110 protein-coding genes and 3 tRNA genes (2 of these 113 cut by a window edge) are annotated in these 111,694 nt (G+C 68.7%); 64 read left to right on the forward strand and 49 right to left on the reverse strand.

Annotated features, from left to right (window positions below):
- Nucleotides 1-71 carry the final stretch of an HAD family hydrolase gene (locus ACIBI5_RS15300; protein WP_397247106.1) on the forward strand. Its footprint begins 727 nt before the window's first position, so 71 of the gene's 798 nt are visible here — the last part of the coding sequence; its start codon lies beyond the left edge, outside the window; it ends in the stop codon at nt 69-71.
- Here the strand turns inward: ACIBI5_RS15300 and ACIBI5_RS15305 are convergent.
- Both ACIBI5_RS15305 and ACIBI5_RS15310 read right to left on the reverse strand, forming a co-directional pair.
- On the reverse strand, nt 62-574 hold the full coding sequence (locus ACIBI5_RS15305) for a bacterial proteasome activator family protein (protein ID WP_397247108.1): 513 nt from the start codon (nt 572-574) through the stop codon (nt 62-64). The two genes, ACIBI5_RS15300 and ACIBI5_RS15305, sit on opposite strands and share 10 nt — an antisense overlap.
- A gap of 5 nt (nt 575-579) precedes the next feature.
- Nucleotides 580-1,536: an NAD(P)H-quinone oxidoreductase gene (locus tag ACIBI5_RS15310; protein WP_397247109.1), complete on the reverse strand. Its 957-nt coding sequence runs from the start codon at nt 1,534-1,536 to the stop codon at nt 580-582.
- A 150-nt stretch (nt 1,537-1,686) separates the two neighbouring features.
- Here ACIBI5_RS15310 and ACIBI5_RS15315 point away from each other — a divergent pair, with 150 nt between their 5' ends.
- Nucleotides 1,687-3,675, forward strand: a complete 1,989-nt coding sequence (locus ACIBI5_RS15315; RefSeq protein ID WP_397247111.1) for an AAA family ATPase — start codon at nt 1,687-1,689, stop codon at nt 3,673-3,675.
- A 1-nt stretch (nt 3,676) separates the two neighbouring features.
- On the opposite strand, the gene ACIBI5_RS15320 is transcribed toward ACIBI5_RS15315, so the two are convergent.
- Nucleotides 3,677-3,763: transfer RNA gene (locus ACIBI5_RS15320), tRNA-Ser, on the reverse strand.
- A gap of 58 nt (nt 3,764-3,821) precedes the next feature.
- Here ACIBI5_RS15320 and ACIBI5_RS15325 point away from each other — a divergent pair.
- Complete coding sequence (locus ACIBI5_RS15325; RefSeq protein ID WP_397247113.1) at nt 3,822-4,139, forward strand: STAS domain-containing protein; 318 nt, start codon at nt 3,822-3,824, stop codon at nt 4,137-4,139.
- On the forward strand, nt 4,136-5,035 hold the full coding sequence (locus ACIBI5_RS15330; protein ID WP_397247115.1) for a BtrH N-terminal domain-containing protein: 900 nt from the start codon (nt 4,136-4,138) through the stop codon (nt 5,033-5,035). Before ACIBI5_RS15325 ends, ACIBI5_RS15330 begins: the two co-directional genes overlap by 4 nt.
- Here ACIBI5_RS15330 and ACIBI5_RS15335 read toward each other — a convergent pair.
- The 6 genes from ACIBI5_RS15335 to ACIBI5_RS15360 form a co-directional block, all read right to left on the reverse strand.
- The gene (locus tag ACIBI5_RS15335) at nt 5,030-5,818 is read right to left on the reverse strand and encodes an NUDIX hydrolase (RefSeq protein ID WP_397247117.1); all 789 of its coding nucleotides are present in this window, start codon (nt 5,816-5,818) and stop codon (nt 5,030-5,032) included. The two genes, ACIBI5_RS15330 and ACIBI5_RS15335, sit on opposite strands and share 6 nt — an antisense overlap.
- Before the next feature lie 72 nt (nt 5,819-5,890).
- Nucleotides 5,891-6,628: a M15 family metallopeptidase gene (locus ACIBI5_RS15340; protein WP_397247119.1), complete on the reverse strand. Its 738-nt coding sequence runs from the start codon at nt 6,626-6,628 to the stop codon at nt 5,891-5,893.
- Nucleotides 6,629-6,651: 23 nt separating this feature from the next.
- Nucleotides 6,652-7,110 (reverse strand): universal stress protein, encoded by a 459-nt coding sequence (locus tag ACIBI5_RS15345; RefSeq protein ID WP_397247120.1) that lies wholly within the window; start codon nt 7,108-7,110, stop codon nt 6,652-6,654.
- 13 nt (nt 7,111-7,123) lie between these two features.
- Complete coding sequence (locus tag ACIBI5_RS15350; protein ID WP_397247122.1) at nt 7,124-7,366, reverse strand: hypothetical protein; 243 nt, start codon at nt 7,364-7,366, stop codon at nt 7,124-7,126.
- Nucleotides 7,363-7,749, reverse strand: coding sequence for a hypothetical protein (locus ACIBI5_RS15355; RefSeq protein WP_397247124.1), 387 nt, complete (start codon nt 7,747-7,749; stop codon nt 7,363-7,365). Before ACIBI5_RS15355 ends, ACIBI5_RS15350 begins: the two co-directional genes overlap by 4 nt.
- Nucleotides 7,746-9,530 (reverse strand): MDR family MFS transporter, encoded by a 1,785-nt coding sequence (locus tag ACIBI5_RS15360; protein WP_397247125.1) that lies wholly within the window; start codon nt 9,528-9,530, stop codon nt 7,746-7,748. Before ACIBI5_RS15360 ends, ACIBI5_RS15355 begins: the two co-directional genes overlap by 4 nt.
- 85 nt (nt 9,531-9,615) lie before the next feature.
- On the opposite strand from ACIBI5_RS15360, the gene ACIBI5_RS15365 reads away from it, so the two are divergent.
- The 6 genes from ACIBI5_RS15365 (at nt 9,616) to ACIBI5_RS15390 (ending at nt 14,108) form a co-directional block, all read left to right on the forward strand.
- Entirely contained in the window at nt 9,616-10,185 is a 570-nt protein-coding gene (locus tag ACIBI5_RS15365; protein ID WP_397247126.1) for a TetR family transcriptional regulator, read from the forward strand.
- A 53-nt stretch (nt 10,186-10,238) separates the two neighbouring features.
- Complete coding sequence (locus ACIBI5_RS15370; RefSeq protein ID WP_397247128.1) at nt 10,239-10,574, forward strand: hypothetical protein; 336 nt, start codon at nt 10,239-10,241, stop codon at nt 10,572-10,574.
- Nucleotides 10,565-11,494 (forward strand): hypothetical protein, encoded by a 930-nt coding sequence (locus ACIBI5_RS15375; protein ID WP_397247129.1) that lies wholly within the window; start codon nt 10,565-10,567, stop codon nt 11,492-11,494. The genes ACIBI5_RS15370 and ACIBI5_RS15375 overlap by 10 nt, the downstream gene beginning before the upstream one ends.
- 91 nt (nt 11,495-11,585) lie before the next feature.
- Complete coding sequence (gene kstD / locus ACIBI5_RS15380) at nt 11,586-13,319, forward strand: 3-oxosteroid 1-dehydrogenase (protein ID WP_397247131.1); 1,734 nt, start codon at nt 11,586-11,588, stop codon at nt 13,317-13,319.
- A gap of 154 nt (nt 13,320-13,473) precedes the next feature.
- Nucleotides 13,474-13,920, forward strand: a complete 447-nt coding sequence (locus ACIBI5_RS15385) for a lamin tail domain-containing protein (protein WP_397247133.1) — start codon at nt 13,474-13,476, stop codon at nt 13,918-13,920.
- An 11-nt stretch (nt 13,921-13,931) separates the two neighbouring features.
- Nucleotides 13,932-14,108 carry a hypothetical protein gene (locus ACIBI5_RS15390; RefSeq protein WP_379615567.1) on the forward strand — a complete coding sequence of 59 codons (177 nt, stop codon included), beginning with the start codon at nt 13,932-13,934 and terminating at the stop codon, nt 14,106-14,108.
- Between the two features lie 176 nt (nt 14,109-14,284).
- Here ACIBI5_RS15390 and ACIBI5_RS15395 read toward each other — a convergent pair whose 3' ends face one another.
- Complete coding sequence (locus ACIBI5_RS15395; RefSeq protein ID WP_397247134.1) at nt 14,285-14,680, reverse strand: hypothetical protein; 396 nt, start codon at nt 14,678-14,680, stop codon at nt 14,285-14,287.
- A gap of 434 nt (nt 14,681-15,114) precedes the next feature.
- Here ACIBI5_RS15395 and ACIBI5_RS15400 point away from each other — a divergent pair, with 434 nt between their 5' ends.
- Nucleotides 15,115-16,161, forward strand: coding sequence for a hypothetical protein (locus tag ACIBI5_RS15400; RefSeq protein ID WP_397247136.1), 1,047 nt, complete (start codon nt 15,115-15,117; stop codon nt 16,159-16,161).
- A gap of 1 nt (nt 16,162) precedes the next feature.
- Here the strand turns inward: ACIBI5_RS15400 and ACIBI5_RS15405 are convergent, their stop codons facing one another.
- Nucleotides 16,163-16,363, reverse strand: coding sequence for a hypothetical protein (locus ACIBI5_RS15405; protein ID WP_397247138.1), 201 nt, complete (start codon nt 16,361-16,363; stop codon nt 16,163-16,165).
- 307 nt (nt 16,364-16,670) lie between these two features.
- On the opposite strand from ACIBI5_RS15405, the gene ACIBI5_RS15410 reads away from it, so the two are divergent.
- Nucleotides 16,671-17,099 carry a hypothetical protein gene (locus tag ACIBI5_RS15410; protein WP_397247139.1) on the forward strand — a complete coding sequence of 143 codons (429 nt, stop codon included), beginning with the start codon at nt 16,671-16,673 and terminating at the stop codon, nt 17,097-17,099.
- A 787-nt stretch (nt 17,100-17,886) separates the two neighbouring features.
- Here the strand turns inward: ACIBI5_RS15410 and ACIBI5_RS15415 are convergent.
- Both ACIBI5_RS15415 and ACIBI5_RS15420 read right to left on the reverse strand, forming a co-directional pair.
- Nucleotides 17,887-17,976, reverse strand: a tRNA-Ser gene (locus tag ACIBI5_RS15415).
- 132 nt (nt 17,977-18,108) lie between these two features.
- On the reverse strand, nt 18,109-18,669 hold the full coding sequence (locus ACIBI5_RS15420) for a YceI family protein (protein WP_397110381.1): 561 nt from the start codon (nt 18,667-18,669) through the stop codon (nt 18,109-18,111).
- Nucleotides 18,670-18,775: 106 nt separating this feature from the next.
- Between ACIBI5_RS15420 and ACIBI5_RS15425 the strand changes: the two genes are divergently transcribed.
- A complete protein-coding gene (locus ACIBI5_RS15425) occupies nt 18,776-19,273 on the forward strand; it encodes a MarR family winged helix-turn-helix transcriptional regulator (RefSeq protein WP_379615512.1) in 498 nt (165 codons plus the stop codon).
- Here ACIBI5_RS15425 and ACIBI5_RS15430 read toward each other — a convergent pair.
- Complete coding sequence (locus ACIBI5_RS15430) at nt 19,227-19,736, reverse strand: SigE family RNA polymerase sigma factor (protein ID WP_397247141.1); 510 nt, start codon at nt 19,734-19,736, stop codon at nt 19,227-19,229. The genes ACIBI5_RS15425 and ACIBI5_RS15430 overlap by 47 nt on opposite strands.
- A 194-nt stretch (nt 19,737-19,930) precedes the next feature.
- On the opposite strand from ACIBI5_RS15430, the gene ACIBI5_RS15435 reads away from it, so the two are divergent.
- Nucleotides 19,931-20,884: a hypothetical protein gene (locus ACIBI5_RS15435; RefSeq protein ID WP_397247143.1), complete on the forward strand. Its 954-nt coding sequence runs from the start codon at nt 19,931-19,933 to the stop codon at nt 20,882-20,884.
- 6 nt (nt 20,885-20,890) lie between these two features.
- Entirely contained in the window at nt 20,891-21,673 is a 783-nt protein-coding gene (locus ACIBI5_RS15440; protein WP_397247145.1) for a MauE/DoxX family redox-associated membrane protein, read from the forward strand.
- Between the two features lie 103 nt (nt 21,674-21,776).
- On the opposite strand, the gene ACIBI5_RS15445 is transcribed toward ACIBI5_RS15440, so the two are convergent.
- Nucleotides 21,777-22,958 (reverse strand): AAA family ATPase, encoded by a 1,182-nt coding sequence (locus ACIBI5_RS15445; RefSeq protein ID WP_397247147.1) that lies wholly within the window; start codon nt 22,956-22,958, stop codon nt 21,777-21,779.
- Nucleotides 22,959-23,230: 272 nt separating this feature from the next.
- On the opposite strand from ACIBI5_RS15445, the gene ACIBI5_RS15450 reads away from it, so the two are divergent.
- From ACIBI5_RS15450 to ACIBI5_RS15460, 3 genes are read left to right on the forward strand one after another with little or no spacing between them, the layout of a single operon-like run.
- Complete coding sequence (locus ACIBI5_RS15450) at nt 23,231-23,686, forward strand: MaoC family dehydratase (protein ID WP_397247149.1); 456 nt, start codon at nt 23,231-23,233, stop codon at nt 23,684-23,686.
- Between the two features lie 39 nt (nt 23,687-23,725).
- Nucleotides 23,726-24,202: a SigE family RNA polymerase sigma factor gene (locus ACIBI5_RS15455; RefSeq protein WP_184958952.1), complete on the forward strand. Its 477-nt coding sequence runs from the start codon at nt 23,726-23,728 to the stop codon at nt 24,200-24,202.
- Nucleotides 24,199-25,428, forward strand: a complete 1,230-nt coding sequence (locus tag ACIBI5_RS15460) for a hypothetical protein (RefSeq protein ID WP_397247150.1) — start codon at nt 24,199-24,201, stop codon at nt 25,426-25,428. Before ACIBI5_RS15455 ends, ACIBI5_RS15460 begins: the two co-directional genes overlap by 4 nt.
- On the opposite strand, the gene ACIBI5_RS15465 is transcribed toward ACIBI5_RS15460, so the two are convergent.
- Both ACIBI5_RS15465 and ACIBI5_RS15470 read right to left on the reverse strand, forming a co-directional pair.
- Nucleotides 25,429-26,064, reverse strand: a complete 636-nt coding sequence (locus ACIBI5_RS15465) for a response regulator (protein WP_397247152.1) — start codon at nt 26,062-26,064, stop codon at nt 25,429-25,431.
- Nucleotides 26,061-27,188 carry a sensor histidine kinase gene (locus ACIBI5_RS15470; protein ID WP_397247153.1) on the reverse strand — a complete coding sequence of 376 codons (1,128 nt, stop codon included), beginning with the start codon at nt 27,186-27,188 and terminating at the stop codon, nt 26,061-26,063. Before ACIBI5_RS15470 ends, ACIBI5_RS15465 begins: the two co-directional genes overlap by 4 nt.
- A 144-nt stretch (nt 27,189-27,332) precedes the next feature.
- Between ACIBI5_RS15470 and ACIBI5_RS15475 the strand changes: the two genes are divergently transcribed.
- Nucleotides 27,333-27,408, forward strand: a tRNA-Arg gene (locus tag ACIBI5_RS15475).
- 21 nt (nt 27,409-27,429) lie between these two features.
- Here ACIBI5_RS15475 and ACIBI5_RS15480 read toward each other — a convergent pair.
- Genes ACIBI5_RS15480 through ACIBI5_RS15490 form a run of 3 tightly spaced genes read right to left on the reverse strand, consistent with a single transcriptional unit; the run spans nt 27,430 to nt 29,456 of the window.
- The gene (locus ACIBI5_RS15480; RefSeq protein ID WP_397247155.1) at nt 27,430-27,804 is read right to left on the reverse strand and encodes a DUF2637 domain-containing protein; all 375 of its coding nucleotides are present in this window, start codon (nt 27,802-27,804) and stop codon (nt 27,430-27,432) included.
- A gap of 16 nt (nt 27,805-27,820) precedes the next feature.
- On the reverse strand, nt 27,821-29,134 hold the full coding sequence (locus ACIBI5_RS15485; protein ID WP_397247157.1) for an FtsK/SpoIIIE domain-containing protein: 1,314 nt from the start codon (nt 29,132-29,134) through the stop codon (nt 27,821-27,823).
- A complete protein-coding gene (locus ACIBI5_RS15490) occupies nt 29,127-29,456 on the reverse strand; it encodes a hypothetical protein (protein WP_397247159.1) in 330 nt (109 codons plus the stop codon). Before ACIBI5_RS15490 ends, ACIBI5_RS15485 begins: the two co-directional genes overlap by 8 nt.
- A gap of 96 nt (nt 29,457-29,552) precedes the next feature.
- Here ACIBI5_RS15490 and ACIBI5_RS15495 point away from each other — a divergent pair, with 96 nt between their 5' ends.
- The 3 genes from ACIBI5_RS15495 (at nt 29,553) to ACIBI5_RS15505 (ending at nt 31,596) form a co-directional block, all read left to right on the forward strand.
- The gene (locus ACIBI5_RS15495) at nt 29,553-29,885 is read left to right on the forward strand and encodes a GntR family transcriptional regulator (protein WP_397247161.1); all 333 of its coding nucleotides are present in this window, start codon (nt 29,553-29,555) and stop codon (nt 29,883-29,885) included.
- Nucleotides 29,886-30,381: 496 nt separating this feature from the next.
- Nucleotides 30,382-31,116: a helix-turn-helix domain-containing protein gene (locus ACIBI5_RS15500; RefSeq protein ID WP_397247163.1), complete on the forward strand. Its 735-nt coding sequence runs from the start codon at nt 30,382-30,384 to the stop codon at nt 31,114-31,116.
- 3 nt (nt 31,117-31,119) lie between these two features.
- Nucleotides 31,120-31,596, forward strand: a complete 477-nt coding sequence (locus ACIBI5_RS15505) for an NUDIX hydrolase (RefSeq protein ID WP_397247165.1) — start codon at nt 31,120-31,122, stop codon at nt 31,594-31,596.
- Here the strand turns inward: ACIBI5_RS15505 and ACIBI5_RS15510 are convergent.
- The 5 genes from ACIBI5_RS15510 to ACIBI5_RS15530 all read right to left on the reverse strand — a co-directional run bounded on the left by ACIBI5_RS15510 (nt 31,584) and on the right by ACIBI5_RS15530 (nt 34,660).
- The gene (locus ACIBI5_RS15510) at nt 31,584-32,246 is read right to left on the reverse strand and encodes a DUF6000 family protein (protein ID WP_397247167.1); all 663 of its coding nucleotides are present in this window, start codon (nt 32,244-32,246) and stop codon (nt 31,584-31,586) included. The two genes, ACIBI5_RS15505 and ACIBI5_RS15510, sit on opposite strands and share 13 nt — an antisense overlap.
- 7 nt (nt 32,247-32,253) lie before the next feature.
- A complete protein-coding gene (locus ACIBI5_RS15515; protein ID WP_397247169.1) occupies nt 32,254-32,814 on the reverse strand; it encodes an HD domain-containing protein in 561 nt (186 codons plus the stop codon).
- A gap of 69 nt (nt 32,815-32,883) precedes the next feature.
- Nucleotides 32,884-33,345 carry a GntR family transcriptional regulator gene (locus ACIBI5_RS15520; RefSeq protein WP_397247171.1) on the reverse strand — a complete coding sequence of 154 codons (462 nt, stop codon included), beginning with the start codon at nt 33,343-33,345 and terminating at the stop codon, nt 32,884-32,886.
- A gap of 5 nt (nt 33,346-33,350) precedes the next feature.
- The gene (locus ACIBI5_RS15525; protein ID WP_397247173.1) at nt 33,351-33,728 is read right to left on the reverse strand and encodes a hypothetical protein; all 378 of its coding nucleotides are present in this window, start codon (nt 33,726-33,728) and stop codon (nt 33,351-33,353) included.
- Nucleotides 33,729-34,297: 569 nt separating this feature from the next.
- Complete coding sequence (locus tag ACIBI5_RS15530) at nt 34,298-34,660, reverse strand: hypothetical protein (RefSeq protein WP_397247175.1); 363 nt, start codon at nt 34,658-34,660, stop codon at nt 34,298-34,300.
- A gap of 141 nt (nt 34,661-34,801) precedes the next feature.
- On the opposite strand from ACIBI5_RS15530, the gene ACIBI5_RS15535 reads away from it, so the two are divergent.
- The 3 genes from ACIBI5_RS15535 to ACIBI5_RS15545 all read left to right on the forward strand — a co-directional run bounded on the left by ACIBI5_RS15535 (nt 34,802) and on the right by ACIBI5_RS15545 (nt 40,540).
- A complete protein-coding gene (locus tag ACIBI5_RS15535) occupies nt 34,802-35,536 on the forward strand; it encodes an XRE family transcriptional regulator (RefSeq protein ID WP_397247177.1) in 735 nt (244 codons plus the stop codon).
- A gap of 406 nt (nt 35,537-35,942) precedes the next feature.
- Nucleotides 35,943-39,176 carry an NACHT domain-containing protein gene (locus ACIBI5_RS15540; protein ID WP_397247179.1) on the forward strand — a complete coding sequence of 1,078 codons (3,234 nt, stop codon included), beginning with the start codon at nt 35,943-35,945 and terminating at the stop codon, nt 39,174-39,176.
- 560 nt (nt 39,177-39,736) lie between these two features.
- Nucleotides 39,737-40,540 carry a hypothetical protein gene (locus tag ACIBI5_RS15545; protein ID WP_397247181.1) on the forward strand — a complete coding sequence of 268 codons (804 nt, stop codon included), beginning with the start codon at nt 39,737-39,739 and terminating at the stop codon, nt 40,538-40,540.
- 595 nt (nt 40,541-41,135) lie between these two features.
- On the opposite strand, the gene ACIBI5_RS15550 is transcribed toward ACIBI5_RS15545, so the two are convergent.
- Nucleotides 41,136-42,257, reverse strand: a complete 1,122-nt coding sequence (locus ACIBI5_RS15550; protein ID WP_397247183.1) for a DUF4062 domain-containing protein — start codon at nt 42,255-42,257, stop codon at nt 41,136-41,138.
- A 91-nt stretch (nt 42,258-42,348) separates the two neighbouring features.
- Between ACIBI5_RS15550 and ACIBI5_RS15555 the strand changes: the two genes are divergently transcribed.
- Nucleotides 42,349-42,801, forward strand: coding sequence for a hypothetical protein (locus ACIBI5_RS15555; RefSeq protein ID WP_397247185.1), 453 nt, complete (start codon nt 42,349-42,351; stop codon nt 42,799-42,801).
- On the opposite strand, the gene ACIBI5_RS15560 is transcribed toward ACIBI5_RS15555, so the two are convergent.
- The gene (locus ACIBI5_RS15560; protein WP_397247187.1) at nt 42,769-42,984 is read right to left on the reverse strand and encodes a hypothetical protein; all 216 of its coding nucleotides are present in this window, start codon (nt 42,982-42,984) and stop codon (nt 42,769-42,771) included. The two genes, ACIBI5_RS15555 and ACIBI5_RS15560, sit on opposite strands and share 33 nt — an antisense overlap.
- 468 nt (nt 42,985-43,452) lie before the next feature.
- Here ACIBI5_RS15560 and ACIBI5_RS15565 point away from each other — a divergent pair, with 468 nt between their 5' ends.
- Together ACIBI5_RS15565 and ACIBI5_RS15570 are read left to right on the forward strand one after the other, a co-directional pair.
- The gene (locus ACIBI5_RS15565) at nt 43,453-43,806 is read left to right on the forward strand and encodes a hypothetical protein (protein ID WP_397247189.1); all 354 of its coding nucleotides are present in this window, start codon (nt 43,453-43,455) and stop codon (nt 43,804-43,806) included.
- A 315-nt stretch (nt 43,807-44,121) separates the two neighbouring features.
- On the forward strand, nt 44,122-44,589 hold the full coding sequence (locus tag ACIBI5_RS15570; protein WP_397247191.1) for a tetratricopeptide repeat protein: 468 nt from the start codon (nt 44,122-44,124) through the stop codon (nt 44,587-44,589).
- A 146-nt stretch (nt 44,590-44,735) separates the two neighbouring features.
- Here ACIBI5_RS15570 and ACIBI5_RS15575 read toward each other — a convergent pair whose 3' ends face one another.
- Nucleotides 44,736-45,131 (reverse strand): hypothetical protein, encoded by a 396-nt coding sequence (locus tag ACIBI5_RS15575; protein WP_397247193.1) that lies wholly within the window; start codon nt 45,129-45,131, stop codon nt 44,736-44,738.
- A gap of 84 nt (nt 45,132-45,215) precedes the next feature.
- Nucleotides 45,216-46,505 (reverse strand): TIGR04013 family B12-binding domain/radical SAM domain-containing protein, encoded by a 1,290-nt coding sequence (locus ACIBI5_RS15580; RefSeq protein ID WP_397247195.1) that lies wholly within the window; start codon nt 46,503-46,505, stop codon nt 45,216-45,218.
- A 55-nt stretch (nt 46,506-46,560) separates the two neighbouring features.
- On the opposite strand from ACIBI5_RS15580, the gene ACIBI5_RS15585 reads away from it, so the two are divergent.
- From ACIBI5_RS15585 to ACIBI5_RS15620, 8 genes are all read left to right on the forward strand, one after another.
- The gene (locus tag ACIBI5_RS15585; RefSeq protein ID WP_397247197.1) at nt 46,561-47,322 is read left to right on the forward strand and encodes a MerR family transcriptional regulator; all 762 of its coding nucleotides are present in this window, start codon (nt 46,561-46,563) and stop codon (nt 47,320-47,322) included.
- A 442-nt stretch (nt 47,323-47,764) separates the two neighbouring features.
- Nucleotides 47,765-48,145 carry a hypothetical protein gene (locus ACIBI5_RS15590; protein ID WP_397247199.1) on the forward strand — a complete coding sequence of 127 codons (381 nt, stop codon included), beginning with the start codon at nt 47,765-47,767 and terminating at the stop codon, nt 48,143-48,145.
- Nucleotides 48,146-48,404: 259 nt separating this feature from the next.
- Nucleotides 48,405-48,941 (forward strand): hypothetical protein, encoded by a 537-nt coding sequence (locus tag ACIBI5_RS15595; protein ID WP_397247201.1) that lies wholly within the window; start codon nt 48,405-48,407, stop codon nt 48,939-48,941.
- Nucleotides 48,942-48,956: 15 nt separating this feature from the next.
- Complete coding sequence (locus tag ACIBI5_RS15600; RefSeq protein ID WP_397247203.1) at nt 48,957-52,667, forward strand: AAA family ATPase; 3,711 nt, start codon at nt 48,957-48,959, stop codon at nt 52,665-52,667.
- 367 nt (nt 52,668-53,034) lie between these two features.
- Nucleotides 53,035-53,778, forward strand: coding sequence for a carbonic anhydrase family protein (locus ACIBI5_RS15605; protein ID WP_397247205.1), 744 nt, complete (start codon nt 53,035-53,037; stop codon nt 53,776-53,778).
- Between the two features lie 364 nt (nt 53,779-54,142).
- Nucleotides 54,143-55,591: an amidase gene (locus ACIBI5_RS15610; protein WP_397247207.1), complete on the forward strand. Its 1,449-nt coding sequence runs from the start codon at nt 54,143-54,145 to the stop codon at nt 55,589-55,591.
- A 184-nt stretch (nt 55,592-55,775) separates the two neighbouring features.
- Entirely contained in the window at nt 55,776-56,513 is a 738-nt protein-coding gene (locus ACIBI5_RS15615; protein ID WP_397247209.1) for a hypothetical protein, read from the forward strand.
- Between the two features lie 268 nt (nt 56,514-56,781).
- On the forward strand, nt 56,782-58,728 hold the full coding sequence (locus ACIBI5_RS15620; RefSeq protein ID WP_397247211.1) for an SUMF1/EgtB/PvdO family nonheme iron enzyme: 1,947 nt from the start codon (nt 56,782-56,784) through the stop codon (nt 58,726-58,728).
- Between the two features lie 51 nt (nt 58,729-58,779).
- On the opposite strand, the gene ACIBI5_RS15625 is transcribed toward ACIBI5_RS15620, so the two are convergent.
- The gene (locus ACIBI5_RS15625; RefSeq protein ID WP_397247213.1) at nt 58,780-59,895 is read right to left on the reverse strand and encodes a serine hydrolase domain-containing protein; all 1,116 of its coding nucleotides are present in this window, start codon (nt 59,893-59,895) and stop codon (nt 58,780-58,782) included.
- A gap of 201 nt (nt 59,896-60,096) precedes the next feature.
- Here ACIBI5_RS15625 and ACIBI5_RS15630 point away from each other — a divergent pair, with 201 nt between their 5' ends.
- The 6 genes from ACIBI5_RS15630 to ACIBI5_RS15655 all read left to right on the forward strand — a co-directional run bounded on the left by ACIBI5_RS15630 (nt 60,097) and on the right by ACIBI5_RS15655 (nt 68,783).
- Nucleotides 60,097-60,669 carry an RNA polymerase sigma factor gene (locus ACIBI5_RS15630; RefSeq protein ID WP_397247215.1) on the forward strand — a complete coding sequence of 191 codons (573 nt, stop codon included), beginning with the start codon at nt 60,097-60,099 and terminating at the stop codon, nt 60,667-60,669.
- Nucleotides 60,662-61,738: a CU044_5270 family protein gene (locus ACIBI5_RS15635; RefSeq protein ID WP_397247217.1), complete on the forward strand. Its 1,077-nt coding sequence runs from the start codon at nt 60,662-60,664 to the stop codon at nt 61,736-61,738. The genes ACIBI5_RS15630 and ACIBI5_RS15635 overlap by 8 nt, the downstream gene beginning before the upstream one ends.
- Complete coding sequence (locus ACIBI5_RS15640; RefSeq protein WP_397247219.1) at nt 61,722-62,552, forward strand: CDP-alcohol phosphatidyltransferase family protein; 831 nt, start codon at nt 61,722-61,724, stop codon at nt 62,550-62,552. The genes ACIBI5_RS15635 and ACIBI5_RS15640 overlap by 17 nt, the downstream gene beginning before the upstream one ends.
- 156 nt (nt 62,553-62,708) lie before the next feature.
- Nucleotides 62,709-64,646, forward strand: coding sequence for a GTP-binding protein (locus ACIBI5_RS15645; protein WP_397247221.1), 1,938 nt, complete (start codon nt 62,709-62,711; stop codon nt 64,644-64,646).
- A gap of 47 nt (nt 64,647-64,693) precedes the next feature.
- Nucleotides 64,694-66,781 (forward strand): NAD-dependent DNA ligase LigA, encoded by a 2,088-nt coding sequence (gene ligA / locus ACIBI5_RS15650; protein ID WP_397247223.1) that lies wholly within the window; start codon nt 64,694-64,696, stop codon nt 66,779-66,781.
- A gap of 184 nt (nt 66,782-66,965) precedes the next feature.
- Entirely contained in the window at nt 66,966-68,783 is a 1,818-nt protein-coding gene (locus ACIBI5_RS15655; protein ID WP_397247225.1) for an MFS transporter, read from the forward strand.
- Here the strand turns inward: ACIBI5_RS15655 and ACIBI5_RS15660 are convergent.
- Both ACIBI5_RS15660 and ACIBI5_RS15665 read right to left on the reverse strand, forming a co-directional pair.
- A complete protein-coding gene (locus ACIBI5_RS15660) occupies nt 68,744-70,729 on the reverse strand; it encodes an ATP-binding protein (protein WP_397247227.1) in 1,986 nt (661 codons plus the stop codon). The genes ACIBI5_RS15655 and ACIBI5_RS15660 overlap by 40 nt on opposite strands.
- Before the next feature lie 220 nt (nt 70,730-70,949).
- Nucleotides 70,950-71,126: a hypothetical protein gene (locus ACIBI5_RS15665; RefSeq protein WP_184958929.1), complete on the reverse strand. Its 177-nt coding sequence runs from the start codon at nt 71,124-71,126 to the stop codon at nt 70,950-70,952.
- Between the two features lie 289 nt (nt 71,127-71,415).
- Between ACIBI5_RS15665 and fxsT the strand changes: the two genes are divergently transcribed.
- Complete coding sequence (fxsT, locus tag ACIBI5_RS15670) at nt 71,416-73,920, forward strand: FxSxx-COOH system tetratricopeptide repeat protein (protein WP_397247229.1); 2,505 nt, start codon at nt 71,416-71,418, stop codon at nt 73,918-73,920.
- Here fxsT and ACIBI5_RS15675 read toward each other — a convergent pair.
- The 3 genes from ACIBI5_RS15675 to ACIBI5_RS15685 all read right to left on the reverse strand — a co-directional run bounded on the left by ACIBI5_RS15675 (nt 73,917) and on the right by ACIBI5_RS15685 (nt 75,969).
- Nucleotides 73,917-75,143: an FxsB family cyclophane-forming radical SAM/SPASM peptide maturase gene (locus ACIBI5_RS15675; RefSeq protein WP_397247231.1), complete on the reverse strand. Its 1,227-nt coding sequence runs from the start codon at nt 75,141-75,143 to the stop codon at nt 73,917-73,919. The genes fxsT and ACIBI5_RS15675 overlap by 4 nt on opposite strands.
- 136 nt (nt 75,144-75,279) lie before the next feature.
- Nucleotides 75,280-75,468 carry a hypothetical protein gene (locus ACIBI5_RS15680; protein ID WP_397247233.1) on the reverse strand — a complete coding sequence of 63 codons (189 nt, stop codon included), beginning with the start codon at nt 75,466-75,468 and terminating at the stop codon, nt 75,280-75,282.
- 42 nt (nt 75,469-75,510) lie between these two features.
- Complete coding sequence (locus tag ACIBI5_RS15685; RefSeq protein ID WP_397247235.1) at nt 75,511-75,969, reverse strand: MarR family winged helix-turn-helix transcriptional regulator; 459 nt, start codon at nt 75,967-75,969, stop codon at nt 75,511-75,513.
- A gap of 77 nt (nt 75,970-76,046) precedes the next feature.
- On the opposite strand from ACIBI5_RS15685, the gene ACIBI5_RS15690 reads away from it, so the two are divergent.
- The 6 genes from ACIBI5_RS15690 to ACIBI5_RS15715 all read left to right on the forward strand — a co-directional run bounded on the left by ACIBI5_RS15690 (nt 76,047) and on the right by ACIBI5_RS15715 (nt 81,230).
- Nucleotides 76,047-76,556: a VOC family protein gene (locus tag ACIBI5_RS15690; protein ID WP_379611170.1), complete on the forward strand. Its 510-nt coding sequence runs from the start codon at nt 76,047-76,049 to the stop codon at nt 76,554-76,556.
- Between the two features lie 101 nt (nt 76,557-76,657).
- On the forward strand, nt 76,658-76,906 hold the full coding sequence (locus tag ACIBI5_RS15695) for a hypothetical protein (protein WP_397247237.1): 249 nt from the start codon (nt 76,658-76,660) through the stop codon (nt 76,904-76,906).
- A gap of 87 nt (nt 76,907-76,993) precedes the next feature.
- Nucleotides 76,994-77,650, forward strand: coding sequence for a DUF998 domain-containing protein (locus tag ACIBI5_RS15700; protein ID WP_397247239.1), 657 nt, complete (start codon nt 76,994-76,996; stop codon nt 77,648-77,650).
- Between the two features lie 63 nt (nt 77,651-77,713).
- The gene (locus ACIBI5_RS15705) at nt 77,714-79,843 is read left to right on the forward strand and encodes a nitrate- and nitrite sensing domain-containing protein (RefSeq protein WP_397247241.1); all 2,130 of its coding nucleotides are present in this window, start codon (nt 77,714-77,716) and stop codon (nt 79,841-79,843) included.
- On the forward strand, nt 79,840-80,217 hold the full coding sequence (locus tag ACIBI5_RS15710) for a DUF742 domain-containing protein (protein ID WP_397247243.1): 378 nt from the start codon (nt 79,840-79,842) through the stop codon (nt 80,215-80,217). The genes ACIBI5_RS15705 and ACIBI5_RS15710 overlap by 4 nt, the downstream gene beginning before the upstream one ends.
- Nucleotides 80,218-80,261: 44 nt before the next feature.
- Entirely contained in the window at nt 80,262-81,230 is a 969-nt protein-coding gene (locus ACIBI5_RS15715; RefSeq protein WP_397247245.1) for a DUF4331 family protein, read from the forward strand.
- On the opposite strand, the gene ACIBI5_RS15720 is transcribed toward ACIBI5_RS15715, so the two are convergent.
- Genes ACIBI5_RS15720 through ACIBI5_RS15735 form a run of 4 tightly spaced genes read right to left on the reverse strand, consistent with a single transcriptional unit; the run spans nt 81,227 to nt 84,642 of the window.
- Nucleotides 81,227-81,799, reverse strand: a complete 573-nt coding sequence (locus ACIBI5_RS15720) for a GTP-binding protein (RefSeq protein ID WP_397247247.1) — start codon at nt 81,797-81,799, stop codon at nt 81,227-81,229. The genes ACIBI5_RS15715 and ACIBI5_RS15720 overlap by 4 nt on opposite strands.
- Entirely contained in the window at nt 81,780-82,136 is a 357-nt protein-coding gene (locus ACIBI5_RS15725) for a DUF742 domain-containing protein (RefSeq protein WP_397247249.1), read from the reverse strand. The genes ACIBI5_RS15720 and ACIBI5_RS15725 overlap by 20 nt, the downstream gene beginning before the upstream one ends.
- Nucleotides 82,133-82,540 (reverse strand): roadblock/LC7 domain-containing protein, encoded by a 408-nt coding sequence (locus tag ACIBI5_RS15730; protein ID WP_397247251.1) that lies wholly within the window; start codon nt 82,538-82,540, stop codon nt 82,133-82,135. The genes ACIBI5_RS15725 and ACIBI5_RS15730 overlap by 4 nt, the downstream gene beginning before the upstream one ends.
- A complete protein-coding gene (locus tag ACIBI5_RS15735) occupies nt 82,537-84,642 on the reverse strand; it encodes a nitrate- and nitrite sensing domain-containing protein (protein ID WP_397247253.1) in 2,106 nt (701 codons plus the stop codon). Before ACIBI5_RS15735 ends, ACIBI5_RS15730 begins: the two co-directional genes overlap by 4 nt.
- A gap of 153 nt (nt 84,643-84,795) precedes the next feature.
- On the opposite strand from ACIBI5_RS15735, the gene ACIBI5_RS15740 reads away from it, so the two are divergent.
- Complete coding sequence (locus ACIBI5_RS15740) at nt 84,796-85,563, forward strand: SDR family NAD(P)-dependent oxidoreductase (protein ID WP_397247255.1); 768 nt, start codon at nt 84,796-84,798, stop codon at nt 85,561-85,563.
- On the opposite strand, the gene ACIBI5_RS15745 is transcribed toward ACIBI5_RS15740, so the two are convergent.
- Complete coding sequence (locus ACIBI5_RS15745) at nt 85,544-86,374, reverse strand: PrsW family intramembrane metalloprotease (protein ID WP_397247257.1); 831 nt, start codon at nt 86,372-86,374, stop codon at nt 85,544-85,546. The genes ACIBI5_RS15740 and ACIBI5_RS15745 overlap by 20 nt on opposite strands.
- Nucleotides 86,371-88,338: an NAD(P)-binding protein gene (locus ACIBI5_RS15750; RefSeq protein WP_397247259.1), complete on the reverse strand. Its 1,968-nt coding sequence runs from the start codon at nt 88,336-88,338 to the stop codon at nt 86,371-86,373. The genes ACIBI5_RS15745 and ACIBI5_RS15750 overlap by 4 nt, the downstream gene beginning before the upstream one ends.
- A gap of 133 nt (nt 88,339-88,471) precedes the next feature.
- Between ACIBI5_RS15750 and ACIBI5_RS15755 the strand changes: the two genes are divergently transcribed.
- The 3 genes from ACIBI5_RS15755 to ACIBI5_RS15765 all read left to right on the forward strand — a co-directional run bounded on the left by ACIBI5_RS15755 (nt 88,472) and on the right by ACIBI5_RS15765 (nt 90,896).
- The gene (locus ACIBI5_RS15755) at nt 88,472-88,672 is read left to right on the forward strand and encodes a hypothetical protein (protein WP_379611183.1); all 201 of its coding nucleotides are present in this window, start codon (nt 88,472-88,474) and stop codon (nt 88,670-88,672) included.
- Nucleotides 88,673-88,681: 9 nt separating this feature from the next.
- A complete protein-coding gene (locus ACIBI5_RS15760; protein ID WP_397247261.1) occupies nt 88,682-90,157 on the forward strand; it encodes an SPFH domain-containing protein in 1,476 nt (491 codons plus the stop codon).
- A 121-nt stretch (nt 90,158-90,278) separates the two neighbouring features.
- Nucleotides 90,279-90,896, forward strand: coding sequence for a hypothetical protein (locus ACIBI5_RS15765; protein WP_397247263.1), 618 nt, complete (start codon nt 90,279-90,281; stop codon nt 90,894-90,896).
- Here the strand turns inward: ACIBI5_RS15765 and ACIBI5_RS15770 are convergent.
- Entirely contained in the window at nt 90,886-91,824 is a 939-nt protein-coding gene (locus tag ACIBI5_RS15770; protein ID WP_397247265.1) for a zinc-binding alcohol dehydrogenase family protein, read from the reverse strand. The two genes, ACIBI5_RS15765 and ACIBI5_RS15770, sit on opposite strands and share 11 nt — an antisense overlap.
- 96 nt (nt 91,825-91,920) lie before the next feature.
- Between ACIBI5_RS15770 and ACIBI5_RS15775 the strand changes: the two genes are divergently transcribed.
- Entirely contained in the window at nt 91,921-92,787 is an 867-nt protein-coding gene (locus ACIBI5_RS15775; RefSeq protein ID WP_397247267.1) for a LysR family transcriptional regulator, read from the forward strand.
- Nucleotides 92,788-92,799: 12 nt separating this feature from the next.
- On the opposite strand, the gene ACIBI5_RS15780 is transcribed toward ACIBI5_RS15775, so the two are convergent.
- Both ACIBI5_RS15780 and ACIBI5_RS15785 read right to left on the reverse strand, forming a co-directional pair.
- Nucleotides 92,800-93,228, reverse strand: a complete 429-nt coding sequence (locus ACIBI5_RS15780; protein WP_397247269.1) for a MarR family winged helix-turn-helix transcriptional regulator — start codon at nt 93,226-93,228, stop codon at nt 92,800-92,802.
- A gap of 68 nt (nt 93,229-93,296) precedes the next feature.
- On the reverse strand, nt 93,297-94,037 hold the full coding sequence (locus tag ACIBI5_RS15785) for an SDR family oxidoreductase (protein WP_397247271.1): 741 nt from the start codon (nt 94,035-94,037) through the stop codon (nt 93,297-93,299).
- 102 nt (nt 94,038-94,139) lie between these two features.
- Between ACIBI5_RS15785 and ACIBI5_RS15790 the strand changes: the two genes are divergently transcribed.
- The 5 genes from ACIBI5_RS15790 to ACIBI5_RS15810 are packed head-to-tail and all read left to right on the forward strand — an operon-like array spanning nt 94,140 to nt 98,709.
- Nucleotides 94,140-94,985, forward strand: a complete 846-nt coding sequence (locus ACIBI5_RS15790; RefSeq protein WP_397247272.1) for a helix-turn-helix transcriptional regulator — start codon at nt 94,140-94,142, stop codon at nt 94,983-94,985.
- 50 nt (nt 94,986-95,035) lie between these two features.
- Entirely contained in the window at nt 95,036-95,833 is a 798-nt protein-coding gene (locus ACIBI5_RS15795; RefSeq protein ID WP_397247274.1) for a DUF1206 domain-containing protein, read from the forward strand.
- A complete protein-coding gene (locus ACIBI5_RS15800; protein WP_397247276.1) occupies nt 95,830-97,386 on the forward strand; it encodes a phospholipase D family protein in 1,557 nt (518 codons plus the stop codon). The genes ACIBI5_RS15795 and ACIBI5_RS15800 overlap by 4 nt, the downstream gene beginning before the upstream one ends.
- The gene (locus tag ACIBI5_RS15805; protein ID WP_397247278.1) at nt 97,386-98,093 is read left to right on the forward strand and encodes a phosphatase PAP2 family protein; all 708 of its coding nucleotides are present in this window, start codon (nt 97,386-97,388) and stop codon (nt 98,091-98,093) included. The genes ACIBI5_RS15800 and ACIBI5_RS15805 overlap by 1 nt, the downstream gene beginning before the upstream one ends.
- A complete protein-coding gene (locus ACIBI5_RS15810; protein ID WP_397247280.1) occupies nt 98,086-98,709 on the forward strand; it encodes a phosphatase PAP2 family protein in 624 nt (207 codons plus the stop codon). Before ACIBI5_RS15805 ends, ACIBI5_RS15810 begins: the two co-directional genes overlap by 8 nt.
- A gap of 1 nt (nt 98,710) precedes the next feature.
- Here the strand turns inward: ACIBI5_RS15810 and ACIBI5_RS15815 are convergent, their stop codons facing one another.
- Nucleotides 98,711-100,750: a glycosyltransferase gene (locus ACIBI5_RS15815; protein WP_397247282.1), complete on the reverse strand. Its 2,040-nt coding sequence runs from the start codon at nt 100,748-100,750 to the stop codon at nt 98,711-98,713.
- 73 nt (nt 100,751-100,823) lie between these two features.
- Nucleotides 100,824-101,954: a non-hydrolyzing UDP-N-acetylglucosamine 2-epimerase gene (gene wecB / locus ACIBI5_RS15820; RefSeq protein WP_397247284.1), complete on the reverse strand. Its 1,131-nt coding sequence runs from the start codon at nt 101,952-101,954 to the stop codon at nt 100,824-100,826.
- 57 nt (nt 101,955-102,011) lie between these two features.
- Here wecB and ACIBI5_RS15825 point away from each other — a divergent pair, with 57 nt between their 5' ends.
- The 5 genes from ACIBI5_RS15825 to ACIBI5_RS15845 all read left to right on the forward strand — a co-directional run bounded on the left by ACIBI5_RS15825 (nt 102,012) and on the right by ACIBI5_RS15845 (nt 108,677).
- A complete protein-coding gene (locus ACIBI5_RS15825; RefSeq protein ID WP_397247286.1) occupies nt 102,012-103,676 on the forward strand; it encodes a glycosyltransferase family 4 protein in 1,665 nt (554 codons plus the stop codon).
- Between the two features lie 115 nt (nt 103,677-103,791).
- Nucleotides 103,792-105,054, forward strand: coding sequence for a nucleotide sugar dehydrogenase (locus ACIBI5_RS15830; protein WP_379611199.1), 1,263 nt, complete (start codon nt 103,792-103,794; stop codon nt 105,052-105,054).
- Nucleotides 105,055-105,072: 18 nt separating this feature from the next.
- On the forward strand, nt 105,073-106,161 hold the full coding sequence (locus tag ACIBI5_RS15835) for a glycosyltransferase (RefSeq protein WP_379611201.1): 1,089 nt from the start codon (nt 105,073-105,075) through the stop codon (nt 106,159-106,161).
- 49 nt (nt 106,162-106,210) lie between these two features.
- Nucleotides 106,211-108,010: a DUF4434 domain-containing protein gene (locus ACIBI5_RS15840; RefSeq protein WP_397247288.1), complete on the forward strand. Its 1,800-nt coding sequence runs from the start codon at nt 106,211-106,213 to the stop codon at nt 108,008-108,010.
- A 10-nt stretch (nt 108,011-108,020) separates the two neighbouring features.
- Nucleotides 108,021-108,677, forward strand: a complete 657-nt coding sequence (locus ACIBI5_RS15845) for an NUDIX hydrolase (RefSeq protein ID WP_397247290.1) — start codon at nt 108,021-108,023, stop codon at nt 108,675-108,677.
- A gap of 214 nt (nt 108,678-108,891) precedes the next feature.
- Here the strand turns inward: ACIBI5_RS15845 and ACIBI5_RS15850 are convergent, their stop codons facing one another.
- The 3 genes in view from ACIBI5_RS15850 to ACIBI5_RS15860 are tightly spaced (each overlapping or abutting the next) and all read right to left on the reverse strand, a layout consistent with a single transcriptional unit that may run on beyond the window.
- Nucleotides 108,892-110,049, reverse strand: a complete 1,158-nt coding sequence (locus ACIBI5_RS15850; protein WP_397247292.1) for a hypothetical protein — start codon at nt 110,047-110,049, stop codon at nt 108,892-108,894.
- The gene (locus tag ACIBI5_RS15855; RefSeq protein WP_397247294.1) at nt 110,042-111,076 is read right to left on the reverse strand and encodes a hypothetical protein; all 1,035 of its coding nucleotides are present in this window, start codon (nt 111,074-111,076) and stop codon (nt 110,042-110,044) included. Before ACIBI5_RS15855 ends, ACIBI5_RS15850 begins: the two co-directional genes overlap by 8 nt.
- Nucleotides 111,037-111,694, reverse strand: partial view of a glutamate-cysteine ligase family protein gene (locus ACIBI5_RS15860; protein WP_397247296.1) — the 3' portion only. It continues 560 nt past the right edge of the window; the window shows 658 of its 1,218 coding nt (coding positions 561-1,218); the start codon falls outside the window, past its right edge — the gene reads right to left on this strand; it ends in the stop codon at nt 111,037-111,039. Before ACIBI5_RS15860 ends, ACIBI5_RS15855 begins: the two co-directional genes overlap by 40 nt.

Raw genomic sequence — 111,694 nt, forward strand, 5'->3', positions numbered from 1 at the left:
TGGTCGGTCAGACGACCGAGGCCAACGACGAGGACGGCGTCGCCCGCGTGCTCGAAGAGCTCTACAGGTAGGGGCCGGAGCCGCCGGGCTGCTGCTGGCCCTCCTGCGGCACTCCGGGCAGCGCCCTGCGCATCTGCTCCAACTGGGCCCTGGCCGCCATCTGCTGGGCGAACAGCGTCGTCTGGATGCCGTGGAAGAGCCCCTCCAGCCAGCCGACCAGCTGGGCGTGGGCGATCCGCAGCTCGGCCTCGCTGGGCGGGGCGCCGTTGTCCTCGGTGAACGGCAGCGACAACCGCTCCAGCTCGTTGACCAGCTCGGGGGCGAGGCCGTCCTCAAGCTCCTTTATGGAGGACTCGTGGATCTCCTTCAACCGCTTGCGGCTGGCCTCGTCGAGAGGAGCCGCGCGGACCTCTTCGAGAAGCTGGCGGATCATGCTGCCGATGCGCATCACCTTCGCGGGCTGCTCGACCAGGCCCGCCACCGAGCGCTCTTCCTCGCCGCCGTCGCCCTGCTGCCCCTGGAAGTCAGGCCCGACCACCACGATGTGGGGGGTGTTGTTCTCCTCAGCATTCATACGTCTCACCGTACTAGCAGGATCTTGCCGACGTGTTCCCCGGAATCGAGCATTTCGTGCGCCCGCGCGGCCTCGGCGAGTGGCACCTCCGCGTAGATCACCGGTCGCACCGCACCCGCGCTGACCAGCGGCCACACGTTGTCGACGACCCCGCGCACGATGACGCCCTTCTCGTCGGCGGGCCGCGAGCGCAGCGTGGTTCCGTGTACGGCCGCGCGCTTGTTGAGCAGCATCCGCAGATCGAGCTCGGCCGAGGTGCCGCCCTGCAGACCGATGATCACGAGCCGCCCACCCGTCCGCAAAGCTTTGATATTTCGGGATAGATACTTTGCGCCCATGATGTCCAGAATCACGTCGGCCTCCGCCTTCTCGGCGAAGTCGTCCTCCCGGTAGTTGATCACTTCGTCGGCGCCCAGCTCCCTGAGCCGCTCCAGCTTCTCCGCGGTCCCCGCGGTCGCGATCACCCGCGAGCCGAACGCCTTCGCCAGCTGGATCGCCATCGTCCCCACGCCGCTGGCCCCGCCGTGCACCAGCAGGGTGTCCGAACGCCGCAGCCGCGCGGTCATGAACACGTTCGACCACACCGTGCAGACCACTTCGGGCAGCGCCGCCGCTTCGGTCAGGGAGACGTTCTCCGGCACCGGCATCACCTGCTGCCACGGCACTGTCACCTGTTCGGCATATCCGCCGCCGCCCAGCAGCGCGCAGACTCGGTCGCCGACCTGGAAGTGCTCCACGTCCGCGCCGACCTCGGCCACGACCCCCGAGCACTCCAGGCCCGGATACTCCGAGTCGCCGGGAGGCGGGTTGTAGAAGCCGAGCCGCTGGAGGACGTCCGCCCTGTTCAGCGCCGAGGCGGCCACGTCGATGAGCACTTCTCCCCGCCCGGGGCGGAGATCCGGCACCTCGCGCCACTCCAGAACCTCAGGCGCGCCGATCTTGGAGATCACAATCGCTCGCATGCTGACCAAGATAGGCGTGTGGCGCTCGGCCGAGCCCCGGAGCGCGGGTGCCGGGCAAAGAAGTTGAGGGTTGCCGCCGTCCGGCGCGACGCTTGACGTTAACCTGCAATGTATTTGCTGCCCCTTTAGACCCACCCGAGGGGGAACACGGTGGCAAGGCACGATCGCGAAGAATCTCTCGAAGAGCAGCTGGCCTGGCTCGACGCCATCAAGGAGACGGAAGAGGCGCCGGTGGCTGTGAGCGCCACCGCCGAGGCCGCGGCTTCGCCGTACCCGAAGGACCCATGGCTGTCGGTGCCGTCCGCGCAGGAGACGCCGACCCCGCCGCTGTTCCGTGCCGCCGTCGACTCCGTGTACGGCTCCGCCGCCGCGGAGGAGCTGCCCGCCACCGAGAGCGAGGCCGCCGAGTGGCTGGGTGAGGAGTCCGCGCCGGGCAAGGAGCCGGCCGGGCCGGGCGACGACGAGGCCGAGAGCTTCCTGGCGCCGCTGAAGCCGCTGCCGAGGCCGGACGACACCGACAGCTACACGCTTCTCTCCCCTGCTCCCGCCCCGGCGGAGGAGGAGACGCCGCCCAAGGCGGAGTACACCGAGGCCGACACCCAGCCGGACAACCCGTGGCCGAAGCCGTCGGAGTGGTCCAGGCCCGCCTTCGACCTGCCCAAGCCCGCGTTCGACGAGCCGAAGGGCGGCTTCGGAAAGGACTTCGACAGTCCCTTCACGCAGGACCTTCCCCTCGACCTCGAACGTTCCCGCGCCGCCGTGGACCTGCCCGAGCCGGACGCGCCGGAGATCCTTGAGGACGCCGAGGAAGAAGAGCGGCTGCAGAAGCGCTTCGAGGCGTTCAAGCCGGACTGGTCGCCGCGTAACGACCCGTTCGGCCAGCCCGCCGATCGGCCCGCCGCCGACCGCCCCGCCCCGGAGCCGCGGCAGCCCTTCAACGAGCGGTCCTTCACCGAGCGGCCACAGCCCGCGGACCGGGGCTTCGAGCGCCCCGAGCCCGCTCGTTCCGAGTCCGCGGAGCGCCCCGCCAGGACCGAGCCCGCCGCCCGCACCGAGTCGGCCGCCCGCGCAGAGCCTGCCGTTCATCCCGAGCCCGCCGTCCGTCCCGAGCCTGCTGAGCGGCCCGCCGCCGAGCGGCCCGCGGCGCGGCGCCGTGCCGCGCCCGTGCCGGTGTTCACCTCGCCGCCGCGCCCGCCGGTCACCGGACGTCCCACCGCCGACAGCCTCGACCCCGAGTCGCTGCTGCGCGGGCGCCGCAACGCGCCGTCCAAGGGCTGGCGCAGGCTGGTGTACAAGGCCTCCGGCGGCTGGATCAAGCCCGGCGAGCCGGCCGAGGTGCGCCGCCGCCGCGAGCTGCTCAACCGGGCCCGCACGCCGGTGGCCACCGGTCACCACCGCGTCGCCGTACTGAGCCTGAAGGGCGGGGTCGGCAAGACCACGACCACGGTCGGGCTGGGCGCGACGCTGGCGCAGGTGCGCGGTGACCGGGTGATCGCCGTGGACGCCAACCCCGACCGCGGCACGCTGTCGGACAAGCTGGAGCTGGAGACCTCTGCGACCGTGCGGGACCTGCTGAACGAGCGCGACCAGGTCAAGCGATACGTCGACATCAGGGCCTTCACCTCGCAGGCGCCCTCCCGGCTGGAGGTGCTCGCCTCCGACCGCGACCCGTCGGTCTCCGAGGCGTTCAGCGGCGCCGACTACCAGGCCGCCGCGCAGGTGCTGGAGAACTTCTACTCGATCTGCATCACCGACTGCGGCACCGGCCTGCTCCACTCGGCCATGGGCGGCGTCCTGGGCCTGGCCGACCAGATCGTGCTGGTCAGCTCTCCCTCCGTGGACGGTGCCAGGGCCGCGTCGGCGACGCTCGACTGGCTGGAGGCGCACCACTACGGCGACCTGGTCAGGGACGCCACCGTGGTGCTCTGCAGCGTACGGCCGCGCTCGAAGTCGGCCGTGGACATCAAGAAGCTGGAGGCCCACTTCGCGGCGCGGTGCCGGGCGGTGGTCCGCGTGCCGTACGACCCGCATCTGGAGGAGGGCGCGGAGATCGACCTGGACCGGCTGCAGGAGGCGACCAGGGAGTCCTATCTCCAGCTCGCCGCCAGCGTGGGGGACGGCTTCGCCGGACACGAGTGAGCGGAGGGTGTGGGATTCGAACCCACGAGACCATCGCTGGCCTGGCCGCTTTCAAGGCGGCTGCACTCGTCCACTATGCGAACCCTCCAGTGCGCACACCACCTTAGCGGCTGTTCCGCTCCTGACGCTCGCGGTAAGTTCGGTGGGTGGATCTCAGGGTCGAGGTCGAACGCGCCGGTAGGGACGCCCTCGTGCGTCTTGAGGGGGATCTCGACAAGCTGTCGGCTCCCCGGCTGAAGCAGCGGCTCGTGGAGCTGTCCGAGGACGGCTGCCACACGCTCGTGCTCGACGCGGCGCTGCTCGACTTCTGCGACTCCAGCGGGCTGTGGGTGCTGGTCGAGCACCACCGGCGCCTGACCGCGCTCGGCGGGACCATGCGGCTGAGCGGCGTGCACGGCATCCTGCAGCGCGTTCTCGACGTCACCGGCCTCAGGGCCGTCTTCTACCCGGTGAGGGCACCATGACCCACCACGAGTCGGCGCTGCTGCGCCGCGTGCTCGGCGAGGAACTGTCCGAGGCCATGTGGTTCGGCCTGGGCGGCGGGATCGGCTTCATGTACTTCGTCTTCGAGTACGCCGGTGAGCCGCCGCACCTGTCGGTCATCGCCCAGGCGCACCCGGAGCCGATGCTCGCGCGGGCCCTGGATCGGGCGGGGGTGCCGCACGAGATCCGTCACACCGGCTCGGCCAAGGTGGCGGAGCGGAACCTGCGGGCCGCGCTCGGCGCCGGGCACCGGGTGGTCTGCCGGGTGGACCGGCACAGGCTGCCCTGGCGGCCAGACTTTCCTTTCCCCGAACCCATCGACGTGGACGTGCTCGACCTCGACGGAGATCGGGTACGGCTCGGCGACGGCGACCTGTCCCTGGAGGCGTTCCTCGGCGCCTGGTCGGCGGCCAAGAAGGAACGCCACCAGCTCGTCGAGATCACCGGGACCGCGGGTGGGCGGCCGGACGTCGCCGGGGCGATCAAGGAGACCGCGGCCAGGCTGACCGGGCCGGTGCTGGGCAACAACTTCGACGTCAACTTCGGGCTGTCGGGCATGCGCAAGCTGGCCGAGCAACTTGGCGACACCTCGACCAAGCAGGGGTGGACGCGCCGGTTCACCGATGCCGGGGTCGCGCTGGAGCGGCTGGCGGTGTGCCTGGACGTGGAGTACACGGCTCCGGCGGCGTCGCGGCCGCTGTTCGCGGAGTTCCTGGCCGAGGCGGGGGAGGACGACGCTTCCCGGATTTATCGCGCTTCGGGGGAAATTTGGGCGGATGTGGTGAGTGCGGCGCGGGCCGGGGAGTCCTACCCGCGCATCGGTGAGCTGGTGGCCTCCGCCGTACGGGAGGAGGAGCGGGGAGTCGCCCGGCTATGAGGTCAGCTGTGAGAGCAGCCACCGGGGTCCCGACGTCTCGGCGCCCAGGGCGGCCACCCTTTCCTTGAGTCCCCGGTCGGCGGTGACCACGCGGTAGCGTTCCCACGGCCTGGCCTGCCGTACCAGCTCGACGATGGTGTCGTCGCCGCTGCCGGCGGCCGCGACGACCTCGACCTGGCCGGTGGGCGGCGCCTGCCTGGCGGCGCCCTCCACGACCGCCACGATCCTCGGGTACCACTGCGCGAGCAGCGGGTGCGTGAGGCCGCTGCGGGCGGCCACGTCGCGCACCAGGCGGGTGGCGGCGCCGAGGCGGTCGTTCCACCAGCCGTGCTCGGCGCGGGCGCCGACGATGTTGGCCACGTCCAGCACGACGGTCTCGGGGACGAGCACGCCCTGGACCTCGTCCCACGTCTCGGCGAAGCCCGGGTGCAGCTTCCTGGCGGCGATCTCCGGCAGGGGCAGCCAGAGGAGTTCCGAGCTCTCGGAGTTCGCGGGCGCCGCGTCCAGCAGGGTGCCCGCGTCGGCGATCACCGTCTCGAACGTCCATCCGCCGTGGTCGTCGAGGTAGACGCCGCGCACCCGCAGGCCGTCGGCGCCGAGCGCCGCCTCCTCGTGGGCCTCGCGCAGGGCGCTGACGATCGCGTCCTCGTGGCTGTCGCGGGCGCCGCCGGGCAGGCCCCACGTCCCGCCGTGATGGCTCCACCACGCGCGTTTCTGCATGAGGACGTGCGGGGTGCCCTGTTCGTCATGGTGTACGGCCAGCAGCCCCGATGCCCCGTGCACCCCCCAATGCCGGTGTCCACGCGCGCATTGGGCCCATCCGTCACCGTCTTTCGCCGCCATGCGAATAGTCTGTCAGCCCCCGCCCTTGCTGAAATGCTGGTAGTCCTTCGTGCCCGACCAGTAGCCGCCCCACTCCCATCCGACGGCGGCGAAAGCCTTCACCACCTTGTCGCGGGGATTTATGACGCCTTTACCTTCCATGGGACGCTCGGTGAATTTCTTCGCATTTTGGTGGGCTGTGCCGCCGTCCGCAGTGACGTACGGGTTTTCGCGGGGATTGATGTCGATTGCCTGGCCATAGGCGTGCTTCGACCAGTTGCTGGACCCGGTGGCAGGACGGCAGTTGAAGGCCGAGGTGTTGTCGGCGTCGATCGAGTCGTAGTCGTCGCCCTTGTAGGCGTCGACCAGCTCCATCTTCTTGATCGGCCAGCGCTGGGCGTACAACTTCCGGAAGACCGTGACGATGTCGTCGGTGACCGTCTCCCGCACGATCAGCTCGCCGGTGTGCGCCTTGTCGTCGAAGCCCCAGTAGGTCATCGTGATCAGCCGCAGGTCGCCGAGCGGCACCGGGCAGCCGGGGCGCCACGAGTACGGGACCCGGTCGCGGGAGACCTTGGAGATCTTGGCGGTGAACTCCGGCGGCCCGGCGGGTGTGCTCGGGACCTGTGTGGGCTCTGTGGGCTCCGCGGGTTCCGTGGGCGGTGCGGTCGTGGGCGGGGCCGGGGCCTGCGCGGCCGAGGCGACCGGTTTCTGCTGCCCGGCGCACGCTGCCGCCGCAAGCACCATGACCAGGGCCGTTACACGCTTCATCCAGCCACGATACGTGCTTTCCGCTAGGGCACGATGAGGACGGTGCGCCGGGAGCGCCGGGCGAGTCCCACCGACACGGAGCCGGTGAAGCCGCGCCAGACCGAGCGGGAGCGGCCGACCACGATCGCGTCGGCCATGCTCGCGTCGGCCAGCGACTCCAGCGCGCGGGTGGCGTCGCCGCGCATGGCGATGAACTGCCAGGGCACGCCGACGCCGCGCATCTCGTCCCGCAGATCCTCGGCAAGGTCGCCGGCCGGATCGGGGACGATCGGCGCACCGGCGAAGAACCAGAGCGTGGCGCTGTTCATTGACTCCACGAACGCCACCAGCAGTCCGGCGTTGTCCCGGCGGGCGAGCCCGGCCGCGTACGCGAGCGCGTTGCGGCTCGGGCCCGAGCCGTCGTAGCCGACCACGATCAGGCCGGCGCCGTCCTTGCCGATCTCGAACCCTGGGTCGGCCAGCGGCTCCCCTTGGGGATACACGGCACGTCCCTGGTCAGCGCTTCTCGGCCACGTGGCGGCCGCGGCGGGCCAGTTCGCGCAGGGCGTCGGCCGCGTAGGCCACCAGCGCGGCGAACGACAGGCCGGCCAGGATCCCGCCGAGCCACAGGTCGTTGACGGTCGCGTCGGTGTAGGCGCCGCCGCGCGGCTGGTAACCGACCACGAACGGGGCGGCGACCAGCCAGAGGCCGCCGAGGAACAACAACACCAGGGCGCTCACGCCCAGCTTCGCCTTCATCGCTTCTCCTCAACCAGCGAGCCGTTGTGCCGGGTTCTCATGTCCTCGCGCAGCGCTTCGACCAGCGGGGCCAGCATCGTGGCCAGGTCCGCGGAGGACGCGCCGGCCGGGGCGGCGGGGGCGGGCTCGGGTTCGGCGGGGCGCTGCCGTACCGTCACGAGACCGCGCGCGACGAGCTCCTCGTAGATCGCGGCGATGAACGCGCCCACGCCGGCGAGCGCGACCACGGCCACGCCGAGGCCGGTGAAGAACTCCGCGTTGGTGGCGGCTGTCCAGTCGGCGCCCTCGGGCTGGGTGCCCAGGGCGAACGGGGCGATCATCAGCCACAGCCCGGCGAGCAGCGCCAGGGCGGCCGTGACCGCGCCCACGAACGTGCGGATCATAGGGTGACTCTCTCTTTCTCGGGTGGCGCCGCCTGTGCGATGAGCGCCCGCGAGGTCGGGCGGAGCACGTCGTGGGCCACGGATCTGGCGCGCTCGCGTTCCGAGCGCCCGTCCGGCGGCGCCATCCTGGCGACGGCGCTCAGCAGGGCGGAGGGGTGGCCGTTGGTGTTCTCGACGCGCTGGGCGATGAGTTCGAGCAGCAGGCCGGCCAGGACCATGTCGTCCTTGGTGAGCGTCTGGGGCGCGGCGGCGGGCTGGTTGGTGCGCAGCGGAAGTTCCTTGAGGAACAGCGTGGCCACGAAGCCGAGCACCGCGATCGGAACGCCGACCAGGAACACGGTCTCCAGCCCGCGCGTGAACGACTCCAGCACGATGCCCTTGACGGGCTCGGCCAGGTGCTGGATGGCCTCGGGGCTGCCCAGCTTCGGCGTGCCTCCGGCGGGCAGGCTGATCCCGGCCGCCTGGAGCATGTGCGCCATCTCGTCCTTGAGGCGGTTGGTGAGGATCGCGCCGAACGCGGCCACGCCCACCGCGCCGCCGAGCGAGCGGAAGAACGAGACGCCCGAGGTCGTCGAGGCCATGTCGCGCGGCTCGGAGGCGTTCTGCGCGGCGAGGATGAGCATCTGCATGGACAGGCCCAGGCCGATGCCCAGCACCGCCACGTCGAAGCCGATCAGCCACTCGCCGGAGTCGACGTGCAGCCGCGACAGCAGGAAGAGCCCGATCGCCACGATCAGCAGGCCGGAGACCGGGAAGATCTTCCACTTGCCGGTCTTGGTGACGATCTTCCCGGAGATCACGCCGGACAGGAACAGCGCGATCACCATGGGCAGCGTCATCAGCCCGGAGTTGGTCGGGCTGAGCCCCTTCACGATCTGCAGGTACTGCGGCAGGTAGATCATCGCCCCGAACATCGCCATGCCGACCAGCAGTGAGGCGAGGCTGGTGAGGACGAACGTGGGGTTGCGGAAGAGCCGCGGCGGCAGGATCGGGTCACGGGACTTCTGCTCGGCCAGTACGGCCAGCGCCAGCATCAGCAGGCTGATCGCGGCCAGCGCGTAGGTCCAGAAGGAGTTCCACGCGAACTCCTGGCCGCCCAGCGTCAGCAGCAGCATGAGCGCGCTCGCGCTCGCGGTGATCGTGAAGGCGCCCCAGATGTCCACCGTGGTGTCGCGCCGGACGTGCTCGATCTTCAGGAACTTCTGGATCACGAAGAACGCGACGGCGGCGAACGGCACCACGACGTAGAAGCACCAGCGCCAGCCGAGCCAGTCGGTGTCGACGATGAAGCCGCCGAGCAGCGGCCCCGCCACCGTGGACAGCCCGAAGACCGCGCCCATGTAGCCGGAGTAGCGCCCGCGCTCGCGCGGGGAGACGATGTCGCCGAGGATCACCTGCGACAGCGCCGACAGGCCACCCACACCGAGCCCCTGTACGGCTCGCGCCGCGATGAGCTGGCCCATGTCCTGGGAGAGCCCGGCGGCCAGCGACGCGGCGACGAACAACGCCAGCGACGTCTGGAAGAGCAGCTTCCTGCCGAACAGGTCCGACAGCTTGCCCCAGAGCGGGGTCGAGACCGTCATCGTGAGCATGGTGGCCGAGGCCACCCACGAGTACTGGTCCTGGCCGCCGAGTTCGCCGACGATCGTCGGAAGGGCGGTGCCCACGACGGAGGTCGAGATCATCGAGGTGAGCATCGCGAGCATGAGCCCGGCCATCACCTCGAGGATCTCGCGATGCGAATACTGCCGCCGTTCGGCCTGGGCCACCAAGCGCCCCACCCCCTTTAACATGTGAATACCAAGCGAGTATACGCCCGTTTACTAGCCGCGCGGCAAGTGGCCTCCGCGCGGGTAGAGTTCGGGCATGAACGCCGAGGCGGCCACGGAGACCAAGCCGCGTGATCGCGAGGCCACCCGGCAGCGCCTGCTGCGCGCCGCGCGCTCACTGTTCGCCGAGCACGGCTACGAGCAGGTGACCGTCCGCATGATCGCGGCGGCGGCCGACGCCAACATCGCGCTGGTGGGGCGTTACTTCGGTTCCAAGGCCGGACTGTTCGGCGAGGTGCTGGCCGGCGAGCCCACAGTCGCCCGGGTCATCGAAGGCGACCGGGAGGGTCTGGCCAGACGGCTGGGGGAGTACGCGGCGGAACGCATGTACTCCGACCCGGAGAGCCCGATCCTGCGCTCCCTGGAACGCTCGGCCGGTGACCCCGAGATCCAGGAACTCGTCCGCGAACGGCTCCGCAACGCGATCATCGCCCCGTTGACCACCGGGCTCGAAGGGCCGGACGCGCAGGCGCGGGCGCGGCTGGCGATCGCGGTCTTCCTGGGAATCGGGACCATGCGGCGCCTGCTCGGCCCCGAGGTGCCCACCCCGGCCGACGTCGACCGGATCACCGCCGTCTTCGAACTGTGTCTACGCCCGCACACGTGATCGTTACGTACGTGAGGCGGTAGCCGTAACATCCGGCCCGCAGCATGTCCGGCATGCGAGACACATCGATCGCGCACGACCAGCTCACGAAGCAGGCCGCGCCCGCCTTCACGGACCTGGCCGACGACCTGGCCAGATCGGTGCGGAAAGCCGAGGACATCCTGGGACGGCTGGGCGCCTGGCCCGTGGGTGAGGAGGCGGACGAGGCGTTCGTCGCCTGGTACGGCCCCAAGCGGCGGGAGATGCCGGAGATGATCGAGGACTTCGCCGAGGCCTACCGCGACCTCGCCGAGGGACTGCTGATGATGCGCCGCAACGTCGCCACCGTCGACTGGGGCATCGCCGACGACCTGCGCATCGCCGACGTCCCGGTGTACCGATGGCCGTGAACGCGCTGCTGCTGGCCCTCATGGCCGGCGGCACGGGCTCAATGGTCGCGCTGCGCGTCTACGCGGGAGTGACCGCGCCGGAGATCCCGCCCGGCGAACTGCGCAAGGCCGCCAAGGCCTTCCGCGAGCTGGCCGACGACCTGGACCGCGGCGACGGGGCCATCGCCACCAGGGCGAACGCCGCCGCCTCCACGGTCTGGCTCAACAACTCCGGCGACGGCGTGGACGCCTTCTCGAAGCTCTACCTGACCAACCTCAGGTTCTTTCCCTACGCCTTCGCCAACGACTGCCGGGTGATCGCGGTGGGCTGCGAGGCGTACGCGCGCATGGTGGAGGACGTGCGCGAGCGGTTCGTGGAGCTGGAGAAGGCCATCATGCAGTTGCTGTGGCTGGTCGCCTTCCAGCCCCTCACCACCGCCCTGTACGGCGTGGCCCAGGCGATGGCCGCCGCCCAGCTCGCCCGCCTGGTCAAGCTGGCCCAGGTCCTGAAGTCCGTCTTCCTCCACAACGTGGCCAGGATTCTGCAGCTGACCTTCCCGAAGTACGTCCTGACCACCCTGAACTACGCCGCGGTGGACGGCGCGGCCTACGCCGCGGGCTCGATGGCCGCCGACGCCTCCGTGGACGTGGCCCACGGCAGGGACGTGGACCCGTCGGCCACCGAGTTCGGCAAGATCGTGACGGCCAACACCGGCTACATCCTGGGCTACGACGCCGCCAAGCTGGCCCTTCCCGGCCCGGCGACGCGCGGCGGCGAGCTGGCCGCCCGGTTGTTCGGCTCCGGGTTCGGCTACACGCCCGTGAAGAGCGCGCTGGACGGCGACGGCACCATCCTGCCGACGGGCGACGAATGGATCGGCAAGCTGGAGGGCCACGGCATGCGGGCCCTCATCTTCCCGCCCGGCTGGCGGTACCGCTGACGGTTGACAGGTGATCGAACCAAACGCATGCTTGGGTGGCTGTGGCCCTTGGCGCGAGGCCGTACTTCACTCCGTTGCGAAGGGTTCCGCCATGCCTGCACACCCCCACCCCACCCGCCGGACCGTCTTACGCGGCACCGCGGCCGGAGCCGGGCTGCTGATCCTGGGGGCCGGCGCCGCCCACGCCGACGCCGCCGCCACACAGGAGTTCGACGTCGTCGTGGTCGGAGCGGGGGCCGCGGGGATGACGGCCGCGCTCACCGCGGCCAAACGAGGGCTGAGCACGCTCGTCGTGGAGAAGGCCGCGACGTTCGGCGGCTCGGCGGCCAGGTCGGGAGCGGGGATCTGGGTTCCCAACAACGAGACGATCCTGGCGGCGGGCGTACCGGACACTCCGGCCAAGGCCGCGGCGTACCTGGGAGCCGTGGTCGGGCCCAGCGGGGTGCCGGCGGACAAGCAGGCGGCGTTCCTCGCCAACGGGCCGGCGATGATCTCGTTCGTCACGCGCAACAGCCCGCTGCGGTTCCGCTGGATGGAGGGCTACTCCGACTACTACCCCGAACTCCCCGGCGGCCTGCCCAACGGGCGCTCCATCGAGCCGGACCTGTTCGACGGCAACCTCCTCGGCGCCGAACTGGCCAACCTGAACCCCGCCTACATCCCCGTCCCCGCCGGCGAGGTCATCTTCAGCGCCGACTACAAGTGGCTCAACCTCGCCCTCGTCAACGCCCGCGGCGCCGCCGTGGCCCTGGAGGGCGCGGCCCGGTGGCTGGCCGCCAAAGCGCGCGGCATCGAGCCCCTGACCATGGGACAGTCGCTGGCCGGCGCGCTACGCGCCGGACTGGCCCAGGCCGGGGTCCCCGTCTGGCTCAACACGCCCCTGACCGACCTGCGCGTGGAGAACGGCCGCGTGGCCGGCGTCCTCGTCACCCGCGACGGGACCCAGACACTGGTACGCGCCCGCCGCGCGGTCATCCTGGCCTCCGGCGGCTTCGAGCACAACGACGCCATGCGCGACCAGTACCAGGAACAGCCCATCGGCACCGACTGGACCGTCGGCGCCGCCGCCAACACCGGCGACGGTCACCGGGCGGGCCTCCAGGTGGGCGCCGCCGTGGAGTTCATGGACGACGCCTGGTGGGGGCCGTCCATCCCGCTGCCCGGCGAGCCGTACTTCTGCCTGGCCGAACGCACCCTGCCCGGCAGCCTGATCGTCAACCAGGCCGGGCGGCGGTTCGTCAACGAGGCGGCGCCGTACAGCGACGTCGTGCACGTCATGTACGAGCGGGACGCGATCCCGGCGTGGCTGGTGATCGACCAGAACTACCGCAACCGCTACCTGTTCAAGGACATCGCCCCGACGCTGGACTTCCCCGGCTCCTGGTACAGCGCGGGCGCGGTTGTGAAGTCATGGTCATGGAACGGCCTGGCCGCCAAGATGGGCGTCCCCGCCTCCGCCCTGAGTTCGACGCTGACCCGCTTCAACGGCTTCGCCTGGACCGGCCGCGACCTGGACTTCCGCCGCGGAGACAGCGTCTACGACCACTACTTCACCGACCCCGCCGTCATCCCCAACTCCTGCCTGGCCCCCCTGCTGCTCCCGCCCTTCTACGCCCTCAAAATCGTCCCCGGCGACCTGGGCACCAAGGGCGGCCTGAAGACGGACGTCCACGCCCGCGTCCTGACCACCGCCGGCACCGTCATCCCCGGCCTGTACGCCGCCGGCAACGCCTCCTCCCCGGTCATGGGCCGCAGCTACGCCGGCGCCGGCTCAACCCTGGGCCCGGCGATGACCTTCGGCTACATAGCCGCCCGCCACCTGTAGGCCGGGCCTTCTCGGTGCGCGGGCTCCGTCCGTCGGGGAGCCCGCTTCCGTACCCGACCCCTGCTGACCGGATGCGGCCAGGCCGACAACCACCGGCATGGACCACCCGTCCCATGGAGCGTTCCCGTTCCCTTCGGACGCAGAGGATCCGACGATGCGCCTCCTCCTTCGGACAGCCGCCGCCACCCTGGCCGCCGCCGCCCTCATCGGCATGCCCGCCCAGGCCGCGGCACCCGCCGTACAGATCATCAAGGTGTACTACGACAGTCCGGGCAAGGACACCCGCTCCAGCACCAGCCTGAACGCCGAGTACGTCGTCCTCAAGAACACCACCCGCAAGCCGATCCAGATGGAGAAGTGGATCCTGCGCGACAAGACCGGCTACAAGTACCGCTTCCTGGCGTTAGTCCTCAAGCCCGGCAAGACGGTGACGGTCCGCACCGGCACCGGCGACGACGGCACCTCCACCGTGTACTGGAACCGCGGCCAGTACGTATGGAACAACGACGGCGACACCGCGAGCATCCACCGGTCATCCGACCTCAAGAAGATCGACACCTGCTCCTGGGGACGCGGCCGCGCCTGGACACATTGCCCCTAGCCTTGCGGTCCATGAGATGGTTACGCCGCCGCATCCGCCAGATCCTCGCCAAGCGACGATTCCGCCGCCGGAGGGCGCGCCGGCAGGACCTCAACACCCCGTCCTCCCCGACCGGCGGCCAGAACGACACGGGAGACGTGATCCGCGGCGCGGACTTCTACAACGACGGCACCACCGGCGGCTTCTGACACCCTCAGGGCGACTCGGTCCGCCCTGTCCCGGCTTCGCGCCGAGAGACCCGCGGGCATCGGAAATCCTGGGACTCCATCGACCGATTCAGCCCGTCTGGCAAAACGGACCTGGCGCTATCGATGCGGATGAAGTGTGGATTCTGCGCGCGCTACCGCAGAACACGTCTTGGTGCCTACTCCGGACGAATCGTCTGGAGCCAGACGCGAGGCCCGCCACCGTTCTCGATCGCCCAGAACATCCAGCCGTTGCGGTTGTCGTTCACCTCCGGCTGGTAATGCCCGACGACGGCCCGAGCCGCCCCGGTGGGGGACTTGTAGGACTTCCCTGCCAGAGGCCCGTCAACGATCTCGACCCGGGCCGGAGCAATGAACTGAGCACGGGTTCGATGTCCTGCGTAGTCGGCATAGATGGGGATGCCGTCTCCCGTCGTCTGGGGGGAGACGGCCTCCCCACCCGCCGAGGGGTCGAGGATCAAGCGCCGCACGATCTCCCCCTCGGTGGTGCCTGCCATACGGGCGGCGAACGCCACCTTGTCCTTGGTGTCCTGCGATACCTCGATAAGTGCCATCAGGGATCTCCTCTCTGTGCAGAGCATACACAGCAAAGCAAGCACTGTGCGCAGCATTTCAAGCAAGGCTGAGAACGGGGACAGCGGGCAGTCCACCTCAGCCGGCGGGGCCGCAACGGTGTCGGGGACGCGCTCCGGGGCGGCCGACTCGATCTCTCGCCCCGAGAGGGCCTGGTGCCCTTCGCGATCCAGGGCGCCTCTCTAAAAGGGATAAATGGCGCTATGGCCCGAATATTCAGCGCAATTCCCGCGCTCCAAGATTTCATCTTTGACAGCCTTGACCTGCCCATCTCAACAATTGATTGTTGATGTGCGCATCTCGGAAATGCATAGGCGCATACAGGGAGGTCGAGGCAGGGTTTGACGGATGCGCAAACGCGAACTGTGAGTGGTGGCAACCCAGCCAACAAATTCCGACAAGAAGGATATTACGGATGGCTAACCACAATTTCGGTACAGCAAGAAAGCGCTTCTTCGTCATCCTCGGCGTGCTGAGCCTCGCCACGAGCACAGTGAACGCCACCGCCGCGACCGCGAGCAGAGCCGACCCGGACCAGGCGGCCGTCAAGCAAGCCGGTCAGACCGCGGCGCAACTCTCCGCCTACTGGACCCCGGCCCGCATCAGGGGCGCGAAGGAGACCCGGCCCGCGAACCGGGGCGCGGGCAACAGGAGCACCTCGGTACCGAAAACCAGCCTCCCGCCCCTCACCTCCGCCGGCACGCGCCCCGCCAGAGCCGCCGGCCCGGCCCCCCGCGACGTCCGCGCCGCCATCGTCAAGGCGCAGCGCTGGAACAGCCACGGCGTGATGCCGGCCACCACGATCGGCAAGCTCTTCTACACCAACGACCAGGGCGCGGACCGATACTGCTCCGCCTCCGTGATCAACGCCAACAACCGCAACACCATCTGGACCGCCGGACACTGCGTCCACCGCGAAGGCGGCGGCGGCGCCCAGGGCTGGTTCACGAACTTCCTGTTCCGCCCCGACTTCGACGCCGGCAGTTCCCTGGGCACATGGGGCTGGCGCACCGCGGCCTCACCCCGAGGCTGGACCGAGAACGGCGACTGGGCCTACGACATCGGCGCCATAGCCCTGGCCCCGAACTCCCAGGGCAACGTCCAGGACATCACGGGCTCCCAGGGATACCACTTCAACAGCGGCCGGCACGACTACCAGGTCTACGCCTTCGGCTACCCCGAGGACGCCGCCCCGGAAGACCGCCCCGAAATGGACGGCCAGCGCCTCTGGTACTGCACCGGCGCCACCTGGAAGCCGGGCTCGGACAGCCGCATGGGCTTCCACTGCGACATGTTCCACGGGGCCAGCGGCGGACCCGTGCTCTACGATCTCCAGTTCCCCCGCGGCTGGGGCTACATCATCAGCGCCAACAGCTGGCACTTCTTCGACAACGACGAGTGGCGCGACCCGTACCTGGGCGACGCCGCGGTCAACGTCTACAACACGGTCAAGGACCGCTAACTCACCCTCCGGTGGCGTCGCGCTGGCGCTCGTCCGTCCAGTAGTCGAGAACCTGCCCGGGATCCCCGTCGTTCTCCAGTACGGCCGGCGAGACAGGAGACCTGGAGTCAGCCTGAGCCAACACCACCCGATGCACCGCAAACCCAACCGCGACAGCCACCACGAACACCGCCACAACCCTGACAGACACCTTCATCGACATAAGCGTCACTCCCCGCCTCAATCCTCCGACGCTGAGTGACCCCTGGCAACCGCCTCTGCCGAACCGGCCTTCCCACACAACGAGCTCAGCCAGCCAACTGCCTGCCTGGCTGAGCTCTCCTTGACACATCCGTGGGCCTCTACACTGCGGAGGCCCGAGGATCTGAACCCCGGATGGGCAGTAAACCCCACCTGCACCGGCAGCAGATGTAGTGCGGTCGGCGTTGGACAGGTCCTCCGACACCGGCCTCGTGGCCCGGATGCGCGCCTGACAGTGGGTTGCAAGCGGCTCTCCTAGGCTGCCGATCATGCGAAAGACCTCCGGATTAAAGACGCTCGCCGCCGCCGCCGTCGCTCTCGCCGTACTGGCTCCCGCCCCGGCGACAGCCGCCGCGTGGGGCTGCTCCGGCGGCGGGGCAACGCTCAAGACCAAGCACGGTCATGTCAAATACCTGTGGAAAGTGTGCGGTGACGGCTACGCCGCCGCCTCGGGGACTGTGCACGACACCAAGTGGGATCTGTGGACGGCGGTCGTCGAGGTCAGCTTCTCCAAGGCGGGCAAGAGGGTCGGCGGCACCGGCGGCCGGGTGGAGGCGGGCCGGAAGAAGGGCAGCAGAGATTTCGCCTTCTCCGTCGCCGCCAAGCAGGGCGCCGACACGGTAGTCATCAAGGCTCGTCGCTGCTTTCTGGGCGGCAACCTGTGCAACAACACCACCACCTTCACGGGCAAGCTCTGATCTTGTCGCTTCGGCCCTGATCTTCGCGTAGATCCTGAAAGGCCGCATAGCGGACGCTTGATCCCGCGGTGGCGGGCGCAGGCGAGCCTGCTGCCGGCGCATCCACGCGACCCGGACAGGTGGCTGTCACGGCCGACGGTGTCGGCGCTCTTGATGTTCTGGGAGTCGATCCCACGCGCTGACGGCGCGCCTTGACTCACAGCTCGACCAGCAGGGCTTCGGTGACACCGGCCTGTTCCCACTGCTGGAAGCACCAGCACACGGTCTGCCTGTCAGCTATTGGGATCTGACCGCACGGAGCGCCGCCCTCGATCCATAGGCGAGGATTCGGCAGTCCGTGTGCTTGGGTAGGAGAACGCTGGGCGTGGAAGACCTTGAGTGATGGCCCCTGGACATCGAAGCCTTCATGCCGCCCTTCTCCCGCCACTCCCAGGCTCGGCCCCACCGGTCCCGAAGCCTGCCTTTTCGTCACAGCCCTGATCGATCGCTCACCCACGGCCCCGACCGCCTCTTCTGGCGACAAGGCCACAAGGTTCATCAATCGGGAGCCAGCTTTCGATGTGCCCTCACACGTAGGACTGATGGGCGCAAGCGAGGTGAAAGAAGCGCGCGGAGCACCTTTGACCAGGGTGGGATCCAGCTGCTCAACCACTTGGCCGGGCAACGGGTGGGCCGGGAGGGCGTCCGACCGGAGGGAGGTCCTTCAGGGGTCGAGCTTCAGCTCGACTGGAGAAACAGCCTTGCCCCCCATGCGCGAAGCGCGCATGAGGGGCAAGACCATGCCGTGCGGAGGCTCGGGGATTTGAACCCCGGATGGGCGGTAAACCCAAACCGCATTAGCAGTGCGGCGCCATAGACCTGACTAGGCGAAGCCTCCCGGTAGCCACGTGGCTTCCGACAGCGTACCGGCCTTCTGGCGAGGCAGCAAAGCGGTTACGCAACGCATGTTGTCCACCGCCTGTGGATAACCCTGTCCACACCTGTGGACAGGGTCGCAAGGCGTATGGATTCAGGCCGGGTTGGCCTCGCCCTCGATCTCGATCTTGACCTTCTTGCCCACCAGCACGCCGCCCGTCTCCAGCGCCTGGTTCCAGGTCAGGCCGAAGGTCTCGCGGTCGAACTCGGCGCTGATGCTGAAGGCCCACACCTGCTGGCCCCACGGGTTGGTGCCGGCGCCGTTGTACTCGACCTTGAGCTCGATCTCCTTGGTCACGTCGCGGATCGTCAGGTCGCCGACGACGGTGAACTCCTCGCCGGAGTGCCCGGTCACGCGCGTGGTCCGGAAGGTGAGCTCGGGGAACTTCTCGGCGGAGAGGAAGTCCTCGCTGCGCAGGTGGCCGTCGCGGTCGGGCTGGCCGGTGGTGATGCTGGCGGTCTTGATGGTGATCTCGGCCGTGGAATCGAGCGGGTTCTCCGCGATCGTGACCGAGCCGTCGAAGTCGGCGAACTGGCCGCGTACCTTGCTGACCATCATGTGCTTGGCCGTGAAGCCGACGTTGGTGTGGGCGGCGTCGAGCTTGTAGGTGCCGGCGGTGGGGATGTCCAGGCCGTCCCAGGTACGAGTGCTCATCGGGGTCTCCTTGAATCAGGCTTGAAGGTCAGGGCAGTGCAGATGCTTGCGGCAACAAATGTCTACACGAGGAATATTCCTCGCGTCAACTATCATCAGATACAGTATGAGCGTGAGCCCCTTTGACGACCCCCGCCTTACGGCCATGGGCCTGATCGCCGAGGTCCATGCCGGCCTGTCCGCACGGATGAACCCGGTCTTCCAGGCGGCTGGGCTGTCCTGGATCGACTTCGAGACGCTGATCAGGCTGTCGCGGTCACCCGAGCAGCGCCTGCGTATGACCGACCTGGCGGCACAGACCGGTTTGTCCACGAGTGGGGTGACCCGCGTGGTGGATCGGCTGGAGCGTGAGAGCCTGGTCGCGCGGATGGCGTGCCCGACCGATCGGCGGGCGTCCTACGCGGTGCTGACCGACGCGGGGCGTGAGCGGCTGAGCGACGTGCTGCCGCGGCACCTCGCCGACATCGATGACTGCTACACCACTCTTCTCGACGACGACGAGCGCGCGACCTTTCTCTCCGCCCTGCGCAAAATGCGCGATGTCGTACGGCCCGGCGCTACGGCTGGGGCGGCGGCTGAGCGGGAATGCACAACTCCAGCCTGAGCTTGGCCATCGCCCGTGAGACGGTGCTCTTGACCGTCCCCACGCTGATCCCGAGCACTCTGGCGATGTCCGGCTCGCTCATGTCCTCGTAGTACCGCAGCACGATCGCCTCGCGCATCCGCGCGGGCAGCTGGTCAAGCGCCTGTTCGAGTCGCACGTGGACCTCGCCGCAGACCTCGGTCTCGGAGAAGGTCTCCGGCAGTTCGTCGGAGGGGTACTCCTCCAGCTTCCGCCGCCGCCACTGGGAGATGTTGATGTTGACCATGGCCCGCCGTACGTAGCCGTCGAGCGAGCCGCGGTCCTGGATGCGGTCCCACGCCAGGTACGTCTTGGCCAGCGCGCTCTGCAGCAGATCCTCGGCGTCGCAGGCGTGCCCGGTGAGCTGGTGGGCGGTGCGCAGGAGGGCGGGACCGCGAGACGTCACGTACTCGCGGAACTCCTCTTCCCGGCTGGCAGTCTGCATCGTGGCCAGAATCGCAGGGTGAGGGCCTGTTCGGGCTGAACCGGAATTCAGGATTCGGTCTACCAAACATAAAGGTCGGGACATGCCGGTGGCAGTTTGTTCGACACCGGGTGTCTCCACCTTCCCCCGGGGTTGCGTATTTTGCTCTCATCTGGGGTGTCCGGTGCCTGCCGTACCGGATCTCGTGTGAGGCTATGCGCGTGGGGTTTCCGAGTGTTGAGCGGCGCAGAGCGCTCGCCGCGGCCGCGTTGGGCCGGGAGGCGGGCGTGCCGGGCCCGGATCCCGGGGACGGCGCGCCGTTAACCGCCGTGGCCGGCGAGATCCTCGACGTGAGCCCGCATCTGATCATCATCGAGACCGTGGACGGCGAGGAAGAGCGGCTGGTCATCGCGCCGTGGGCGACGGCGTGGCGGGGCGGCGACGTCGCGCCGGCCGATCTGCCCGTGGGCGGCCGGGTCATGCTGCGCGCGCTGCGCGACGGCCGGGTCGTCGAACGCATCTGGGGGGATGTGACCCGGATGACCGGCACCATCGTCTCCATCGACGGCCGCAAGGACCTGTCCGTCGAGCTCGACTGCGGCTCCCATCGCGGCCACCGCACCATCGTCATCCCGTATCGCACCACCGGGCGGTTGCGGGTACGGCATCCGCAGTTCGAGCCCGGCTATCTCTTCGACGCCATCGGCATCAGGGACCAGGGCGAGAGCCACGCCCTGCTGCCCGCCACCTCGCAGCCCGCCTACCCGGCCAGATCCGTGCCGTCGCCGCCACCTGCCTACGCCGGGCAGCAGCCGCGCATCTCGGGCACCGCGACCTGGGCCGACGCCTTCGACGAGGACGAGCGGGGCGCGGCCTATCCCATGCTGGAGCGTTCCGACGCCGGGTGCCCGGATTCGGCGGTGTCCTGCGTCGGCCTGCCGTACCTGGCGATCGGATCGTTGTTGCAGGTCAAGAACCTGTGTACGACACGCAGCGCGAACGTGCCGATCGTGGCGTGCGGCTGCTTGGCCGGTCGCTTCTGTGACCGGTGTGTGGAGTGCGGCACCTCTCCGCGGGGGCGGATCACCGAGCTGTCGCCCTCGTCCTTCGTGGAACTGGGGGGCGAACTGACCAAGGGCTGCTTCAATGCCCAGATCGGATTGGGGTGACCGCACATGCTCGAATCGCAGCTGCCGGTGCTGATCGTCCTCCTCGTTTTGGGTACGGTCGCCAAACTCGCCACGGTGTTCACCGGAGGCGAACCCGGCGCCCTCAGCCGCCTCGGTCCCGCCGTCCTGGTCCCCGACAAGCTGCAGGCCCCCGCACTGGTGTGCTGCGCGGTCGGTGAGCTGGTGCTGGTGACCGGCCTGGTGCTGACCACGCACCCGTTGTTCCGCTGGGGAACGGTGCTCTTCTTCGCGCTGTCCACCTACGTGCTCATGGAACTGCGCAGGCGCCGCCCCGACGCGGGATGCGGCTGTTTCGGCGAGGTCAGCTCGGCGCCGGTGGGCCGCCGCTCGATCGGGCGCACGCTCGTGCTGACCGGGATGGCACTGGTGTCGGTATGGGCGCCGGTGCCCGGCTGGGTGGCCTTCGCGAACCCTTCGTGGTTCCTCCTCGTGGGGGTGGCGGTGCTGGCCGTGCTCTCGCCCGAGATCGAGGAGGCGGTCGACCGGATCCGGTATCGGGCGCCGTGCGAGCAGCGTCCCGCGCCGCAGGAGAGCCACACGCTCGCGCGGCTGCGCGCCAGCGGCGCCTGGCGTGCCCACCGCGACGGGCTCGTCGCGGCGGAGCCGTACGACAGCTGGCGTGAGCTTTGCTGGCGTTTCTTCGCCTTCCAGAACCAGGCGGGCGACGACGTGGTCTTCGCCGTCTACCTCAGCGGACGCCGGCCTGCCGTGCGCATGGCAGTGGTCAGCACGGACTCCATGCCGGAATATACGCCGGTCTCGGCCTGACGCTAGACCGTCCTATAGAGCGGTAGGACGGCATGACGATGTGGCTCTATTGGGTTGTCTAGCTTCCCCACTAGACAACCCAATAGAGGACTAGGAGTGCCGATTAGATCGGTTGTGCACGTAGGAACCTCCCGAAATGCGGCACTGTGAACGCGATCTGACCGCGTTCGGCGCTGTAGATGAGACCCTTCTTGATCAAACTGTCGCGGGCCGGTGACAGGCTGGACGGCTTGCGGCCCAGGGCGTCGGCCACGTCGGAGGTGGCCACCGGCTCGTCGCCGATCTGGGCCATCGCATGCATGTAGTCGCGCTCGGCCGGCGTCGCCCGCTCGTAGCGGCTGCCGAAGAAGCCCACCGCGAGCTCCTCCTCCGCCTCCGGCGCCGCGACCTTGACGTCGTCGGCGGTGATCGGGCTGCGCGGCGCGAGGTCCCACGCCACCTTGCCGTAGGCCTGCACGAAGTAGGGGTAGCCGTCGGCCGCCTCGTAGAGCGCGTCGAGCGCGTCCTGGGTGAACTCCACCTCTTCCTCCCGGGCGGGGAGGATCAGCGCCAGATCGGCGGCATCACGGTCGAGCTTGTCGATGCGGGCATAGCGGAAGAGCCGCTCGGAGTAGCTCTTGCTGGCCGACAGGACGCTCGGCAGGTGCGGCAGCCCGGCGCCGACCACGATCAGCGGCCCGCCGGTCTGCGACAGCTCGTGGCAGGCGGCGCACAGGGCGGAGATGTCGGCGGCCTGCACGTCCTGCATCTCGTCGATGAACAACGCGACGCCGACGCCGAGGTCGGTGGCGACGCCGGCCGCGTCGACGAACAGCTCGGTGAGGTCGATCTCCAGGTCGCCGGAGTCGGCCCGCCCGCGGCTGGCCGGCACCTCGATGCCGGGCGACCAGTGGGAGGTGCCCTTGGCGGCGGCCGGGTCGCGCATCGCGAACGCCTTGAGCACGCCGAGGAACTCCTCGATGCGCTCGGGCGCGCGGTGGCGTGGCGCCAGCTCGCGGATCGCCATGTGCAGGGCGGCGGAGACGGGGCGGCGGATCGACTGGTCGGGCCTGGCCTCGATCTTGCCGGTGCCCCACAGCCGCTGCATCGCCATGGACTTGAAGGTGTTGAGCAGGACGGTCTTGCCCACGCCGCGCAGCCCGGTGACGACCATGCTGCGCTCGGGGCGGCCGCGGGCCACTCGCTCCAGCACCACCTCGAACTGCTGCAGCTCTCGATCACGGCCGGCCAGCTCCGGGGGACGCTGTCCGGCACCGGGGGCGTAGGGATTGCGCACGGGGTCCACGCTCTCGGACTTTATTGCCGGGTATAGCGGTCGTCGTAGATTTGGGAAGAAACAGCTACGGCGTGTCTGGACGAGCATGGCACCCCCTCTCACCTGGCCGAACCCGTGTTCGATTCGATACCCAGAACTGTAGCGCGCACTCGAACACCTGCGCGATGCTTTCGAGTAAAGATCTTCGCAATACCACCCCCGACGCAAGGAAGTACTCACCCGCGAGCCAGCAAGTGGTTGAACTTGGCAGCCGCGCCGACCGCCCAATAGCGTTCCGACCCATGCGGACCTTCGCGAACCTTCAGGAGCTCAAGGCGAGCGCCGGCGAGATCTTCGGCCCGACCGAGTGGCGTACCGTCACCCAGGAGCAGGTCAACCTCTTCGCCGACGCCACCGACGACCACCAGTGGATCCACGTCGACGTCGACCGGGCCAAGCAGAGCCCGTTCGGCGGCACGATCGCCCACGGCTACCTCAGCCTGTCGATGCTGCCGTCGTTCCTGGAGGAACTGGTCGAGGTCCAGAGCATCGCGATGGCGGTCAACTTCGGCCTGAACAAGGTCCGCTTCCCCAAGCCCATCCCGGTCGGCTCGCGTGTTCGCGCCACGGCCGAGCTGGCCGCGGTCAAGGGCAGCCCCGCCGGCCAGCTCACCACGCTGAAGGTCACGATCGAGGTCGAGGGCGAGCGCCGCCCGGCCTGCACCGCCGAAGTGCTCTTCCTGTACGTCCCCGAATAGCCGTGCAACAGAAGCGCCCGGCCGCCGCTCCTTGGATACGTGGACCACACAGCTGATTTCGACGAGTTCGTCCGAGCGAGGGGGGACGCCCTCCTCCGGTACGGCTATGTGCTGTCCGGAAACTCGGAGGACGCGGCGGATCTTGTCCAGGAGGCACTGGCGCGCCTGGGTGACGCCTGGCATCGCGTGCAGAACAAACAGAACCCCGAGGGGTACGTTCGCACGACGATGACCAGGCTGCACATCAGCGCCTGGCGTCGGCGGCACAGGGAGGACCTTGTCGCCGACGTACCGGAAGAGGGCAGGTCTGACAGGTACGGCGACGCCGACCTGTGGGCCGAGCTCCAGGAGCTGCCGCGCAAGCAACGAGCCGTGCTCGTGTTGCGCTATTACGAGGACCTCGCCGACGCCGAGATCGCCGAGATCATGGGCGTCTCGCGGGGGACCGTACGCAGTCAGGCGGCCCGCGCCCTGGACAAGCTCCGCATCAAGCGAGTGCTTCAGGAGGCGCGATGAGAAGCGAAGAAGACCTGGTGCGGACGCTGCGAGCGGCCGCCGACCAGGCCAAGCCCCTGCCGGGCGGACTGACGGAAGCCGTGGTGGCACGCCGCCGCGGGCACAAAAAGGCGCAGTGGGCGCGGATGGCGCTGGCCGCCGCGGCGGTCGTCGTCCTTGCCGGAGGTACGGCTTTCGCCCTGTCCAGCGGGGGCGGACAGGCCGGACCGGCGACCCAGGTCACCGTGACCAGCACGACGGAGCCGGTCGCACACGTCACCGAGGCCTGGCCGGAGGCGATCGCGAAGGTCCCGCGTGTAGCGTCCAACGGGTGGAAGTACCGCCCGGTCGCCGCGATCGGCCCGGCGGAGATCCTGCTGGCCGCGGACCAGTCATTCGAAAAGGCCGGCCGCGTGGCCGTCTACGACATGGCGAGCAAGGCCACACACGATCTGGGCGCGGTGCCCGACCCCAGGCGCGGATACTTCGTCCAGGAATGGGCGGGCGACGACAAGCATGTCGTCTGGTACGGCGAAACGCCCAACAACAAGGACATCTGGGCTGACATCTGGGTCATGCCGCGCACCGGCGGCGAGGCCCGCCGGCTCACGGAGCTGACCGGCGACCAGGCGCAGATCGAGGTACTGAACGTCACCGCCGACCACGTCGTGTGGTCGGTACGCAAGGGCGGCGTCTACCGGATCCCGCTGACCGGCGGCGAACCGGAGAAGATCCAGGGCACCGACGACCTCCACCTGAACGCCTGGCCATGGGCGTTCGCCTTCGGCCCCGGCAAGCAGAGCGAACGCAACCAGACCCGGCTGGTCAACCTGGAGACCGGCGACTCCACGGACGTCTCTCTGCTGGAGGGGGACGAGGGCGTCATCTGCAACGAGTACAAGTGCATCGGCACACAGGACGGCGGGATGTTCTCGCAGGGCCCCCAAGGCGACTCGCGGAACCTCCTCCCGGAAGGGGTGAGCCTGCACACGGCAGAGGAACGGCTGCAGGACGACGTCATCAACGCCATGGGCGGCTCGAAGCTGCCGCTGGCCTACGACCTCAGGACCGAGCGGCTGGTCTCCTTCGGCAAGGAGGGGCTCGGCTACTGGAACCTGCCAGGCATCCTCGCCTGGGACGACGACGCCGAGGGCGTCCAGAAGTGCGTGAACAACTCGTGCACGACCGAAGAGAAGGGCGGTGGCAAGGAACTGACCGTCGTCAACCTGAAAGCCATCCGTAGATGATCATGAAGGGCCCTCCGAGTAGTAGATCGCCGCCTGTACGCGGCTGCGCAGCCCGAGCTTGCTGAGCACCCGGCTGACATGGGTTTTCGTGGTCGCCTCTGCCATATCAAGCTCCTTGGCGATCTCGGCGTTGGACAGACCGCGCGCCACGCAGGCCAGCACCTCCCGCTCGCGTGGCGTCAGGTTCTCCAGTTCCTGGGGCGCCCGCCGTTCCGGCTGCTGGGCGAACGCGGAGATCAACCTGCGCGTCACCGACGGCGAGATCAGCCCGTCACCCCTCGCGACCAGCCGCACCGCGGCCACCAGCGCGTCGGCGTCGGTGTTCTTCAGCAGAAACCCCACCGCGCCGGCCCGCAGCGCCCCGAAGACATACTCGTCGAGGTCGAACGTGGTCAGGATCAGCACGTCACTGACCCCGGCCAGTTCGCGGGCCGCGGAGATCCCGTCCATCCGCGGCATGCGCACATCCATCAGCACCACGTCCGGCCGCAGCTCCCGCGCCATCGCCACGGCCTCCACGCCGTCGGCCGCCTGACCCACCACCTCGATGTCGTCGGTGCCGCCGAGGATCAGCACGATCCCCGCCCGGACCGCCGCGTGATCGTCGGCCACCAGCACCCTGATGCCGCCGCTCATCCAGCCTCCTCCGCCGTGGGCAGTCTCACCTGTACGCGCCATCCGTCGGCACGCGGACCCGCCTCGATCTCCCCGCCCACCAGCGCGGCACGCTCGGACATCCCCACCATCCCGGCCCCGGACCCCGGCAACCGCGCCTTGCGCCCGTTGACCGGATTGTCGACGGTCAACACCACATGCCTCGCCTGATAGACAACGCGCACGGACGTCGGCTGATCGCCATGCTTGAGGGCGTTCGTCAGCGCTTCCTGAAGAATCCGGTACCCCGCCAGATCCACCGAGGCGGGCAACTCCCGAGGCTCCCCGACGATCTCCAGCTCGGCCGCCATGCCCGCCTGCCGCGACCGCTCGACCAGGCTCTCCGCGTCGGCCAGCCGCAACCGCATCGCCTCGGTCTCCTCGCCTTCCTGCCGGAGGAGCCCGATCATGGTGCGCATCTCGTCCAGGCCCTTCACGCTGTTCTCCCGCACCGACTCCATGATCGTGTGGATCGTCTCCGCGTCGAGATCCCGGCGCGACAACGCCGCCGTGGACTGGATCGCGATGGCGCTGAAATGGTTGGCGATCATGTCGTGCAGCTCGCGCGCCATCCGGTTGCGCTCGGCCGAGATCGCCGCCTGCCGATCGAGCTCGACCAGCCGTACCACCTCCTCGGCCCTGGCCCGCTCGGCCGCCGCCAGATCCCGCTGCTGCCGCAGCACCATGGCCGTCGTCACCGGGATGACCAGCAGCAGCCCGAGCTGGATCGAGATCACCACCAGCTGCCAGAGGTTGTCGACGAAGAACCCCGCGCCCAGCCCGGCGGTGATGGCGATGCTCGCCGTGATACCCAGCAGCCAGCGCGCCAGACGCGCCGGCCCGTAGAGCGCGGCCGAGTACAGATTGTCGGTGAACACCAGCACGGTCCCCAGCGAAGGCCCGACAAAGATGTCGATCCCCACCCCGACGAGCCCGAGCCCCAGCGACCAGATCGGCGCACGCGTCCGCACCACGACCCCGGCACACACGAAGGCCAACGGCACGAACAGCAGCCACGTGGAGCCCCGCTGGAAGTGCGCACCCCCGGCGATCAGCGCCGCGCCCACGGCGAAGGCCAGGACCGCCCCGAGTGCCGCACGCTTCATTGCCCTATCTCATCACTCTCGCTCGCCCCTTCCCTCCTTCGCCCGGCCAACCTGTGGATACACACTTCGATGTATCCACAGGGCAGAATCGACCATCCGGTTCTGGGCACCCCGCTGGGTCCGCTATGCTTTCTTACGAAGCAGGCGGCCGTAGCTCAATGGATAGAGCATCTGACTACGGATCAGAAGGTTGGGGTTTCGAGTACCTCCGGCCGCACCACAGCTCAAAGGCCCTCCGGGATCATCCCTGAGGGCCTTTTTCGATCTTGTACAGCTGGGTTGTACAGCTACGGGGTCTGCAGGCTGTCGTTGAGCTTGTCGAGCGCCTTGCGGGTCTCTGGGGATGGGACCTGAGGTTGGCGGCCAGGCTCAGGACGAGGGTGGGCCAGGAGGCGGGGCCGCGCCGTACACGGTGATGGTGTTTGTCGCGTTGGCGTTCGCGGGCGGCCATGACGCAGGTGAGGTCGACGCAGATGGCGACGGCCCAGGACATCCAGCCGGGTTGGCCGTGTTCGGTGGCGGTGTCGCGGATGTGGGTGAACGATCCGGCGCCGGCGATGGCGGCCAGGACGATGATGGGTCCGGTGTCGAGGAGCCAGGTGGCCAGGCGTCGCATCGTTGTGTCCCCCCTTTCAGGCGGCGATCGGGTGGCGGGTGAGGTCGGTCCAGGACGGGGTCAGGTGGGCGTGCTGCTTGGCGGCCTGTTCGACGGTGTGCTCGTCGATGAGGTACGAGCGGGCGCGGTACCAGTGGCCGTCTTGTCCGGCGACGATGGCGACGCCGGGTTGTTCGGCGGGGATGGCGCGGGCCGAGACGAGGGCGGCGGGGTCGAGGTCGCCGAGGGTCATGGTGGCGGTTTCCGGGTCGTTGACGCGGTGACATATGCGGCCTGAGCACTGGGCTCTGAGCGCTGTCACTCCGGGGCCGAGGTCGGAGCCGATGCGCTGGCCGCAGCAGAACAGGTAGAGGCCGAAGGCGCGGCCGAGCTGGGCTATGCGGAGGAGGGCTGTCGAGGTGGCGGCGATCTCGTTCTTTTCGGATTTGTCGGCCATCAGGTACAGCTCGGCGATCTCGTCTATGAAGATCACGATGGGGGTCGGGCGTTCTGTGGGTGGGAGTTGCCAGATGTTGCGGGCTCCTGCGGTACGGCACCGCCCCATGCGGGCGATCATCAGGGCGATGAGGTCAGTGAGCAGGTCGGTGGATTCGGCTCGGCTGGTAGCGAGGGCGGACAGGCGGGACGCGTAGGGGGTGAATTCGACGCCGCCTTTCAGGTCGAAGCCGATCAGGGCGACGGGTTGCGGGGCGAGGCCCGCGAGGACGGCGTTGGCGAGGTTGGATTTGCCGGATTGGGTGGCGCCGGCGGTGAGCCAGTGGGGGACGGTGCGGAAGTCGATGGTCCAGGGCTGGCCGGTTTCGAGGCAGCCGACGGTGACCTTGAGGAGGTCGTCTGAGGCGGGGAGTTGGTCGATCGTTGCCAGGGGGTCGGTCAGGGTGACGTGGAGGACGATTCGGCCGGGACGGGGTGAGGAGACGCGGACCGCGTGGACGCCCCAGGAGCGGGCTAACGCCTCTGCGGCTTCTGAGTAGTTGGTGGGGGTCTGGCCCTCCAGGGTGTGGAGGGTGACGCGCCAGCCGTACCGCGTGGGGAGCGGGAGCCAGATGAACGGTTTGGTGTCTACGGCGACGCGCTGGAAACGGCGCTTGACCTTGACGATGCCGGTGGAGGCTATGGCGCCGGGGACCGTTGTGAACCACCACTGGTGGCGCTTCTTCGTCAGGCCGCAGCCGAGGGCTACGCGGCGCCAGGTGAGGCGGACGTTCAGGGCGGTGAGGGGGTAGCCGATGATCCACCAGAAGGAGCGGGGGTGGAGGGCTCGCCAGGCCCAGAGGATGCCGGTTGCGGCCGAGATGGCGACCAGGGTGAGGGTGAAGGTGTCAGGCATGGATGGCCTCGATCGTTGAGGCCTTGTAGCTGATGCCCCAGCGGGTCTGGCCGCCCTGGGCGATCTCCCAGACGTAGCCGAGCAGGTCGCGCGGGGTGACGTCCTGGCCCTGGGTGATGGCGGGTTCGCCGGTGGTGTTGACCTTGACCAGTTCGATGCGGCCGAGGGTGTCCTCTGCCATGAGGATCGTCTCGTAGAGCGTGTTGCCTTCCTTGTCGGTCTTGATCTGGCCGGTGTCCTTGCTGGCGAGGCGGGGGCGTGGGGCTTTGGCGCAGGTGAAGGTCAGGCGGGTGGTGTCTACGGGGATCGGGATGGTGCGCATTCGGTACCTCCTTATCCGTCGTAGCCAACATAGTTAACCTAGTTGGCTCGGTTGTCAACGTTGGCGTGGGTGACTTGGTGTGGTGAGATTGGGGCGATGGTCAAGCACACCGGGCGGCCGGGGTATCTACAGATCGCCGATGATCTGCGGGAGCAGATTCGCGGTGGCGCTCTTGCGCCTGGGGCGCCGTTGCCTTCTACGGCTCAGCTCGCCGAGCAGTACGACGCTTCGCTGTCCGTGGTGAAGATGGCGGTCGGGTTGCTGCGGAACGAGGGGCTTGTCATCGGGCAGCAGGGGAAGGGCGTTTACGTCCGGGATCTCGACTCGGTGCCGGCTGTGGATTTGGCGGCTGAGGTCAGCGAGTTGCGTAGTGCGGTGCGAGATCTAGGGGAACGTCTCGCTCGGGTAGAGAAGAAGCTGCGGAGTTAGCGCCTCTGGCGTAGCAGCCGGTGACCATGCGGGTCATCGAGTTGGCCGCGGTCGCTGGTCGGTGGCGGAGGCTCATAGCCTTGTCTTCGCGGCGAATGTTGATGACCAGGGTGGCGAAGCCGTACGCGAGTGCTATGCCGATGACTGCGGCGGCGATCAGTGGGATCCAGGTCATGGCTGAGGCTCCTTACGAGGGTTTCGGGGTGGGCGGTTCTTGCGGCGGGCGGCTCGGCGCTGGTTCGCGGCTTGTCTTCTGTGCCAGCGCTCGCGGTTGCGGCATTTGGTGCAGAGCGTCTGGCCCTCTTCGAGGGCGGCTTCGCATGCGCAGGTCTGGGGATCGTTCATAGGCATTCCTCCTTCGGTTGCGGGCTTGCCGGGCTTGTGCAACCGAGGATGCGCCGGGTGATCGGGACGGGATCACTACACGACGGGACATGTTCAAGACGTCCCGCTTACGATGGCCAGGTCCCCGGACGTCCCCATGCGGGCAGGTGAGATGGCGAACGAGCGACTGCGGGCGGCGCTGCTGGCCAAGGGTGTGGGCGTGGGTGATCTGGCTGAGGCGATTCAGGTCGATCCGAAAACCGTGGAGCGGTGGGTCACCAAAGATCGCGAGCCCTATCGGAAGCATCGTTATGCTGCGGCTTCTTACCTTGGGGTGGATGAGAGCTATCTCTGGCCCAAGGCGTTGTCGCGGGAGCAGGTCGCCTCGGCGTCCGAGAGCGAGATCATCACCGTGTATCCGCACCGCTGGGCCGTACCGAGGGACGCTTGGGGACATCTCTTCGAGAAGGCGTCCCAGGAGATCGGGATCCTGGTCTACAGCGGGACGTTCATCCATGACGACAAGGGGCTGATGCGACTGCTGGCCGATCGGGCGGGGGCCGGGGTGCGGGTTCGGATCTTGCTGGGTGAGCCGGACAGTGCCGAGGTCGCTCAGCGTGGGATCGACGAGAACATCGGTGACGCGATGCGCGATCGGTGCAAGCAGGCCATCACGTACTTCCGCAATCTGGTGCCCGGGGCTGAGATTCGGCTGCATCGGACTGTGCTGTACAACTCGATCTTCCGCGGGGACGATCAGCTTCTCGTCAACACTCACGCGTACGGCCAGCCCGCCGGCGACGCGCCCGTTCTGCATCTGCGTCGGGTGGCCGGTGGGGACATGGTGGGGCTGTACCTGGGGAGTTTCGAGAAGACGTGGGACGGGGCGGTCCCGCTAGAGTCCTGATCCATGGCTACGCGGATCGACTACTTCGACGACCCCGACGCGCCCGCGGCCAACAGCCTGGTGCCGTCCGTGAACGTCATGGTCACCAATGCCGAGGGCGCGCTGTTGATGATCCGGCGCAGCGACAACGACAACTGGGCCGTCCCCGGTGGGGCCATTGATCTTGGGGAGTCGATTCCGGACGCCGCGATCAGGGAGACACTGGAGGAGACCGGGATCACCTGCGAGATCACCGGCCTGTCAGGGACCTACAGCGATCCGCGGCACGTGATCCTCTACACCTCTAATGGTGAGGCTCGGCAGGAGTTCTCCCTCGTGCTCACCGGCCGCGCCGTCACCGGAACGCCCACGCCGAGTGACGAGTCGCGCGAGGTTCGATGGGTGCCGCGGGACCAGGTGATGGAGTTGCCGATGGACCGGTCGATGCGCATGCGCATCGAGCACTTCCTGTCGACAAAGTCTTCCCCCTATATCGGATGATCTTGCTCTTCCATGAAGCGCCGGCGATGCGGCAGCCATTGCCGCAGGCTCTTGGTCATGCATGCGTCGGCGAACGAGCACTGCACATCCATCAACGCCTTGGATTCGGCCGGGTCCACGTCGGACACCGCCGACTCTTCCCACAACCCGCCGGGTTGAAGGAACCGGGCGGCATGTTCTGTGCCTAGGCGCTGGTCGAGGTGAAGGAGCGCGCCGATCGCGTCCGTCTGGTCGTAGCGGCAGTCCACCTGCGGGAGGTAGTGATCCAGGTAGGCGACGAGGATCTCGGCATCGCGCTCCTCGGCGAAACGCGCCAGCGCGAAACAATAGGCGCCCCCGGCGTAGACGGCCTTACTCTCCAGGAGCAACCGGCCGAGCTGCTCGCGAAACTGAGTTCGGCGGTCGAGGCCGATCAGCCACGCGGCCGTGTACCTGGATCGCCATTCGAAGCCGAGCAGAAACCTGGGATCGTCATCCGAGATCCGCCGCGCGTCTCTGGCCAGCAGGCGCCCGAAGCGGACCAGCTTCCGATCTCGTAGCAGCATGTACGAGCCCATGAGCTGGAGATACCGCCGCCGGCTTCCCCGGCCCGTCGCCACGTAGCGCCTGACGAAGAGCGACTGTCTGAGCGACAGCTCGGCGAATCCCATGGGTGCATCATGCTCGGGAAGCCATCGCGAACTCCACAGCCCGGACAGCAGCCGTGATACAAGGCGTCGAGGCGGTGATGGAGCGGCTGACGAGATGCTCTGGGCCGTAGCGTGAATGGATCTCGGTGAGGCGTTCCTCGACGTCGAGGTGTTGGCCGTCCGGTCCCGTGGTCATGTCGCTATAGGTCAGCGCATCCATCAGATGCGGGCGCTCTGTGCTGAACTCGTTGGTGAGCGCGTCATACAACGAGCGCTCAAGGGCTTCATTCACGGCGCAGGAGTGATGGGCGACCAGCCGGCACAGGGTCTCGTCGGCCTGGTGGACATCACGGAGGTATCGGGCGCCGTCGAGAGGGTGGAAGCCGGTGTCCACAAGCTGTGGAGAGTATCCGATGTCGTGGAGGTAGGCCGCGGCCACGAGGGTGTCCGCGTCGGTGCCCAGGATCGGGGCGAGCGTCTCGGCGCGCTGGCCGACGCCTCGCGTGTGTGCCCATCTGCGCGGCAGGGGCTCTTCCAGCAATCGTTTGGCCAGGTCATAGGCCCACGCAACTTGTCCCACGCGGTTCACGATAGGCAGTGAACCCCTGCCGCGGGCTAGAGGAAGAGGTGGGACGTCCCGGGACGTCCCACCTGGAAGTCACTTCGGCTGGATGAATCGCCCCCTCCCCTGTTGTGCGTGGATAAGACCTTCCTGCTCCAGTACGGCCAGCGCACGCCGTACCGTGTTGCGCGACGCCGAGTACCGGCGCCGGAGGGTGCGTTCGCTGGGCACCTCAGCCAGTTCACCCCGCTTGATCGCGTCCCGGAGGTCGCCGGCGATGACCTCATAGCGGTACGCCGTGCTCTCGTCGCGGCCGCCGGTCACCACGCGGCCCTTGGAGGGGACTGTGATGATCAGGCCCTCGCTCTCCAGGATCGCCAGGCCGCGCCGTACCGTGTTGCGCGCGACCCGAAACTCGCGCCCAAGCTCAGCTTCGGACGGCAGGACGCTGTCCACCGGGTAGACGCCTGTGGTGATGCGGGTCCGCAGGCGTGCGGCGAGTTGGGGGAAGACGCGCTTGCCGGTGAGCCATGGCCGGTCTTCGTCGGCTGTGGGCATCGACGCTATGGGTTCGGGTCGGTGAGGGCCGCGTCCCATGCGTCCGGGGGAATCGGTGGGAGCGTGGTCTGGTAGCGGAGGAACACGTTGGCCTCTTCGAGGGTGGTGCCTTCGCCGGCCCAGGTTCGGATCTTGTGCTGCGATTCGGGCGAAAGCCAGAGGTCGTGAGCATGCTGAGCCGGGCCTGCGGGGATGTGGATGGGGGTCTCGGCTTTGGCCATGTCCCAGGCGGCATCGGGGATGGTGGGGATCTTGAGCAGGACCAGGGCGGCGTTGACTTCACGGTGAGCCGTACCCGTGCGGAGCAGGAACCTGATGTGGCACTGCCAATCGTCGCTGTACCAGACGTCCGGGAAGGTGGCCGATTCGATGTCGGGGAACATCACCTTGCGCTGGGTTGCGTAAATGTCCATGGGTTTCCGATCTCGGCGCTGGTTGGATGGTGGGGCCTCCGGATGGAGTACCAGGCGATACCCGGAGGCCCCACTTGACCCCTGGCCTGGGCCTTGCCAGGGGGTGAGCGACCGCCGCAGAGATCGCGGTCGCGCGGATTCGCCCCCGCTTCGGGGAGGAGGTGACCGAAGCGGGGTGCGCACGCTCCTCCCGCAGCAGAGGTACGCGTGCGCGTTCCCCCGCTACGCCGCTGCGTCCGTACTCCTCTTGGCAGGCGAGACGGCGTAACCCGGGAAGGGTGTGTAGATCTGGGGGTTGGGCGGCTTCAGGTGCCTCTTCGCCTGGAGGTGGAGCTCGAACGGCAGGGCGGGGAAGCAGGTGCCGCAGATGAGGTCACCGCACTGGTTGAGACAGTGGCGCAGGCCGCACCAGTGGGTGGCTTCACATCGATGCAGGCTCGCGCTGTCGGTGGGGTCGCCCAGGCAGATCGGAGGGCAGGATGTGAGCTCTTGGTCCGGACCCCATGCCGGCGGGATGAACGGGACCATCGGATAGATCGTCACTGCGGAACCGCCGCCCGGAGGTCGGCGACCTCGGGCAGGGGACGGCCGTGGGTGGGGTGCTGAGCCCGAAGCTCGTCGTAACGGGTGACGAGCTTGGCCGCCGCGGTGCTCGGGTCGTCGGCGGGGGCGTGGTCCCAGATTGGGGTTGCGCCGTTCGCGCCGGTGATCCAGGAAAAGAGCAGGCCATCGCAACTGACGAGCAAGCCACCCCAGAGCGACACCCAGGCCCGGCCCTGGAAGAACGGCTGTAGGTCAGCGTCAACGCCACGGGCGGCGAGCTCGGCGACAAGGAGCCGGGCGGCATCGTGCGGAAGGACCCGGCGGCCAGCGTATTCAGGGGCTTCATCTGTCGCGCTCATGTTCAGGCCCTTCGGTGGCGGATGTCGTGCGAACGAGCTTCGTTCGCGGCCATCGACATCGGCACCGCGTCTGTGGGACGTCTAGGGACGTCTTGTGTTACCGTCCGCGTAGGAGCCTGCTGCGTGGGAGGGAACGTCCCCGTGAATGACTACCTGCGTGCGGCCATGGCCCACGCCCGGTTGCAACCGCTCGACCTCGCATCCCGCCTCGGCGTCGACCCCAAAACCGTCAGCCGCTGGCTACACGGCCGCATCCCCTACCCACGCCACCGCGCAGCCGTAGCCGACTGCCTCCAGGTCGACGAAGCCGACCTCTGGCCCGAAGCCGCCGGCGCCCACCGGATGATCAACCACGAGGTCCGCGCCGTCTACCCGCACCGCTGGGCCGTTCCACATGCGGCATGGCGGCACCTCTTCGCCGCGGCCACGAGAAGGATCGACATCCTCACCTACAGCGGTCTGTTCCTCGCCGAGGACGCAGGACTCATGAATCTGATCGCCGAGCGCGGCCGGGCCGGAGTGCAGCTCCGCATCCTCCTGGGTGATCCCGACAGCCCCGAGGTCGCCGCACGAGGCTCAGACGAGGGAATCGGCGCCAACATCATGGCCGCCCGCGTCCGCAACGCCCTCACCCTGTTCAGCCCTATCCGAGAGGTACCGAGCGCCGGCATTCGCCTCCACCGCACTGTGCTCTACAACTCGATCTACCGAGCCGACGACAACCTCTTCGTCAACGCCCACGCCTACGGAACGAAAGCACCAGACGCACCCGTCATCCACCTTCACCACGCTGGCCAGTACGGCACCGCAGCCGTCTACCTCAGCGGCCTCGAACGCATCTGGAGCCGAGCGAGCCCTGTCCAGAGAACGAGTTGAGCCTGCAACCCAAATATCTCTACGTCTATCAAGGCCGCCCGCCTGCGGCGGCCGGCGCGCGTCGGGGCGGTCGCTGGCCGTGCTGCGGCTCTTCGGCCGGTCGCGGCCAGCGCCGCCCACGCGCCACTCGAACAGCGACATCTAAAACGATCATGACGACCTGCATGAAGCGGACTCACCGCGGCATGAAGGGTCCAGATTCCACACCTGAAGGCATCAAAGACTCTCTGCGCCGAGTCGCCTTCAGTCCATCGCGAGACGATACCCACACATCAGCCTCTTCAGCTAGATGCGCTGACCTCGATGGACCCTACGCCCCAAATTAGCAGGTCCAGATCATGGGTTTCGGATATGTGGTTATCGCATCTTTCGTCCTGATTGCAAGTGATGCCCTACCCTGTGTCAGGTGTCGTCTGCACTCGTGATTGCAAGGTCGATTATTCAACCGATTGTGCGAGCAATTCTCATCAATAGAGAGAATGAGCGCTTGCGCACGAAAGCACTATCACACCTCATAAATGTTCGCATCGCTGATGACTTTAAGAAGCGTGCTCTTAAAAGAGAGATTCAGGCAGCTACAGACTCTGTTGCGCAGCGAATAGAGCCCTTGCTTGATTATGAGTGGAGCGGTCTAACTGACGGCGACAAAAGCGCGGTGGCTTTTGCAGTCGCTGAAACATTCCAAGCCGTCGAGCTCACCGATACTGCGCTCTTTGATGACGATGTTGACGCCAGGCTTCTCGAAAGGAGAATCAAGGAACAGGCTCAGGAGAGCTCCGTCTTAGCGGGATTGGGAGAGCCCGCTAGAGCCCTGTTTTTTAGAGTGACGAGTGAATGTTGCGCCCTATATATTCAACTGATTGTTCATGTAGCCCCCTTTAAGGCTCGTGCGATTGCGGAACTTCTTGCGCGGTCAACCTCGCTTGCTCGTCGAGTTGAACTTGTTCTAGAGCGGATCCCTGCGCGTTCAATCGACGCCCCCGACGGAGCTGAGCACGATGCGGAGTTTACCAATCGGTACATGACTCATATCAGCACCATGCTCGACGAACTTGAGCTGTTTGGTGTCGATATCCATCGCTATCGCCTTAGCACTAGTTTGAGTGTCGCCTATATACCTCTTCGTGTGACATCAAATCCGATCACACACCGGCACACATCAACCGGCTGGGGAAGAGGAAAACTTCAATCTGGCGAGGTGGATTCAGAATCACCATCATTCCAAATCGAGAGGATTCTTCGCCTCAGTCAGCGGACCCTAATTAGGGGTGAGGCAGGCTCTGGCAAGACGACTCTAATAGCCTGGCTAGCCGTGAGCGCCTCAAGATCATCTCTCAGTCTCGATTTGGGTGAGTGGAATGCATGCGTTCCATATATCGTTAGGCTTCGCAGCTTCGTCGGTGAGCCACTCCCACGGCCAGAGGCGTTTATACACGAGATTGCTGCACCACTCGTCGAACTTATGCCGACTGGATGGGCGCATCGTATTCTCGCCACGGGACGAGCAGTGCTTCTAGTGGATGGAGTGGACGAACTGCCGTCTGGAGAACGTCCGCGGGTACGAAAATGGCTAAAGGCGCTATTGCAACAGTTCCCAGAAGTCAAGGTAGTTGTAACCGCACGACCATCCGCGGCAAAGCATCGATGGTTAGAAGATCTCAACTTTGGGTCTGCAATCCTTGATCGCATGGGGCCGTCCGAGGTTCGGGCGCTAATCGCACATTGGCATGAAGCTATCTCAGCATCCGGAAACTCCCCATGTGACACACGCGAACTGATTCAGCATGAACGCATGCTGGTATCGGCATTAGACACCGCTCCGCATCTGCAAGCGCTGGCCACCAGCCCATTGCTTTGTGCAATGCTGTGTGCTCTCAATCTTGATCGCCATAGCTCTTTGCCACCAGATAGGATGGGGATCTATCGGGCGGCGCTTGAAATGCTTCTTGAGCGTCGAGACGTGGAGCGCGGTGTTATTGTCGATGCAGTCCCATATCTGGATATCGATTCGAAGCTGCAGATACTTCAGTATCTTGCGTGGCGTATGTCGCTGAACGGCAGAACCGAGCTAGATTCCGAGACAGCTATTCGGCAGATATCTGAACGAGTTAAGATGCTTGCCTTGCCAGAAGAAGATCCAAAATCCATCCTCGAATATCTCACCAACAGAAGTAGTGTAGTGCGTGAGGTAGCTCCCAGCAGGATTAGCTTTGTGCATCGAACCTTTCAAGAGTATTTGACTGCGCGCGAGGCAGCAGAACAAGGTGACGTAGGGCTTCTGGTTGACAAGGCCCACCTCGATACGTGGCGAGAAACTGTGGTGATGGCGGCGGGGCACGGCAATCTTCCTACCCGCACGGCACTAGTCGAAGGGATATTGCATCGAGCTGAACGAGAGCAACGCTACGCTCGACGCTTGCGTCTGCTTGCAGCTGCATGTGTTGAGACTGCTGGTCCCATCGCGCCGGAATTGCGTTCTAGGGTGGAGAGCCATGTGCGTGCTCTCGTTCCTCCGCGCACGATTACAGAGGTCCAGTCTCTTATTTCGGCCGGCCCCTCAATAATCCATCTAATGCCGGACAGTATTACTGGGCTTTCGGTGCCAGTCTCTCGTGCCACAATTGCCGCTGTCGCGCTTGTTGGAGGGGTAGATGCGCTCAATAGGTTAGCCATGTATTCGAAAGATCCGCGTTCAGCAATCGTCGCTGCACTAATAGATCAGGCCAAATACTTCGATCCACAGGAGTATGGCGAAAAAGTCCTCAAGAATGTTGAATTTCGTGAATCATTCTTTATGATTACAGATCGTGCAGTTGCAAGCGCTATTCGATTTCTTAATGGGGCGACACGAAACCTCGTGGCGATTCAGAGAGTGCAACTCCATGATGTGGTCGATATCGCAGCAGATATAGAGGGCCTGCCACACATCGAGGCGCTATGGCTAGAGGGCAGATTCAGGGACTTGGCGCCGGTAGCCGAGCTCGCGCCGCACTTGAAATCACTGACCCTTTGGTCCGCAGCGCGCATCAACTCGTTTTCTCCGGTGTCTGTACTGAACAATCTAGATCAGCTGGCTATCGGCAGTGGTGGCATGTTCGAAGATATCCAATTTGTATCCACATTGAATCAACTCCGCGAACTTTGGGTATACCAGCTATCCTCTGTTTCCAGCCTTGAACCTCTGAGTGGGATGGAGCATCTCGAGACTCTAAGGCTTGGCGATCTCCAGCAATCCAGCATGCTGCGAGTAGTCCGCGACATTCCGAAGCTTCGGAGCCTGTATCTTGTTCGGACACCCACCGTGGTCGAGGTATCTCGATATGCTGGGGAAATCGAGCATATTGAAGATATGCACATATGGGCGGACAGCTGGCTTGAGAATCTTTCACCTCTGCGTGACCTCTGCGGCCTAAAGAGGCTTGACATTGTATCCGTCACCCTGAACGACCTTAATGGTCTGCAAGAGAGCTGCGGACTGCAGGCAATCAGTCTCGATTGTCCGCGTATAACTGACCTGTCCCCGCTCTTGCGCCTGCCGATGCTGTCGACCGTGCGGCTGAATCGACCGGTCGAGGAGTGGGAGATTAATGTATTTAATGAGGCTAAGATTGATCTCACAATGAAGTCTAAATGGGATTAAAGCGAGTGCCTTTGAGTTGCCGCGCCGCTACGTAGGTAGTCGCGTACCGTGGAATCTGCCGCACCGCTTCCGGTGCTCGGGCCTGGCGGCCCTGCGCTCCGGGTCGGCTTGCCACCGGATGACATGGCGACCATGGTCAGTGGGTGACGCGAGACATGCGCGGGATGATCAAAGTTGCCGTTCGAGATCATCACTGTGTTTCAGCAGGTCAATGTATGTATTAACGTGGCTCCGCCCTCCCTCTCCTAATGCGGGTGTCGAAGGCTCTGCCGCGCGGCTTCCGTTCCTCGGGCCTGGGGCCCTGCGGTACGGGTCCACTTGCCACCGGATGGCGGAACTGCTCGCCGGCCGGATGCGGCGGACAGCGTCACCGCCGTGCGTGATCACATCCCACCAACCCCTGTCTCACGTCTGACCTGTGCGCTGGCCCTCTGACTTGAGGCATGCATCTCCCTCATTGTGAAGTGCTTCGGCGTGGCCTCTCACCGGTCCTGCTCCAGACGAAGTGTGATCACCATGAGATCTGTCGCTGCGAGGATCTGTGCGTGATGAGGCGACGTATGGTGGCGGCAGTTCTGTTGATAGCCGCATCTATGGTGACTGTGGGGCCTGCCGCGCGGGCCGATGCCGTCGTGGATCCGGTTGATGCCATTCAGCGCCAACTCGTTCCGGGCCATGGGGTGAAGATCGTTCAGCGTTCTTGGATGCGCATGCTCGGCGAGTGGTCTGCGACCAAGCCGGTGCGCGGGGTCGTCGGATTCGGCAAGGGCAAGATTGTCGCGACGGACCTGAGGGACTTCAACTCGGCACCTGATGGCACGCGCAACATCTGCATTGGCAAGCGCGGCTACCAGTTGTACGCCGAGCCCGACCTTGACCGTCCGCTGCCGCCAGGCAAGACCTGGGTGACCTACGAATGGCCGTGCCGGCTCGTGCTGAAGTCCGGTTTCCATCTCAGCCTGAGCGATCCGGCCACGCTGAGGGCAGTCCTGGCCACCACCGTGCGCCAGCGGCCCGCCGGGGTCTATGACGGCGTGCCCACAACCCTCCACGAGGGGAGCATCACTTTTGCCCAGCTTCACAAAGTGAATCCGGGCATGCGCATCGGCTTCCGCAACATCCCGCCTACCGGCAAGTACGCCTCCTGGAAGGTGTCCTGGCGGTTGTGGATCGGCCGTGACCAACTCGTCCGCAGGGCGTGGAGCACCTGGCGGGACCCGAACGACAGCCGCGGCAGGACCGCCAACGAGGAGCCGTATCACGTCTTCGCTGCGGACCTCCGGTTGTCACACTGGGGGATGAAGGTGGACATCCAACCGCCACCCGCAGATGAGACGGTGGCGTCGAAGGACTTGGTCGACTGACTCGCCCTGCGCCGGAAGGCAGCCGCCTGCTTCCACCCTCAGGACGCAATGCCCTTCAGGCTGGAATGGATGACCTCAGCTGTACAGCACGGAGATACAGCAACGCCGCCTCTCAGACGCTCATCACTCCGTACCCCTTCACACACCTGACCAGCGGAATGACCTCTGTACTGCTGCACCGCCGTTGTCTACGGATCAGAAGGTTGGGGTTTCGAGTACCTCCGGCCGCACCACAGCTCAAAGGCCCTCCGGGATCATCCCAGAGGGCCTTTTTCGATCTTGTATGGCTGCGGGGTCTGTCGTCTGGATGTGGCGGAGGATCCACGTCGCCACGCGCGGGTGCACGCCGAGGGCGGCCAGCAGCGACGCGCAGGTACGCGGATGTGCGGGACGTCTGCCCTGTTGCACCGGACGCCGAAGGCGCGCTTCAGGTTGCGGCTTCGTGGGTGTGCCGTGCCTGGGGGTGAAGACGAGGTCGGACTCCCATCTCTGATGACGGGCAAAGGCCGCCTGCCATGAGGCGCGGCACTTGAGGAGGCCGGAGAAGGAGGTTCACCAGGCGGAGCGACTTGCTGGATCAGGGAACTACGGATGACTACGTCGGTAGCCGGCCAAACAGTGCTCGGGATAGGACGCTGCCGACTTCGTGAGCTCCACTATCCAAAGCTGCCAGGCTGACGGATTCGTCCGGTTCCGTCTGATACATGCCAACCGAACGGCCAATGCCCAACGGGTGAGCACGGGTTCGCGAGCGATGCGGGTCAAAGGTATCGACGCTGATGCGTCCGTCCGACGGCACGCCGGCGGCCACGACGACACGTCCTTGCTGGATAAGGCCCAACGCTCCTGTAAAGCGCAGCATCTCAGCGAGCTGCTCCGGTAGCGCTTTGGGATCCAGAATTGAGCCCATCTGGTCTCGGGGGAGGGTTGATCGAACTGAGACCTGCCCCGTCTTATGCAACCGAACTTCCCTGATTCTTCCGTTCTGAGGTTTGTCCCCTGCGCGCCGCTGATCGTTATCGGTACTGACGGCCGCATGATCCTGGGATCTGAGAAGATTGAGCGCCTGGCTGGTCTCGATATATTCGGCCCCGCGAACCCGACGCACCAGCGAATCAACGAGTCGGTCCATCTCGCGAACCGAGTATCCAGGGTGATCCATGGGTAGCGTGTGTAGTTCGAGAAGGGGTTCTTGGATGCTCCTGAATGAATTTACTCCGCCGTCATCTGCGATCCAGATCAGAGGAGGCTGCTGAGTCAATCTTCTGAATTCTAGGGGAGATGGTTGTGAATCCAGCTCGTGCAAGCATTTGACGATCTTGGTCTGAAGCTCCATGCTGCTGGAGAAGGAGTCCCGAAACACACCCGTCCCGTACGCCTCCACGATGCGCATGAATTCGTGCTGATCGGGCTCGAGTCTCACACCGTTCTTACGGAAGACCAGTCGTGGTTTCCCCAGGCGTTGCGCGTGTATCCATTCATCGTGCGTGGCCGACCGTCCAGTTTCCAGGAACACATGGCCATAGTGGGCACCCATAAGAAACAGACAGACATCTGCGGACTCCAGGGCGGCCAGACACGCTTCTCTGCTCGGAGTGGTCTGGGCTGAGAAGTCTTCGAAGCGCACTGGGATATGGCCCAGCGCGGTGATCAAGCCGGGGATGGAGTCGCGTTCTTCCTCCAAGCCCTTCCGTACGCTGCTGATAAAGGCTCTCACGATATGATGTCTCCACTGGTCGAGGTTTCACTTTGTGAACCGTGGCGGTTCGTGCGGCAGATGGTATCCGGATGCAGATGAGGCGGAGTCAATGGCCGAGATCTCGGATGAAGCGATACGCGCCTACTGGAAGGAACATCGGGAACAGTTACGCCAGTGTGAGACCCAGCGCTCGACGCTCAGCAACCTTCTGATGGTAATCACGGCCGCCTTGAGCGCTCTGATCGTTCAGCAGCGCTTCTCGCTGTACGTCCTGCCCTTGTGTGTCTTTATCTCGATGGCCGGCCTGTACGGCGCCGTCGCCGTCTCAAAGTACTACGAGCGAGCTTCCTACCACCTGTCTCAGGCGCGTGCTTTGACCAAAGACCTCGCGGAGCGTGGGGTACTGGGCACGGATGAGAGGTTGGTACAAGCGCGCGCTGATCACTACCGTGCCTTTCCCCGGATGCATCGCATTCGCCTTCATCGGCTGTGGGCGGTCCTGCACTTCGCCATCGGGCTCTATGGGCTGTCACTGTTGCTGATATGTGCGGTTGTGGCGTGACCGGGGCGTGACGTGGCCATCGATGCTCTGGCTGAACCCGGAGATCGGCCCCATCGCATCTTCACCTACGCGCATCAATGTGCGCAGCGCATGGGAAAGTGCTGACTTGTCCAGTTTGTCGAGTTTGACCAGCGACAAGTCACTCGTATCGACTAGGCCTGGCTCAGCCTGCTCATCGCTCATTGAAGCCCTTTTACGATCCGGAACTCTGTCGGCAAGAGGATAACCATAGTGATACGGCAAATGAGTCCTGGGAGCTGGAAAGGCTCAGCCTCCATTATCGGGTGGACGGTCCCCGCCTCGGAGGCGTGAAGTCAGGTTAACGGCCGGCTGGGCGGATTCCCGAGGTCTGGGGCAGGATCCCGCCGCGTAACGTCACCTTCACCGGTCGGTCCATCCTGCTGGAGCGGTTGCACGCGGGCCTGTCCACCGAGGTGACCGCCGTGGTCCCGCACGCCCTGCACGGACTGGGCGGCGTGGGCAAGACACAACTCGCGGTCGAGTACGCCCACCGGTTCCGGTCCGATTACAACGTGGTCTGGTGGGTTCCGGCAGAGCAGCCCGTCCTGGTCAAGTCGTCGATAGCAGGCCTGGCGCCACATCTGGAGCTGCAGGCCGAGCAGGAGCGGGGCCGAGGACGCGGCGGACGCGGTGTTCGACGCATTGCGGCGCGGCGAGCCGTACGACCGATGGCTGTTGGTCTTCGACAACGCCGACCAGCCGGAGGAGATCAGCGACCTCATCCCGCGCGGGCCCGGCCAGGTGATCATCACCTCGCGGAACCACCAATGGCAGGGCATCGTCGACACCGTGGAGTTCCTGTCCAGGCGGGCTTCGCTGTCCGACAGTGACGCGGACCGCTTGGCGGAGCAGCTCGGTGATCTTCCCCTCGCCCTGGAACAGGCGGGTCGAGACCGGCTTCCCGCGGGGAACTGGACGAACGGCTGCAGTCCCAGCACGTCACCGCGTTCGGCGATCAGGCGCCGACGACCCTGCGAATCATGAACAAGCTTGGCTGTCGACTATGGACTGAACGGCGACTACGAGGCTGCCAGGACCTTGCACGAGGTCGTGCTCCGAAACAGCGTCGGAAGCGGATCTGCGAGACCGACATGCTCAACAGCTGGAACGGCCTGGCCAAGGCCGTCCGGCTGACCGGTGACTCGCGCGGCGCGATGGACCTTGGCTAGGACGCCTACGCCTACGGGGTGCAGGAGCTCGGCGCCGAGCACCCGCGGACGCCGCGCCCGGCCCGCGATCTGTCGATCGCCAAGCGCAGGGCGGGCGACTTCGACGGATCGCTTGAGCTCGCCAAAGGACGTGCATGCCCGCTTACGGCGCAGCATGGGCGACCACCACCCGGAGACCGCCACGGTGGCCGGCAACCTGTCCAACGTGCTGCGCGCGATCGGCGACATCGCCGCGGCCTACGCGATCGCCGAGCAGGCGGTCGCGATGTACGAGGCCGTCTACGGCGAGAGCCACCCCTACGTGTACGGCTGCGCGACCAACCTCGCGATCCTGCAGCGGCTGCGCGGCGACCCCGAGGCGGCCAAGCGCTCGAACGAACGGGCGTTGACCGGCCTCGACCGGTGCCTCGGACGTGACCACCACTATGCCCTGACCCGCGCCATCAACCTGGCCGGCGATCATGCCGCGCTGGGCGAGCACGAAGGGGCCGCGGCCCCTGGGCATGGAGACCATGACCAGGCTGCGGAGGATCCTCACGCGCGAGTACCCGCTGCTGCTCCTCGACACACGCGTCTCCGGCCGGACGGAGGAGGGTGACACGCTGCACGCCGAGACCCAGCGCGGCTATGCCGAGGGCATGGGCGCCGATCACCCGGACGCCCAGCTCGCCTTGGCGCAGGACACGCGAATGGACTGCGACTTCGACCTGCCGCCCATCTGATCCGGTCCGGCCTGAGTGCCTCCTACGGCCTTGGCGAAGTCGCAATGACCGTGGGGTCGTTCCTGCCGCGTTCCGGGCCGGGGCACGTGCTCATCACCTCGCGCGAGCCCGCCTGGGACGAGGTCGCGGTGCCCATCGAGGTGGGTGTGTTCGAGCGGGAAGACAGTGGCCCTTCCGCGGCCTCCCGCCACCGGTAGAACTCGGTGAGCTCGGCCGGACCCTGCTCGTGGCGGCGCTGTCTGCGCCGGAATCCGCTGACGCGCCCCTGGAAGAGACCGCCCCACGGGCGGGGATCATTGCGCCAGGGCGCGTAGTAGCGGGACGGCAGCAGGAGACCGCCGGCCTCCGTGGGCAGCTCGACCTCGAAGTCCGCGCCGGAACGGATCGCGGTGGCGGAGTGCCCGCCGGACCCCCTCACCCGCGCGTGGTAGGTCCGCCAGGCCCAGGCACCACGTTGGACGCATCGCTATCGCCGCTGCTCGTCGCGTGTGAAGCACGTCCGTCAGGTACGGCGGCGCGGTGTTCTTCGCGGGTACGACTTGGCCGTCTCCGCCAGGCGGGTGGCGTGCTCGGCCTGCCTGCGCCAGTGGCCGTAGGCGTCGCCGCGCTGGGCCAGGCGGTCGAGCTCGGTCATCGTGGAGACCGGGATGAACGCGGGCTCGGCGTCGCGCCACGGCGTGCCGGGCAGCGGCATGAACGTGTGCGTGTGGATGCGGGCGCCCATCGCGGCGAGGTCCGCGGCCAGCTTCAGGGAGTCGGACTGGTCGGCCGCCGACTCGCCCGGCATGCCGAAGATGAAGTCGACGTTGGGGCGGAAGCCGTACTCCATGGCGATCCGCACGGCGGCGCGCACGGGCTCCACGCCGTGGCCGCGGCCGGAGGCGTCGAGGACGCGGTCGGAGCCCGACTGGGCGCCGATGATGATGTTGTCGTTGGCCACGTACCGCTTCAGCAGGCGCATCGCCTCGGGCGTCACGTGCTCGGGGCGGATCTCGGAGGGGAAGCTGCCGAAGAAGACGCGGCCGTGGGCCGGTAGCTCGGAGCGGACGCCGTCCAGGAGCTCTTCGACGCGGTTCAGATCGGGGTCCGGGCCGGGCGAGCCGTACGAGAGGGAGGTGGGGGTGATGAAGCGCACGTCCTTCAGGCCGTGCGCGGTCATCAGCCGGACGTGCTCGCGCACCGACTCCACGGAGCGGTGGCGGAACTGCGCGCCGAACATGAAGGGCGTCTGGCAGAAGCGGCAGGTGTAGCGGCAGCCGCGGGTGATCTCGACGGGGCCGAAGTTGCGGCGCCGGTCGGGGAAGGACGGGTAGGCGTCCAGCGGGAGCTGCGGGGCCGGGCGGGTGCGCAGCGCCACGCCGTCGTGGTCGCGCAGGGCCAGGCCGGGGACCTCGCGCAGCGGAGTGTCCGCGCGCAGCGCCGCCACCAGCGCCACGATCGTGGACTCGCCCTCGCCGATCGCGGCCAGGTCCCAGCCGGCGTCGATGACCTGCTGGGGTTCGGCGGTGGCGTGGACGCCGCCGGCGATGTGCAGGGCGCGCGGGTCGTCGCCGAGCGCGCGTACCTCCGCGAGCTCGGCGGCCATCGCCTCGGCGTCGGGGGAGTAGAACGACCACAGGACCAGCACCCGCTCGCCGCCGCTCGCGGCGACCAGCGCCGCCGTCTCCGCCGCGGTCGCGCCGAAGTGGATCTCGCACTCCGCGCCCGCGCGCTCGAGCGCGGCCAGCAGCGCGTGCACGCCGTAGGTCACCGCCTTGCGGTAACGCACGACCACGCTCACTCGGTACGGCATGCGGGACAGGCTACGCGTTTGACCCTCACGTAGCGTGAGGCCGCAGACTTCTGCCATGAGTTACTCGGTCGGCCAGGTCGCCAGGCTCGCCGGTGTCACCGTGCGCGCGCTCCACCACTACGACGAGATCGGGCTGCTCAGCCCGGGTGAGCGCACGGCGGCAGGGTACCGCGGGTACACCGAGCCCGACCTGGACCGGCTCCAGCAGGTGCTGTTCTACCGCGAGCTCGGGTTCCCCCTGGAGGAGATCGCGGTCATCCTCGACCGGCCGGACGCGAGCGCGATGACGCACCTGCGGCGCCAGCACGAACTGCTCGTACGGCGCATCGACCGGCTCAAGAACTTGACCGCGGCCATCGAGAAGGAGATGGAGGCACGGACGATGGGCATCAACCTGACGCCAGAGGAGCGTTTCGAGGTGTTCGGGGACTTCCGCCCCGAGGACCACGCCGAGGAGGCGGAGCGGCGCTGGGGAGGCGGCACGGCGTACGAGCAGTCCCGCACGCGCATGGCGAACATGACGAAGGCCGACTGGGTGAGGTTCACCGAGGAGGGCGGGGCCGTGGCACAGGCTCTGGCCGAGGCGTACGAGGCGGGCGCGCCCGCCGACGGCCCGCGGGCCATGGACCTGGCCGAGGAACACCGGCAGTACCTGACCCGCTGGTGCTACGACTGCACCTTCGAGATCCACCGCGGGCTCGGCGACATGTACGTGGCCGACCCCCGGTTCGCGGCCAACTACGAGCCGCTGGCCGAGGGGCTGACCCAGTACATCAGGGACGCCATTCACGCCAACGCGGCCCGGCACGGGCACTAGAAGCGGCCGGAACCCTTGTCCGACCTGTGACAACGGCTGCTCTGGCGCTTGGCGTGTGCCACGGTGTGCCGGCCGAGGTCACCGCTCGGTCGCTTACGGCGGTTCCAACGAAAATCGCAGGTAGCCTGGCGTGGCGGGCATGTTGACCTGGCAGAACGCCGCGCGAGGCGTCAGGCTCCCCCTCCCCGCACCTCCCGACCGACTCGAGACCTGTGTTCAAGGCACCCGGCAGACGATCAGCCGGCTGCTCCACCAACCCCAGGGGCGGGCCAGGAGTCGGCATCTGGACCGACGTGACCCACTACCGTTCCTGGATCACCGACACCATCAGGGCACACAGCGCCTCCTGAGGCGGGCGCAGGCCGAGGAGCGGTGTACGGGTCATCCGGAGGGGGTTCACGGTCGAAGTAGGTGATGTCAACTCCTCGACAGGAAGATGAACATGACCGAGACACTCATGAAGATCCCCGTCTCCACTCCGCTCACCACCGAAGACGCGCAGCGCATCGTGGACCAGATCTGCGCGGACGACGAACTGGCGTGGCAGGTGGCGGCCGAGCTCGACCGTGACCCGCGGCTCCTGCTCGCCAGGCTGTTCAAGCTCAACCCCGCCCAGCAGGGCGGGTTGCTGCGGATCAAGCTGGAGCGCGCCCGGTCCACCTTCGCCGTGGTCGCCCGCGCGCTGCGCGAGGGCGATCCGGTGGTCGTGCGCGTCAACCAGGCCGCCGCGGTCACCTCAGCGTTCAAATGCTCCATCAGCGCCTCGATGGAGATGAGCCTGACCGGCGGTGGAACGGTCCTCGTTGAGGCTTCCATCTCCTAGCGGAGGCCTTTCTCGCTGACCTTCGGCTGAGCAGAACTCGTACCCGGGCGGCTAGCACCGGGTACGAGCACTAGCTGGGCTTCCGCCGGCGTCGACTTCACGGCCGCGGGTTGGACAGCCCCCACCGGTGGCGGACGTGCGGATGGGACGCTTGCCGCCGGCGTTCTCGGCTGTGACCGCTGGAGCGCGAAGGTGACAGGTTCGTGGCGATTGACGCGATCGACGGGATTCGGTGCGAGCCGGTGGCGACAGTGGCAGTGTGAGCACCGAATCGGGGGCCGATCAGGCGGAGCTGATGCGCGCCGGGGTACGAGCCCGGGTGGCGCGGCTGGTCAGGGCGGCGGGCAGCGGCGCGCGGCGCTGGTCTCCGCCGGCGCTTCTCGCGATGTTGTCGGCGGGCGCGTTCGGGCCGCTGCTGCTCTCGGGCGCGGGCGGCGCGGCGGTGGCTTCGGCCGCCGTCGGTGCGCTGACCGCGGTCGGCGGCAACGTGCTGACCGACGTGATCAAGGCGGCGGTGGCTCGGCTGGGGGAGACCGGCACGTCCGAGGATCTGGAGGACGAGCTGGAACGCCAGATCCAGTTGGTCCTGCGGGCCGATGGAGAGCCTGCCGCGCGACTGCGTGCGGAGATCGCCCGGATCCTGGGGCCCGCCGGCGCGGTGCGGGCGGCTCTGGAGGAGGCGATCGCGAGCGGCGATCGGGAACTGCAGGCCCGGCTGACCGCGGGCCTGGCCGAACTGGGCGAAGAGTTCGCCGAGTTCAGGTTCGTGCTGATCGATCTGGGCGCTCAGCTATGAGCCCTCTGCGCCGGCGTGGACCGTAACAGCACCCAGCTCCAGGTCTCGGTGGGGTTGCAGTACCGGCAGGCCATCGACATCCGGCTGCTGATGGAGCAGGTGGCGGCCATCGAAAGGCGTACCCGATCGGTACGCCGGCCGGACCTGGGCGCGGGCCAGGCGGAACGGTGGCGGACGAGCTGCCCCTACCGGGGACTGATGGCCTTCACCGAAGCCGACGCCGAGGTGTTCTACGGGCGTGAGATGGCCACCGCCGAACTGGTCAGCACCCTCGCGCGCCGGTCGGACGGGGCGGGGATCCTGGTGGTGACCGGGCCCTCGGGGGCGGGCAAGTCCTCGTTGCTGCGCGCCGGACTGATGCCGGCGATCGCTCGGGGAGAGTTGTCGGAGCAGGCTCGTGGGTGGATACGTCACCTGCTGGAGCGGCCCACGCGCTCGCCGTTGTCACGCCTGGCCACGTTGATCGCCGGGATGGCCGGGTTGGACGCGCCCGCCGTACGGGAGCATCTGGCGGCTCAGCCCGAGCAGGCGCATCTGCTGGCGCGTCAGGCGGTTGAGTCCGAGGCCCGCCGTCGCGGTCTGCCGGACGCGGCGGTGGCGGCGTGCCGGATGGTCCTGGTCGTCGATCAGTTCGAGGAGGTCTTCGCCCAGAGCGCCGATGAGAAGCGGCAGGCGGAGGCCGCGGCCGAGCGGACGGCCTTCGTCAGCGCGCTGCACGCCCTGGCGAGCGTCCCCTGCGGGCCGGACGACAGCCCGGCAGCGGTGGTGGTGATCGCGGTGCGCGGTGACTTCGTCGACCGCTGCGCCGATGACGCCCATCTGGCCGCGGCGCTGCGGGACGGCCCGTTCGTCCTGGGGCCGATGAGCGAGGGCGATCTGCGGCGTGCGATCACCGGACCGGCCGAGGCCGCCGGCCTGGAGATCGAGCTCGGCCTGATCGACACCATCCTGGCCGAGCTGCGCGCGGCGCGGGGAGGATACGGCGTCGGGGCGCTGCCCCTGCTGTCGCAGGCCATGCTGACCACGTGGGAGTACCGCGAGGACGACCGGTTGACCAGCCGCGGGTACGGGCGCACCGGAGGCGTCACCCAGGCGGTGGCCACCAGCGCCGAGGCGGCGTACACCGCTCTGGACGCCGCTGGGCAGGTCGCGGCCCGCCAGGTGTTCGACGAACTGACGGTGGTCACCGCCGACGGAGTCCCGGCCCGCCGCGCCGCGTCCCGGTCCGCGCTGCCGGCCGGGGAGTTGCTGGAAACCTTCGCCAGGCGGCGCCTCATCGTGATCGACGGCGAGTCCGTGCAGATCGCCCACGATGTCCTGCTGACCGCTTGGCCTCGGCTACGCGGCTGGCTGGCAGCGGATCTGGCCGCGCATCCCGTCCACCGCCAGCTCGTCGACGACGCCCGCGCATGGGATCGTTCCGGCAGGAAGTCGGCCTACCTCTATCGGGGCGAGCGTCTGGCCGGGGTGCGGTCGTTGATGCCGCGCCGGCAGGCCGACACCGGCTGCCATCCGGCGCTGCCGCGCGTATCGCACGAGTTCCTCGACGCGGCGGCGCGGGCGCAGGCCGGGGCCACCCGCCGCCGCCGGGTCCTGCTCTCCATCCTGACCGTGTCGCTCGTGGTGGCCGTGGTCGCGGCGGTCGCGGCCTTACGTGCCCAGCAGGACACCAGCCGCCAGCGTGACGCCGCCGTGTCGCGCAGGCTGGCCGCGCAGAGCGAACTGCTCAGCGCCGATCCCGATCTGTCGGCCCTGCTCGCGGTGGCGGCATGGCGGATCAGCCCCACCGACGAAGCCCGCGCCGGCATGCTCACCGCCCTGCGCGATCCCGGACGCGCCGTGCTCACCGCCCATGGCTCCGGAGTCAACGCGATCGTCTCATCGGTGGCCTTCAGCCCGGACGGGCGCCTCCTGGCCAGTAACAACGGGTACGCGGTGTGGTTGTGGGAGGTGGCCGCCCGCCGGCCGATCGCCTCTCTCGGCGGTCACACGAACGAGGTGTTCGCGGTGGCCTTCAGCCCCGATGGGCGCCTCCTGGCCAGCGGAACCGGCGACGGCACGGTGGCGCTGTGGGATGTGGCCACCCGCCGACAGGTCGGGACGCCCATGGGCGGCGGCGGCAACAGGGTGAGGGACGTGGCCTTCAGCCCGGACGGGCGCCTGCTCGCGGGCGGCACGGAAGACGGCACGATCCGGTTGTGGGATGTGGCCGCCCGCAAGCCGGCCGGTACCTTGACCGGTCACGGCGACGCCGTGCTCTCGCTGGCCTTCAGCCCGGACGGGCGTACCCTGGTCAGCGGCAGCGAGGACCACACGATGCGGTTGTGGAACGTGGCCGCGCGCAAGCCGATCGATGCCCCCATACGCGGATACATCGGCTCGGTGGACTCCGTGGCCTTCAGCCCGGACGGGCACAGCGTGGCCGGTAGCGGCGGCGGCAGCGTGCGGTTGTGGGACGTGGCCAGCCGCGAACCGACCGGTCCCTTCCTGCCGGGGGCGGACTTCGTGTCCTCGGTGGCCTTCAGCTCGGACGGGCGTACTTTCGCGACCGGCGCGGACGGCACGGTGCAGCTGTGGAACGTGGCCACGCAAAGGCCGGTCGGCGCCCCCTTGACCGGCCATGCCGGTGAGGTGTTCTCGCTTCGTTTCAGCTCCGACGGGCGGAGCCTGGCCGGCGGCGGCGCGGACGGCACGGTGCGCCTGTGGGATGTGACCGCCCGGACGCCGGTACGCACCCGCTTGAGCGGCCACAGCGATGAGGTGTCTTCGCTGGCCTTCAGCCCGGACGGGCGTACCTTGGCCAGCGGCACCGACGGCGTCGTGGTCCGATTGCTGGACACGGCGGCTCGCGAGCCGGTCAGCACCATGCTCGGCGGCCACGACAACCATGTGCGTGCGGTGGCCTTCAGCCCGGACGGACGTCTGCTGGCCAGCGGTGACGACGACTCCGTTCGGTTGTGGGACATGGCCACGCGCGAGCCTGTCGGTGTCCCCATGACCGGTCACACCGCTCAGGTGTACTCGGTGGACTTCAGCCCGGACGGGCGTACCGTGGCCAGCGGCCGGAGCGACGGTACGGTGATGTTGTGGGACGTGGCCTCTCGCCGGCCGGTCGGCGCTCCCTTCGGTGGTCCGGGCGACGACACGACGTTCTCGGTGACCTTCAGCCCGGACGGGCGGATCCTGGCCGGGAGCGGCGGCGACGGAGTGGTGCGGCTGTGGGACGTGGCCACCCGCGAGCTGATCGGTCCCCCGCTGACCGGCCACACCGCCGAGGTCGGCTCGGTCGCCTTCAGCCCGGACGGACGCAGCCTCGCCAGCGCAGGTCGCGACGGCACGGTGCGGTTGTGGGACGTGGCCACGCGCAGGCCGATCGGCGCACCGTTGACCGGCCACACCGCCGAGGTGTACTCGGTGGCCTTCAGCCCCGATGGCCGGGTCCTGGCCAGTGGCAGCGGTGACCGGACGGTGCGGTTGTGGGACGTGGCCACACGCGGGCCGATCGGCCCGCCGTTGACCGGGCACACCGCTCACGTGTTCTCCGTCGCTTTCAGCCCGGACGGGCGGCGGCTGGTCGCCGGAAGCGATGGCGCGGTGTGGACGTGGGAGGTGGGCGTCCCGCGTTATCTCGATGACGCGGTGTGCGCCATCCCCGCCCGCACCCTCACGCGGGCCGAATGGGCGCAACACATGTCCGAGGTGGACTTCCGGATAGTTTGCCGATGAACCCCGACCTGAGACCTGGTAGGTCGCCACTCCCGTCGCGGTCTTCGATCGCACAGGGTGGTCGCCGTTAGGCCGGTGAGCGCCGCGAGTGACGTGCGAAATCCCATGGTTCATGGGATGCCGACAGCGCGGGGGAAGTTGGGTACGCGGACCGGATTCGAGAGAAGACCCACCCGCTGTCCTCGCGGGAGTTCGAGCGGCCGAAGCTCGGGGGACGGTTTCGTCGGAAAATGCAAGCCTCGAATGATCGAGAATCATGATTTATCGTGAGAATACCCCCCGCTGGCATGTCGTCACCGCCGATGACGGAGCCAGAGCACGCGTGCCACCACCGAGTCCGGGATGATCCGCGAACGAAGGGTGTTACATGCTTTCACGCTTAACCAAGTTACTGATCGCCGTCGCCACGACCGCAGCACTCATCACAGCGCCCGCGCAGGCCCAGCATGTCTGCACCGGAGCCCCAGGCCACGTCCAGAGCCCCGTGGAGATCGACCGCTCCCAGAACTGCGGCTCCGCCACCCCCGCGATCACCATCAGCTACGGCTTCGCCGACGGGACCATGCGGTTCCGCGACAAGAACCTCAACGGTTCCGTCGACAACCACGACGACGTCTCCTTCGTCCCCGACCAGCTCAGCGACCCGCACATCATGTACGGCACCACGAAGTACAAGCTCACCGAGGTTCACTACCACTTCGACGCCGAGCACAAGTTCCAGGGCCAGGCGCAGGCCCCGGCAGAGGCCCACTTCGTCCATGCCAGCGCATCCGGGTCCACCGTGGTCCTCGGCGTCCTCATCGACGGCGTGAGCGTCCCGGCCTCCGACGCGCACGACCATCCCCTCGCCGGTGTGCCGACCACGCTGGGCGACAGCTGGAGCATCGGCTCGGTGAACCTCGCCGGAATGCTCCCCGCCAACAAGGCGAGCTTCCGCTACTCCGGCTCGCTCACCTCCTCGCCCTACACGCCGGTTCACTGGGTCGTCCTCAACGACCACGTCGAGGCCACCGACAGCACCATCGCCCAGGTGAAGGCGCCCTTCGGGGCGGCCGGGAACAATCGCGACCGCCAGAACGTGGCGCCGAGGATCTACCCGGGCAACCCCTGACCCACAGGTAGGCGGACAGCACCCGCCCGCTCGCTGAGCAGCGCACTCGCGCCTGCGAGGTTACGCGCTCGGGCGCTGGGCCCCGACCATCCGGACACGGTGACCACGCGCGACCACCTCGCCGAATGGGGCCATTGATCACGGAAGACCAAGCCGGCCCCCGTAGAGGCGCGCCGATCGGGGCCTGACCCGCACCGATCGGTGACGCCGAGGTTCAGGCAAACTGTGGCGAAATGTGAGAAAAGCCACACCGCGATTTAGCGCCCTATGCCCGCTAAGGTCGATCGAGACCCGCCCTGAGCTGGGATTTTGCGTCGCCCGCAGAGATGTGGGAGGCGCGGGTCAAGCTTTACCGGAGGTTCGCATGACCGATCTGGCATTTCGCTCCGCAGGCCAGCTCGCCGCCGCCGTCGCGGCAAAGGAGGTGTCGAGCGTCGAGCTTCTCGACCACTACCTCGACCGGGTGGAGCGACTCGATCCGAAGGTGAACGCCATCGTCGCCCGGGACGAGGAGGGCGCGAGGGCAGCGGCGCTGGAGGCCGACCGCACGGTCTCGCGCGGCGAGCCGCTCGGCCGCCTGCACGGCGTCCCCGTGACGATCAAGGACAGTCTCGAAGTCGCGGGCATGCGGACCACCGGGGGTTCGGCTCGCTGGGGGGAGCATGTCTCGACGAGCGACGCCGAGTCGGTCGCGCGCCTCAAGAACGAGGGGGCGATCGTGTTCGGCAAGTCCAACATGCCGCCGGACGCCCGGGACTGGCAGACGTACAACGAGGTCTACGGGACCACGAACAATCCGTGGGACCCGACCCGCGGACCCGGCGGTTCGTCCGGCGGGTCCGCCGCGGCGCTCGCCGCTGGGCTGACCGGGCTGGAGCTCGGCGGCGACTCGGCGGGCTCGATTCGGGTGCCCGCCCACTTCTGCGGCGTCTACGGGCTGCGCACGTCGTTCGGGATCGTGCCGAGGTACGGGAGCGTCTCGGGGCATGCTCCCGGAACGCTGGCGGACTTCGACATGGCGGTGCTCGGCCCGCTCGGCAGGCACGCCGACGACCTCGACCTGGGTCTCGACATCCTCGCGGGAGCGGACCACGACCGCGCCCCGGCTTGGCGGCTGGAGCTGCCCGCCGCCAGGTCGGCCACTCTACGGGGCTTTCGGGTCGCGGCATGGCTCGAAGACCCGTTCTGCCCCGTCGACGGCGAACTGGTCGCGATCATGCGGGCGACGGTGGAAGCGGTGCGGGCCGAGGGCGCCGTCGTGGTCGAGGGCAGGGGACCGGTCGGGCTCGAAGAGACGATGGCCCTCTACGAGCCGTTGCTGATGGCGCAGAGCGGACTGGTCGAGCCGGACGAGTCGTACGCCGGGCTCGTGGACCTCGCCGCCGCCGAGGGGGCCGCGGGCGGGTTCGCGTCGGACCTGACGGTCAGCTTCCGTGAGTGGCACGCGCTCGACGAACGCCGGCAGCACTCCCGGCGCCGCTGGTCCGCGTTCTTCCGCGACGTCGACGTGCTCCTCTGCCCGGTGACCCCCACGGCCGCCTTCCCGCACGACCAGCAGCCCGATCCCACCTGGTCGGTCCGTACCCTGCGGGTCGACGGCGCCGACCGGCCGTATCGCGACATGCTCACGTGGATGGCGCCGTCGGCGGTCAACCACCTGCCCGCGGCGGTGGCGCCCGTCGGGACGACCCGGGACGGGCTTCCGGTCGGCATCCAGGTGATCGCGCCCTACCTGAACGACCGCACCGCGGTTCGGTTCGTGCGGTGCCTCGCGGACGTGATCGGCGGATTCCGCCGCCCGCCGGGCTTCTGAGCGCCGCGCCGGCCCGACACGGTGTTCTCGTCGTACGCGGAACGCTTCCCGGGCCGGCCGTGGTCGTTCCCCCATCAGGCGTACCCGCTGCTGCCCGTGGTGGTGATTTATCTTCCAGTCACAAGTTGTCCATCCCTCGTCGTTACGGTCTGGCCGGTCAGTGTCCGATCGAGGGAGACGATTCATGACGATCACCAGCAAGCTCGCCGCTGCCGGAGCCGCCGTCGCGGTCGCGGGCTCGATGCTCGTGGCGGCGCCGGCGGCCTCGGCCGCCTCCGACTACGACAAGTACCCGTGCCAGGAGGGCCGCGCTCGTTCGCCGTTCATGCCGGTCAACCCCGCCGCCAACCAGTGGAACCCCAACGGCAAGCACGGCAAGGGCGGTGGCGGCTCCAACGGAGCGATGACCGCAGGAGAGGCGATCGGCGGTCTCATCTCCATGATCGTCGATGAGACCAGAATGGACGGCCGGCGCGAGAAGCTCACCGAGGACGCCGTCGCCGCCGCGGACAAGGCCTCCGGCGGCCGGTGGAACATCGCCGTCCTCTACCAGGGCCTCACCTACGACGGCAAGACCATCGCACCCAGCGCGGGCAACGACAGCCCCTACTTCAAGAAGCACGACTGGGGCGGCAGTCTCGTCCAGAACGAACCGGCGGCCAAGCTGATGCTGTGCCACTGGGGGCTCGGCGCCACCAACCGCGACACCCGCAAGAAGGTCGCTCCCGCCCACGTCTACTCCGTCTACATCTTCGACACCGCCGAGACGCTCGTGAACCCCGGCGACGGCGGCTTCATCAACTGGCGTTTCAAGGGCTGGTTCAACCGTGAGGGCAACACTGTCCGCTTCGACAAGGCCCCCGGCTACCCCGAAAAGCAGAACCTGGACCCGCTCGACACCCGTCCCGGCGGCCAGAAGTAGCGGCGACATAGGGCACGGCCAAGGTACGGCTCACCGCCGCCCGGCCTGACGCCCGCGCGGAAGAACGAGGGTGGGCCGGCACCGTGCCCGGCCCACCGCTCGGATCGGCCCCATCGGGGGAGCGTTGGCCACCGGCCGCGACGACGGAACGCGGTCAGGAACGTGTCGGAGACGATGTCGTCGGCATATAGGAGGACCTGAGGGCTGTTTTCGGGCAGCGGGTCGTGCGAGGGTGTTCCGTAAACGTTTACGGCGTTTGGGAGCCTTCATGAAATCCCCCGGTTTCAACCCATATCTGCCCAGGCCCATCGATCTGCCGGCCGAGGTACCACTGGCGGAGGGCAGCGACCTGTCGGTGCTGGACGAGGCGAAGATCTTCGCCGCGCCCGGTGATCCGGGGCTGTGGGAGGTGTGGCGCGAGCGGATCGGGCAGTGGCGGGAGCAGGCGCGGGAGCGGATCGGCTACTCGGACGAGCGCTACCGGGTGTCCGACCGTGATCGTTTCAGCGTGTGCGTGGCCTGGTTGTGGGACGAGACGCTGTACGACCACGCGCGCGGCACGTTCACCGTGGACGCCTTCCTGGACGCGGCCGAGCGGGACTTCGGCGGGTACGACGGCGTCCTGCTCTGGCACGCCTACCCGGTGATCGGGATCGACTCCAGAGACCAGTTCGCCTTCTATCGCGACATTCCCGAGTTGCGGGAAGTCGTCGCGGACTTCCAGCGGCGCGGCGTCCGGGTCTACCTCAGCTACTACCCCTGGGCCAGCGAGACCTCCACCGACATCGCGGACCTCACCGAGCGGCTCGGCGCCGACGGCATCTTCCTCGACAGCTCCAAGGAGGGCCGGCCGGAGCTGCGCGCCGCACTCGACGCCATCCGGCCCGGACTGGTCATGGAGGGCGAGTCGCGGATCCCGCTGGCCCGCGTGCACGACCATCAGATGTCGTGGGCCCAGTGGTTCGCCGACTCGCCGGTGCCCGGAGTGCTGCGCGCCAAGTGGTTCGAGCGCGGGCACCTGCCGCATCACACGCGGCGCTGGCACCGTGACCACCTGGACGAGTTGCACTCCGCCTGGCTGAACGGCGCGGGCATCCTCGTCTGGGAGAACGTCTTCGGCGTCTGGGTGGGCTGGAACGCCCGCGACCGCGCGGTGCTGCGCGGTATGCGCCGGGTGCATCGGACTCACGCCGCCTGGTTCGGCTCGCCGGACTGGACGCCACTGGCCGACCACGTCGCCGGCACCACGGTGTACGGCTCTCGCTGGGTCCACGACGGGGTGCCGCTGTGGACGGTCGTCAACCGGGGCGCGGCCTGCGACGGCCCCTGGCTGCGTACCGGTGATCGGCCCGGCCACCGCTGGATCGACCTGGCCACGGGCACGCCGCTGACCGTCAGCCCCGCCCCGGACGGCGGTGTCCACATCGGCGGCCCGCTACCGGCGGGCGGCATCGCGGCCGTGATGCCGGTGCCGCCGGGCGTCGATGTGATGGTGGCGCAGGTCGTTGAGGAGCCGGAGGATGACGCCTTTCCCGCCAGGGCCGCTGTGCGGGTGGCGAAGCCGTACGCGCCTCGCGAAGCCGTACCGGCGGGGATGGTGGCGGCGGGCGGGGGCGAGTACGAGCTGACCGTCCGTCATCGCGTGCGGGAGACCGGTCTGTACGGCGAAGCCCCCTACGTCGATGAGTGGAAGCCGCTGCCTCCTCGGCTGCACCACACCGGCACGCTGCGCCGGGCGGTCCGGCTCGGGCGGTTCGCCATCGCGGTCAGGGAGGTGAGCGCCGGGGAGTACGCGGAGTTCGTCCGCTCCAGCGGCTACCGGCCGGTCCGCCCCGAACGCTTCCTGGCCGGACATCTGGACGACGCCACCGCGCCCGCCACCTATGTGGATCTGGAGGACGCGCGCGCGTACGCCGCCTGGGCGGGAGCGCGTCTTCCCACCGAGGACGAGTGGCAGGTCGCCGGGGAGGCGGGGTTGCTGGAGCGCCGCAGGTCGCTGGTGTGGAACCTCACCGAGAGCGAGCACACCGACGGGCGTACCCGGTTCTGCATCCTCAAGGGCGGCAGCGCCTACGTCCCTGAGGGGTCCGACTGGTACTTCGACGGCGGCCCGCAAGCGGCCGACGTGTCGGCCAAGCTGCTCCTGCTCGGTGCCGGGCTCACCCGTTCCCCCTCGGTCGGCTTCCGCCTCGCCGCCGACCTGCCGCCCCGATAGCCGCCCTGCCCACCCGATAGCCGGCCTGCCGCCCCGACAGCGAGCGGGCGGTCAGGTCAGGGCGACGCCGTACATCGTCTCGATGATCTTGATGGGAAGGTCCAAGGTCTTCGGCTCGATGGTGGTGTGGACGGTGACGCTCCTCTGTCCGTCGTCGGTGCTCAGCGCGAGGGTGAAGGATCCGGGGAGGGTGCCGCTGACGCCGCGCACGGTCAGGCCGTCCATGCCCGCGCTGTCGAACTCGATCACGCCGAGGCCGTAGCGGGCGTGCGGCAACCAGGCGGCGCCGCCTTTGGTGACCATGGTCCACATCTCGTGGTGCTGAGCCGTTGGCAGCAGGCCGCCGGTCGCGATCGCCCGGAGGAAGCGGGTCAGGTCTTCGGTGGTGGAGACGACGCCGCCGGCCGCCCAGCCCCAGGAGGTGTTGAGCGCGGTGACGTCGGTGGGCGGTTTGTCGGGGTCGATCATCGACGCCCAGTTCTCCGCGGTGAGCGTCGCCGGGTCGACGCCGTCCTTGAGGGCGCCGGTGATGTAGGCCGTGGGATGCGGGTGGGGATAGCCGGTGGCGTCGGCGGGCCGTACGTGGGTGTGGGTCAGGCCGAGCGGCCGGATGACCGCGCGTTCGACTTCGGCGGCGTAGGTGTCGCCGGTGACCTTCTCGATGATCGCGCCGGCCAGGTAGTAGCCGCCGTTGGCGTAGACGAACTGCTCGCCCGGCTCGCCGACCGGCGGCTGGGACACCGCGAGCCGCACCAGTTCGGAGGTGGTCCAGACGCGGGTCGGCTGGGTGACCATGCTGTGCTGCAGGTCGGGTGCGAGGCCGGTGAGGAACAGGCCGCCGGTGTGGTTGAGCAGGTGCCGGATGGTGATCTTGTCGCCGTCGTAACCGCCCGCCTCCATGACGCCGGGCAGCCAGGTGTTCACCGGGTCTTCGAGGCTCAGCCTGCCTTCGGCCGCCAGGGTCAGCACGGTGGCGGCGGTGAAGGCCTTGCCGGAACTGCCGATGTGGAGGTGCTCACCGGGCTGACGCCTCTGCCCGGTGGCGAGGTCGGCCACTCCCGCGGTGCCGAACCACGACCCGTCGGCGTCGTGGACTTCGGCGACGATGCCGGGAACGCCGTCCTCGGCCACGGCCCAGTCCAGGATCCGCTGGATGTCTCGCGCCATGTGATGCCCCTTCTCTCACTGAGTACGTTGTACGCGGTTAAGGGTCAGAGTAGGTTACTGGGTACCACGTACGCAACTGGGGTGACATCCGGCGAAATTTCGGGTTAAAAAAGTGTGAAGGCGAATCCGGGCTTCGGCGGAATACAGGGTGTAACCCAAAGAAGGGACACCATGCGAATGGCCGCTCCCCCGGACGTGCCTGTGACAGTCGATGACGCGGCACTCATCGAGCAGTCGTGGCGCCGCCCGGACGTGTTCGCGGTGCTCTACGACCGGTACTTCGACGAGATCTACCGCTATCTCGCCGGCCGGCTCGGCCCGCACATCGCCGACGACCTGGCCGCCGAGACGTTTCTCGTCGCCTTCCGCAAGCGGCGGACCTACGACGCCGCCCGCGGAGCCGTACGGCCGTGGCTGTACGGGATCGCCACCAAGCTCCTCGCCCAGCACCGCAGGAGTGAGACCCGCCGGTTATCCGCCTTCCAGCGCGCACCGGTGGACGTATTGGCCGACGACGGCCCCGAGGACAGGGTGACCACGCGCGTCGCCGCCGCGAACGCACAGGGGCGGCTCGCGTCGGCGCTGGAGCGCCTGTCCCACGGGGACCGCGACGTGCTGCTCCTCATCGCGCTGGCCGACCTCAGCTACGAGGAGGTCGCCCAGGTGCTCGACATTCCTTTCGGGACCGTCGGATCCCGCCTCAACCGGGCCCGCAAGAAGTTGCGCGCGGCCCTGGGCGGAAGCAATCCCATGATCGGAGGGTCCGATGGATGATGACCTGACCGCGGTGCGCGATCTGCTCTCCGCTCCAGGCCCCACCCGGGAGACGACCGACAAGGGCCGCGCGCGCCTGAGCGACGCGTTGTCGCGCCGGCCCAGGAGGTGGGTCACGCCGATGCGCACCGGCATGGTCGCCGCCGCGCTGGCCACGGCGCTGGGGGTGGCGGTCCTCGTGCCGTCGGACGACCTGGTCCTGCTGACCCCCGACCCGACCGCCGCCTCCACCGCGCCGACCGCCAGGCAGATCCTGCTCGCCGCGGCCACGGCCATGGCCAGGACGCCGTCGGCCGGCGACTACTGGCGGGCGCGCACGGTCACCGGCAAGCTGATCGTCAGCCCCGATCGCCGGTACGTGCTGCGCCGCGACTCGGCCAGCGAGACCTGGCTGACCCGGGCGGCGGGCGGGCGGAGCGGGTCGTTCAACCAGTACCTGGGCGCCCGGCCGGCCTCGGATATGGACAAGCTGGCCTGGCAGGCTGCGGGCGGCCCGGTCAGCTGGCGCTACCCGGACGACGTCACCGGCATGGGCTTCATCGGCGCGGGCGAGACCGTGCAGTCGGCGCCGGGGGCGCGGGTGGGCGGAGCGCCGAAGGAGCCGGTCGACTGGGACGAGGTCAGCAGGATCCCGGCGGGCGCGGCGCCGCTGCGCTCGTACCTGGAGGCGAAGATCGGCGCGGTCAGCCCGCGGGAGCTGGATTCCCGGCTGCGCAAGAGCTGCATGGAGATCCTGTCCGGGCTGCCGGTCTCGCCGGAGGTACGCGCCTCCGCGTACCAGGTGATGGCCTCGCTGCCGGGGATGACGGCGGAGGGAGAGGTGACCGATCCGCTGGGCCGTACGGGACAGGCGCTTCGCTACCAGGTCAACCGGCCGGAGGGGCAGGTCAGCGACGCCCGTTTCGTGGTCGATCCGGACAGCGGCTTCCCTCTGGCCAACGAGACCAAGGGCGTGGGGCGGCTGGCCGACGGCCAGAGCGTGGAGGTCAGCTCCTTCACCGCCTACCAGCAGATCGGCTGGACGGACGAGGAACCGGACTGGGAGAGCGATCGTGTTCACGCTGAATGAGGTCAGGGAGCGCACGTACAAGCCGCGCGACGCGTGGTGGACGGTGTTCCTGGTCGATCCGCTGGCGGGGCGGCTGGTGGTGGCCGCGGCCAACCGCACCTCGATCACCCCGAACCAGGTCACGTGGGCGGCGTTCGCGCTCGGGCTGGGGTCGGCGGCCTGCTTCGTCATGGGCGACTGGAGCTGGGTGGCCGCCGGGGCGGTCCTGTACCACCTGAGCTTCGTCCTGGACTGCGTCGACGGCAAGATCGCTCGGCTCAAGGGGACCGGGACGGTCTTCGGCGGCTGGCTCGACTACGTCTTCGACCGGATCCGGGTGCTGGCCTGCTCCATGGCGCTCATGTGGGGGCAGTACCGGCTGACCGGCCAGGATCTCTACCTGATCCTCGGCATCCTGGTGGTCTTCCTCGACATGCTGCGCTACGTCGACGCCTTCCAGGTGGCGAAGGTCCGCCGCGCGATGCGCCGCCGGCTCGACGAGGTGATCGGCGGTCCGGGCGAAGAGCACGACGAGGAGCACCATGTGGAGCCGGAGGAGCTGATCGACCTGCAACGCGGCTTCCGCAGCCGCTTCTCCTGGTACATGGTGGCGCGCGACTGGCTGCGCGACCACCGGGTGCGCACGCACCTGATGAGCGGCATCGAGTTCCAGATGGCGGTGTTCATCGTGGGGCCGCTGCTGGGGCTGGTCGTGCCGGTCACGCTGGCCGCGGCGGGGCTGCTGCTGGTCTTCGAGGTGGCGATCATGTACAAGCTCTGGCTGTCCTCGCGCGACCTGGCCAAGGCGCTGACCGGCATGAGGGCGGGGGGTTAATTGCGTTGAGAGCGGGGGCGGCTGTCTGCTCTACTCGGGGGACGGACGGCCGCCCAGCTCCGTCGATGAGAAGAAGGATCCCCAAGATGCGCGAAGCGTACATGTTTCCACAAAAGGTAAATCTCACCTCTTTTAGGGACATGACGCTTCGTGAGAATGCTCAACTTGGGGATCTTGGCGCATGTAGACGCCGGTAAGACCAGCCTGACCGAGCGGCTGCTCTACGCCGCCGGGGTCATCGACGAGATCGGCAGCGTCGACGACGGCAGCACCCAGACCGACTCGCTCGCTCTCGAACGCCGCCGCGGCATCACGATCAAGTCCGCGGTCGTGTCCTTCGCGATCGGCGACGTCACCGTCAACCTGATCGACACCCCCGGCCACCCCGACTTCATCGCCGAGGTGGAGCGGGTTCTGAGCGTGCTCGACGGCGCCGTGCTGGTGATCTCCGGCGTGGAGGGCGTGCAGGCCCAGACCCGCGTGCTCATGCGCACGCTCAAGCGCCTGCGCATCCCGACGATCCTGTTCGTCAACAAGATCGACCGCCGCGGCGCCCGGACCGACGCCGTCCTGCGCCAGATCACCGAACGGCTCACCCCCGCCGCCATCCCGCTCGGGACCGCGCGCGACCTCGGCACACCCGCCGCCTCCTTCCATCGCGCGTACGGCGGAGCCGACGTGCTGGCCGACAACGACGAGGCGCTGCTGGCCGCGTACGTGGCCGACGCCGTCCCGGAGGAACGCCTGCGCCGCGAGCTGGCGGCCCAGACCGCCGGCGCCCTGGTCCACCCGGTCTTCTTCGGCTCGGCCATCACCGGCGCCGGTGTCGCGGAGCTGAGCGACGGCATCCGGGAACTCCTCCCGGCCGCCGAAGGCGCGGCGGACGCCCCGGTCTCCGGCACCGTCTTCAAGATCGAACGCGGCCCGGCGGGCGAGAAGATCGCCTACGCCCGGCTGTTCACCGGCGCCGTGCGCGTACGCGACAAGCTGCCTTTCCGCACCGGGCAGGAGGGCAAGGTGACCGCCATCGCCGCCTTCGAAAGCGGCGCGGCGATCCCCAGGCAGGAGGCGCGCGCCGGCCAGATCGCCAAGCTCTGGGGCCTGGACGACATCAGGATCGGCGACCGCATCGGCGAGGCGGCGCCCGGCGCGGACGCCCACCACTTCGCCCCGCCCTCCCTGGAGACGGTCGTCATCCCCGCGCGCCCGTCGGAGAAGGGCGCCCTGCGCGCCGCGCTCGCCCAGCTCGCCGAGCAGGACCCGCTGATCAACCTGCGCCAGGACGACCTGCGGCAGGAGATCTTCCTGTCCCTCTACGGCGAGGTGCAGAAGGAGGTCATCGAGGCCACGCTGGCCGACGAGTTCGGCCTCGCGGTCACCTTCCGCGAGACCACCACCATCTGCGTCGAACGCCCTTCCGGCACCGGCTCGGCGGTCGAGTTCATCGCCAAGGACCCCAACCCCTTCCTGGCCACGGTCGGGCTGCGCGTGGATCCGGCGCCGGTCGGCAGCGGGGTGGAGTTCCGGCTGGGGATCTCGCTGGGCGACATGCCGTACGCCTTCTTCAAGGCGGTCGAGGACACCGTCCACGAGACGCTCCGGCAGGGGTTGCGCGGGTGGCAGGTCGTGGACTGCACGGTCACGATGACGCACTCCGGCTACTACCCGCGCCAGAGCCACGCGCACCAGGGCTTCGACAAGAGCATGTCGAGCACCGGGGCCGACTTCAGGGGGCTGACGCCGCTGGTGCTGATGAGCGCGCTCAGGCGGGCGGGCACGCGGGTGTGCGAGCCGCTGCACCGCTTCCGGCTGGAGATCCCGGCCGACGCGCTGGGGCCGGTGCTGCCGTTGCTGGCGCGGTTGCGGGCCGTACCCAGGACGCAGGGCGAGGGCGTGATCGAGGGAGAGATCCCCGCGGCCAACGTGCACGAGCTGCAGCAGCAACTGCCCGTGCTCACCCGCGGCGAGGGAGTGCTGGAGAGCTCCTTCGAGCGCCACCACGAGGTCTCCGGCGCGCCGCCCGAGCGCGAGCGGACCGACCACAACCCGCTCAACCGCAAGGAGTACCTGCTGCATGTGGAACGGAGGGTCTGAGCAGCTCAGAGCGCGGAAATGTCGGTGGCGACCGGCATGATGAACCTATGAGCGACGCGCCTCCCCTCACCCCCATCGCCGACCACGCCGCCTACGCGGAGGCGGTGCAGCTGGCACTCGACGCCTCCGCGGCCTACTACGCCGACGGCACCTCCACGCTCGACGACGACTCCTACGACCGGCTGCTGCGCGGCATCGTGGCCTACGAGGAGGAGCATCCCGAGGAGGTGCTGGCCGACTCGCCCACGGGCAAGGTGGCGGGCGGCGCCGTGGTCGGCGACGTGCCGCACAGCGTGCCCATGCTCAGCCTCGACAACGTCTTCGGCGCCGAGCAGCTGGCCGAGTGGGCCGCCTCGGTCGAGCGCAGGATCGGCAGGCCGGTCGCGGAGTGGAGCGTGGAGCCCAAGCTCGACGGCCTGGCGATCGCCGCCCGCTATCGCAGGGGCCGCCTGGTCCAGCTCATCACCCGCGGCGACGGCACGGCGGGCGAGGACGTCAGCCACGCCGCCGGCACCATCGTCGGGCTGCCCGAGCGGCTGGCCGAGCCGGTCACGGTCGAGCTGCGCGGCGAGGTCATGATGACCGCCGCCCAGTTCGACGACGCCTGCGCCAAGCGCCAGGCCCACGACGGCACCACCTTCGCCAACCCGCGCAGCGCCGCCGCCGGCACCCTGCGCGCCCAGGACCGTCCCTACACCTGCGAGCTGACGTTCTTCGGCTACGGCGCGCTCCCGACGCCCGACGACACCTCCGAGCTGGCCGTCCGCCTGCGAGAGCTGCCGCACAGCCAGGTCATGGAGTGGGTGGCCGCCCAGGGCGTCCAGACCACGGCCGCCACCCCGGTCGCCGGCGTCGTCGCCCACAGCCTGGAGCGGGTCCAGGAGCGCGTCGAGCAGATCGCCGCGGCCCGCGCCGAGCTGCCCTTCGGCATCGACGGCATCGTGATCAAGTGCGACCTGGCCGATGACCAGGCGGCGGCGGGCTTCAGCTCGCGCGCCCCGCGCTGGGCCATCGCCTACAAGCTGCCCGCCACCGAGAAGATCACCAAGCTGATCGCCGTGGAGTGGAACACCGGGCGCACCGGCATCATCGCGCCCCGCGCCGTGCTGGAGCCGGTCGAGCTCGACGGCTCCATCGTCACCTACGCCACCCTCCACAACCCGGCCGACATCGCCCGCCGCGGACTGATGCTCGGCGACTCGGTCGTCGTCTACAAGGCGGGCGACGTGATCCCGCGCGTCGAGGCCCCGGTCGTGCACCTGCGCACCGGCGAGGAGCAGCCGATCGCCATCCCGGAGGTCTGCCCGTCGTGCGGCGACGCGATCGACGCCTCGCAGGAGCGCTGGCGGTGCGTGCGGGGCCGCGCCTGCCGCGCGATCGCCTCCATCCAGTACGCCGCCGGCCGCGACCAGCTCGACATCGAGACGCTGGCCGAGCAGCGCATCCAGCAGCTGCTCGACGCCGGTTTCATCACCGACTTCGCCGACCTGTTCTTCCTGACCCGCGAGCAGGTGCTCGGCCTGGAGCGGATGGGCGAGACCAGCACCGACAACCTCCTGGCCGCGATCGAGCAGGCCAAGGCCAGGCCGCTGAGCCGCGTGTTCTGCGCGCTGGGCGTACGCGGCACGGGCCGCTCGATGAGCCGCCGCATCGCCCGCCACTTCGCCACGATGGAGGCCATCCGCGCCGCCGACGCCGAGGCGATCCAGCAGGTCGAGGGCATCGGCCCGGAGAAGGCGCCGGTCGTGGTGGCCGAGCTCCTGGAGCTCGCGCCGCTGATCGACAAGCTGGTCCAGGCGGGCGTCAACATGACCGAGCCCGGCGCCACCCCGCCCGGCGCCGCCGCGCAAGAGGGCGCGGAGGAGACCCAGGGCGAGCAGGGGCCGCTGTCCGGTATGACGGTGGTGGTGACCGGGGCGATGTCCGGGGTCCTGGAGTCGCTGTCGCGCAACCAGATGAACGAGCTGATCGAACGCGCGGGCGGCAAGTCGTCGTCGAGCGTCTCGGCCAAGACGTCGTTGCTGGTGGCGGGGGAGAAGGCCGGGTCGAAGCGGACCAAGGCCGAATCGCTGGGCGTGCGGGTCATGTCGCCGGAGGAGTTTGCCGCTCTGGTGGAAGGGGTTTACCCGGGGTAGGGAGCAGTTCCCAATCTGATGAAAGGGGTTTGCCAGGGGGAGAGACCAGTTCCCAAGGGCTCCGGGAATACAGTAGATTGACGCCCGTCTATCGGGGCGCTACGTCTTTGGGCCGCTGCGTAATCACGCTCCAGGGGCACTTTTACGGCAAATGTGGCGTTTTGCACCTGGAGCGGGGATTGAGGTGGCCGACAGCACCAGAGGCGTACAGTCCGGCACCGCTCGTGACTCCGCCTGGAAACGTGATTTCCGGCTGCTCTGGACCGGCTCGGCCTTCTCTCAGTTCGGCACCGTCAACGCCACCCTGGCGGCTCCGCTGCTCGCGCTCGCGCAGACCGGGTCGCCGGTCTTCGCCGGCTGGGTCACGGCCGCGGGAACGCTGCCGCGCCTGCTGCTCTACCTCCCCGCCGGGGTGATCGTCGACCGGTCCAACCGCCGGGCGATCATGGTGATCAGCGCGTTCCTGCAGATGGCGCTGGCGTCGGTGCTGGTCGTGGGTGTGTTCAGCCAAGGCGATGTGACCCTTCTGCTTCCGCTGGTCGCCGGGGCGCAGGGTGTCTGCGCGGTGTTCTACTCCACGGCGGAACTGGCGGTGGTGCCGAGGCTCGTGCCGGAGGAGAGCCTGCCGAAGGCGATGTCGCGCAACGAGGCGCGCATCCACGGGGCGGGACTGCTGGGGCGGCCGTTCGGCGGGCTGCTGTTCGATCTGATGCATGGGCTGCCGTTTCTCCTCGATGCGGTCTCCTCCGCCCTTTCGGCTTTCTTCCTCCTGAAAATGGACAAGAAGGCATTCAAGCCACCGGTGACGCATCGATCCGCCATGACGAGTGATTTGAGGGAAGGCGTCAGCTTTCTGCGTAGTGATGCGTTCCTGTTCCTTGTGGTGATTGTTTGCGCTCTTGCTAATTTTTTCTTCCAGATTGTCGGACTTTCTCTGGTGCTGCTGGCTCACGCGCAGGCCCTGCCGTACTGGCTGACCGGGGTGCTGATCGCCGCCTCCGGGTTCGGCGGGGTGCTCGGGTCGCTGGTCGCGCCGCGGCTTCTGAGCGGGCGGGAGCCGCGCAGGGTGATCGTCATCTGCGTGTGGGCGTGGTTGTTCCTGAGCGCGGCGCTGGCGGTCAGCGACCACGGCTCGGTGCTCTACGTCGCCGTCCTGCTGCCGCTGGCCTGGGGCGGGATCGGGTTCACCGGGGCCTGCCTCAACGTGGCGCTGTTGATCCACTACGCCAGGGAGGTGCCGGTCCACCTGCACGCGCGGGTGGTCAGCGTCAGCCGGTTCTTCTCCGGCGGGGCGGTGCCGCTCGGGGCGCTGGCCGCCGGGTACGTGATCGCGGGGCTCGGCACCAAGATGGCGGTCATCATGGTCGCCAGTGTCATCCTGCTGATGGCGCTGACGGTGTCATACGGCTCGCTCGCCTGGGGGCTGCTCGTCCGGATCCGCCTGCGGGCCGGGCTGTGGAAAGATCGCGTCGCTGAGTGCGTAGAGCTCGTTCTCCAGACGGGAGCGGACCGGCTGCGTGATCCCTTTGGGGCTTTCGAGCTCGCCGTGCGCCGCGGCCCAGCTGAGCGACTCACCGAGGGCCTCGATCCGCGCGTGGCACGCCCGCGGGCACAGCGGCCGCAGCCTGGCCATCGCGGTCTTGGCGGCGACGGTGTCATGCCTGACCTGCCAGACCTGCTTGGCGAGATCGGCGGGGTCGAAGCGCGTCGTGCCGCCGCGGCGGAGCTGCTGCGCGTACTCGACGTTCAGGGCCAGGTTCATCACGGCCTCCGCTGCGGCGGCGAAGGTCTCCCTGAGCTCGCGATCGCGGGCGTCGCGCCGGTCGTCGGCCCGCTGCTCGGCCGCGGCGAGCCGGGTGTGCCGCGAGCGGGTCCGCTCGGTGAGGACCGCGGTGAGCGAGCCGGTCAACGCGCCGAATACGGCGGCGCACGCGGTGATGACGGCGACCATGACGAGCTGGTTCAGGGCTCCTCCGACAGGCGCCTGGCCGTGCCGTGCTGATGCGGCGGCAGCGGAGGATGGGTCGCCAGGATCGCGAGCTCGGCGTACCTGGCCGCGTCGGAGGGGTCGCCGGAGATCATGCGGACCCTGGCCGCGCGCAGATAGACCGGGCCGCTGTCACCGGCGTCGGCGACCGCGCCGGCCAGCTCCCGGTCGGCCTCCTCCGTACGTGACAGCGTCGCCAGCGCCAGCGCCCTGGCCGCGCGGGCTGAGGGCTGCGGCCAGCGGCTGCTCGCCTGCCCGATGTCGCGCAGCGCCGACTCCGCGTCGCCCAGGTCGGCCAGCATCTCGCCGCGGGTGCGCCTGGCCTCGGGCACGTTGCCCTCGCGGTTGATCACGTTGTTGAGTACGGCCAGCGCCGCCTGCGGCTCTCCGGCCATCCAGAAGTTCTGCCCGAGGCTGGTCTGCAGGGTGACGTCATGGGGGACCCGCTCGACGGCGGCGCGTAACATGCCGGTGGCCTGGCGCTGCCTGCCCTGGTCGAGCGCGACCCGGCCGGCCGCGGCCAGCAGCCAGCCCACCGCGGTGTTGTCGCGCAGCGCCTCGTAGAGCTCGCAGGCGCGCAGGTAGTGGCCGGCGGCTTCGTTGAGCCGGTGCTGCTCGTAGGCGATGCTGCCGAGCAGCGACTCGATGGCCGCGCCGGCCCGCAGTTCGTCGGGGGAGCAGGCGTCGGCGGCCTTGCGGGCGAGGCTCCTTGCGCGTTCCGGCTCGCCGTCGAAGGCGGCCTCCATGGCGGCGCGCAGCCGGTCGGCGGTGCCGGGGGCGGGGCGGGGCCACAGGCCGGGGTCCAGCCGCCTGAGGGGGGCCATGAGCCTCGGGTGGCGCAGGATGTACATGCGCAGGCCGTACTTCTGCGGGGCCCTGATGAGGTGGCGGTCCTCCAGGGAGCGCACGACGGCGGCGGTGATGCGCTCCGACGAGCCGAGCTTGCGGGCGACGCCGGACACGACCGTCTGGTGCAGCCACGCGTGGAAGGCGGCGGGCAGCAGCTCGAAGTCGGCGGCGATCGAGGCGAGCGTGGCCGAGCAGTACTCGGTCAGGGCGGCGTCGACCTCGTCCTCCATCCGCGCGATGGGGTGGTCCTGGCCGGGCGGACGGCTCCACAGGCGGGTGCCGGTGACCTGGAGCAGCATCGGGTCGACGGTGGACACGGGGCGGTGCGGCCGGCCCATGGCGTCTCTGATCGTGCGGAGCTCGTCGAGCAGTTCGCGGGTGCGGGAGGGGGCGGGGCGGTAGCCGGAGCTCTCGATCGAGCGGCGGACGATCTCGGCGGCGGCCTCCGGGGTGAAGGGGCTGAGCGCGAACTCCTCGTACTGCAGGTCCTCGAAGCCCTTCACCACGCGCAGAAGCTCGTCGAGGTAGTCGGTGCGCACCGACAGCAGCAGCCGCAGGCGGGGCCGCTTGGCGGCGGTGGCGAGGAGTTCGTTGAGGAAGGCGCAGCGTTCGTGCTCGTTGTCGCCGGCCGGGCGCAGGAACAGCTCGACCTGGTCGATGGCGGCCAGCGTCGGCGCGGGGCGGCCCTGCCGGTCGACCTCCTCGCGGCGTTGCAGGAAGTCGTCGATGGACAGGCCGGGGACGTGGGTGTGGGCGTTGACGGCGTGCCAGGACGACAGCAGGGCGAGCACGTACCTGTTGTGGTCGGGCAGGGCGGCGACGGGCCACACGCGCGTGGGCGCGGTCAGGCCGATGGGGAGCACGTGGGCGTTGCCCGCCTTCAGGGCCGGCACAACGCCCGCGCGCAGCAGCGAGGTCTTTCCCGCGCCGGCGTCGGAATGGAGGATCGTCAGCCGGCGCTGCTGCCATGTCCGGGTTAGTTTTCGGACCTCTTCCGCTCGTCCGAATAACAGCATCTCATCGTGGGCTTCGAAAGGCCGCGCTCCGATGAATGGTCCGCGCGGAGCTGCGGGAACCGCTGAGAAAGCTGTCATTAGCCAGACCTCGCTCATGGAGGACGGTACGGATCAACCGCCTTGAGATCGCGCCGCGGTCGCCTGGCGACGATACTGCCGATTGTGGCGAGACCGAAACCCGCTCGCCGTCGCGGCGCGCCCATCAAGGGGCTCCGCAATAATACGGCAATTCCTCGATTTCGAAAGAGCTCGATTGGGGTGGCCGAAATCGCCTATTAGGCATGCACGTCCGACGACTTTGGTGCTTCGAGATCCGCTAGAGAGCGGTGCTGTTGTCGAAGCGCGCGAAGCCCTCCCCTTCTTCGAGATCAGGTTCGAGCAGCTCACGTAGGGCCTGCGCGAGGACCGTGTCCCCGAGTCGGTCCAGGTCGGGATGGGAGAGCAGGGAAAGATCGACGAAATCGCTGCGGTGCTCGGCAAGCTGTGGTCGCACGGACATTCCCCTATCGACGCCTGCATACGGCCTGCTGTGTCGCCGCCCGGATCACACTCCTTCCTGCCCGGCGCGGCCGTTCCGGTGAATGTTCTCAACTGGCATGTATCACATTCGCGGGCCGCGGTATACCCTTCACAAACGCAAGGCCTTTTGTGCGACGCCGAATGTGCGGATAGGGCCGCCACTGAGCCTGTCCGCACGCCGGTGTTGCGGCTATCGTTTCCTTGCTTGTCCATTCTCTGCGGACGGGAGGGCGGAGCGCGTGACCGATTCGGAACGTCCCATCATGCGGGGGGCGACCGGCGGCTTTCCTGAGGTTTGGAAAGTCCCCCCGCGCAACACGAACTTCACCGGGCGCGACGAGCTCATGGGCAGCTTGCGCTCCAGCATCACGAAGAAGACCACGGCCGTGGTCCCGCACGCCCTCCAGGGCTTCGGCGGTGTCGGCAAGACCCAGATCGCGATCGAGTACGCCTATCGCTTCCGCGGCGAGTACGACGTCGTCTGGTGGATCCCCTCCGACCAGCCCGGCCTGGTCCGGTCCACGCTGGCACAGCTCGCGCCGAAGCTGGGCCTGCCCGACCCGACCACGACGGGCATCGAGGAGGCCGCCAACTCCGTGCTCGACACGTTGCGCAGCGGCAAGCCGTACGACCGATGGCTGTTGATCTTCGACAACGCCGACGAGCCGGAGGACATCAACGACATCCTCCCCCAGGGCGCGGGCAACGTCCTGATCACCTCGCGCAACCACCGCTGGGCCAGCCTGTACGAGACGGTGGCCGTGGACGTCTTCCCGCGTCCGGAGAGCGTGGAGTTCTTCATCAAGCGCATGCGCCGCTCGATCACGGAGAAGGACGCCGACCGGCTGGCCGGCGCGCTCGGGGACCTGCCGCTGGCGCTGGAGCAGGCGGCGGCCCTGCAGACCGAGACCGGCATGTCGGCCGACGACTATCTGCGCATGCTGACCGAGCGCACCGCGATCCTGCTGGGCGAGGGCAAGCCGAGCGAGTACCCGCTGCCGATGACGGCGGCGTGGAGCCTGTCGGTGAACGAGCTCAAGGACAACCTGCCCGAGGCGATGGAGCTGCTGCGCTGCTGCGCCTTCTTCGGTCCCGAGCCGATCCCGCGCTCGATCTTCGTCTCGGTCGACGGCCCGGTCCGCCCGGTCATCGCCGACCTGCTGGCCGACCCGATCCGGCTGGGCACCGCCATCCGGCGCCTGGGCAAGTACGCGCTGGTGCGCATCGAGTCGGAGCCGTCCAGGCCCACCACGCTCCAGGTCCACCGGCTGATCCAGGCGCTGCTGCGCGAGGAACTGGAGCCGGAGACCCAGGAGGAGATCCGCTCGGAGGTGCACTCCCTGCTGGTGGGCGCGGCGCCGGAGTCGCCGGACAACCCGACGGACTGGACGACGTACGACGCGCTGCTCGCCCACCTCGAACCGGCTCGGCTGGCCGACAGCGTCCGCGACGACGTGCGGGGCTTCGCGCTCAACGTCTTCACCTACCTGAACGCCTCGGGAAACCACCAGGGGCTGCGCGACCACCTCGACACGTTCCTGCAGAAGTGGACCGACGAGTTCGGCCCCGACGACCTCTACGTGCTGCGGGCCCGGCGTGTGCAGGGCGACCTGCTGCGCAGCATGGGCCAGTACACCGAGGCCCACCAGCTCAACACCGCGACGCTGGCGAAGATCCAGGCGAACGTGGGTGTGGAGCACCCCGACAGCCTGGTGCTGCTCAACGGCATCGGCGCGGACCTGCGTGCCCAGGGGCTCTTCCCGGAGGCGCGCGACCACGACACCGAGTCCGTGCGCCTGCACCGCAAGGTGTTCGGGCCCGACCACGTGAGCACGCTGCGCGCGGTCAACAACCTGGCGCTCGACTACGGCCTGACCAGTGACTACCTGGGCTCGCGGACGCTGCTGGAGGAGGCCCTGCGCTCCGGCGGCAACGCGGTCAACCGGATCACGCAGCTCAACCTGTGGGCCGGTCTCGGCCGGGCGGTCCGGCTGTGCGGCTACTACAGCGAGGCCTGCGACCTCGGCGAGGACGCCCTGGCCTTCGGCCGCGAACTGCTGGACGCCGACCACCCGCGCGTCCTGCTGACGCAGAAGGACCTGTCGATCGCCCTGCACCGCTACGGCGAGCACGAGCGGGCCCTGGAGCTGGCCCAGGACGTCCACGCGCGCTACGTGCGCCTGTACGGCCTCGACCACCCCGGCACCCTGGCCGCGGCGACGTGCCTGTCCAACGCGCTGCGCGTGAACAACTTCATCCAGGAGTCGTTCGACCTGGCCAACGACACGATGCAGCGCTACCCCAAGCTGTACGGCCCCGAGCATCCCTACAACTACGGCTGCGCCAGCAACGTGGCGCTGATGTACCGGGTGCGCGGCGAGCCGCTGGAGGCCCGCCGGCTCAACGAGCGCGCCATGGAGGGCCTGGACCAGCGGGTCGGGCGCGACCACCACTTCACGCTCACGGTGGCCGTCAATCTCGCCAGCGACCTCGCCATGCTCGGTGAGCTCAAGGAGGCCTGCAAGCTGGGCGCCGACGCCCTCGAACGGCTGCGCCGCCTGCTGGGCGAGGACCATCCCACGACCCTGGCCGCCGCGGCGAACCTGGTCGTGGACCTCGCGCAGTCGGGCCAGACGGAGAAGGCCGAGGCGCTGTCTGCCGAGACCATGGACCGCTACCGGGACACGCTGGGACTCGACCACCGCGACGCGGTCGTGGCGATGGAGGGCCGGCATCTCGACTGCGACTTCGACCCGCCGCCGATCTAGGCGCGGGGCTGCGACAGCAGCGACACGTCCTCGACCATCACCCGCCGGATGTGGGAGATCAGCCGGTACAGGTCCTGGCAGTAGACCGACGGATTGCGGAATCCGCTGCCGGGCCGGTACCGGTGCGGGTAGAGCCCGCCGCCGCACACCCGGACGAGGTCGCACGACAGGCACGCGCCGGACATGGCGCGCATGCCGATCTGCCGCGCCGCGATCGCCGGAAGGGTCAGGACCGCGTCGAAGGAGTCCTTGAGTACGTGGAGCAGGGTGCCCGCGGCCCCGTCGTAGGCGGACTTGAGCGTGTCCACCTGTTCGACGGCGCCGCTGGTCTCGACCACGACCACGGCCACCGGTGAGAGCCCGATGGCCTCGCTGCGCGAGGTCCTGCCGCACAGCAGCCGGATGATCTCGGTGAACAGCCGGATCTGGGTCTCCCGCTCCGGCGCGGCGTACCAGCGGTCGAAGACGGCGGACAGGTAGTCGCCATAGGGCGTGGCCGTGTCCGACCAGCCGGGTGGCGGGCTCTCCCAGTTGCCGTGCGGCAGCAGGAAGTCCACCATCGGCGGCTGGAACTCGATCAGCGCCTCGTAGGTCTTGACCGGGTCGTTGGCCAGTTCGAGCGTGCACAGCAGGCCGCTGAACAGGTGCCGGTAGGCGGGGTCGGCCAGGCGTTCGAGGCCGGTGCGCACCTCGTCATAGGTGCCGCGGCCCGAGGCGCGGCGGCGGTGGAGGTCGTGTCCCTCGGCGTCGCCGTCGAGGCTGACGCCGACGTAGACCTCGTGCTCGGCGAACAACTCCAGGAACGCCTCGTCGATCAGGACGCCGTTGGTCTGCACCCGGAGAACCAGTTCGGTCTCACCGAGGGCGGCGCGCAGCGCGGTGACCGCGTAGCGGGTGTGCTCGACGCCGGCCAGCAGCGGCTCCCCGCCGTGCAGGATGACCTCGACCCCGCTCAGGCCGTGACCGGCGGCGTGCTCGGCGATGCGGGCGGCCACGCGGTCGATGGTGGCCTTGGCCATCCGCCTCGGCTGGCTGCGCCAGCCCTGGTCGGCCATCTCGTAGACGTAGCAGTAGTCGCAGGCCAGGTTGCAGCGGCTGTGGAGCTTGACGATGAACTGCCGGAACGGCGTGGGACGCCATCCGGATTCGAGGAGACCCTGGACGTCGAGCGGCCCAGGCCACTCGCGCTCGCCGGGCATGATGTCCCCCGCGCCTTCTCCCACGCTGATCAGCTCCCACGGATGAGATTAGAGCGCAGAGATTGGCCCCGATATGCCCCGTTTCAGGGGGTGGCAAACTCCCGTTCACGAACGAGCAAAGGCCGACCGGGGATCCGGTCGGCCGCATGCCCCGCGGGTCTCACAGGCCCGAGGGATCACGTCCCACGCTGATCTCCTCGGCGATCCTGCGGATCTCCGAGACCTCCAGGCCGGGAGCCTTGGGCAACTGCCGCAGCAGCGCCTCCATCACCACCGGCACCGGCTGGCCCGCCAGGCTGCCGGCGAGGCCGTGAACGGCCTGGAACAGCGCTGCGTCCGTGTTGTGCATGCGACCCCGTCTCATCGTCGACAGATTTTCCCCGGGGTCACGCTACGACGAGCCGCCGACAGTTTTGCTCCGCACCGCCGTACAGATCTCGTCGAGGGCGCGTAGCTGGGCGGGGGTGAGGGCGTCGAACAGGCTCTGCCGTACCTCTTCGACGTGGCCGGGGGCGGCTGAGGCCAGGGCGGCGAAGCCGTCCTCGGTGAGGACGGCGATGTTGCCGCGGCGGTCGTCGGCGCAGGGGGCGCGGCGGATCCAGCCGCGCTCCTCCAGGCGGGCCACGGCGTGGGACAGGCGGCTCTGCGAGGACTGGGCCCGGTGGGCGAGGTCGGTCATGCGCATGGAGCGGCCCTCCGCCTCCGACAGGGCCACCAAGATCATGTAATAGGTGTGCGGCATTCCGGCGTCGCGCTGGAGCTGGCGGTCCAGGCGCTCGTTGACGAGCTGGGTCGTGGCCAGGAAGTTGCGCCAGATGCGCTGCTCTTCGTCGTCGAGCCATCGGGTCATGCCGGCCAGCTTACTTGAACTCTCAAATAAGTCGGGGTATGTTGCTTGAGAGTTCAAATTTCCGAGGAGGGATCGTTATGCCGGTCCAGCGGCTCAACCACGCGGTGCTCTACGTCCGCGACGTCGAGCGCAGCGTCGCCTTCTACCGCGACGCGCTCGGCTTCGAGATCGTCATGGAGATGCCGGGCGCCGCCTTCATGCAGGCTCCGGGCTCGACCAACGACCACGATCTCGGGCTGTTCCAGATGGGCGCGCAGGCCGGTCCCACGACCGCGGGGCGTACCTCCGTCGGGCTCTACCACCTGGCCTGGGAGGTCGACACGCTCGACGAGCTGCGGCGCATCGCGGCCAAGCTGAGCGAGCTCGGCGCGCTCGCGGGCGCCTCCGACCACTCCACCACCAAGGCGCTCTACGCCAAGGACCCCGACGGGCTGGAGTTCGAGGTCTCCTGGCTGCTGCCCGCCGCGCTCATCACCGACGAGGTGATCGCCGCCCGCTCCGGCATCCGCCCGCTCGACCTCGCCAAGGACATCGAGCGGTACGGCGGGCAGACCCGCGGCGGCGTGGGCGTCTCCATCCCCGCCTAGAGGCGCGGCCAGGTTCCCAGGACGGTACGGACACTTTCCGCGAACTTGCCGATTTCCGGGTTACCGTGGCCATAAGAGACTGACCCGCCCGGGAGTAGGTCATGCAGAGCGACCCTGAGCACATCGTCGACGTCATCGACGGGGTGGTCGACGACTGGGAGGCGATGAGCGCCGACTCGATGCGCTGGGCGCCTCCGGAGACCAAAGAGCCCGACCTGTTCGACGAACTGACCGAGATCGTGGCGCCGCTGGTCAACGCGGCGACCACCGTTCTGCGCCCGGTGGGAGAGGCCATCGAGCGCGTTCTGGACCACCTCATCGAAGGCGGCCCTGACGACCGCGACCGCTGACCCCCGGGAACCCCTGAGACGGGATCAGGGTCAGGTCAGGGGTACGGCCCGATGCCCGCGCCGGCCGGTGCGGGGCAGGCTTGGAATATGGCCGCAGTAAAGAGGTTCTATCCCCACATCGCGTTCTTGGCGATCACCTTCTCGGTGATCGCCGTCGTCGTGGGCCAGATCGTGCCCGACCCGTATCTGGACCCGATGAACGCGACCGTCAGCGAGTACGCCGTGGCCGACCGCGGGGGCGTCACGGAGCTGGGGATGGCGATTCTGGGGCTGGGGTCGTTCGTGCTGCTGGCGGGGCTCCGGGCGGCGGGGGCGCCGATCAAGGGACTGCCGCAGTGGCTGCTGGGGGTGTGGTCGGGAGCGCTGATCGTCGCCGCGGTGGTGCCGACCACGCCCATCGGGATGGACATGACCACGACGGCGATGATCCACCGCTACGTCTCGGTCGCGGCGTTCGTCAGCCTGCCGGCGGCGGCCGCGCTGCTCGTGCCGAGGTTCACGGCCGACGCCCGGTGGAAGCCGATCGCGCGGACCATGGAGTGGCTGGCCCTGGCGGGCGGGCTGGGCGTGCTGGCGATCGCGTACGTGGCGATGCCCGGCGACCGGGTGCTGATCGGGCTCGTGGAGCGCGTGCTGCTGGGCGCGGAGGTCGCGGTGCTCGGGGTTCTGGCCGCGTGGTTGGTCAGGCTGGCCTGGGCAAAGCGTGTCCAAATCCTGACATATCACAAGTTTCTCACGAATTGATCATAATCACCTACTACTTCGGTGCTATCCTCTCCCGCGATCTTCTAACCGGGAGCAGGTGTCATGGCATCGGGCAGATCCATCCGATTCAAGATCTCGGCGCTGCTCGTGATCCCCTTGGTCTCCCTCGTGGGACTCTGGGGATTCGCCGCCGGGACCACCTCCGGAGACGCCCTCAACCTGCTGAAGATCGACACCTTGTGGCGCGGCGCGATCGACCACGCCGACGGTCTGGTCAGCGCTCTCCAGCAGGAACGGCTCGCCTCGGCCGAGAAGGTGGCCGGAAGCCAGAGCGACCCCGCGGCGCTGGCCGCGAGCAGGGCCAGGACCGACAAGGCCCGCAAGACCTTCACCGACCAGGCCTCGTCCCCCGACACCGTCGGCGCCCTGAACCGCGACATGGCCCGCCAGCTCAACGAGACCCTCACGGCCGTCGGCGACCTCGCCGACGCCCGGCGGCTGGTCGACGCCGGCTCCGCGACCCCGGCCGAGCTGATCGCCGCCTACGGTGAGATCTCCGACGCCGTACACCGGCTGTACGCCGCGTTCGCCCTGGGCACCGACCTGCAGCTCTACCAGCAGGCCCGCGGCCTCATCGGCGCCGACCAGGTGCGCGAGCTGCTCAACCGCGAGCACGCGCTGATCGTCGCCGCCGCGGGCGCCCCGTCGGAGGCCGACCGCCGGCTGCTGGCCCGCCTCGACGGCGCCAGGGCCTACCAGTACCCCAGGGCGATGGCCGACCTCGAACCCGGGCTGCGGGTGCTGTTCCAGAAGGTCGACACGACGGTCCTGGACCGCATGGTCACCGGCTACCTCGCGGGCGGCAAGAGCGACGTCGAGCTCTGGCGCGGCGTCGCAGAACCGGTGCTCAAGGGCTACGACGAAGCCGTCTGGAAGAACGGCGAGGCGCTGCTGGCCCGCATGGAGCCCGCCGGCTACGCCATCATCCTGCGGGCCGTCGCCGCGGGCGCGCTCGGCCTGGTGGCCGTGATCTTCTCGATCATCGTCTCCGTCCGGGTCGGCCGCCGGATCACCCGCGAACTGGCCACGCTGCGCCGCGGCGCTCTGGAACTGGCCGAGCTGAGGCTGCCCGAACTCGTCGGCCGCCTGCGCAAGGGCGAGAACGTCGACCTGGTCGCCGAGGCGCCGCCCGTCGCGGTGCAGGCGGGGTCCACCAGCGAGGTGGTCGACCTGGCCGCCGCCTTCGACAGCGTGCAGAGCACCGCGATCGACGCCGCCGTCGAGCAGGCCAGGCTCCGCCAGGGCATCGCCGAGGCACTGCGCAACCTGGCCCGCCGCAGCCAGTCGCTCGTCCAGCGCCAGCTCAAGCTGCTGGATGAGATGCAGAGCCAGACCGAGGAGCCGGAGGCGCTGGAGCGCCTCTTCCGCCTCGACCACCTGACCACCCGCATGCGCCGCCACGCCGAGGGCCTCGTGCTCCTGTCCGGCGGTACGGCCGGCCGCAGATGGCGCTCCACGATCCCGGTCGAGGACGTCCTGAGCGGAGCCGCGGCCCAGGTCGAGGAGTACACCCGGGTCCGCGTCTACCCGATGCCCGAGTGCGGCGTAGCCGGAGCCGCGGTCGCCGACCTCATGCACCTGTTCGCCGAGCTGATGGAGAACGGCGCCGCCTTCTCCTCCCCGGGCAACGAGGTCTCGGTCCGCGGCGAACTGGTCGGCAGGGGCTTCGCCGTCGAGATCGAGGACCGCGGCCTGGGCATGTCCGAGGAGGCCAGGTCGGCGGTGAACGAGCGGCTGGCCAGGCCGCAGGAGTTCGACCCGTCGCAGACCGAGCGGCTCGGCTTCGCGGTCGTGGGCATGCTCGCGGCCAGGCACGGCGCGGTGGTCACGCTCAAGCCCTCTCCCTACGGCGGCACGACGGCGATCGTGCTCCTGCCGTCGGTGCTGATCGAGCCGCTGCCCACGGTGGCCGACGCGCCGCCGGAGCTGGAGTCGGTCTCCGTCTCGGTGGTGCGCACGACCGAGACCGGGTTGCCGCGCCGTACGCGGACCACGACCAAGAACGCGGAACTGCCCCGCCGTACGAGGCAGGCAAACCTTCCGCAACGGGTAAAGCAGGAACAGACAGAGGAACGCTCGCCCGAGGAGACGAGGGCGCTGCTCTCCTCGCTGCAGTCAGGCTGGCAGCGCGGACGCCAGGACAGCGAGAAGGATGGGGGATCTGAATCGTGAGTCGCGAGGACGAGTGGGTGGATGAGGAGGCCGGGCCGGTGGTGCGGCCGTACGCGGTGGCCCGCGGCCGCACGCGTTCCTCTTCGGCGGCTCTCGACCTGCTGGCGACCGTGGCGGCGACCGGGCTGCCCGCGCCCGCGCAGGCGGAGCTGAGCACGCAGCACCGCAGGCTTCTGGGTCAGATCTCCCAGCGGCGGGGCGCGCCGGTGGCCGAGGTCGCGGCAGAACTGGGCCTGCCGGTCGGCGTGGTGCGGGTGCTGCTGGGCGATCTGATCGACTACGGGCTGGTCCAGGTACGCCAGCCGCTCGGCAAGGTGGGCTCTCCGACGGAGAACCTGCTCAGAGAGGTCATCAGCGGCCTCAAGGCCTTGTAGGAATCCTGGGATAACCCAGAGGCGCGCCCGGGAACGAGCGGGGTATGTCACATCATCTGAGCGGCCCCAACCTGCGCCCGCCCGCGGGGGACGCCCGTCTCGACCTCACTGACCTGTTCGCGTTCCAGTCGCCGGACCGGCGGGAGCACACCGTGTTGATCATGGATGTGAACTCCTTCGGCTTCGACCCGTCGGCCGGGCCCCACCCGTACCCGGGTGCCGTCTACCGGCTCAACGTGGACACCGACGGGGACAACCGGCCCGACGTGGCGTTCAGCTTCGTCTTCTCGGAGCCGGACGCCCAGGGCGGCCAGAAGGTCACCCTCTACCACGCCACCGGCGAGCGGGCCGGGGAGCACCACGCGAGCGGCGAGGTGGTCGTCCGCGACGTGGACGTGAGCTTCGGCCCCGACCCGATCATCGTCAGGGAGGGCTGGCTCACGCTCTCGGTGGGCCTGCGCAGCGACCCGTTCTTCGCCGACCTCGAAGGCATCGGCAACGACTTCACGTGGACCGGCAACGACACCATGGCCGGCAACAACGTGATCAGCATCGCGATGGAGATGCCCGACCGGGTGCTCGGAGAAGAGCCGCTGATCGGCCTGTGGGGCCGCGTGGTCGTCGAACGGGACGGGCGGTGGGTCTCGGTGGACCGGGGCGCCCATCCGTCGCTCACGGCGTATTTCAACGCCGAGGACGCCAAGGACGCGTACAACGCCGGCGAGCCCGTGGACGACGTCCGGAAATATCGGGACACGTGGGTCAAAGTCCTGGAGCACACCGGCGGCTACACCTCAGAAGAGGCCGCCAAGGCCCTGGAGGCGGTCCTGCCCGACGTGCTGCGCTTCGACCGCTCCAAGCCCGCCCGCTACCCGAACGGCAGGCGGCTCGACGACGACGTCACCGACATCCGCCTGCAGCTGGTCAGCAATGGCCAGATCCAGGGGGACGGGATCGGGCCGCACACCGACCTGCTGCCCGGCTTCCCGTACACCGGACCGCCGCACCCCTAGCCGGCGGCGGTCAGCGTGCGCAGAGAGTGCTCCACCAGGGAGACCATGACCTCCTTGGCGGACGCCCGCCGCCGCACGTCACAGAGCAGCACCGGCACGTCGTCGTCCAGATCCAGCGCGACGCGCACGTCCTCGACGCTGTGCCTGGATGCGCCGTCGAAGCAGTTGACGGCGACCACGAACGGCGTGCCGCGCTGCTCGAAGTAGTCCACCGAGGGGAAGCAGTCGGTCAGCCGCCGGGTGTCGGCGATGACGACCGCGCCCAGGGCGCCGTGGGAGAGCTCGTCCCACATGAACCAGAACCGCTCCTGGCCGGGCGTGCCGAACAGGTAGACGACCAGTCCCTCCCTGATCGTGATGCGCCCGAAGTCCATGGCAACGGTGGTGGTCGTCTTGGTCTCGACCCCGTCGAGGTCGTCCACCCCGATGCCGATGTCGGACAGCACCTCCTCGGTCCGCAGCGGCTTGATCTCGCTGATCGAGCCGACCAAGGTGGTCTTGCCGACGCCGAAGCCGCCCGCGATGAGGATCTTGAGCGCTACGGGGTCGTCAGAGAGCTCGGAGTCCATTGATCACTTCCTTGAGAAGTCGCTCACTGGGCCGCGGCCCCGCCGCGTTGGGAGCGGTCACCGAGATGAGTCCGTGGTCGTGCAGGTCGCTCAGCAGCACGCGGACGACGCCGACCGGCAGGTCGAGCTCGACGGCGACGTCGGCGACCGAGATCGGCGAGCGCGCTGCCCGCAGGATGGCGAGTTGCTCGGGGCCGAGACCGCCCGGCGGATCGCCCACGGAGCTCACCATGGCGATCAGGTCGAGCGTCTCACCCGAGGCGGACCGCGTCCTGCCCCGGGTCAGAGCGTAAGGACGGACCAGCGGCCCGGCCTCGTCGTCCATCCACATCGTCATGACAGGCCCGATCGGGGGTTGGTCGTGATGTGCTGCCCGACCCGTTTGACCAGCATCGCCATCTCGTAGGCGATGTGGCCGACGTCCACGTTCGCCTCGGCCATCACGGCCAGGCAGGTGCCCTGGCCGGCGGCGGTGACGAACAGGAACGCCTGCTCCATCTCCACGATGGTCTGGCGCACGTCGCCACCCTCGAAGTGGCGGCCGGTGCCGCGGGCCAGGCTGTGGAAACCCGACGCCACGGCGGCCAGATGCTCGGCGTCCTCGCGGGTCAGGCCCTTGGAGTGGCCGACCGCGAGGCCGTCGGTGGACAGGATCACGGCCTGCCTGACGGCTGCGACCCTGGTCGCCAGGTCGTCGAGGAGCCAGTTGAGCTCCCCGGTGTTCGTGATGGGCGTGCTCATGAGTCGTCCCCCTCGTTGTCTGCTTCTTCTCGGGCGCGCTGGGTTCCCCGCTGGAACGCGGAGAATAGGTCGCGTACCTCGTCGGGAGAGCGTTCAGTTGTGGGCGGCGGCGGTGGATCCGGCGGCTTGCTGAGCTGGGCGGGCAGGTTGGCCTGCCGTACCCGCCTGGGCAGGCCGTCGTTCGGCTGGCCCACCACGGCGAGTGGTTTGGGCCTCTTGCTCGAACGGCTCGGCAGCTCGATCGGCTCCTCGTCCGGCGCGGGAGGCAGCGCCTCCCGCTCGGTGACGAGCCGCTTCGGGATGAGCACGATCGCGGTGGTGCCGCTGAAGGGGGAGGCGCGCAGCGTCACCTGCAGCCCGTGGCGCTCTGCCAGCCTCGCCACGACGAACAGTCCGAGCCGGTCGCTGTCGGCCAGGTCGAACTCGGGCGGGTCGGCCAGCCGGGCGTTGATCTCGGCGTACTCCTGGGGGCTGAGGCCGAGCCCGCGGTCCTCGACCTCCAGCACGTAGCCGTTGCTGACCAGGTCGCCGCGCACCTGCACGGCGGTCTCCGGCGAGGAGTAGATGCTGGCGTTCTCGACCAGCTCGGCCACGAGGTGGGTGAGGTCGGCCGCGGCGCCGCCGTCGAGGGCGGCGCCGGGCATGGTCTCGACGTTGATCCGCGCGTAGTCCTCGACCTCGGCGATGGCGGCGCGCACGATGTCGAGCACCGGCACCGGCTTGCGCCAGGCGCGGCCGGGAGCGGCGCCCGACAGGATGATCAGGCCCTCCGCGTGCCGGCGCATGCGGGTGGTCAGGTGGTCGAGGCGGAACAGCTCATCGAGCCGGTCGGGGTCGTGCGTTCGGCGCTGCATGGCGTCCAGCAGGGAGAGCTGGCGGTGGAGCAGGCCCTGCTTGCGCCGGGCGAGGTTGAGGAAGACCTGGCTGACGCCCTGGCGGACGGTCGCCTGGCCGACGGCGGCCTCCACCGCGGTGCGCTGCACCGAGCCGAAGGCGCTGGCGACGTCGGTGATCTCGGCCGAGCCGCTGACCTTGAGCGGCTTGGCCTCCTTCTTCACGTCGATCTCGTCGCCGTCGCGCAGCCTTTGGACCAGGCGCGGGAGCCGTACCTCTGCCAGGTCGAGGGCGGCGGTGCGCAGGCCGGCGAGCTCGGCGGCGAGGCGGCGGCCGAAGCGCACGGAGATGAGGATGGAGGCGATGACGGCGACGAGCCCGACGCCGCCGGCGAGCGCGATGCGCACGATGATCGCGGTGGCGCCGTCGGTGGCGCGCTCGGCGATGACCCCGGTGGCGGAGGCGCCGATCTTGTCGAGCTGGTCGGCGAGCTTGGTGACCGCGGTGTTCCACTCGTCGGCGTTGTCCGGGGGTCGGCCGGTCTTGACCACGCTCAGCTCGGTGGCGCTGAAGTTCAGGAACGCCTCCCCGCCGAACACCTCCTCGTACGGCTGCCGCAGCGACACGTCGAGCCCGGCCAGCCCGCGCGCGTGCATGAACTTGCGGGAGGCCACGTACTCGGTCATGGCGGTGACCTCGGCTGGGCTGAGGTCGCCGCTGATCACGGCGCCGCCGACGAGAGCCTGTTCCCTGGCGATGAGCTCGCGGGCGTTGCCCATGGACTGCAGGGAGGAGGCCTGCTGGAACAGGGCGAGGTCGGGCACGGTGACGAGGTGGTCGTAGAGGCGGAACAGCGCGTCCAGCACCCGGTTGTACTCGTTCATGCCGCTCAGCCGGGAGCTGTTGCCGGTGTCGATGTCGCTGCGGATGGACCCCAGCCGGGCGAGTTCGGTGTTGAGGGCGTCGAGGGTGGGGCGCATCTCCTCGGTGACGGCGTCGCCGGCTTCCACGGCGGCCTTCTGGAACCGGCTGACGGAGGTGTCGGTGCGGGCCCGCTGCTCGCCCAGGTCCTCGGTGAGCTTGCGCGTGGTGGCCGCGGCGACGGAGCGCGTACGTTCCGACTGAAGCTGGAGCCCTAGATCGGTGGAGGTCACGCCGATCGTCTGGTACAGGGTGTTGGCCCGAAGAAGGTTCTGTCCGTCACCGACGGTGAGGTTGAGGACGAACCCCCAGAGCGCGCTCAAAGACAGCAGGGGGAGCAGCAGCAATAAGAAGATCTTGAACCGAATTGACCGGTTTCGGGAGCCCATGTTCCAACCTCGGGGTCGAGGCGTATATCCACACTCTGTGTAAATACACCTCCGGAAGATCGCACAGGAGACTAGCACCTAATAAGGTTCCGGCGCAGTGGGAGGAACACGATGATTACCGTGATAACTGGGGCCAGTGCCGGGATCGGAGCCGCCGCGGCAGGGCGGCTGTCGGCCCTCGGGCACGAGGTCGTGCTCGTGGGCCGCGACGCGGCCCGGCTCAAGGCCGTGGCCGACGGGTTGACCGGCCCCAAGGCCGAGGTCCTGACCTGCGATTTCGCCGCGCTCGACGACGTGCGGCGGCTGGCCGGGGTGCTGCGCGAGCGCTACGAGCGCATCGACGTGCTGGCCAACAACGCCGGGGTGCTCAGCAAGCGGCGTCAAGTGACAGGAGACGGCCATGAGCTGATGGTTCAGGTCAACCATCTCGCGCCGTTCCTGTTGACCCATTCTCTGACCGACCGGGTTGACAAGGTGGTCACGACGGCGTCCATGGCGGCCGGCACCGGCCGCCTGGATCCCGGCGACCTCAGCAGGGAGCGGCGCCGGTGGAACGCGTGGATGCAGTACGGCGACACCAAGCAGGCCAACATGCTCTTCACCCAGGCGCTGGCCGCCCGCGGGGTGCACGCGACCTGCTTCCACCCGGGCGTCATCCGCACCGGCTTCGCCGGCGACACGCTGCTGATGCGCCTCTACCTGGCGGTCCCCGGCATGGCCAAGCCGCCGGAGACGGGCGCGCGCACGCTGGTCCACCTGGCCACGTCCGCGGGCGAGCCGGGCCGCTACTACGTCAAGGAGAAGCCGGCCCGCGGCAGGGCCGACCACGACCTGGCCGAGCGGCTCTGGACGGCCAGCCTCAGCGCTCTCGGCGGCTGATCGAGCGCAGCCAGAGCAACGCGAGGGCCGAGATGACGATCAGCCCGCCCCAGTTCAGCACCGTGTAGAGATGGATCTGCCCGTCGGTGACGCCGGGCACCTTCCCGATGCGGATCAGCTGGAACTGCCACGGCTGCCCGGTCAGCAGCAGCGTGATCGCGATCGCCAGCCCGCTCATCGAGTCCCAGAGCGCGTGGAGAAGGGAGACGCCCAGGTACGCCAGGATCACCTTGCCGGCCAGCCTGCCGCCCGCCGAGAACAGCACGCCACCGACGATCGCGGTCCACAGGCCGTGGCCGACGGGCGCGAGCACGCCCCGCAGGATCTCGGTCTCCACCAGCTGTGCCACCGAGATGCCCTCGCGGGTGAACAACGCGTTGAAGGCGTATCCGGCGCTCTCGAAGGCGGCGAAGCCGAAGCCGACCGTGGCGCCGAGCACCACGCCGTCCCAGACGTCGTGCCGGCGCAGGCCGCGGGTCAGCAGCATCAGGGCCGCCAGCTTGACGCCCTCCTCGATGAGGCCGACGCCGGCGTACATGACCAGCGACGGCTGGAGGTAGCTCTCCAGGATCGAGGCGCCGAGCACACCGAGGACGCCGCCGATCACGAACGCCTTGAACAGCAGCTCGACGGTCACCTCCGACGAGCGCTCCCGCGTGTTGGCCCAGACCACGAACGTCACCGGCACCAGGAAGCTGCCGAGCAGCACCACGGTGGGGAGGAGGTTGGAGTTCTCCGTCCAGATCGTGACCAGGACGGACGCGGCCCACAGCGCCAGCCCGATGAGGAAGATCTTCAGCCAGGGTCTCATGTGGACAGCTCCGCGACGGCTCGGTAGGCGGCGGTGACGGCGGCGTCGGCGTAGGCGGCCGGGATCGAGTCGGAGTTGGCGATCGCGATCCGGCCGTGCCGCCTGCGCGCGGTCTCGGCGGGGAAGGGGCCCTCGGGGTAGAAGGCGTTCCAGGGGCGGCAGTACTCGGGGGCGTAGCCGTGGCCCCAGCGGTTGACGGTGATCGCCTCGATGTCCTTGCCGGGGTCGAAGCCGCCGGCGCCGAGGAGCCTGGCCAACTGGTCGCGGATCGTGTACTCGAAGAAGGAGAAGTCCGTCTTGAGCAGGTTGTGGCGGCCGGCGATCGCGCCCTCGCTCGGGCCCATCGTCGACACGCACGGCGTGGCGATCATGTGCACGTTGATCGGCTGGGAGGGGTCCTTCGGGCACTCGTAGCCGGGCATGCTGACCGGGTAGTCGAGCTCGGAGACGCACCAGTAGGCGCCGGTCCACCTGGTGTGGTTGATGCCGACCTTCCGCCAGGCCTCCCAGTTGCGCAGCTGCACCATCGCGTAGAGCAGCGGCATCTTGACCGCCTGGTGCATGGCCTGCTTCTGCGCCGGCGGCAGCGACGGGACCAGGTAGGGGATGACCATGTTCCAGCAGGCCATGACGACGGCGCCGGCGCGCACGGTCTTGATCTGGTGGCCGTCGAAGTAGCCCACGGTGGCGGTGGTCGCGGTGTCGGGGTCGCCGTCGTTGGACGCCGTCACCACCGGGCTGGACAGCCGGAAGCGCACCCGGTTCGAGGGCAGGTCGAGCTTGCCGTAGTCGAAGGAGGCGGTGGTGATGTCGTCCATGCCGGTCGCGCTGGCGAAGCCGGGGATCATCCGGCCGACCATCATCCTCACGAGCGCCTGGTTGCCCTCGGGGAAGTGGTAGATGTACGCGTCGTCGGCGTCCCATTCCTTGATCATGCTGGGGGAGTTGAACTTGGAGGGTTTGCCGGCGTCGAGCTTCAAGCCCTGGAAGCCGGGGAAGTCCCACTCCTCCGCGCTGCCCCAGGCGTCGATCGCCCCGAAGGCCTGCGTGCTGTAGGCCCATTCGTCGCTGGACTGCGTGCGCAGGAACAGCTCCGCGTCCGGGTGGACCTTGCACACCTCCAGCAGGAACCGCGAGTACGTCAGGTCGGCGAGCCTGCGTTCCTTCTCGGCCTGCGACATGCCGGGGAACCAGTCGGGCGGGTTCTTGTACAGGCGCAGCAGGTCCTTCTTCGCCTGCGCGGCCACCGGGAGCTGGGCGATCCACTCCTCGGCCTTGATCCCCGGCGTGTACTTGACCAGCCGCTCCACCGGGAAGGTCTCCCGGTCGCACATGACGCTGTCGTACATCTTGAGGTTGGTGTAGAGCTTCTGGTCGAAGTACTTCTCGAACTTCTCGACCTTGACGCCGAGCTGCCGCAGGAGGTTCTTGCCCTCGGGCGTCCAGACGGAGGGGGCCTCGATCGACTGCGAGCCGCCGTAGCCGATGAGCGGGCCCTTGCGGGCCTGCGGGGTGAACTCGTTGCGGCGCGCGTGGCCGCCGATCTCGTCGTGGTTGTCCAGGATGAGGATGCGCGCACTGGGGTTGGCCCGCAGCCATTCGAAGGCGGCGCTGACTCCGCTGATGCCGCCGCCGACCACGACGAGGTCGTAGTTCTCGCCGGTGAACTCGGGCGTGCCGGCGTACTCCCAGAAGCGGTCGTCGCGCAGGGCGTGCGGCACGCTGAGCGCCTGCGCGGTGTTGCCCTGCAGGCCGGTGAGCGTGGGCGGGAACTTCACGTCGGTCGGGACCTGGAGCTCGGGGGTGCCGATGACGCCCGGTTCACCGGAACGCGGCCCGCAGCCCGCCGCGGCGCCGAGCGCCGCCACCCCCGCGGCCATCGCCACGCCGTCGAAGAAGTCCCGGCGCGATATGCGCCGTCCCATCCCGAGCTCGTGTGCCCTGCGGGGGTTGATGTCACTCATGGGCGCGATCATCACTACGGGCGGTAAATACCGCTCTAAGGCGCGCAGCCCCTGGAGGAACATTTTGCGTCGCCTATTACCGCGAATGCCTGATTGGAGTACCGTCCGGAATATCACCGACGGGGGGAGACCGATGGTCGGCAAGCAGGGACGGGTCACGGGGAGGATCGGCCCGGGTCTGGTCGGCGAGGTGATGGTCCAGGTAAGGGGCGGCGTCGAGGCCTTCTACGCCCATCCGAGCGTGGCCGACGAGGAATTCCCGGTCGGGACGATCGTGGTGGTGGTGGAGTACTTCCCGCCGCGCACGGTCTACGTGGCTCGCGCACTGGTCTAGGGAGGCCCGATGTCCCCTGAGTTCTTCATCGCCGGCGGGGGGATCCTCGTCGCAGTCGTCGTCATCATCCTGCTGTTCAAGGCCGTCTGGCGGGTCGCGGAGCCGAACGAGGCGCTGATCATCTCGGGCCTCGGCGCCCGTCGCCGCGGCGACGCTCTCGACTCGTTAGGCTTCAAGATCATCACCGGCAAGGGTACGGCGGTGCTGCCCGGCTTCCAGACCGCCAGGCGCCTGCGCCTCGACACCAGATCCGCCAACCTCCAGGTCTCCTGCGTCACCCAGCAGGGCATCCCCGTCCACATCAGGGGCGTGGTCATCTACAAGGTCGGCGACGACCTCACCTCCATCGCCAACGCCGCCCGGCGCTTCCTCGACCAGCAGGACTTCATGACGGGCGCGATCCACGAGCTGTTCACCGGCCACCTGCGCTCGATCATCGGCGGCCTCACCGTCGAGGACCTCATCCTCAACCGCGAGCGCCTGACCAGCGAGACCAGGGCCTCGGCCGCAGACGAGATGAGCAAGCTGGGCCTGATCGTCGACTCGCTGCAGATCCAGGAGATCGACGACGAGACCGGCTACATCGCCAACCTCGGCAAGCCGCACGCCGCCAAGATCGCCGCCAGCGCCCGCATCGCCGAGGCGCAGCGCGACCAGGAGGCCACCGAGGCCGAGCAGGTCGCCGCGGCCAACAAGGCGGCGGCCTGGCGCGACGCCCAGATCAAGCAGGCCTCCTACCAGGCCGAGATCGACCGCGCCCAGGCGACCTCCCGCCAGGCGGGGCCGCTGTCGGAGGCGAGCGCCCGCCAGGAGGTGGTCGTCCAGGAGACCAGGGCCGCCGAGCTGGAGGCCCAGCTGTCCGAGCAGCGTCTGCAGTCGAAGGTACGCAAGCCCGCCGACGCCAAGGCGTACGAGACGGTCACGCTCTCGCAGGCCGAACGCGACGCCCGCATCGCCCAGGCCGAGGCCGAGGCCAGGGAGACCGAGCTGCGCGCAGTGGCCCAGGCCTCCCAGGTCAAGCAGGCCGCCGCGGCGGACGCGGAGTCGGTACGGCTGCGCGGAGAGGCCGCGGGCGCGGCCACCAGGGTCGCCGGCGAGGCGGAGGCCGCGGCGGCCAAGGCGCGCGGCCTGGCCCAGGCCGAGGCGGCCAGGGCGCTGGGCCTGGCCGAGGCGGAGGCCGAGCAGGCCAAGGGCCTGGCGGAGGCGGCGGCCATCAGGGCGCGCGCCGAGGCGCTCGCCGACAACCAGGAGGCCGTCATCGCCCAGCAGCTGGCCGAGCGCTGGCCGGAGGTGGTGCAGGCGGGCGCCCAGGCGTTCGGCAACGTGGACCACATGGTGGTGCTCAACGGCGCGCAGGGCGTCGAGGAGCTCCTGGCCAAGGCGCTCACGCTGGGCGGCACCGGGCTGGGGCTGGCCCGCGCCATTCTCAACGGAGCGACGCCCAATGGAAGCGAAGAAAAACCACAAAAGCCCGTGAAACCGTAAAGGCGGGGCGTTCCGTCAACGTCGGAAAACGCGTGCTCCGATTCGTCTAGCGTGATGAAAAATGCCGCTGATGCGAATTGGGGAATTCATGCACAAGGCTTTTTCCGGAATATTTCTCATCATGGCGGTCAGCGTCGGCTGCTCCAGCGGGCAGGCCGCCGGCCCTTCCCCTTCCGCGAAGAAGCCCGTCGACGCGGCCAGGCTCGGCGCGGGGCTGCTGTCCGCGCCGAACGGCATGAGCGTCGCCTACGGCCCCGAGACCGGCGCGTACGGCTCGCTCAAGGCCACCAAGCAGGGCATGGCCGCCCTCAAGGAGGCCAAGGTGTCCGAGCCGGACTGCGCCGGGGTCGGGCAGCTCGACCCGGCCGAGCTGGGCGGAGCGCCCGCGGCCGTCGTCGCCTACTCCTCCAAGGACGGCTCCATCACCCAGGCCATCGTGGCCACCGACACCTTCCCGGAGCCGGTGCCCGCGCGGTGCGCGAAGTACCGGGCCGAGGTCGCCGGCACCAAGGTCACCTACAGGACCGTCACGCTCAAGATGCCCGCGCGCGGCGAACGCTCGCACGCCTTCGTCACCACCGCGGTCAGCGACGGCAAGGCCGCCCAGATCGCCGCGATGGTGATCGCCAGGAAGGGCGTGGTCACCAGCCTGCTGGTCATCGGCACCAAGGTGAAGAAGGAGGGGCTGAACGAGCTCGCCCGCCTGGCCGACGAGAAGCTGGCCAGGATCACGGCCTGAGAACCACCTTCCCCACGGTACGGCGGGCCGCCAGGTCGGCCAGCGCCTGCCCGGCCCGCTCCAGCTCGTACTCCCCGCCGGTCAGCGGTCGCAGGCGGCCGGCGGCGGTCAGGGCGATCAGCTCGGGCAGAGGTCGCGCGGCGGTGCTCCCGGGCAGGCGGAGATGGGCGCCGAGCCAGTAGCCGCCCACCGAGACGTTGTGCTGGGCCAGCCGGCCGGGATCGATCGGCGACGGGTCCACGCCGCTCGACGTCCCGTACGCGATCAGGCGGCCGAACGGGGCCAGCGCGCCGAGCGCCGCGTCGAAGACCGGGCCGCCCACCGCGTCCAGGACCATGTCCACCGGGCCGCCGTCGTTGGCCGCGAGCACCCGGTCGGCGTAGCCGTCCGCCTCGCCGTCGACGGCCGCGTCCGCGCCGAACCCCATGACCAGCTCGCGCTTCTCCTTCGTGGACGCCGTGCCGATCACCCGGCCGGCGCCGAACTCCTTGGCCAGCTGGACCGTCAGGTGGCCCACTCCGCCGGCCGCCGCGTTGACCACGACGCTCTCGCCGGGCACCAGCCGCGCGGCCGTACGCAGGAGGTGCCAGGCGGTCAGCCCCTGCACCAGCAGGGCCAGCGCGGCGCCCGCCTCCATGTCGTCGGGGATCTCCACCGGCTCCGTCACCAGCGCCTTCGACGCGAACGCGGCGCCGGCGAAGGCGAGCACCCGGCGTCCGTCCGGCGTACGGCCCACCACCTCGCCGCCCGGCACGAACGGCAGCTCGGGTGGCTGGTAGCTGCCGCTCAGCCGGCCGAGGTCGGCGAAGTTCACGCCCGCCGCCTCGACGTCCACCAAAGTCTGGCCGGGGCCCGGCACCGGGTCGGGGATCTCGGCCAGGGTCAGCACCTCGGGTCCGCCACGCCGTTCCGCACGCATCGCTCTCATGGCCTCGACGTTAGGAGAGGGCCGTCCGCGTAGCCAGCAGGTGGTGTTCGCGGGAGTGGCGGAATGTATGAACGTCCTTCATACGTTGTCGCCGCCGTGAACGATCTGAGCGCGGCCGAGCTCCGCGTGCTCGTCGCCGTGGACGGCGAGGGCAGCGTGTCGGGGGCAGGCGTGCGGCTCGGCCTCACGCAGTCGGCGGTCTCGCACGCCCTGCGCGCGGCCGAGCGGAAGATGGGCGCGGTGCTGTTCCGGCGCGGGCGCGGCGGGGCCACGGCCACCGCGGCGGGGTCGGCGGCGGTCGGCCACGCGCGGCGCATCCTGCGGCTCATGGAGGTCATGCGGACCGACACCCACACCGCGGCCCACGGCGAGGCCACCGGGACCATCCGGCTGGCCGCCTTCAGAAGCGCGGCCTTCCATCTCCTGCCCGGGGTGCTGGTGCGGTTCGGGCGGCGGCACCCGCGGGTGACCGTGGACGTGCGGATCGTGCCCGACCTCGGGCGGGGGATCGCGGGGGAGGTCGCCGACGGGCGCGCGGACGTAGGGGTGGTGTCGCTGCCGGTGTACGTGGACGGCCTGGTCGGCAAGGAGCTGTACGCGGAGCCGTACGTGCTGGCCCATCCGTCGGGGCACCCGGACCCGCGCGCGCTGCCGATGATCGACTGGCACGAGAACTGCTCCGGCGAGACCAGGCGGTGGCTGGCGGCGCAGGCGTGGATCCCGCCCGGCGACATCACGGTCGAGGACGACGGGGTGGCGATGTCGATGGTCGGGCACGGGCTGGGGGCGGCCATCGTGCCCCGGCTGTCGGCCGTGGGGGCGCCGCCGAACGTGGCCACGGCGGAGCTCGGGGAGGGGGCGCCGCTGCGGCGGGTGGGGTACGTGACCACCCGCGAGCTGGGCGGATCTTCGGTGGTCAGGGATCTGCTCGCCGAACTGCGCTCGATCAGGCCCGTCTCCTGACGCCCCGGGAGTTCAGGTGGTGCGGTGCATGGAGGCGCGCAGGGCGGTGACGGTGTCGGCCAGGCCCTCCTTGGCGGCTCTGTCCAGGGCGGCGGTGAGGGTTTCCTCGTAGGTCGGGGCGGCGCCGTCCTTCCTGGCGCGGCCCTCGTCGGTGATGAGGGTGTAGACGCCCCGCCGGTCCTGGTCGCAGAAGTCGCGGCGGCTCAGGCCGCTGTTCTCCAGGCGGCCCACCAGGCGCGTCACCGAGCTCTGGTTGAGGCCCAGCAGGTCGGACAGTTCCTGCATGCGCAGGGAGCCGCCGTCGGCGAGCGACAGGTGGCACAGCGCCCGGTACTCCGACAGGCCGAGGCCGTGCTTCTGCAGGGCGGCGGCCACCTCGTGTTCGACCCTGGCGTGCAGGCGGATCACGCCCACCCACATGTCGTCGTCGTCCGTCGCCATCAGGCGCCTCCCTCCGTGCGGAACCCCATTGTACATGCACATACAGAATATGCATGTACATAGAAGATCTACACCTGGCGGGTCGGCACCACGGTGATCTCCGGGAGGCTCACGTGGATCGGGCGGCTGACCGCGAAGGCCACGACCTCCGCCAGGTCGGCGGCGGCCAGCGGGTCGATCTTCGTCTTCATGTCCTCCAGCCAGGCCGTTCCCAGCTCGGAGGCGGACAGCAGTTCGGTGACGACGACTCCGGGTTCGAGGTTGGTGACGCGGATGTTCCTGGGTGCCAGCTCGTTCCGGAAATTTCGTGACAGGTGGCTGACCGCGGCCTTGGTGGCCGCGTAGACCGCCGCGCCCGGCTCGATCCTGGCGGCCGCGATCGAGGAGATGTTCACCAGGTCGGCGGGCCTGCCCGCGTCGGCGGCGGCCTGGAGGTCGGGCAGGAACGCGCGGAAGACGTGGAGCAGACCGGCGACGTTCACGTCGAGCTGGCGCCGCCACTCCAGAGGCGTATCCGGTCCCGGTGTGTCAAGCAGGCCGGGGAAGAGGATTCCGGCGGCGTTGACGACGAGGTCGGCCCGGCCCAGTTCTTCGGCGATGCGGCTCCTGGCGGCCTCGACCTCGGCGGGGTCGCTCACGTCGGCGGCCACGGCGAGGGCCCGGTCGCCGATCTGGTCGCGGAGCGCTTCGACGCGCTCCTTCCTGCGGGCCACGAGCGCGACCCGGGCGCCCCGCTCGGCGAGTTCGACGGCTACGGCGGCGCCGATGCCCGATGAGGCGCCGGTGATGACGGCGATGCGGTTGTCCATGGCTCTCATCCTGGGAGGACGCCGATGGGGTAACCAGGACAGCGCCGAGGGTGGTACTCGCAGGGTCAGGCGCCGCGCGGGGAAATGTCCGACAATGGGGTCATGGCCAATGACCTCGGGGAGTTCCTGCGATCGCGCCGCGCCAGGGTGCGGCCCTCCGACGCCGGCCTGCCCACGTACGGCGAGCGCCGCCGGGTGGCCGGGCTGCGCAGGGAAGAGGTCGCGTTGCTCGCCGGGGTCAGCGTGCCGTACTACGTCCGGCTGGAGCAGGGGCGGGCGGGCAACGTCTCCGCCGAGGTGCTGAACGCCGTGGCCCGCGTGCTCGGCCTGGACGACACCGAACGCGCCCACCTGCACGACCTCGCCCGTCCGGCGAGCGGCAAGGCGGTGAAGGCCCCGGTGGAGCGGGTTCGTCCCACACTCAGGCGGGTGCTCGACTCCATGCCCGACATCCCCGCCTTCGTCATGGGCCGCAGGACCGACATGCTGGCCTGCAACCGGCTGGCCTCCCTGCTGTTCTGGAATCGGCCCACTCCGCCGGACGGCCCGTTGAACTGCGCCCGCCTGGTCTTCCTCGACGAGCACACCAGGACCCTGTTCCGCGACTGGGAGCACAAGGCCCGCGAGACGGTGGCGTTCCTGCGGCTGGACGCGGGCCGCCATCCCGGCGACCGGGAGCTGGCCGCGCTGGTGGGCGAGCTGTCGGTCAGGAGCGCGGACTTCCGCCGCCTGTGGGCCGAGCACGAGGTCCGGGAGCGCTCGGCCGGGCGCAACATCCTTGACCACCCGCTCGCCGGCGAACTGGTGCTCGACTACGACAGCCTGCGGCCGGGCGAGCAAGGCGACCAGGTTCTGGTCACCTACCTGGCCGAACCGGGCTCGCGTACCGAGGAGGCGCTGAGGTTTCTGGCGAGCTGGCACGCGGCGGAGGCCGTCAACGAGGTCTAAGCGGGATTTTTCCGGGCACTTGGGGGTCTCAACGACCCTCAGGAGGAACGGTGAGCCAGGCAGAGGCCGCGGCCCGCCAAGCGGCCGACAGTCCCGCCATGGTACGGCTGGCCCGCATCGGGCTCGCCTGCCGCGGCGTGCTCTATGGCCTGATCGGAGTGCTCGCCGTCCAGATCGCACTGGGCGACGGCGACCGGGAGGCCGACAAGAACGGCGCCATCAGCATGATGGCCGACCTGCCCTTCGGGGCCGTGATCCTATGGATCATGGTCGTCGGCTTCGCCGCGCTGGCGCTCTGGCAGTTGTCGGAGGTGTTCTTCGGCAGCAGGAAGGCCCTGGACCGCGCCGAGTCGGCAGGCAGGGTGGCGGTGTACGTGTTCATCGTCTTCACGCTGCTGACCGTGCTGCTGTCCGGGAGTGCGAAGTCGGAGGACAAGAAGTCGCAGGACGTCACCGGCGACCTGCTCGCGCTGCCCGCCGGGGCGGTCATCGTCACCGCCATCGGGCTCGGGTTGGTCGCGCTGGGCGCGTACTGGGTGTACCAGGGTGTCAAGAAGAAGTTCCGCGAGGAACTGGACATCGGCCGGATGCCGCCGCGCGCCCGCAAGGTCATGGACCGCCTGGGCTTCGCCGGATACGTCGCCCGCGGACTGATCGCCGGGCTGGCCGGGATCTTCGTGGTCCAGGCGGCGCTCACCTTCGACCCCGACAAGGTCAGCGGCATCGACGGCACGCTCAGGGCCTTCGCCAAGACCCCGGCCGGCCCGTGGCTGCTCGTGGTGGTCGCGCTCGGGCTGCTGCTGTTCGCCGGCTACTGCTTCGGGGAGTCGCGCTGGCGCCGGACATGAGACTCGACGACTGGTTCCTCACCGAGGACGAACGCGGGAACCCCGGGACCAAGCTCGAAGCCTGGACCCGGGGCAACCTCGTCCGCCCGCTCATCCACGGCGCCACCTACTTCGCCGAACTCCGGGACCGCCTGGCCGCCCTGGGCCGCGACGACCTGCTGCTGTTCGCCGACTGGCGTGGCGACCCGGACGAGCGCCTGGCCGAGGACGGGCCGGCCATCGCGAGCGCGATGGCCGCGGCGGCGGAGAGGGGCGCGCTGGTCCGGGGTCTCATCTGGCGTTCGCACCTGGACTTCCTGCGCTTCAGCGCCGAGGAGAACCGCCACCTGGGCGAGCGGGTCGAGGCCGCCGGCGGCCAGTGCCTTCTCGACACCCGCGTACGGCACGGCGGCTCCCACCACCAGAAGTTCGTCATCCTGCGCCACGACCGCGACCCGCGACGGGACGTGGCCTTCGTCGGCGGCATCGACCTGTGCCACAGCCGCCGCGACGACGCCACCCACCGGGGCGACCCGCAGGCCACCCCGATGCCCGGCGCGTACGGCGCGCGCCCGCCCTGGCACGACGCCCAGGCGGCGATCAGCGGTCCGGCGGTGGCCGAGGTGGAGAAGGTCTTCTGCGAGCGCTGGGAGGATCCGGCGCCGGAGACCCGCCACCCGCTCAGGCGCCTGCGCGACCGCCTGAGCAGCATGGACGACGCGCCCCCGCTGCCCGAGCCGGGCCCGCCGCCGGAGCCCGCGGGCACCCACGCGGTGCAACTGCTGCGGACCTACCCGCATCTGCGCAACGCCCTGCCGTTCGCGCCGGAGGGCGAGCGTAGCGTGGCGCGGGCCTACCTCAAGGTCCTGGCCCGCGCGCGTTCGCTGGTCTACCTGGAGGACCAGTACCTGTGGTCCACGGAGGTCATCGAACCGTTCGCCGAGGCGCTGGAGCGCGAACCCGGCCTTCACATGATCATCGTGGTGCCGCGCCACCCCGACCAGGACGGCTGGCTGGCCGGCCCGGCCAGCCTGATCGGCCGCGCGGAGGCGCTGGACCGGCTGACGCGCGCGGGGGACGGCCGCATCGCCGTCTACGACCTGGAAAACCACGAGGGCACGCCCGTCTACGTGCACGCGAAGGTCTGCGTGGTGGACGACGTCTGGGCCACGATCGGCTCCGACAACGTCAACCTGCGCTCCTGGACGTTCGACTCCGAGCTGAGCTGCGCGGTGGTCGACGAGGAGCACGACCCGCGCCCGCCCGCCGGCGCGCGGCGTTTCGCCCGCGACCTGCGCCTCACGCTGGCCGCCGAGCATCTGGACCGCGACGAGGACGACGTGCTCGACCTGTGCGATCCGAAGGCGGCCTTCGACGCGTTCGCCGAGTCCGCCGCGCGTCTGGACGCCTGGCACGAGAAGGACCGGCGCGGCCCGCGCCCGCCGGGCCGCCTGCGCCGCCATGGCCGTCCCGATCTGGGGCGGGTGAGCAAGGCGCTGGCGATGCCCCTCTACCGTCTCGTCGTCGATCCGGACGGCCGGCCGCCGCGGCTGCGCCGTACCAAGGACTTCTGATGCCCCGGCTCGGTCTCAGGCTCACGCTCGCCGTCGTCGTCGCCCTCTGCGCGGGTGCGCTCTTCGCCGCGCTGGCCCTGCTGGTCGAGGCGGCCTTCCCGCCGCTGTGGCACCTCGACCGAGCCACCGCGTACGGCCTGCACGCCGTCGCCACGGCCAACCCGGAGCTGACCCGGTGGATGCTGACCTGGACGGACGTGTTCGGTCCCTGGCCGTGGCGGCTGGCGGTGATCACGGCCGCGGCGTGGCTGGCCTGGCGGGGCGCCACCCGGCCGGCGCTCTGGGCGATGGTCACGATCACCGCGGGCGGGGTGCTCGGCCTGCTGCTGAAGATCGTCATCGGCCGGATCAGGCCGGAGCTGCCCGACCCGGTCTCGACCGCGCCCGGCGAGGCGTTCCCCTCCGGGCACGCGCTGACCGCCACGCTCGGCGCCGGGGTACTCGTGCTGCTGCTCCTGCCTCGGCTGCGCGGGGCGGGCAAGGCGCTGGCGTGGGGGATCGGGGCGTTCCTCGCGGTGTCGGTGGCCGCCACGCGCGTGGCGCTCGGTGTGCACTGGGTCAGTGACGCGGTGGGCGGGGTGCTGCTCGGCCTGCTGGTGGTCGCCGCCACGACGGCGGCGTTCGAGGGCTGGCGCCGCGACATGGGGAAGGAGCCCGCCGAGCCGCTGGTCGAAGGCGTGGAACCGGAGGGGGTGCGACGTGCGTGACGTGGTAACCCGGTTATGGCCGGCCGTCGTGTGGCTGTCGCTGATGACGGCGGCGACGTTCGCGCTGGGGGAACTGGTCGAGCGTTCCGACTGGGCAGAACCCGGCGTCATGGCGGACATCGCCGCCGAGCGCGTGCCGCTCCTGGATCAGGCCACCCGCATCGGCAGCAGCCTGTCCGACACCCCGATCATCGTGGTGCTCACCGCGCTGGCGGCGATCGGGTTCCGGCTGGCGACGGGGCGCTGGCGGGAGTCGGTGTTCCTGGTCGCGGCCGTCTGGTCGCAGTCGCTGGTGTTCCTGGCGACCAGCGCGCTCGTGGCCAGGAGCCGTCCGCCGGTGGCGCGCCTGGACGCCGCGCCGCCGACGAGCAGCTGGCCGTCCGGGCACGTCAGCGCCGCCGTCTGCTTCTACGGCGGCCTGGCCGTCCTGCTGGCGATCCATCTGCACGGGCACCGGGTGCTGTCCGGGCTGGTGTGGGCGATGGGCGCCGGGCTGCCGCTGATCGTGGCGGCCTCCCGGCTCTACCGGGGCATGCACTACGTCACCGACGTGGTGTGGGGGCTGGTGCTCGGGGTGTTCTGCCTGGCGGTGATGATCCGCCAGGTGCTCAGATGACTCAGATGAGCACGTGCGGGCCGGGGTGGCCGACGAAGGAGAACTGGGCGTTGCGGGTCAGCTTGATGTGGTCGGCCTGCCAGGTGTGCATGCTGGCGTCGGCGCTGCGCCAGTAGACGAAGTTGAAGCGGTCGGCCGAGTAGATCTTGACGCCGTCCTCCTTCAGGCGGCGGACCAGGTGGGTGTCCTCGCCGCGGGTGATGTCGGCGAAGGGGTAGGCGCGGAACATCTCGGCCTTGCCCAGGAACGTGCCGCCCTGGACGAGGAAGGAGTAGCGGTGCTCCAGGCCGGGCAGGCGGAGCATCGTGGTGTTGGAGCCCTCGAAGTAGCTGTAGTGCGCGCCCTTGCCGACGAGCTGGGCGTCGGTGTAGTCGAAGGCGCGGGCCAGGTCGGACAGGTAGTGCTCGCCGTACAGGTTGTCGTCGTCCATCTTGGCGATCAGCTCGCCCTCGGCGGCCGCGATGCCGAGGTTCATGCACGCGCCGAGCGACAGCTCAGCGGCGGCCGGCAGCACGGTCACGTCACTGATGCCCGCCATGCGCGCCTTGTCGGCCACGACGACGGGGTCGATGTCGAGGCCGTGCAGCACCATCACGAGCTGCAGCGGGCGGTGGATCTGCTTGGCCACCGAGGAGATCGCGTGCTCGATCTGCGAGGCGCGGTTGGTGGGCAGCACGACCGAAATCGAGCGCTCCCGGGCGCTGACCGGGCGGCCCAGCAGCCGCAGCAGCTGGTCGACGCGGTGGGAGAACAGGTGCTTGTCGAACACCTCCCGCATGGCCAGGTGGCCCATGCGGGCGCGCAGCTCGGGGCTGTTGATGAGGTGCAGCACCTGGTTGTAGGACTCGATCGGCTCGCGGGCGATCGGGATCAGCTCGCCGAACGTCTCCTCGATCGCGCGTGACCAGCCGGTGACGACCGGGGTGGAGCAGGCCGACAGCTCGAAGACGCGGCGCGCGCACATGGTCGGGGAGTCGAGCACGGAGTTGACGTTGAGGAAGACCTTGTACATGCGGTACGCGGCCAGCATCTGGTCGTAGGGGAGTTCGCCGACGATGTGCGGGCGGTACTTCTCCGGCCAGGCGTACTTCTCGTCCACCTCGCCGTTGCGGGCGAAGATGTGCAGGCCCAGCTCGCGTACCGGGTCGAGGACGGTCTCCATCTGCTCGCGGCGCTCGGGGTGCTTGTCGCGGAAGTACATGCCGGCGAAGACCACGTCGTGCAGGCGGCCCTGCTTCTGCTGGATCGGGTTGTGCACGCGGGGCTGGGCGGCGAACTGCAGCACGTCCACCCGGTCGTGTCCCAGTGTTTCCCGATATTTCGGCAGCATGTCGCCGTCGCAGGTGAACACGTAGTCGAACAGCTTGGCCGTGTCGATGAAGAAGTCGAAGTTCGGCGGGTCCTCCTTGTTCCAGAAGACCGTGGGGATGCCCTCCTGCTTGCACCAGGCCACCAGGTCCCGCAGCGGGTCCTTGGGAGCGTTGGTGCCGGTCATCTGGTAGCGCCAGCGGCCCTGGTTGCCGTGCCAGGCCGACTCGCAGAACAGCAGGTCGGGCCGCTTCTCGGCGAAGATCTCCGGCCAGTCCTTGAGTCCGAACTCGATCTGGTCCCACTCGTAGCGGAAGGCCATCCGGGAGAAGTCGTCCAGGATCACGGCCACGCGCAGGTCGGGGCGGTTCACCGGGCCCGCCGGCCACTTGATCGCGGGCACGTCGACCAGCGGCGGGCGCTTGCCCGCCTGCTCGATGATCTCGGTCACCGCCTGCTCGGGCGCCTTGGGCGCCTTGTCGTGCGAGCGGACGGCCTTGATGATCTGCCCCGGGCTCTTGGCGCCGAGGGCCTCGCCCAGCTTGAACGTCCGCTTGGCCTGCGTGGCCTCCAGCTTCCATCCGGCGTAGGCGGCCTTGGCCTCGGCGATCTCCAGCCGTCGCCGCAGCTCCCTGATGTCGGCCTCGTAGCGCTCGATGAGCTTGCGCTCCTCCGGGAGCCAGTTGACGGGACCGAGCCGCTGGTAGGTCGGCTCTTCTGGGGTTTCGGCCATGGTGCTCGCCTATCGCTTCGCGGGGTCAGTCGATGGTACGGCTGCGCCGTACCCCTTGTCCGGGTTTGTGGGGTTATTCGCCCCGAGTGCCCTGCGCGGCCGGAGACAGGTTGTCCCCCTTGAGCCACGCGGCCACGACCCGGGCGATCCGCGGGCCGGCGGCGCCGTCCCACAGGGGCGGCAGCTCGCCCGCGGGCGTCGCCGCGCCGTCGGCCAGCGCCTTGTCCGCGGCGGCCGGCAGCGAGGCCGGGGTGACCAGGCGGTTGGTGCCGTGGGTGATGGTGACCGGGCGCTCGGTGTTGGGCCGCACGGTCAGGCACGGGACGCCGAGCATGGTCGTCTCCTCCTGCACGCCGCCCGAGTCGGTCACGACCAGCGCGGCCCCGCGTACCAGCGAGAGGAACTCGACGTAGCCGAGCGGGTCCACGACCTTGACCGCCGGGCCGTCCACGAGACCGGCCTCGGCCAGCCGGGTACGCCCGCGCGGGTGGATCGGCACGACGAGCGGGATGCGCTCGGCCACGGACAACACGGAGTCGACCAGTTCCTTGGCGGCGGCCGGGCTGTCGACGTTGGCCGGGCGGTGCAGCGTGGCCACGGCGTAGCGCTCCGGCAGACCGAGCCGCGCCACGATCGGCGCGGGGTCCAGCCTGGGCAGCGCGGAGAAAAGGCTGTCGATCATCGGGTTGCCGACGAAATGCACCTTCTCCGGCGCGACGCCCTCGCGCGCGAGGAACTGCAGCGCGTCCGGCGAGGTGGTGAACAGCAGGTCCGACAGCGAGTCGGTGACGATCCTGTTGACCTCCTCCGGCATGCCGCGGTCGAACGAGCGCAGGCCCGCCTCGACGTGCGCGGTACTGATGCCGAGCTTGGCCGCCACCAGGATCGCGGCCAGCGTGGAGTTGACGTCGCCGTAGACCACGACCAGGTCGGGATCGTGCTCGGTGAAGACCTCTTCGAGGCCGATCAGGAGCGCCGCGGTCTGCTTGGCGTGGGTGCCGGAGCCGACGGCCAGGTTCGCGAGCGGGTCGGGCAGCGCGAGGTCGCGGAAGAAGACGTCCGACATCAACTCGTCGTAGTGCTGACCTGTATGGATGATGCCCTGACGCACACCGAGTTCGCCGAGTGCTCGGACCACCGGGGCGGCCTTCACGAAGTTGGGCCGGGCGCCCAGAACGTGAAGGACCAGGGGGTTCTCCCTCATTGACCTCGCCTTTCATTGCGAAACAGGGAAAAACGTTGCCTATGGTACGGTCACCGCGTGGTATCCGACGCCAGACGCAAGGTTTCCGCCAAGTCGGCCCGTGCGGGCGTCAGCGGACTACTCAAGGGCTTCGTCCAGCACCCGATCATCGTCTCCCGCGTCGTCGTGACGAAGGTGAAATCGGATCCGGTGCGGGTCGCCCAGGCCGCCGCGGACGCGCTTCCGCCGGTGCTGCGTCCCATCGTGGGCAAGGTCGCCTGGCCCGCCGCGCGCAAGGTGCGCTGGGCGGTGCGGAAGATCAGCATGCGCGCGGTCCAGGCCCCGTGGAACGAGGCAAAGGCGCACTGGGAGGCCGGCCGGATCACCGAAGCCGCCCTGGTGCTCGATCCCCACGTCAAATACCCCTTCGTCAAGCGCAGGGCCGCCTACTACCGGGGCGAGCTGGCCGCGATCAGCCCCGATCCGATCCCGCCGAAGCCGGCCGTGACGATCGGGGAGCGGGTCGCCGGGCGGGTGCTGCACTGCGTCACCAACGCCCTGCCGTACACGCAGGCCGGCTACACCGTGCGTACCCACCGCATCGTCACCGCGCAGAAGGCCGCCGGGCTCGACCCGCACGTCGTGACCAGCTGGGGCTGGCCGATGCTGCAGGGGCACGCGGACGCGACGCCGTTCGACGAGGTCGACGGCATCCCGTATTACCGGCTTCTGCCGGACGGGCGCGGCGAGATGCCCTTCGAGACGACCGGGCGGATCATCAGGGGCGCCGACGAGGTGACCCGGCTGGTCGAAAAGTTGCGGCCCCAGGTTCTGCACGCGGCGACCGACCATCGCAACGGCTCGGTGGCCCACGCCGTACGTCAGCGGACGGGTACGCCCTTCGTCTACGAGGTACGCGGGTTCCTGGAGGAGACCTGGGTCTCGCGTGACCCCGACGTGCGTACCGGGAGCCAGCGCGCGGTGCTGCAGCGCGAGCGCGAGGCGTTCCTCATGCGCGAGGCCGATGCGGTCGTCACGCTCGCCGAGACGATGGCCACCGAGATCGTCGAGCGTGGAGTGCCGCGGGAGAACATCTACCTGGCGCCCAACGCCGTGGACGACTCACTGCTGAACGTCTCCTACGACGGCGGCGCGTTCCGCCGGGACATGGGGATCGCCGACGGCGAGATCGTGGTCGGCTCGGTCTCCAGCATCGTCGGTTATGAGGGCTTCGCCACCCTGCTGCGGGCGGCGGCGTACCTGCGCGACCAGGGCACTCCGGTGCGCGCGCTGATCGTCGGCGACGGCAGCGAGCGGGAGAACCTCCTCGAACTGGTCAAGGAGCTGCGCCTGGACAGCGCGATCCTGCCCGGACGGGTCGATCCTGAAGAAGCGCTGAAAGCTCAGGCGGCGATCGACATCTTCGTCTGCCCGCGGGAGGACCTGCGGGTTTGCCGACTCGTTACGCCATTGAAACCCGTCGAGGCGATGGCGCTCGGGAAGCCCGTCGTACTCAGCGATTTGCCCGCTCTGTCCGAGCTTGTCGGCTCGGACGGCGCCGGTCTGCTCGTGCCGCCCGGAGACCCGGAAGAGCTCGCCAAGGCGCTGGCCGCGCTCCGTGAGGACCCCGCCAGACGTGCTGAGATGGGTGAGGCGGGACGGGCTGAAGTGGCCGCCAAGCGGACCTGGAGCCGCGTTGCCGAGACTTATCGAACGCTCTACCGATCCCTAGACGAACGATGACCCGGGATTTGCCTGCCGGTTGCGACGGGTTCGCTCGCATTAGGCGTGAGCTGAGTGGACTTGAGATAACCTTTGCGACCATGAAGTGTTGTTTCCGGCTCGCCAAGGTACAGCTGTGACAGAAATCGACTTGGCTGTCATCGGCCTGGGATACGTCGGCATGCCACTGGCCAAGGAGGCCGTGGCGGCTGGACTGCGGGTCGTCGGCGTCGACGTCGACCCCCGCAAGGTCGACGCGCTCAACGCCGGTCAGTCCTACATCGATGACCTGACGGACGCCGATCTCGAGCACATGCTGGACAACGGCTTCAGCGCCACGCTCGACGAGTCCGTGCTGGCCAAGAGCAACACCATCGTCATCTGCGTGCCCACCCCGCTGGACGAGGACCACCGCCCGGACCTGTCCGCGGTCGAAGGCGCCACCGGCACGGTCGCGCGCAACCTCACCAAGGGCACGCTCGTCGTGCTCGAGTCCACGACCTACCCGGGCACCACCGACAACGTCGCCCGCCCGCTGCTCGAAACCTCGGGTCTCATCGCCGGTCAGGACTTCCACCTGGCCTTCTCGCCCGAGCGCATCGACCCGGGCAACCCCAAGTTCGGCCTGCGGAACACCCCGAAGGTCGTCGGCGGCTACACCACGCCGTGCCGCGACCGCGCCGCCGCGTTCTACGCGCAGTTCATCGAGCAGGTCGTGCCCGTCAGCGGCACCCGCGAGGCCGAGATGGCCAAGCTGCTCGAGAACACCTACCGGCACGTCAACATCGCCCTCGTCAACGAGATGGCGATCTTCTGCGACGAACTCGGCATCAACCTCTGGGAAGCCATCGAGGCGGCGGCCACCAAGCCGTTCGGGTTCCAGAAGTTCCTGCCGGGACCGGGCGTCGGCGGGCACTGCATCCCCGTCGACCCGTCCTACCTTTCGTACACGGTACGCAAGCTCGGCTACCCCTTCCGGTTCGTCGAGCTGGCCCAGGAGATCAACGAGCGGATGCCGTCCTACGTGGTGGCCCGCGCGCAACGCCTGCTGAATCGGCATAAGAAGGCCGTGAACGGCGCCAAGGTCGTCATGCTTGGTGTGACCTACAAGGAAGACATCGCCGACGAGCGGGAGACGCCGGCCCTGCCGGTGGCGAGGGCCCTGCTGGAACTGGGCGCAGACCTCTCCTACGTCGACCCGCACGTCAAGGAATGGCTCGTGGACGGCACTCCGGTGCCGCGTGAGGAGGATCTGGCCCAGGCCGTAGTGGAGGCGGACGTGACCCTGCTGCTGCAGAAGCACGCCGCTTTCGACCTCGGGATGATCGAGGAGAAGGCCCGGCTCGTGCTGGACACCCGCGGTGTGCTCACCGAGGGTGAACGCGTCGAGCGGCTGTAGCGACGGAGGCTGCGCGCAGTGCACGTGCTCGTCATGACGGTGGTGCATCACCCCGAGGACGCCAGGATCCTGCACCGGCAGATCCGTGCGCTCGTCGATGCCGGTCATGAGGTCACGTACGCCGCGCCGTACACGGCGCGCGGAGTCGTTCCCCGCTCCTGGGTGAACAGCGTCGACCTGCCGCGCGCCGCCGAGCGCAAACGGATCTCGGCCGTGCTGGCCGCCCGCAAGCTGTTCAAGCGGATGCGGGCCAAGGTCGACCTGGTGCTGATCCACGACCCCGAACTGCTCTTCGCGGTCTGGGGCGTGCGCAAGCGCCCGCCCGTGGTCTGGGACGTGCACGAGGACACGCCGGCGACGCTCTCCCTCAAGCACTGGCTGCCGTCGTTCCTGCGCCCGCCGGTCCGCTTCTTCGCCAGACTCCTCGAGGGTACGGCGGAGCGTCACCTTCACCTGCTGCTGGCCGAGACCGCGTACGCGGGCCGGTTCAAGCACGCCCACCTGATCGTGCCCAACGAGACGTGGGTGCCCGACACCGTCACCGCCCCCGGCGACGACCGGGTCGTCTACCTCGGCTGGCTGTCGTGGGCACGCGGCGTACGCGAGGCCGTCGAGGTGGCCCGCATCCTGCAGCCGTACAAGGTGGCGGTCGAGCTGATCGGCTACGCCGACCCGCAGAGCCGTCCCATGCTCAACGAGGCCGTGGCGGAAGGCGTGCTCGAATGGCGCGACTTCATGCCCAACGACGAGGCGCTCAAGCGGCTCGACGGGGCGCTGGCCGGGCTCTCGCTGCTCCACGACGAGCCCAACTACCGCCACTCCATGCCGACGAAGATCGTGGAGTACATGGCGCACGGCATCCCCGTGATCACCACCCCGTCGCCGCGCGCGGTGGAACTGGTGGAGCGATACGACAGCGGCGTCGTCGTGCCGTGGCAGGACCCCAAGGCCGTGGCCCAGGCGGTGCTGACGCTCCGCGACGACGTGCGCGAACGGCAGGGCCAGGGCGCCCGCGGCTACGCGGCCGCCCGCGCCAACCACCACTGGCCGAACTCCGCCAAGCGGTTCGTGGCCCAGCTTGAGGCGTGGGCCGGGGTGAAGAAGTAGCTCTGGCTGTTTATTTCCGGCACATCACGAGGGCGGTAGGTTCCTGAACGTGCGCTGGCTCCTCGTCCTCCTGGGCGTAGCGGTCCTCGCCGCGGTAGCGGCCGTGGTCATCGTGCTGCCCTCCTCCTCGGAGAAACCGATCAAGACCAGCAGCAAGCCGGTCGCGAGCCCCACCAAGGAACAGCCGACGCCCCAGGTCTCCGAGTTCAGCGACCCGTGCGGAACCTTCGACACCGACGAGAAGTACACCTACGCCGTCACCGGCTACTGGATCATGCCGAAGTCGAACCCGTGCACCTGGCGCCACCAGTTCCAGGAGATCCACCGGGTCGGCGGCGACACCGTCATCAGGATCGGGTACGGCATGCAGTACCGGCCGATCGACGACCAGGGCCGCATCCTGCGCCGCGACAACAACCAGGTCGACGACCTCTACGCCGACTGCGTCGAGAACGGCAGGACCTGCCGGCAGGCCGCGGACGACGACCTCAAGAAGTTCAACCCGGGCAACCGCATAGCCAGGACCTTCGTCTACCGGACCGACGAGTCGTACAGCACGAGCATTTTCCGCTGCACCGACGTGGAACGGACCATCAAGGTCGGCAAGCGCGTCTACTTCCGCCTCATCGCGCCCATGGGCGGCGCCTCCGACGACGCGAGCTGCAACTTCGACGAGCCCGGCAAGTACGACCTGATCCTCGTCGCCGCGTCGGCGGAGGACAGCCTCACCCAGCTCCTCAAGCTGGGCGACCAGTTCGGCGTGCGCGTCTTCCCCGCGCTGCCGCTGGCCCCGCGCGACCAGAAGACCCCGACCAGGGCCAACCCCGCCCATATCGGCGCCCTGACCACGCTCACCCGCCGCATCCTGCAGGACTACGGCGCCCGCTTCGAGGGCCGCGCCGCGCTCGGCGGCGTCTACCAGCCCTTCGAAGTGCAGATGGGCGCCACACTGACCAGCAACCCCACACTCCAGGTGTACGCCGACCAGCATGACATCGTCGAACAGGAGCTTCCCGACAAGCCCATCCTGATCAGCCCTTACCTGGACGCCAGAAAGCGGGTCGGATTCGGCCAGACACCGTTGCAGGTCGCCGAGGCGTTCAAGGCGCTGGCCAGGACCGGCGTCGGCATCATCGCGCCGCAGGACAGCCGGGGCACCGGCAAGGTCGGCCTCTTCTGGCCCGACCAGCGCGGCGACGAGGTCGACCCCCGCCTGCGGCCGCTCGTGGGCGAGAGCACGTACGGCGACACCTACCACGGCTCCACCCGCGACTACTACCGCGAGATGTCCATCGCCCGCGAGCAGATGCTCGCCGAAGGCTTCAAAGTGGACCTCTGGGCCAACGTCGAAGCCTTCGAACCCTCCGGCGACCAGCCCTGCACCCCGCAGGGCACCCGCGGCAAGACCGACAAGAAGCGCCTCGACCAGGCCGTGACCATGGCCGGCCGCTACGTGCAGAAGGTCGTCTCCTACATGTGGAGCGACTACATGACCTGCGGCGACCCTTCCCTGGAGAAGGAGATCATCAAGGATTACGCCCGCCCCATCGTCGTCGACGCCATCCGCCGCAACCGCGACATCCAGGACGGCATGGAGGTACGCGGCTACAACCTCGAAGGCGGTAGCGTCACCGTCGAGTGGAGCGGTGGCACCAAGGACCTCGACATCGCGGGCGTGGGCTGGCTGGACAAGGTCCCCCAGGACCCCAGCCTCGCCGAAGGCCTGCAGACCGCGTGGGTACCCTTCGACTGGTCGCAGGTGCCGCCCGGGGAATGGATCCGCATCGGGGTGAAGCTCCCCTCCGGACAGGCGGCGACGGAACCGCTTCGGGTCCGGATCAGCGTGTAACGTGCGGAGCATGGTGCCGAGCGTCCCGGTGAGCGTGGACCTGGTCGTGCTCACGGTGCGCTGCCAGGCATTGAGCGCGCTGGTCTGGCGCCGGGACAACCCACCCTTTCTCCGGCGATGGTCGCTTTCGGGCGGCTTCATCCAACTGGACGAGGACCTGCCGGACGCGGCCCGCCGGATCCTGGCCGAACGCGCCGGCCTGCCGGGCGCGCCCGTGCACCTGGAGCAACTGCAGACGTACGGCTACCCGGACCGGGACCCGAGACAGCGTGTGCTGAGCGTGGCCTATCTCGGCCTGGCGCCCGACCTGCCCGCGTCGGAGAAGGCGCACATGGCGTGGATCCCGGCGGCCGAACTGACCGTGATGGCCTTCGACCACAGACGCATCATGCTGGACGCGATCGAACGGGCACGGGCGAAACTGGAGTACACGTCGCTGGGAGCGGCCTTCTGCCCACCGGAGTTCACGGTGGCGGACCTGAGGCGGGTGTACGAGATCGTGTGGGGCAGACTCCTGGACCCCCGCAACTTCCACAGAAAGGTCACCAAGGCGGAGGGCTTCCTGCTGGAAACCGGCGCCACCACTACCCGGGACGGCGGCCGCCCGGCCAAACTCTACAAACGCGGCCCAGCCGAACTCCTTCATCCCCCGATGCTGCGCTCCTAAAGGCAAGGTGGTCGCTTCGCTCCCGCGTTTCTCCAGTCGGGCCGGGGGCCCGACCCCTGAAGGACTTCGCTTCGCTCAGGCGTTCTTCCCGGCCCACCCGTTGCCCACTTCGCCGCGAAGGCGCCCTTCCTCGGGGCGGAGGCGAAAGGCATAGGCAGCGCAGGCAGAACAAGGCAACTCTGGAGTTTGGGGTCGCCCGCGTACAAGCCCCTCCCTACGTCTTCGTCAGTGCCGAGGCGCGGTCTCCCGCGGCCAGCACCTTGGCTACCTCGTCGGCGACGACCCTGTCGTTCAGCAGTTCGAAGTGGTCGTTCCTGCACAGCCCCAGGATGTGGCCGATGTGCTTGCGCCGGGCTCGGGCGAAGATCTCGTTGAAATGGTGGCCGTAGTGGTCGGAGAACAGCACTCTGATCTTCGGGCACACGGTGTGGAGCTGGGCGACGCGCTTGAAGAACAGGTCGTACTTCCCGTCGTCTTCCCAATAGTTCCACCAATCCTCTGCATGGCGCTGAATGTGTGCCAGATTCTTCTTACTTATCTTGTGAAGGTATTCCGACATGTTCTGGAACTCGATCAGGTTCTTGGGGATTCTCGCGACCTCTTTGAGCTCTGCCAAAGGGCTCGCCGGGTTCATCGTGGCGAAGGCGCCGGAGACGATCATCGTTGAGTGATTGATGTTCGGGTCCAGCAGTAGTAGCGCGCATACTTCCGGATTGCGGGTCGCGTGGTCCTGCCAGAATTCACCCAGCCGGATGATCATGTCCGCGCCCGTCGAGAATCCGGCAAGAATCATCTTCTTGTGCGGGTATTTCCTGCGGAGATTGTTCAGGGCGCCGTTGATCAGCTCCACGTGCGTAGTGAGACCCACCGGCCGGTATCGCTCGTCGCGGGTTTCGTCGGCGTTGAAACCGAAGAGGGTGAGCGCCGCTGTGTGTTCGCGAGCGATGTTCATATACGGTCGGAAGTCGTTCGCGTCGAGCCCGAGACCGGGCAGAAGTACCACCAGGTTCTTGGAATGGGTGACGCGCTCAAGGTAGCGCAGCTCTCGTCCTATTACGGTCTCGTCATCAGGAAGGTCGTCCTCGAAATCCTCCATGCGGATGTCAAAAGACTGGCTGAGAATTGCGCGATTCCGGGCCCTGCGCCGCTCCACCAGGCCGCGCACCTGCCAGGTGGCGGCCAAAAGGACCACGATGGCGAGAACCGGCGCCGCGAGTGACGCGGTTGTCATGTGCACCCATATCCACTCGATTGCCTTGCGGGCATCGTCGCTATAAATGCCGATAAATAGACCTATGGTGCCGCCCACTGCTGTGACCAATACGCGGTGTCGCGCCAGGAGATCCAGGAGCTTTCTGGGGGAGTCATCCACCTGAGTTCTCCCGCCCTTCTCCGATGATGGTCGTGAGGTCGGGCCCAACGGTGATCGTGCCTAGAAGGTGGGCATCGCTCGCATCCGCCAGGCGCAGTTCGGTCCGCCCGCCGGCGAGTCTGCCGCGTATCCGGCATCCCGGGCTCAGGAGCGCCTGACTGGGATTCATGGTGAGGAACAGGCCTGGCTCGGCGATGCTGCTCATAACGCAGTCCTCAACCGCCTTCTGGAACTGCCTGCCGTACTGAAAGAGCACGAAATTGCAGGTGATGACGTTGAACGTGTGCTCGCGAATGAACGCTGCGAGCCTCGGCAGATCGAGGATGTCGAGCTCGCGGATGACGACATCCTCAGCGACGTCGGCGGTCTGCTCGAACGACCACATCAGCTCCTCGAACCGGTCCTTGTAGTACGAGGACGGTCCGTGGCACGCGTACACCCATTCCAGGGTGGGCAGGGGATACGCGTCGACGCCGCAGCGCGCGGTCAGAGGGATGGTCCAATACGCGGGGGTCCAGGGCTCCCAGCTCAGATCCTTGGCGAACCTGTCGTAGACCGTGCGGTTATTGAGCTGGCGAGGCAAGATTCCGACTCCGGTGCCGAGGTCGAGAAGGCGTACCTCGTCCAGGCCGTGCTGAGCGGCGTGACCCCCGATGATCAGTTGGGGCGCTAGGAAGCGCCGGGCGCCGGTGAACGAGTTCGACCGTCCGCAGATATCCCGTGCCAGTGCCGCCTCGTTCCGTTCGACGAGATCGCGGAGTTCTTCCAAGCCGGACCACGCCTCTGTCCCGCCATCGCGCAGGCAGACGCCTCGTACGGCGGCGCTCAGCAGGGTGATGAGATGGGCATCGCTGATGCCCGGCCGGGCGGCCCACGCGGTGTCCAACAGGCGGCAGAAGGCAGGATCTCCGGCGGAGAGCAGGCGCCCGAATGCCCGGTGGAGTGCCGACCATCCGTGGTGGCCCTGCCGATGGCGCTGGATCGCCGTCAGCGTAAGGCCGAACTGAGTTCGCCGCTCGTCGGACACGGTATTCCTCCTAAGTTGTGCTCGGCGGCCGGAGACCTCGCGCGGAAGGTGTAGACGTCGGCGAACTGGTGCATGACCGAACGCGCCCAAGCGGGTACAGACAGCCGCTCCATTGCCCCGATCGCGGCGGCCATGCACTGCAGGGCGGCTCCCGCGAGGCGAGGGTCGTCCATCGCGTCGTGAGCGGCGGTCACCCAGTCGTCTTTCCGCACGGGCCAGAGCATGGACTCGACGATCTCGGCAGCCCTCTCCGAAGCCCGCGCGTCATCCAGCAGCGCGCTCACCATGACCATCGGCACCACCCAGTTGTCGCCGGCCTGGGCGTCGATCATCCTCAGCTCAAGGTAGCCGCGCGGCCGTACAGGAGGGATCACCGACTTGAGATGTCTGCGCAGGTCCGATAGGAAGACGGGCCTCGGCCCCGACCCGCGCAGCCAGCCCCGCAGGGTGAGATCGGCCGAGGGTTCGGCTACACCGACCACCCGGGCGTCAAGCACATAGTCCGTCCACCGGGTCCGCGGGTCACCCGTGAGCGGCAGCGGATCCGTGCGGGTCGGATCGGTTCGAAACCGCAGAAGCTGCCGCCCGCAATACCCCGAAGCTCCGCTGTCGACGGGT

Source organism: Nonomuraea sp. NPDC050540, assembly GCF_044457485.1.
In the GTDB taxonomy this organism is placed as follows: domain Bacteria; phylum Actinomycetota; class Actinomycetes; order Streptosporangiales; family Streptosporangiaceae; genus Nonomuraea.

Coding starts and splice junctions, on each gene's coding strand:
- ACIBI5_RS15660 (WP_397247227.1), bottom strand. CDS start 70,729: ATGAGCGAGGTCTGGCTAATGACAGCTTTCTCAGCGGTTCCCGCAGCT.
- ACIBI5_RS15725 (WP_397247249.1), bottom strand. CDS start 82,136: ATGACGATGTGGATGGACGACGAGGCCGGGCCGCTGGTCCGTCCTTAC.
- ACIBI5_RS15435 (WP_397247143.1), top strand. CDS start 19,931: ATGCGCGTGGGGTTTCCGAGTGTTGAGCGGCGCAGAGCGCTCGCCGCG.
- ACIBI5_RS15480 (WP_397247155.1), bottom strand. CDS start 27,804: ATGCGACGCCTGGCCACCTGGCTCCTCGACACCGGACCCATCATCGTC.
- ACIBI5_RS15425 (WP_379615512.1), top strand. CDS start 18,776: ATGAGCGTGAGCCCCTTTGACGACCCCCGCCTTACGGCCATGGGCCTG.
- ACIBI5_RS15405 (WP_397247138.1), bottom strand. CDS start 16,363: ATGTCGATGAAGGTGTCTGTCAGGGTTGTGGCGGTGTTCGTGGTGGCT.
- ACIBI5_RS15500 (WP_397247163.1), top strand. CDS start 30,382: ATGGCGAACGAGCGACTGCGGGCGGCGCTGCTGGCCAAGGGTGTGGGC.
- ACIBI5_RS15560 (WP_397247187.1), bottom strand. CDS start 42,984: ATGAGCGATGAGCAGGCTGAGCCAGGCCTAGTCGATACGAGTGACTTG.
- ACIBI5_RS15580 (WP_397247195.1), bottom strand. CDS start 46,505: ATGCCGTACCGAGTGAGCGTGGTCGTGCGTTACCGCAAGGCGGTGACC.
- ACIBI5_RS15525 (WP_397247173.1), bottom strand. CDS start 33,728: ATGTTCCCCGACATCGAATCGGCCACCTTCCCGGACGTCTGGTACAGC.
- ACIBI5_RS15715 (WP_397247245.1), top strand. CDS start 80,262: ATGTCACATCATCTGAGCGGCCCCAACCTGCGCCCGCCCGCGGGGGAC.
- kstD (WP_397247131.1), top strand. CDS start 11,586: ATGCCTGCACACCCCCACCCCACCCGCCGGACCGTCTTACGCGGCACC.
- ACIBI5_RS15420 (WP_397110381.1), bottom strand. CDS start 18,669: ATGAGCACTCGTACCTGGGACGGCCTGGACATCCCCACCGCCGGCACC.
- ACIBI5_RS15790 (WP_397247272.1), top strand. CDS start 94,140: ATGGCCAATGACCTCGGGGAGTTCCTGCGATCGCGCCGCGCCAGGGTG.
- ACIBI5_RS15605 (WP_397247205.1), top strand. CDS start 53,035: ATGCTTTCACGCTTAACCAAGTTACTGATCGCCGTCGCCACGACCGCA.
- ACIBI5_RS15340 (WP_397247119.1), bottom strand. CDS start 6,628: ATGAAGCGTGTAACGGCCCTGGTCATGGTGCTTGCGGCGGCAGCGTGC.
- ACIBI5_RS15590 (WP_397247199.1), top strand. CDS start 47,765: ATGACCGAGACACTCATGAAGATCCCCGTCTCCACTCCGCTCACCACC.
- ACIBI5_RS15385 (WP_397247133.1), top strand. CDS start 13,474: ATGCGCCTCCTCCTTCGGACAGCCGCCGCCACCCTGGCCGCCGCCGCC.
- ACIBI5_RS15330 (WP_397247115.1), top strand. CDS start 4,136: ATGACCCACCACGAGTCGGCGCTGCTGCGCCGCGTGCTCGGCGAGGAA.
- ACIBI5_RS15785 (WP_397247271.1), bottom strand. CDS start 94,037: ATGGACAACCGCATCGCCGTCATCACCGGCGCCTCATCGGGCATCGGC.
- ACIBI5_RS15375 (WP_397247129.1), top strand. CDS start 10,565: ATGGCCGTGAACGCGCTGCTGCTGGCCCTCATGGCCGGCGGCACGGGC.
- ACIBI5_RS15520 (WP_397247171.1), bottom strand. CDS start 33,345: ATGCCCACAGCCGACGAAGACCGGCCATGGCTCACCGGCAAGCGCGTC.
- ACIBI5_RS15305 (WP_397247108.1), bottom strand. CDS start 574: ATGAATGCTGAGGAGAACAACACCCCCCACATCGTGGTGGTCGGGCCT.
- ACIBI5_RS15680 (WP_397247233.1), bottom strand. CDS start 75,468: ATGCACAACACGGACGCAGCGCTGTTCCAGGCCGTTCACGGCCTCGCC.
- ACIBI5_RS15585 (WP_397247197.1), top strand. CDS start 46,561: ATGAGTTACTCGGTCGGCCAGGTCGCCAGGCTCGCCGGTGTCACCGTG.
- ACIBI5_RS15740 (WP_397247255.1), top strand. CDS start 84,796: ATGATTACCGTGATAACTGGGGCCAGTGCCGGGATCGGAGCCGCCGCG.
- ACIBI5_RS15750 (WP_397247259.1), bottom strand. CDS start 88,338: ATGAGTGACATCAACCCCCGCAGGGCACACGAGCTCGGGATGGGACGG.
- ACIBI5_RS15430 (WP_397247141.1), bottom strand. CDS start 19,736: ATGCAGACTGCCAGCCGGGAAGAGGAGTTCCGCGAGTACGTGACGTCT.
- ACIBI5_RS15780 (WP_397247269.1), bottom strand. CDS start 93,228: ATGGCGACGGACGACGACGACATGTGGGTGGGCGTGATCCGCCTGCAC.
- ACIBI5_RS15765 (WP_397247263.1), top strand. CDS start 90,279: ATGGCGGTCAGCGTCGGCTGCTCCAGCGGGCAGGCCGCCGGCCCTTCC.
- ACIBI5_RS15685 (WP_397247235.1), bottom strand. CDS start 75,969: ATGACCCGATGGCTCGACGACGAAGAGCAGCGCATCTGGCGCAACTTC.
- ACIBI5_RS15845 (WP_397247290.1), top strand. CDS start 108,021: ATGGTGCCGAGCGTCCCGGTGAGCGTGGACCTGGTCGTGCTCACGGTG.
- ACIBI5_RS15645 (WP_397247221.1), top strand. CDS start 62,709: ATGCTCAACTTGGGGATCTTGGCGCATGTAGACGCCGGTAAGACCAGC.
- ACIBI5_RS15465 (WP_397247152.1), bottom strand. CDS start 26,064: ATGAGCGGCGGCATCAGGGTGCTGGTGGCCGACGATCACGCGGCGGTC.
- ACIBI5_RS15720 (WP_397247247.1), bottom strand. CDS start 81,799: ATGGACTCCGAGCTCTCTGACGACCCCGTAGCGCTCAAGATCCTCATC.
- ACIBI5_RS15620 (WP_397247211.1), top strand. CDS start 56,782: ATGAAATCCCCCGGTTTCAACCCATATCTGCCCAGGCCCATCGATCTG.
- ACIBI5_RS15370 (WP_397247128.1), top strand. CDS start 10,239: ATGCGAGACACATCGATCGCGCACGACCAGCTCACGAAGCAGGCCGCG.
- ACIBI5_RS15625 (WP_397247213.1), bottom strand. CDS start 59,895: ATGGCGCGAGACATCCAGCGGATCCTGGACTGGGCCGTGGCCGAGGAC.
- ACIBI5_RS15470 (WP_397247153.1), bottom strand. CDS start 27,188: ATGAAGCGTGCGGCACTCGGGGCGGTCCTGGCCTTCGCCGTGGGCGCG.
- ACIBI5_RS15510 (WP_397247167.1), bottom strand. CDS start 32,246: ATGGGATTCGCCGAGCTGTCGCTCAGACAGTCGCTCTTCGTCAGGCGC.
- ACIBI5_RS15355 (WP_397247124.1), bottom strand. CDS start 7,749: ATGATCCGCACGTTCGTGGGCGCGGTCACGGCCGCCCTGGCGCTGCTC.
- ACIBI5_RS15805 (WP_397247278.1), top strand. CDS start 97,386: ATGCCCCGGCTCGGTCTCAGGCTCACGCTCGCCGTCGTCGTCGCCCTC.
- ACIBI5_RS15610 (WP_397247207.1), top strand. CDS start 54,143: ATGACCGATCTGGCATTTCGCTCCGCAGGCCAGCTCGCCGCCGCCGTC.
- ACIBI5_RS15800 (WP_397247276.1), top strand. CDS start 95,830: ATGAGACTCGACGACTGGTTCCTCACCGAGGACGAACGCGGGAACCCC.
- ACIBI5_RS15505 (WP_397247165.1), top strand. CDS start 31,120: ATGGCTACGCGGATCGACTACTTCGACGACCCCGACGCGCCCGCGGCC.
- ACIBI5_RS15705 (WP_397247241.1), top strand. CDS start 77,714: ATGGCATCGGGCAGATCCATCCGATTCAAGATCTCGGCGCTGCTCGTG.
- ACIBI5_RS15815 (WP_397247282.1), bottom strand. CDS start 100,750: ATGGCCGAAACCCCAGAAGAGCCGACCTACCAGCGGCTCGGTCCCGTC.
- ACIBI5_RS15770 (WP_397247265.1), bottom strand. CDS start 91,824: ATGAGAGCGATGCGTGCGGAACGGCGTGGCGGACCCGAGGTGCTGACC.
- ACIBI5_RS15350 (WP_397247122.1), bottom strand. CDS start 7,366: ATGAAGGCGAAGCTGGGCGTGAGCGCCCTGGTGTTGTTGTTCCTCGGC.
- ACIBI5_RS15365 (WP_397247126.1), top strand. CDS start 9,616: ATGAACGCCGAGGCGGCCACGGAGACCAAGCCGCGTGATCGCGAGGCC.
- ACIBI5_RS15410 (WP_397247139.1), top strand. CDS start 16,671: ATGCGAAAGACCTCCGGATTAAAGACGCTCGCCGCCGCCGCCGTCGCT.
- ACIBI5_RS15390 (WP_379615567.1), top strand. CDS start 13,932: ATGAGATGGTTACGCCGCCGCATCCGCCAGATCCTCGCCAAGCGACGA.
- ACIBI5_RS15395 (WP_397247134.1), bottom strand. CDS start 14,680: ATGGCACTTATCGAGGTATCGCAGGACACCAAGGACAAGGTGGCGTTC.
- ACIBI5_RS15615 (WP_397247209.1), top strand. CDS start 55,776: ATGACGATCACCAGCAAGCTCGCCGCTGCCGGAGCCGCCGTCGCGGTC.
- ACIBI5_RS15700 (WP_397247239.1), top strand. CDS start 76,994: ATGGCCGCAGTAAAGAGGTTCTATCCCCACATCGCGTTCTTGGCGATC.
- fxsT (WP_397247229.1), top strand. CDS start 71,416: ATGCGGGGGGCGACCGGCGGCTTTCCTGAGGTTTGGAAAGTCCCCCCG.
- ACIBI5_RS15545 (WP_397247181.1), top strand. CDS start 39,737: ATGGTGGCGGCAGTTCTGTTGATAGCCGCATCTATGGTGACTGTGGGG.
- ACIBI5_RS15635 (WP_397247217.1), top strand. CDS start 60,662: ATGGATGATGACCTGACCGCGGTGCGCGATCTGCTCTCCGCTCCAGGC.
- ACIBI5_RS15745 (WP_397247257.1), bottom strand. CDS start 86,374: ATGAGACCCTGGCTGAAGATCTTCCTCATCGGGCTGGCGCTGTGGGCC.
- ACIBI5_RS15490 (WP_397247159.1), bottom strand. CDS start 29,456: ATGCGCACCATCCCGATCCCCGTAGACACCACCCGCCTGACCTTCACC.
- ACIBI5_RS15555 (WP_397247185.1), top strand. CDS start 42,349: ATGGCCGAGATCTCGGATGAAGCGATACGCGCCTACTGGAAGGAACAT.
- ACIBI5_RS15695 (WP_397247237.1), top strand. CDS start 76,658: ATGCAGAGCGACCCTGAGCACATCGTCGACGTCATCGACGGGGTGGTC.
- ACIBI5_RS15450 (WP_397247149.1), top strand. CDS start 23,231: ATGCGGACCTTCGCGAACCTTCAGGAGCTCAAGGCGAGCGCCGGCGAG.
- ACIBI5_RS15690 (WP_379611170.1), top strand. CDS start 76,047: ATGCCGGTCCAGCGGCTCAACCACGCGGTGCTCTACGTCCGCGACGTC.
- ACIBI5_RS15485 (WP_397247157.1), bottom strand. CDS start 29,134: ATGCCTGACACCTTCACCCTCACCCTGGTCGCCATCTCGGCCGCAACC.
- ACIBI5_RS15400 (WP_397247136.1), top strand. CDS start 15,115: ATGGCTAACCACAATTTCGGTACAGCAAGAAAGCGCTTCTTCGTCATC.
- ligA (WP_397247223.1), top strand. CDS start 64,694: ATGAGCGACGCGCCTCCCCTCACCCCCATCGCCGACCACGCCGCCTAC.
- ACIBI5_RS15730 (WP_397247251.1), bottom strand. CDS start 82,540: ATGAGCACGCCCATCACGAACACCGGGGAGCTCAACTGGCTCCTCGAC.
- ACIBI5_RS15755 (WP_379611183.1), top strand. CDS start 88,472: ATGGTCGGCAAGCAGGGACGGGTCACGGGGAGGATCGGCCCGGGTCTG.
- ACIBI5_RS15495 (WP_397247161.1), top strand. CDS start 29,553: ATGGTCAAGCACACCGGGCGGCCGGGGTATCTACAGATCGCCGATGAT.
- ACIBI5_RS15440 (WP_397247145.1), top strand. CDS start 20,891: ATGCTCGAATCGCAGCTGCCGGTGCTGATCGTCCTCCTCGTTTTGGGT.
- ACIBI5_RS15310 (WP_397247109.1), bottom strand. CDS start 1,536: ATGCGAGCGATTGTGATCTCCAAGATCGGCGCGCCTGAGGTTCTGGAG.
- ACIBI5_RS15530 (WP_397247175.1), bottom strand. CDS start 34,660: ATGAGCGCGACAGATGAAGCCCCTGAATACGCTGGCCGCCGGGTCCTT.
- ACIBI5_RS15760 (WP_397247261.1), top strand. CDS start 88,682: ATGTCCCCTGAGTTCTTCATCGCCGGCGGGGGGATCCTCGTCGCAGTC.
- wecB (WP_397247284.1), bottom strand. CDS start 101,954: ATGAGGGAGAACCCCCTGGTCCTTCACGTTCTGGGCGCCCGGCCCAAC.
- ACIBI5_RS15460 (WP_397247150.1), top strand. CDS start 24,199: ATGAGAAGCGAAGAAGACCTGGTGCGGACGCTGCGAGCGGCCGCCGAC.